Annotated in this window: 103 protein-coding genes (1 of these 103 only partly in view); 53 read left to right on the top strand and 50 right to left on the bottom strand. The window is 47.9% G+C overall.

Annotated features, from left to right (window positions below; all coding sequences use genetic code 11):
- The first annotated feature begins 263 nt into the window (after nucleotides 1-263).
- The 3 genes from P2W84_RS00235 to P2W84_RS00245 all read left to right on the top strand — a co-directional run bounded on the left by P2W84_RS00235 (nucleotide 264) and on the right by P2W84_RS00245 (nucleotide 3948).
- On the top strand, nucleotides 264-1616 hold the full coding sequence (locus P2W84_RS00235; RefSeq protein WP_276088080.1) for an ATP-binding protein: 1353 nt from the start codon (nucleotides 264-266) through the stop codon (nucleotides 1614-1616).
- 2 nt (nucleotides 1617-1618) lie between these two features.
- Nucleotides 1619-2608, top strand: a complete 990-nt coding sequence (locus P2W84_RS00240) for an O-methyltransferase (RefSeq protein WP_276088081.1) — start codon at nucleotides 1619-1621, stop codon at nucleotides 2606-2608.
- Nucleotides 2609-2679: 71 nt separating this feature from the next.
- On the top strand, nucleotides 2680-3948 hold the full coding sequence (locus tag P2W84_RS00245; RefSeq protein WP_276088082.1) for a DNA cytosine methyltransferase: 1269 nt from the start codon (nucleotides 2680-2682) through the stop codon (nucleotides 3946-3948).
- A gap of 78 nt (nucleotides 3949-4026) precedes the next feature.
- Here the strand turns inward: P2W84_RS00245 and vsr are convergent, their stop codons facing one another.
- The gene (gene vsr / locus P2W84_RS00250) at nucleotides 4027-4452 is read right to left on the bottom strand and encodes a DNA mismatch endonuclease Vsr (protein WP_346348944.1); all 426 of its coding nucleotides are present in this window, start codon (nucleotides 4450-4452) and stop codon (nucleotides 4027-4029) included.
- Between the two features lie 283 nt (nucleotides 4453-4735).
- Between vsr and P2W84_RS00255 the strand changes: the two genes are divergently transcribed.
- Nucleotides 4736-5251 carry a hypothetical protein gene (locus P2W84_RS00255; RefSeq protein ID WP_276088084.1) on the top strand — a complete coding sequence of 172 codons (516 nt, stop codon included), beginning with the start codon at nucleotides 4736-4738 and terminating at the stop codon, nucleotides 5249-5251.
- A 17-nt stretch (nucleotides 5252-5268) separates the two neighbouring features.
- Here the strand turns inward: P2W84_RS00255 and P2W84_RS00260 are convergent, their stop codons facing one another.
- Together P2W84_RS00260 and P2W84_RS00265 are read right to left on the bottom strand one after the other, a co-directional pair.
- A complete protein-coding gene (locus P2W84_RS00260) occupies nucleotides 5269-6111 on the bottom strand; it encodes a VanZ family protein (RefSeq protein ID WP_276088085.1) in 843 nt (280 codons plus the stop codon).
- Nucleotides 6112-6147: 36 nt separating this feature from the next.
- Nucleotides 6148-8937 (bottom strand): TonB-dependent receptor, encoded by a 2790-nt coding sequence (locus P2W84_RS00265; RefSeq protein ID WP_276088086.1) that lies wholly within the window; start codon nucleotides 8935-8937, stop codon nucleotides 6148-6150.
- A 202-nt stretch (nucleotides 8938-9139) separates the two neighbouring features.
- Between P2W84_RS00265 and P2W84_RS00270 the strand changes: the two genes are divergently transcribed.
- From P2W84_RS00270 to P2W84_RS00290, 5 genes are all read left to right on the top strand, one after another.
- A complete protein-coding gene (locus P2W84_RS00270; protein ID WP_276088087.1) occupies nucleotides 9140-10216 on the top strand; it encodes a histidine kinase in 1077 nt (358 codons plus the stop codon).
- Entirely contained in the window at nucleotides 10213-10959 is a 747-nt protein-coding gene (locus P2W84_RS00275) for a LytTR family DNA-binding domain-containing protein (RefSeq protein WP_276088088.1), read from the top strand. The genes P2W84_RS00270 and P2W84_RS00275 overlap by 4 nt, the downstream gene beginning before the upstream one ends.
- 55 nt (nucleotides 10960-11014) lie before the next feature.
- Nucleotides 11015-12070 carry a hypothetical protein gene (locus P2W84_RS00280; protein WP_276088089.1) on the top strand — a complete coding sequence of 352 codons (1056 nt, stop codon included), beginning with the start codon at nucleotides 11015-11017 and terminating at the stop codon, nucleotides 12068-12070.
- A 57-nt stretch (nucleotides 12071-12127) separates the two neighbouring features.
- Nucleotides 12128-12445: a hypothetical protein gene (locus P2W84_RS00285; protein WP_276088090.1), complete on the top strand. Its 318-nt coding sequence runs from the start codon at nucleotides 12128-12130 to the stop codon at nucleotides 12443-12445.
- A gap of 202 nt (nucleotides 12446-12647) precedes the next feature.
- Nucleotides 12648-13541, top strand: coding sequence for an Rpn family recombination-promoting nuclease/putative transposase (locus tag P2W84_RS00290; RefSeq protein ID WP_276088091.1), 894 nt, complete (start codon nucleotides 12648-12650; stop codon nucleotides 13539-13541).
- Nucleotides 13542-13626: 85 nt separating this feature from the next.
- Here P2W84_RS00290 and P2W84_RS00295 read toward each other — a convergent pair whose 3' ends face one another.
- From P2W84_RS00295 to P2W84_RS00310, 4 genes are all read right to left on the bottom strand, one after another.
- Complete coding sequence (locus P2W84_RS00295) at nucleotides 13627-14283, bottom strand: energy transducer TonB (RefSeq protein ID WP_276088092.1); 657 nt, start codon at nucleotides 14281-14283, stop codon at nucleotides 13627-13629.
- Between the two features lie 48 nt (nucleotides 14284-14331).
- Entirely contained in the window at nucleotides 14332-15246 is a 915-nt protein-coding gene (locus P2W84_RS00300) for an AraC family transcriptional regulator (protein WP_276088093.1), read from the bottom strand.
- Between the two features lie 34 nt (nucleotides 15247-15280).
- Nucleotides 15281-16138, bottom strand: coding sequence for an SDR family oxidoreductase (locus P2W84_RS00305; protein WP_276088094.1), 858 nt, complete (start codon nucleotides 16136-16138; stop codon nucleotides 15281-15283).
- A 100-nt stretch (nucleotides 16139-16238) separates the two neighbouring features.
- Nucleotides 16239-16619: a DoxX family protein gene (locus tag P2W84_RS00310; protein WP_276088095.1), complete on the bottom strand. Its 381-nt coding sequence runs from the start codon at nucleotides 16617-16619 to the stop codon at nucleotides 16239-16241.
- Nucleotides 16620-16843: 224 nt separating this feature from the next.
- Here P2W84_RS00310 and P2W84_RS00315 point away from each other — a divergent pair, with 224 nt between their 5' ends.
- A complete protein-coding gene (locus tag P2W84_RS00315) occupies nucleotides 16844-17443 on the top strand; it encodes a TlpA disulfide reductase family protein (protein ID WP_276088096.1) in 600 nt (199 codons plus the stop codon).
- A 196-nt stretch (nucleotides 17444-17639) separates the two neighbouring features.
- Here P2W84_RS00315 and P2W84_RS00320 read toward each other — a convergent pair whose 3' ends face one another.
- From P2W84_RS00320 to P2W84_RS00335, 4 genes are all read right to left on the bottom strand, one after another.
- Nucleotides 17640-18002 carry a nuclear transport factor 2 family protein gene (locus P2W84_RS00320; protein WP_276088097.1) on the bottom strand — a complete coding sequence of 121 codons (363 nt, stop codon included), beginning with the start codon at nucleotides 18000-18002 and terminating at the stop codon, nucleotides 17640-17642.
- 5 nt (nucleotides 18003-18007) lie between these two features.
- Complete coding sequence (locus P2W84_RS00325) at nucleotides 18008-18178, bottom strand: DUF3606 domain-containing protein (RefSeq protein WP_276088098.1); 171 nt, start codon at nucleotides 18176-18178, stop codon at nucleotides 18008-18010.
- Between the two features lie 70 nt (nucleotides 18179-18248).
- A complete protein-coding gene (locus tag P2W84_RS00330; protein WP_276088099.1) occupies nucleotides 18249-19331 on the bottom strand; it encodes an oxygenase MpaB family protein in 1083 nt (360 codons plus the stop codon).
- A gap of 6 nt (nucleotides 19332-19337) precedes the next feature.
- On the bottom strand, nucleotides 19338-19982 hold the full coding sequence (locus P2W84_RS00335; RefSeq protein ID WP_276088100.1) for a flavin reductase: 645 nt from the start codon (nucleotides 19980-19982) through the stop codon (nucleotides 19338-19340).
- Nucleotides 19983-20206: 224 nt separating this feature from the next.
- On the opposite strand from P2W84_RS00335, the gene P2W84_RS00340 reads away from it, so the two are divergent.
- Nucleotides 20207-20629: a hypothetical protein gene (locus P2W84_RS00340; protein WP_276088101.1), complete on the top strand. Its 423-nt coding sequence runs from the start codon at nucleotides 20207-20209 to the stop codon at nucleotides 20627-20629.
- A 21-nt stretch (nucleotides 20630-20650) separates the two neighbouring features.
- On the opposite strand, the gene P2W84_RS00345 is transcribed toward P2W84_RS00340, so the two are convergent.
- From P2W84_RS00345 to P2W84_RS00370, 6 genes are all read right to left on the bottom strand, one after another.
- A complete protein-coding gene (locus P2W84_RS00345) occupies nucleotides 20651-22324 on the bottom strand; it encodes a PAS domain-containing sensor histidine kinase (RefSeq protein WP_276088102.1) in 1674 nt (557 codons plus the stop codon).
- Between the two features lie 191 nt (nucleotides 22325-22515).
- Nucleotides 22516-26685: a hypothetical protein gene (locus P2W84_RS00350; RefSeq protein WP_276088103.1), complete on the bottom strand. Its 4170-nt coding sequence runs from the start codon at nucleotides 26683-26685 to the stop codon at nucleotides 22516-22518.
- Complete coding sequence (locus P2W84_RS00355) at nucleotides 26686-31428, bottom strand: hypothetical protein (RefSeq protein WP_276088104.1); 4743 nt, start codon at nucleotides 31426-31428, stop codon at nucleotides 26686-26688.
- Between the two features lie 11 nt (nucleotides 31429-31439).
- Nucleotides 31440-32270, bottom strand: a complete 831-nt coding sequence (locus P2W84_RS00360; protein ID WP_276088105.1) for a M12 family metallopeptidase — start codon at nucleotides 32268-32270, stop codon at nucleotides 31440-31442.
- Nucleotides 32271-32597: 327 nt separating this feature from the next.
- Entirely contained in the window at nucleotides 32598-33680 is a 1083-nt protein-coding gene (locus tag P2W84_RS00365) for a branched-chain amino acid aminotransferase (RefSeq protein WP_276088106.1), read from the bottom strand.
- Between the two features lie 39 nt (nucleotides 33681-33719).
- On the bottom strand, nucleotides 33720-34262 hold the full coding sequence (locus P2W84_RS00370; RefSeq protein ID WP_276088107.1) for a DinB family protein: 543 nt from the start codon (nucleotides 34260-34262) through the stop codon (nucleotides 33720-33722).
- 66 nt (nucleotides 34263-34328) lie between these two features.
- On the opposite strand from P2W84_RS00370, the gene P2W84_RS00375 reads away from it, so the two are divergent.
- From P2W84_RS00375 to P2W84_RS00390, 4 genes are read left to right on the top strand one after another with little or no spacing between them, the layout of a single operon-like run.
- On the top strand, nucleotides 34329-35747 hold the full coding sequence (locus P2W84_RS00375) for a PLP-dependent aminotransferase family protein (RefSeq protein ID WP_276088108.1): 1419 nt from the start codon (nucleotides 34329-34331) through the stop codon (nucleotides 35745-35747).
- 14 nt (nucleotides 35748-35761) lie between these two features.
- Nucleotides 35762-36616 (top strand): AraC family transcriptional regulator, encoded by an 855-nt coding sequence (locus tag P2W84_RS00380; RefSeq protein ID WP_276088109.1) that lies wholly within the window; start codon nucleotides 35762-35764, stop codon nucleotides 36614-36616.
- A gap of 55 nt (nucleotides 36617-36671) precedes the next feature.
- Nucleotides 36672-37214, top strand: a complete 543-nt coding sequence (locus tag P2W84_RS00385; RefSeq protein WP_276088110.1) for a YbhB/YbcL family Raf kinase inhibitor-like protein — start codon at nucleotides 36672-36674, stop codon at nucleotides 37212-37214.
- Between the two features lie 14 nt (nucleotides 37215-37228).
- Nucleotides 37229-38134 carry a 2-dehydropantoate 2-reductase gene (locus P2W84_RS00390; RefSeq protein ID WP_276088111.1) on the top strand — a complete coding sequence of 302 codons (906 nt, stop codon included), beginning with the start codon at nucleotides 37229-37231 and terminating at the stop codon, nucleotides 38132-38134.
- 62 nt (nucleotides 38135-38196) lie between these two features.
- On the opposite strand, the gene P2W84_RS00395 is transcribed toward P2W84_RS00390, so the two are convergent.
- The gene (locus P2W84_RS00395; RefSeq protein WP_276088112.1) at nucleotides 38197-38781 is read right to left on the bottom strand and encodes a DUF4142 domain-containing protein; all 585 of its coding nucleotides are present in this window, start codon (nucleotides 38779-38781) and stop codon (nucleotides 38197-38199) included.
- Between the two features lie 72 nt (nucleotides 38782-38853).
- Entirely contained in the window at nucleotides 38854-39657 is an 804-nt protein-coding gene (locus P2W84_RS00400) for an SDR family oxidoreductase (RefSeq protein ID WP_276088113.1), read from the bottom strand.
- A gap of 144 nt (nucleotides 39658-39801) precedes the next feature.
- Here P2W84_RS00400 and P2W84_RS00405 point away from each other — a divergent pair, with 144 nt between their 5' ends.
- Nucleotides 39802-40314 (top strand): CinA family protein, encoded by a 513-nt coding sequence (locus P2W84_RS00405; protein ID WP_276088114.1) that lies wholly within the window; start codon nucleotides 39802-39804, stop codon nucleotides 40312-40314.
- Nucleotides 40311-40970: a DUF6766 family protein gene (locus P2W84_RS00410; RefSeq protein WP_276088115.1), complete on the top strand. Its 660-nt coding sequence runs from the start codon at nucleotides 40311-40313 to the stop codon at nucleotides 40968-40970. Before P2W84_RS00405 ends, P2W84_RS00410 begins: the two co-directional genes overlap by 4 nt.
- A 10-nt stretch (nucleotides 40971-40980) precedes the next feature.
- On the opposite strand, the gene P2W84_RS00415 is transcribed toward P2W84_RS00410, so the two are convergent.
- From P2W84_RS00415 to P2W84_RS00435, 5 genes are all read right to left on the bottom strand, one after another.
- Nucleotides 40981-41931, bottom strand: a complete 951-nt coding sequence (locus P2W84_RS00415; RefSeq protein ID WP_276088116.1) for a manganese catalase family protein — start codon at nucleotides 41929-41931, stop codon at nucleotides 40981-40983.
- Between the two features lie 272 nt (nucleotides 41932-42203).
- Nucleotides 42204-42698, bottom strand: coding sequence for a hypothetical protein (locus P2W84_RS00420; protein WP_276088117.1), 495 nt, complete (start codon nucleotides 42696-42698; stop codon nucleotides 42204-42206).
- A 16-nt stretch (nucleotides 42699-42714) separates the two neighbouring features.
- Nucleotides 42715-43854, bottom strand: a complete 1140-nt coding sequence (locus P2W84_RS00425; protein WP_276088118.1) for a zinc-dependent alcohol dehydrogenase — start codon at nucleotides 43852-43854, stop codon at nucleotides 42715-42717.
- Nucleotides 43855-43865: 11 nt separating this feature from the next.
- On the bottom strand, nucleotides 43866-44315 hold the full coding sequence (locus P2W84_RS00430) for a hypothetical protein (RefSeq protein ID WP_276088119.1): 450 nt from the start codon (nucleotides 44313-44315) through the stop codon (nucleotides 43866-43868).
- A 14-nt stretch (nucleotides 44316-44329) separates the two neighbouring features.
- Nucleotides 44330-44587, bottom strand: coding sequence for a hypothetical protein (locus P2W84_RS00435; protein ID WP_276088120.1), 258 nt, complete (start codon nucleotides 44585-44587; stop codon nucleotides 44330-44332).
- Between the two features lie 214 nt (nucleotides 44588-44801).
- On the opposite strand from P2W84_RS00435, the gene P2W84_RS00440 reads away from it, so the two are divergent.
- Nucleotides 44802-46997 (top strand): hypothetical protein, encoded by a 2196-nt coding sequence (locus P2W84_RS00440; RefSeq protein ID WP_276088121.1) that lies wholly within the window; start codon nucleotides 44802-44804, stop codon nucleotides 46995-46997.
- Here P2W84_RS00440 and P2W84_RS00445 read toward each other — a convergent pair.
- Nucleotides 46994-48061 (bottom strand): alcohol dehydrogenase catalytic domain-containing protein, encoded by a 1068-nt coding sequence (locus tag P2W84_RS00445; RefSeq protein WP_276088122.1) that lies wholly within the window; start codon nucleotides 48059-48061, stop codon nucleotides 46994-46996. The genes P2W84_RS00440 and P2W84_RS00445 overlap by 4 nt on opposite strands.
- 179 nt (nucleotides 48062-48240) lie before the next feature.
- On the opposite strand from P2W84_RS00445, the gene P2W84_RS00450 reads away from it, so the two are divergent.
- The 3 genes from P2W84_RS00450 (at nucleotide 48241) to P2W84_RS00460 (ending at nucleotide 51503) form a co-directional block, all read left to right on the top strand.
- Complete coding sequence (locus P2W84_RS00450; protein WP_276088123.1) at nucleotides 48241-48963, top strand: SDR family oxidoreductase; 723 nt, start codon at nucleotides 48241-48243, stop codon at nucleotides 48961-48963.
- Between the two features lie 100 nt (nucleotides 48964-49063).
- Nucleotides 49064-51118 carry a GAF domain-containing protein gene (locus P2W84_RS00455; RefSeq protein WP_276088124.1) on the top strand — a complete coding sequence of 685 codons (2055 nt, stop codon included), beginning with the start codon at nucleotides 49064-49066 and terminating at the stop codon, nucleotides 51116-51118.
- A 1-nt stretch (nucleotide 51119) separates the two neighbouring features.
- Nucleotides 51120-51503 carry a response regulator transcription factor gene (locus P2W84_RS00460; RefSeq protein ID WP_276088125.1) on the top strand — a complete coding sequence of 128 codons (384 nt, stop codon included), beginning with the start codon at nucleotides 51120-51122 and terminating at the stop codon, nucleotides 51501-51503.
- Between the two features lie 47 nt (nucleotides 51504-51550).
- Here P2W84_RS00460 and P2W84_RS00465 read toward each other — a convergent pair whose 3' ends face one another.
- Nucleotides 51551-52267 (bottom strand): DUF72 domain-containing protein, encoded by a 717-nt coding sequence (locus tag P2W84_RS00465; protein ID WP_276088126.1) that lies wholly within the window; start codon nucleotides 52265-52267, stop codon nucleotides 51551-51553.
- Between the two features lie 170 nt (nucleotides 52268-52437).
- Here P2W84_RS00465 and P2W84_RS00470 point away from each other — a divergent pair, with 170 nt between their 5' ends.
- Together P2W84_RS00470 and P2W84_RS00475 are read left to right on the top strand one after the other, a co-directional pair.
- The gene (locus tag P2W84_RS00470) at nucleotides 52438-52623 is read left to right on the top strand and encodes a response regulator (protein WP_276088127.1); all 186 of its coding nucleotides are present in this window, start codon (nucleotides 52438-52440) and stop codon (nucleotides 52621-52623) included.
- Entirely contained in the window at nucleotides 52617-52970 is a 354-nt protein-coding gene (locus P2W84_RS00475; protein WP_276088128.1) for a response regulator transcription factor, read from the top strand. The genes P2W84_RS00470 and P2W84_RS00475 overlap by 7 nt, the downstream gene beginning before the upstream one ends.
- Here the strand turns inward: P2W84_RS00475 and P2W84_RS00480 are convergent.
- From P2W84_RS00480 to P2W84_RS00515, 8 genes are all read right to left on the bottom strand, one after another.
- Nucleotides 52962-53522: a thioredoxin family protein gene (locus tag P2W84_RS00480; protein WP_276088129.1), complete on the bottom strand. Its 561-nt coding sequence runs from the start codon at nucleotides 53520-53522 to the stop codon at nucleotides 52962-52964. The two genes, P2W84_RS00475 and P2W84_RS00480, sit on opposite strands and share 9 nt — an antisense overlap.
- Nucleotides 53523-53658: 136 nt before the next feature.
- Nucleotides 53659-54771 carry a TlpA disulfide reductase family protein gene (locus P2W84_RS00485; protein ID WP_276088130.1) on the bottom strand — a complete coding sequence of 371 codons (1113 nt, stop codon included), beginning with the start codon at nucleotides 54769-54771 and terminating at the stop codon, nucleotides 53659-53661.
- Nucleotides 54772-54793: 22 nt separating this feature from the next.
- A complete protein-coding gene (locus tag P2W84_RS00490; RefSeq protein WP_276088131.1) occupies nucleotides 54794-56338 on the bottom strand; it encodes a PKD-like family lipoprotein in 1545 nt (514 codons plus the stop codon).
- Nucleotides 56339-56375: 37 nt separating this feature from the next.
- Complete coding sequence (locus P2W84_RS00495; protein WP_276088132.1) at nucleotides 56376-57065, bottom strand: DUF4843 domain-containing protein; 690 nt, start codon at nucleotides 57063-57065, stop codon at nucleotides 56376-56378.
- Nucleotides 57066-57085: 20 nt separating this feature from the next.
- Entirely contained in the window at nucleotides 57086-58570 is a 1485-nt protein-coding gene (locus tag P2W84_RS00500; RefSeq protein ID WP_276088133.1) for a RagB/SusD family nutrient uptake outer membrane protein, read from the bottom strand.
- A gap of 11 nt (nucleotides 58571-58581) precedes the next feature.
- Nucleotides 58582-62070 (bottom strand): SusC/RagA family TonB-linked outer membrane protein, encoded by a 3489-nt coding sequence (locus P2W84_RS00505; protein ID WP_276088134.1) that lies wholly within the window; start codon nucleotides 62068-62070, stop codon nucleotides 58582-58584.
- Between the two features lie 172 nt (nucleotides 62071-62242).
- Complete coding sequence (locus tag P2W84_RS00510) at nucleotides 62243-63247, bottom strand: FecR family protein (protein ID WP_276088135.1); 1005 nt, start codon at nucleotides 63245-63247, stop codon at nucleotides 62243-62245.
- A gap of 78 nt (nucleotides 63248-63325) precedes the next feature.
- Complete coding sequence (locus tag P2W84_RS00515) at nucleotides 63326-63934, bottom strand: RNA polymerase sigma-70 factor (protein ID WP_276088136.1); 609 nt, start codon at nucleotides 63932-63934, stop codon at nucleotides 63326-63328.
- 363 nt (nucleotides 63935-64297) lie between these two features.
- On the opposite strand from P2W84_RS00515, the gene P2W84_RS00520 reads away from it, so the two are divergent.
- From P2W84_RS00520 to P2W84_RS00530, 3 genes are read left to right on the top strand one after another with little or no spacing between them, the layout of a single operon-like run.
- Nucleotides 64298-65587: a circularly permuted type 2 ATP-grasp protein gene (locus tag P2W84_RS00520; protein WP_276088137.1), complete on the top strand. Its 1290-nt coding sequence runs from the start codon at nucleotides 64298-64300 to the stop codon at nucleotides 65585-65587.
- Nucleotides 65588-65599: 12 nt separating this feature from the next.
- Nucleotides 65600-66535 carry an alpha-E domain-containing protein gene (locus tag P2W84_RS00525; protein ID WP_276088138.1) on the top strand — a complete coding sequence of 312 codons (936 nt, stop codon included), beginning with the start codon at nucleotides 65600-65602 and terminating at the stop codon, nucleotides 66533-66535.
- Between the two features lie 20 nt (nucleotides 66536-66555).
- Nucleotides 66556-67554, top strand: a complete 999-nt coding sequence (locus P2W84_RS00530; RefSeq protein WP_276088139.1) for a transglutaminase family protein — start codon at nucleotides 66556-66558, stop codon at nucleotides 67552-67554.
- Between the two features lie 3 nt (nucleotides 67555-67557).
- On the opposite strand, the gene P2W84_RS00535 is transcribed toward P2W84_RS00530, so the two are convergent.
- The gene (locus P2W84_RS00535) at nucleotides 67558-68787 is read right to left on the bottom strand and encodes a DUF4185 domain-containing protein (protein WP_276088140.1); all 1230 of its coding nucleotides are present in this window, start codon (nucleotides 68785-68787) and stop codon (nucleotides 67558-67560) included.
- 75 nt (nucleotides 68788-68862) lie between these two features.
- On the opposite strand from P2W84_RS00535, the gene P2W84_RS00540 reads away from it, so the two are divergent.
- Nucleotides 68863-68997, top strand: coding sequence for an alanyl-tRNA synthetase (locus tag P2W84_RS00540; RefSeq protein ID WP_276088141.1), 135 nt, complete (start codon nucleotides 68863-68865; stop codon nucleotides 68995-68997).
- An 18-nt stretch (nucleotides 68998-69015) separates the two neighbouring features.
- Here the strand turns inward: P2W84_RS00540 and P2W84_RS00545 are convergent, their stop codons facing one another.
- Nucleotides 69016-69816 (bottom strand): hypothetical protein, encoded by an 801-nt coding sequence (locus tag P2W84_RS00545; RefSeq protein ID WP_276088142.1) that lies wholly within the window; start codon nucleotides 69814-69816, stop codon nucleotides 69016-69018.
- A 185-nt stretch (nucleotides 69817-70001) separates the two neighbouring features.
- Between P2W84_RS00545 and P2W84_RS00550 the strand changes: the two genes are divergently transcribed.
- A complete protein-coding gene (locus tag P2W84_RS00550; RefSeq protein ID WP_276088143.1) occupies nucleotides 70002-70259 on the top strand; it encodes a 4a-hydroxytetrahydrobiopterin dehydratase in 258 nt (85 codons plus the stop codon).
- Between the two features lie 69 nt (nucleotides 70260-70328).
- Here the strand turns inward: P2W84_RS00550 and alaS are convergent, their stop codons facing one another.
- A complete protein-coding gene (alaS, locus tag P2W84_RS00555) occupies nucleotides 70329-73037 on the bottom strand; it encodes an alanine--tRNA ligase (protein ID WP_276088144.1) in 2709 nt (902 codons plus the stop codon).
- A 139-nt stretch (nucleotides 73038-73176) separates the two neighbouring features.
- Between alaS and P2W84_RS00560 the strand changes: the two genes are divergently transcribed.
- The 11 genes from P2W84_RS00560 to P2W84_RS00610 all read left to right on the top strand — a co-directional run bounded on the left by P2W84_RS00560 (nucleotide 73177) and on the right by P2W84_RS00610 (nucleotide 86335).
- Nucleotides 73177-73512: a MerR family transcriptional regulator gene (locus tag P2W84_RS00560; RefSeq protein WP_276088145.1), complete on the top strand. Its 336-nt coding sequence runs from the start codon at nucleotides 73177-73179 to the stop codon at nucleotides 73510-73512.
- A 110-nt stretch (nucleotides 73513-73622) separates the two neighbouring features.
- Entirely contained in the window at nucleotides 73623-75662 is a 2040-nt protein-coding gene (locus P2W84_RS00565) for a helix-hairpin-helix domain-containing protein (RefSeq protein WP_276088146.1), read from the top strand.
- A complete protein-coding gene (locus tag P2W84_RS00570; RefSeq protein WP_276088147.1) occupies nucleotides 75662-77233 on the top strand; it encodes a ComEC/Rec2 family competence protein in 1572 nt (523 codons plus the stop codon). Before P2W84_RS00565 ends, P2W84_RS00570 begins: the two co-directional genes overlap by 1 nt.
- A gap of 63 nt (nucleotides 77234-77296) precedes the next feature.
- Nucleotides 77297-78076, top strand: a complete 780-nt coding sequence (locus tag P2W84_RS00575; protein ID WP_276088148.1) for an enoyl-CoA hydratase-related protein — start codon at nucleotides 77297-77299, stop codon at nucleotides 78074-78076.
- A 16-nt stretch (nucleotides 78077-78092) separates the two neighbouring features.
- The gene (locus tag P2W84_RS00580) at nucleotides 78093-78773 is read left to right on the top strand and encodes a hypothetical protein (RefSeq protein WP_276088149.1); all 681 of its coding nucleotides are present in this window, start codon (nucleotides 78093-78095) and stop codon (nucleotides 78771-78773) included.
- A gap of 8 nt (nucleotides 78774-78781) precedes the next feature.
- Nucleotides 78782-80644, top strand: a complete 1863-nt coding sequence (locus tag P2W84_RS00585) for an LTA synthase family protein (RefSeq protein ID WP_276088150.1) — start codon at nucleotides 78782-78784, stop codon at nucleotides 80642-80644.
- A 2-nt stretch (nucleotides 80645-80646) separates the two neighbouring features.
- Nucleotides 80647-82812, top strand: coding sequence for a S9 family peptidase (locus P2W84_RS00590; RefSeq protein ID WP_276088151.1), 2166 nt, complete (start codon nucleotides 80647-80649; stop codon nucleotides 82810-82812).
- A 114-nt stretch (nucleotides 82813-82926) separates the two neighbouring features.
- Nucleotides 82927-83691: an ABC transporter permease gene (locus P2W84_RS00595; RefSeq protein ID WP_276088152.1), complete on the top strand. Its 765-nt coding sequence runs from the start codon at nucleotides 82927-82929 to the stop codon at nucleotides 83689-83691.
- A 1-nt stretch (nucleotide 83692) separates the two neighbouring features.
- Nucleotides 83693-84463: an ATP-binding cassette domain-containing protein gene (locus P2W84_RS00600; protein ID WP_276088153.1), complete on the top strand. Its 771-nt coding sequence runs from the start codon at nucleotides 83693-83695 to the stop codon at nucleotides 84461-84463.
- Nucleotides 84464-84468: 5 nt separating this feature from the next.
- Nucleotides 84469-85452, top strand: coding sequence for an MlaD family protein (locus P2W84_RS00605; protein WP_276088154.1), 984 nt, complete (start codon nucleotides 84469-84471; stop codon nucleotides 85450-85452).
- A 16-nt stretch (nucleotides 85453-85468) separates the two neighbouring features.
- Nucleotides 85469-86335, top strand: a complete 867-nt coding sequence (locus P2W84_RS00610) for an aldose 1-epimerase family protein (RefSeq protein WP_276088155.1) — start codon at nucleotides 85469-85471, stop codon at nucleotides 86333-86335.
- Nucleotides 86336-86356: 21 nt separating this feature from the next.
- On the opposite strand, the gene P2W84_RS00615 is transcribed toward P2W84_RS00610, so the two are convergent.
- Nucleotides 86357-87151 carry a DUF4249 domain-containing protein gene (locus P2W84_RS00615; protein ID WP_276088156.1) on the bottom strand — a complete coding sequence of 265 codons (795 nt, stop codon included), beginning with the start codon at nucleotides 87149-87151 and terminating at the stop codon, nucleotides 86357-86359.
- A 6-nt stretch (nucleotides 87152-87157) separates the two neighbouring features.
- Entirely contained in the window at nucleotides 87158-89488 is a 2331-nt protein-coding gene (locus tag P2W84_RS00620; RefSeq protein WP_276088157.1) for a TonB-dependent receptor, read from the bottom strand.
- A 72-nt stretch (nucleotides 89489-89560) separates the two neighbouring features.
- Here P2W84_RS00620 and P2W84_RS00625 point away from each other — a divergent pair, with 72 nt between their 5' ends.
- Genes P2W84_RS00625 through pdeM form a run of 4 tightly spaced genes read left to right on the top strand, consistent with a single transcriptional unit; the run spans nucleotide 89561 to nucleotide 95314 of the window.
- Nucleotides 89561-90565 carry a ligase-associated DNA damage response exonuclease gene (locus P2W84_RS00625; protein WP_276088158.1) on the top strand — a complete coding sequence of 335 codons (1005 nt, stop codon included), beginning with the start codon at nucleotides 89561-89563 and terminating at the stop codon, nucleotides 90563-90565.
- Nucleotides 90562-92154, top strand: coding sequence for an ATP-dependent DNA ligase (locus P2W84_RS00630; protein WP_276088159.1), 1593 nt, complete (start codon nucleotides 90562-90564; stop codon nucleotides 92152-92154). Before P2W84_RS00625 ends, P2W84_RS00630 begins: the two co-directional genes overlap by 4 nt.
- 6 nt (nucleotides 92155-92160) lie before the next feature.
- On the top strand, nucleotides 92161-94686 hold the full coding sequence (locus tag P2W84_RS00635; protein WP_276088160.1) for a ligase-associated DNA damage response DEXH box helicase: 2526 nt from the start codon (nucleotides 92161-92163) through the stop codon (nucleotides 94684-94686).
- Nucleotides 94661-95314 carry a ligase-associated DNA damage response endonuclease PdeM gene (gene pdeM / locus P2W84_RS00640; protein WP_276088161.1) on the top strand — a complete coding sequence of 218 codons (654 nt, stop codon included), beginning with the start codon at nucleotides 94661-94663 and terminating at the stop codon, nucleotides 95312-95314. Before P2W84_RS00635 ends, pdeM begins: the two co-directional genes overlap by 26 nt.
- A gap of 20 nt (nucleotides 95315-95334) precedes the next feature.
- Here the strand turns inward: pdeM and P2W84_RS00645 are convergent, their stop codons facing one another.
- Genes P2W84_RS00645 through P2W84_RS00660 form a run of 4 tightly spaced genes read right to left on the bottom strand, consistent with a single transcriptional unit; the run spans nucleotide 95335 to nucleotide 98619 of the window.
- Nucleotides 95335-95940, bottom strand: coding sequence for a hypothetical protein (locus P2W84_RS00645; protein WP_276088162.1), 606 nt, complete (start codon nucleotides 95938-95940; stop codon nucleotides 95335-95337).
- Between the two features lie 2 nt (nucleotides 95941-95942).
- Nucleotides 95943-97217, bottom strand: a complete 1275-nt coding sequence (gene bioA / locus P2W84_RS00650; protein WP_276088163.1) for an adenosylmethionine--8-amino-7-oxononanoate transaminase — start codon at nucleotides 97215-97217, stop codon at nucleotides 95943-95945.
- Nucleotides 97208-97645, bottom strand: a complete 438-nt coding sequence (locus P2W84_RS00655; protein WP_276088164.1) for an NUDIX domain-containing protein — start codon at nucleotides 97643-97645, stop codon at nucleotides 97208-97210. The genes bioA and P2W84_RS00655 overlap by 10 nt, the downstream gene beginning before the upstream one ends.
- Entirely contained in the window at nucleotides 97642-98619 is a 978-nt protein-coding gene (locus P2W84_RS00660) for a cation diffusion facilitator family transporter (RefSeq protein WP_276088165.1), read from the bottom strand. Before P2W84_RS00660 ends, P2W84_RS00655 begins: the two co-directional genes overlap by 4 nt.
- A 135-nt stretch (nucleotides 98620-98754) precedes the next feature.
- Between P2W84_RS00660 and P2W84_RS00665 the strand changes: the two genes are divergently transcribed.
- Nucleotides 98755-99948, top strand: coding sequence for a pyridoxal phosphate-dependent aminotransferase (locus P2W84_RS00665; RefSeq protein ID WP_276088166.1), 1194 nt, complete (start codon nucleotides 98755-98757; stop codon nucleotides 99946-99948).
- Nucleotides 99949-100077: 129 nt separating this feature from the next.
- Here the strand turns inward: P2W84_RS00665 and P2W84_RS00670 are convergent, their stop codons facing one another.
- A complete protein-coding gene (locus tag P2W84_RS00670; protein ID WP_276088167.1) occupies nucleotides 100078-101319 on the bottom strand; it encodes an ABC transporter permease in 1242 nt (413 codons plus the stop codon).
- 167 nt (nucleotides 101320-101486) lie between these two features.
- Between P2W84_RS00670 and queA the strand changes: the two genes are divergently transcribed.
- Nucleotides 101487-102536 carry a tRNA preQ1(34) S-adenosylmethionine ribosyltransferase-isomerase QueA gene (gene queA / locus P2W84_RS00675; RefSeq protein WP_276088168.1) on the top strand — a complete coding sequence of 350 codons (1050 nt, stop codon included), beginning with the start codon at nucleotides 101487-101489 and terminating at the stop codon, nucleotides 102534-102536.
- Nucleotides 102537-102622: 86 nt separating this feature from the next.
- A complete protein-coding gene (locus tag P2W84_RS00680) occupies nucleotides 102623-103303 on the top strand; it encodes a 2-C-methyl-D-erythritol 4-phosphate cytidylyltransferase (protein WP_276088169.1) in 681 nt (226 codons plus the stop codon).
- Nucleotides 103304-103337: 34 nt separating this feature from the next.
- On the opposite strand, the gene P2W84_RS00685 is transcribed toward P2W84_RS00680, so the two are convergent.
- From P2W84_RS00685 to P2W84_RS00710, 6 genes are all read right to left on the bottom strand, one after another.
- Nucleotides 103338-103490 (bottom strand): lmo0937 family membrane protein, encoded by a 153-nt coding sequence (locus P2W84_RS00685; RefSeq protein WP_276088170.1) that lies wholly within the window; start codon nucleotides 103488-103490, stop codon nucleotides 103338-103340.
- A 147-nt stretch (nucleotides 103491-103637) separates the two neighbouring features.
- On the bottom strand, nucleotides 103638-103859 hold the full coding sequence (locus P2W84_RS00690; RefSeq protein ID WP_008240955.1) for a DUF2795 domain-containing protein: 222 nt from the start codon (nucleotides 103857-103859) through the stop codon (nucleotides 103638-103640).
- Between the two features lie 103 nt (nucleotides 103860-103962).
- Nucleotides 103963-104511: a cob(I)yrinic acid a,c-diamide adenosyltransferase gene (locus P2W84_RS00695; protein WP_276088171.1), complete on the bottom strand. Its 549-nt coding sequence runs from the start codon at nucleotides 104509-104511 to the stop codon at nucleotides 103963-103965.
- A 9-nt stretch (nucleotides 104512-104520) separates the two neighbouring features.
- Nucleotides 104521-105279, bottom strand: a complete 759-nt coding sequence (locus tag P2W84_RS00700) for an ABC transporter ATP-binding protein (protein ID WP_276088172.1) — start codon at nucleotides 105277-105279, stop codon at nucleotides 104521-104523.
- A gap of 72 nt (nucleotides 105280-105351) precedes the next feature.
- The gene (gene gatC / locus P2W84_RS00705; protein ID WP_276088173.1) at nucleotides 105352-105642 is read right to left on the bottom strand and encodes an Asp-tRNA(Asn)/Glu-tRNA(Gln) amidotransferase subunit GatC; all 291 of its coding nucleotides are present in this window, start codon (nucleotides 105640-105642) and stop codon (nucleotides 105352-105354) included.
- Nucleotides 105639-106370: a 1-acyl-sn-glycerol-3-phosphate acyltransferase gene (locus P2W84_RS00710; RefSeq protein WP_276088174.1), complete on the bottom strand. Its 732-nt coding sequence runs from the start codon at nucleotides 106368-106370 to the stop codon at nucleotides 105639-105641. The genes gatC and P2W84_RS00710 overlap by 4 nt, the downstream gene beginning before the upstream one ends.
- Before the next feature lie 39 nt (nucleotides 106371-106409).
- Here P2W84_RS00710 and trpS point away from each other — a divergent pair, with 39 nt between their 5' ends.
- From trpS to yidC, 7 genes are all read left to right on the top strand, one after another.
- Complete coding sequence (gene trpS / locus P2W84_RS00715; protein WP_276088175.1) at nucleotides 106410-107408, top strand: tryptophan--tRNA ligase; 999 nt, start codon at nucleotides 106410-106412, stop codon at nucleotides 107406-107408.
- 60 nt (nucleotides 107409-107468) lie between these two features.
- Complete coding sequence (locus tag P2W84_RS00720; RefSeq protein WP_276088176.1) at nucleotides 107469-108083, top strand: deoxynucleoside kinase; 615 nt, start codon at nucleotides 107469-107471, stop codon at nucleotides 108081-108083.
- Nucleotides 108083-108817, top strand: a complete 735-nt coding sequence (gene kdsB / locus P2W84_RS00725) for a 3-deoxy-manno-octulosonate cytidylyltransferase (RefSeq protein WP_276088177.1) — start codon at nucleotides 108083-108085, stop codon at nucleotides 108815-108817. Before P2W84_RS00720 ends, kdsB begins: the two co-directional genes overlap by 1 nt.
- Nucleotides 108814-109353: a hypothetical protein gene (locus P2W84_RS00730; RefSeq protein ID WP_276088178.1), complete on the top strand. Its 540-nt coding sequence runs from the start codon at nucleotides 108814-108816 to the stop codon at nucleotides 109351-109353. Before kdsB ends, P2W84_RS00730 begins: the two co-directional genes overlap by 4 nt.
- 352 nt (nucleotides 109354-109705) lie before the next feature.
- Complete coding sequence (locus P2W84_RS00735) at nucleotides 109706-112474, top strand: outer membrane beta-barrel protein (protein WP_276088179.1); 2769 nt, start codon at nucleotides 109706-109708, stop codon at nucleotides 112472-112474.
- A 156-nt stretch (nucleotides 112475-112630) separates the two neighbouring features.
- A complete protein-coding gene (locus P2W84_RS00740; protein WP_276088180.1) occupies nucleotides 112631-114247 on the top strand; it encodes a CTP synthase in 1617 nt (538 codons plus the stop codon).
- Nucleotides 114248-114267: 20 nt separating this feature from the next.
- Nucleotides 114268-115343, top strand: partial view of a membrane protein insertase YidC gene (yidC, locus tag P2W84_RS00745; protein WP_276088181.1) — the 5' portion only. Its footprint extends 721 nt past the window's final position; 1076 of the gene's 1797 nt are visible here — the first part of the coding sequence; its start codon is at nucleotides 114268-114270; its stop codon lies beyond the right edge, outside the window.

The raw sequence follows: 115343 nt of genomic DNA on the forward strand, positions 1-115343 counted from the left end.
ACAATCGTTATATGAATGGTTTTAAATTTGGAAATTTACTTACTTGATTTTAATCCACGATCAAACAGAAATAACAAACTCAATATGGCATTAGTGATTGGCGATTAAAAAAGATTACATTTTGACACTAGGACGGGTTTTCGTCAGTTAAACATTTCGAGATTTCCAGAGCATAATAATACTATTGATGATTTTGTTAAGTAACTTTTGAAGTTTTCTATTTTTACTTAACTTAGTTACTGGAAATTATTTAAATTAATGTAATGGCTAAATCAAATTCAAACTTGTCGACAAGGGTTTCAGCTGATCCGGCTAAAAGCTTTTTCGTTTCAATGCTTATAAAAGATATAACATTAAGAGATGCCATCGGTGACTTGGTAGACAATTCTGTAGACGCAATTAAAGCGAGGACGTCCGGTCAAAACGACCTAAAAGGATTTGAGATAACGATAACCTTAGACGAAAATCACTTTGAAATTACAGATAATGGCTTTGGAATGGAGGCAAGTGTCGCGAGAAATACTGCATTCAATTTTGGTAAGTCTGAAAAGCACCACCTGATTGATAATTCAATTGGACAGTTTGGAATTGGCATGAAAAGAGCTTTTTTTAAAATCGGAAATTTAATTAAAGTTGATTCGAGAGCTCAAACTTCTCAATTTTCTCTTTCGATAAATGTTGAAGAATGGTTAAAAGAACCCAGAGATTGGTATTTCAATTTTGATAAGGATAATTTAAAGGAAAACTTAAAATCTCCCCCTAAAAATCCGGGAGTAGCCGTGTCGATCACAGAACTTAGTTTTGATTCAAAGGTCAGCTTTAATGATAAAAAGTTTGTTGACACTTTGCGAAAGGAGATCGCTGTCGAGCACATGCTGAATATAAACAAGGGCCTTAAAATATTAGTAAATGGTTATCGATTAGGGTCTACAAATATAGATTTAGTTTACGACGACTTAATTAAACCTACATTTTGGGATAAAGTTGAATCCAATAGATCTGTCAAAATTATTGCAGGTGTATCCAATAAAAGTGCTGATGAGGGTGGATGGTATATTTTCTGTAATGACAGACTGATTGTTGCAAAGGATACCACAGATCAGACTGTTTGGACTGGCTTGAGAGGTGACGGCGTACCATTATGGCATTCGCAGTATTACCGATTTAGAGGGTATGTATTTTTTGAAGCACAGAACTCTTCTGAGCTTCCTTGGAACACTACAAAAACTGGCATGGACATGGATTCTCCCTATTACAAAGAAGTTAGATCTCGAATGATAAACATGACACGTCAGGTAATGGATTTACTTGACCGATTAAAAGAGGAGAAAGAGAAAGATAACCCAGAAGAAAATCAAACGTTGAATGCTGCGGTTGAGGAAAGTCTAAAAAAAACTACTTCTGTCTTAGATGTCCTTCAAAAAGCAACAACACTTAGCCATAAGTTTGAATATCCGATTGAGTTGTTTAATCCGGCGAAAAAAAGCAATTCTGTAAAAATTTCTTATCCAGTTTCTACTGAAAGGTTTCAATCAGTAAAGCAACATCTTAAAGTGTCTACAATAAAGGATGTGGGTTTGGCTACATTTAATTATTATTACGATAACGAATTATAGGCATGTCAAGTTTCGAAAAAATTAACTATAATTTGCGCCCAAACAAATGTATCGAAAGAAAAATGATGTGCGAAGCTTTCCAACGACTCTGTTTTCTAGAGCATTTGGATAAATACAGGTATATTGGATTTGGTTCAGCCTATTTTACGGATTTCAGTTTGTTTCATAAATATTTGGGCATAAATGATCTCATCTCCATTGAAATAGAGGAAGCGAAAAAAGCTCGATTTGAGTTTAACATTCCTTATTCTGGGATTAAGATGCATTACGGACGGTCCACAACCATACTACCAAATCTAGAATTAGAAAAACATAGCAATATTGTTTGGCTGGACTATGACGATAAAATTTGTGAGTACATGTTCGCAGATTTGGATACAGTTGTTTTTAACTGCAAACCAGGAAGCATTTTCGTAGTTTCGGTAAATGTTGAGGAAATACACGCTGCAGCGAATGACCTGAATGGCAAATCTATTAAAGATTATCGTCTTCAAGACTTAATAAACCGTTGTGGTAATGATAATGTGCCATTGGAATTTAGAAATCTAAATTTCAATACCAGGAATTTGGGTAAAGTTAGCTACGAGATGATTAGTCGACAAATAAGTTCAACTCTGATTAGTAGAAATGGAGATAGTCCTGGTGAAGTCTCATACCAACAACTATTTCATTTTATATATAAAGACAATGCAACTATCCTGACAGTTGGAGGAATTCTTTTCACTGAAGATCAGAAGCCAGACATAGAGAAAATGGCATTGGAGGAATTAGATTATATAAATAAGTCACATGACGCTTTCAAAATTAGTAGCCCAAACCTTACGTATAAAGAAGTAAAAGCTCTGGACTCATTATTGCCCGATAAAATGGAATTTCTGAATGGTAAATTTAAAAATAAAAAAATTCGTCAGATCCCACTTATTCCAAATGATATTATTGAATATGCAAAGATATACCGATATTATCCGAATTATAGCGAGACAAACATATGAACGCTTCTAGCGAATGAAAAATGCCGATAGAGGGCCGTCATTTCATAGTATTTTAATAGCTTTGTGCCGCAATGAAAATTTCTAGTGTTCTCGATGAAAACAAATATTCTTTCGTAGACTTATTTGCTGGCGCAGGTGGATTTGGTTTGGGATTTAAGTTAGCGGGTTTCAGTCCTGTTTTGTCAATAGAAAAGGATTTATGGGCGGCTAACACTCTTAAGAAAAATAATACATCTGAAGTACACCAGATCATTAATGGGGATATTAGAAGGTATACGCATAGAAACGATATATTATCTCTTGTTAAAAGTTCGCCGGATGTGATTATTGGCGGGCCTCCTTGTCAAGGGTATAGTCTAGCGGGTCCAACCAAAGACCCTAAAGATCCTCGAAACTCGCTATTTTTATATTTCGCTCGATGGGTAAACATTCTTAAACCGAAAGTCTTCGTAATGGAGAATGTAACCGGTCTACTTCATCGACGCAATGCTAATGGCGAAAAAGTAATTGATATAATCATTGAGTCCTTTGCCGCTAAGGGCTACAATGTTGAACTATGGAAACTTAATTCTGCAAACTATGGTGTTCCTCAATTGAGAAACAGAATTTTTATAGTCGGTAATTTATATGGCAAAAAAATCAATGCGCCTCATCCAAGTCACAGAATACCCTTGACTGACAAAAACCTGGACAGCTTGCCCAATGCGATAACTGTAGCACAAGCTATAAATGACTTACCTCCTATTTTGGCAGGAGAAGGTGGTCCTTCAGTTGAATACAATTCACTGCCTAATAATACCTATCAAATTTGGGCCCGAACAGGTTCCCAGTTTGCTTATAACCATGAAGCAATGAAGCATACGAAAAGGCTAATCGGTCGGTTTGAAATGATTCAGATGGGCGCAAAGCTTACAGATATTTCTGAAGATCTTAAAGTAAGGAAGCGAAATGGGAATGGAGAAATATCTGATGTAAGTTATCAATCTAATTATAGACATCTGAAATCGGATTCTATATCTCACACTATTCCCGCATCATTCTATTCAAATTTTATTCATCCGACAATTCCTAGAAATATAACTTCAAGAGAGGCTGCTCGAATCCAGTCATTTCCAGATACTTATATTTTCGAAGGCCAGCGAACAATGATTTCAAGTAAACTTCTAAAAAAGCTCGGAAAAGAGGATTTGGATCATCTTTCACAATACAATCAAATTGGGAATGCTGTTCCACCACTATTATCAAAAGCGATTGCCGTTCATCTTAAAGCTTTCCTAGATAAGAACTCTTCATTGGCACAGAATACAGCGATGCAACAACTGATCCTTGATACTCACTGAAACGATTTATTAAATATCAAGATTTAAAGCCTAGCTCCAATTGTGCCTGTACAAGTTCACATTATCGTTCCACTAAATCTATTTACTATATTTCAATTTAGCAATTAACCAATCGAACGTTTTTTCTCTAATACTTTTTTTCAGAGTGCATTCCCAAACTGTAATGACGGTATAACCTAATTCTGAGAGTAGTGTATAATTTATTTTATCTTTTGCTACGTTTTTTGCCAATTTTGGTAGCCAGAAATCCTGATTTTCTTTTGGCGGTCTGTTCAAGTTGCATCCTTCGTGTCTGTGCCAAAAACATCCATTTATAAAAATTATTGTTTTATATTTTGGCAGGACCATGTCAGGTTTACCTGGTAAATTCTTGTCATGAATTCGATATCGAAATCCTTTAGAATGGAGGTACTTACGCACTAACATTTCAGGTCTAGTATCTTTACTTCGAATCCGGCTCATATTGAATGAGCGGATCTCTTTTGAATGAATATCTGACATCATACTTTATAAACTACTTCAAATGCAAAAATGTTCCTAAATATCTTGCGAAATGAGGCAGGATGGTTTGACCATTTCAGAGAAACCGGATTTATTTTCTGGGTTTATAATCTGGAATCAATTATTAACTCATTAGGATTTTCAGCTATGCCCTGATCTAGCTTTTAAGATGGGCACGATCTCTGACCTAGGATAAATTGTAACAACTCTCGCATTACTTTAAACCGTGATCGTAAGCACGAACAAGCATGATCATATTGATTATCTTTACACCAATCTAAAAACAATGAACAAACGCATCGAACCCCTCTACCGCAAGGAAAACAAAGTATCCCTGTCCAACAAATACAATGTTTCCAAAGGAAGTGAATATCGCTACGACCGGCACACTAAGGCGTTTTTGAATGACGACCGCAAACATAAACCTATGAATAGCGGCAAACACGGTTACGATTACACGCCATTGTACAAATTCCTGCTTTCCAAGGTAGGCAACGACTGGGATCAGATCTATTCAGAAGCAAAGGCAAGACTCGACGATCCGGAACCTATATTCTGGATGGTGGCACTGCATAAATCAGAGCAACGGAACTTCGTGCGAACAGGTGAATCCACTTACTATTCAGGATTGTTCGTTAATGACGATGGAAAGCTTGCCGTCGTCAACCCTAATGTTACATTCAGCGATCTGCCGGCTCCTTACGCCGGAGAAACGATAAGCTTCAACGGGATGACCATTGATCAAACTGAAAATCATACCCTAAAAACAGATATGGATAATGCAGCAGAAAACAATCATTAGACAACTGTACGCTTAATTTACCTTAGAACCCCTGTCTGCTCATTACACACCAACACCACAGCTGCAATCTTATTACCATCCTCATCAGATTCAAACGTAACAATCGTAGCCCTGTCCCCTATCCTTAAATCAGATGCAGATATCGTTCCTGCTGAATTCCTGATCGTAGTCTGCTTTGTAAGTTTAACCCGTTCAATCGTTCCGTCGCCTTTTTTTATTTTGATGATAGGATTTTCAATACTGGCAATCGCTCCCAGGCCTCCGGTACCTCCGCAGGGATCTCCGCCCTGCGCAACCGGTCTTAATTTTTGCATAGGCTGGCTGCCCTGATAAGCTGCAATCGCATAAAAAGCCACTACGGAAAGCACGACAAGAATCAGCATGCCGGTAACTGCCGCATACCGGGCACGCCATGAAGGCACATACTTTTCCAGGATTTGATATCCCCAATACCCGGCGACAATACCGAGTCCGTTCAGGATAACGTCATCGATATCAAATATGCCCACCTGCAGCAATACCTGTATCCCTTCTATGGAAAAACCAATGGCGGCTGCAAGAACGATTGTCTTTTTCCAGTTGAGCTTTGGAAAGACCAGGGGAAGGAGCAATCCCATGGGTATCAGCAGAATGATATTCCCGATCAGATTGATGCCGCCGATCATCAGGCCCTTCTCACCAAGCAGGTAGGCTAAAATGGTTCGGAATGGCAACAGGTTGGCCGGTCCGGTCTGGGTTCCCCCGAAATTGATCATGATATGCCCGATCAGGATCATGGGTACATCTTTGAATACCATGATTTTGATCAGGATCGCACTGTAGATGACCAGGATAATCAGGGATAGTAAACGCTTATTCATCTCTTAAATTTATGGTTTTTCGTTATTCAAATTGAGTTACCCGCCATTCTGCTCAAAACCCGGCGCACCTCTGGGGGCCTTCCCGGCAAACTGCTGCAGCCTGAGGCTGAAGGTCAGCAGGAAATAACGCCCTAAACGGTTGATATGACTTTGCGTAATGGCGTAAGCATTCTGGGTTGAGGTGAAGCCGGTATTCTGATGGAACACATCAAAGACGGAGAAGCGGACCCCTGCCCTGTTTTGCTTCAGGAAGCGGCACTCCACATAGGCATCCAGCAGGTTTGGGTTTGTAGCCCCCTGGTAACCCTTATTGATCGCTTTACTATAGCTATAGCTGATTGTCCAGTTTTTGAAAATATAGAACTTGCCGTTGGTACCCAGGGTAATGGTCTGAAAATTATTGTTCAGACCGGCGTCTGTGACAGCGTTGCCTGAATGGCTGATCAGGTAATTTGCACTGACCTCTGCATCGGCTTTATCCGCAATATCTACCCGGAAACGTGCACCCTGGCTGAACACAAGGTTCTTTGCAGTATTTCTTTGACTGATCTGGTGCGTACCCAATGAATCGATCACATCGGTCAGAAAAGAAATCTGGTGATCATAGGAAAGCCTTCCGTTCAGGAACCAGGTATATTTTCGCTGAGCCCAGGCGCCCACCAGCACATAGTAGGCCGAGGCATTATAAAACCCGGATGCGTTCCGGTAATTGGTCAGTACCGTACCGGCCAGTCTCGGGTCGGCGATGTAGTTACGGGGATAGTTTATGGTGTGGACCACGATTTTGTGATCCGTCTGCGTAAAGCTTATGGTGCTGAAAAAAGTCCGCCCGGTTCCGTCACCAAATTTATTGTACCTGACCTGGAAGGTATGATTATATTCGGGCAAAAGCTCCGGGTTACCCTGCACCGGGTAGCTGGCATTGGAAAAATCAGCTACCGGCTGCAATTGCTGATAAGTCGGTGCGCTGGACGCACCCTGGAATTGAAAGGCCAGTGCCTGCAGGTCGGTGAAGTTGTAAACGTAGCGGAGTACAGGCGAAAGGTAGAACGGGGTGTGCCGGATGCGTGCATTTCCGGACGATGTGCCTTCCAGCAGCGTGGGCTGTGCGGCCAGCCCCAGGACAAAATTATATTGCTTTTCTGCCAGCTTGTAGTTTGCACCAAAACGGTTGACCATAAACCGGAATGCATAGTCGTTACTCAGATCCGGATCAGGATGGACCATACCGGTTGCGGTAACCGTATCTGTTGATCTTTCCGCAGTGGTATGTGCATTATGGTAATAGTAATTGAATTCCAGGTACGATTTTTTCCCTAAAGGCTCCAGATAGGAAAGAGAGGCACCGGTACTGTCCGTACGGCTGTTGGAATGGATCATCTGGTTTGCGGGTACACCAGACCGGCCAGCCAGGTAAGTGTAGACCGGATGCGCAAACTGGTTATCCGATGTCCTGCCACTGCTCAGCAATACACTGAAATTGCGTCCGCGTTGATGGAAACGGTGATTGTACAATAGGTTCAGGCCAAAGACCGGAGATGAAGACCTGGCATACAGGCTGCCCTGATAATCAGAAAGCAGAGTCCCCGCAGAATTATCGGCCTGCAGTTTTGCAGCAAATGTCTCGTTGCTGCGCACACCACCGTAGGAAAAGGAAGGAACGAGCTTAAAATAGTTCATCGTGTCGGGCTTGTATTCAATATTGAAATTAAACCGGTGAACCAGATTATGGTCTGCTCTTGCGCTGTTGCTGCTCTGGGTGGAGGGCAACTGGCCCGAAAGGTTATTCCGGATCACCGCAGACTGCGTACGCAACACGTTGTCCACAATACTATAGCTTCCGTAAACCTTCAGCTTTTTGCTCCAGTCGTCCCGGTAATTGAGCCCTGCGGCACGTACCGTAGTGATGCCGTTTTGCTTGTCCCCAGACAGATCAGGCCCCTTCTTGATGCCGTTAAGGTCAAACAGGCTGGTATTGGTATTATTCAGGTCGCCGGACAAGCTGATCTGCCGCTTGCCGCGAAAATGGAACAAACTGGCAGATGCGGCATAACGGGCCGCAACATCCGTCCCTTTTCCCCCCGAGATCAGATCACTGCCGCCCCCGGTTGTCCCCTGGGCGAAGTAACCATGGTCTTTGTCCTTCTTGATATTGATATTCAGCACCTTTTGCGCTTCTCCCGTTTTGATGCCTGTCAGCCTGGCCTGATCTCCGTGATCGTCTATGACCTGTACGTTCTGTACCAGGTCTGCAGGCAGGTTGCGGGTAAGGCTTTTGACATCGCCTGCCATGTAATCCTTGCCATTCAGCTGCACCTTACCGATTGGTTTGCCTTGTGCAGAGATGCTACCATCCCGGCTCACATCCAGTCCGGGCATTTTTTTGAGGGCATCTTCAATGACGGCACCCTCGCGTACTTTATAGGCCGCTGCATTGTATTCTATGGTATCTTCTTTCATCCGGACAGCAGCGCTGGTCACGGTCACGCCTTTCAGCGCAATGGTGTCCATCTTTAAAACGATGGGCTCCAGTTCAGCGGTGGTACTGCCAGGGATAAGGCTATACCGGCGTTTAACCGCCTGGTAACCTAAAGACGAAACCACCAGGCTGAACTGGTTAACCCTTACCGACGGAAATATAAACCGGCCACTGGCATCCGCAGCGACCAGCAGGCTGTCTTTGTCCCCAATCAGTCTGACTGTTGCCATCGGCAGCCCCGCTCCTGTGGTGTCCTTTACGGTCCCGCTGACCTGATGGCTGGTCTGTGCGTAAACCGGTGCGGTGAACAGCAGCGTAATGACGGAAAATAGATAGTTAAGTTTCATAGGTCCAATACCATTGGAAGCAAAGCAAAAACTTTATCCAGGCACTATAAAATAGAATAGACCGGCAGGAGATCTTTACCGACCAGGCTCCCGGATATGGATTCAGAGACAGGACCTGGCTTTTCGTCGGTAAAAATCAGCCCACCGGCGGTTGTGTTTGCAAGTAACCCGCCAATACAGGATATTGCCTGCTTTTATAAAGATGTTGCAACTGTCCAAAAGCAAGCTGATCACGATCTTGGTCCATATTCTGGCATGGGGTGTATTCGGGCTGGCCATATTTTTTTACCTGCCTTTCTTTTCCGGGATCGATATCCATTATTTATTCTGGACAAGACAGCTGGTAACCTTTAGCCTGCTGGTGATTGCCTTTTACGTGAATGCTTTAGTCTTAGTGCCCAGATTCTTACTAAAGAATCACCCCGGCTATTATGCCGCAATAATCATTGGTGTTATAGTAATGATTGTGGTCTTAGACGGATGGAATGACCATTTACTTAACCTGCACCAGTTTTTTGACGAGGCTTTTCTCAAGCGCGTGATGATGCAGGTACTGGCACACCGCGGCGAAAATATCCTGCAGGTTTTCACGCTAGTCACTGCGGTATTGGTACTGGGGATCAGCACAAGCCTGGCGACGATCCAGAAATGGCGCAAGGACAGGCAGAAACGCGAGGAACTGGAAAAGGACAAGGTAAGGTCAGAACTGTCCCTGCTCAGGGCCCAGATCAATCCGCACTTCTTCTTTAATACGCTGAACAACATCTATGTGCTCACTGGAATTGATGCCGCCACCGCCGGTAAAGCCATCCACCAGCTTTCACGCATGATGCGGTATTTGCTGTATGAAACCAATCAGGGTCAGACCCTCCTCAGCCAGGAGATTGCTTTTATAAGGGATTATATCAGTCTGATGCAGTTGCGCCTGACCGATGCCGTAAAACTGGACATCGATATTCCTGCTGATTTACGGGATATGCCGATGGCGCCGATGCTGCTCCTCCCCTTCCTGGAAAACGCCTTTAAGCATGGCGTAAGCACAACTGCAGGTAGCCACATCAGCATCGCGGTCCTGCAGCGCGACAGCGAGCTTGACATCAGGATCGTAAACTCAGTCATCAGGGACAATCAGCAAAACCTGGAAACCGGTGAGGGAATAGGCCTGGCGAATACCAAAAGAAGACTTGACCTCCTTTACCCCGGCAAATACACCCTGGATATCTGCGAGCTCAATACAAATAATGAATATACTGTCCATTTGGTTCTTAATTTAGCATGATGTTGAATTGTATCGCAGTTGATGACGAGCCGCTGGCACTGGACCAGGTAAGTAAATTCATTGAGCAGACCCCTTTTTTGAATCTGACCGCAAAATATTCAAATGCGGTCCATGCCCTGAAGGCCCTCCATCTGCAGCAGATCGACCTGATATTTCTGGATATACAAATGCCGGACCTGAACGGTATAGAACTGGCCCGCGTGCTGGACAAAATGCCTGGCAAACCACGTATCATTTTTACCACCGCCTACAACCAGTTTGCCCTCGAGGGTTATAAGGTCGATGCCCTCGATTACCTGCTGAAGCCATTTAACTACGAAGAGTTCCTGCGCGCTGCCCAGAAGGCTTTACATTATGCGGAATTATTAAGCAAACCGGCAAAGGCAATTCCCGACGCAAAAGAAACGGAAAACACAGAGGAGGAGAAATACCTCTTCCTGAAAGTGGAATATCAGCTGCTGCGCATTGCCCTGGATGACATCTTATACATCGAGGGCCTCAAGGATTATGTCAAAATTGAACTTAAAAATTCCGAAAAAGCAGTCCTCTCACTGACAAGCCTGAAAGCCCTGGAAGAAAAACTTCCCCCAAAACGCTTCATGCGGATACACCGTTCATTTATCGTATCCCTGGACAAGATCACCGCAATGACCAAAAACTCAGTCTACATCGGAAAGACACTGATTACCGTCGGCGACCAGTACAAAGACACCTTCGCCCACTTTCTCGGAAAATGGATTTGATCATCCAGACGAATCCACCCTATTCACAGTATATCTGGGAAAAATTGTAGATTTAGTGATGCGCTTACTCTACCTGTTTCTTCTGGTCTTTGTCCCCAAGATATTGGATGCACAAGCAAATCGATCAACGCTTACTCAAGATGCGGATCGCTATGCCGACGCCACTTTGACAGGAGATTTCAAAACGATCATGCGCTATACCTATTCTGGCCTATTCAAAATCAATGGCGGGAAAGCCCGGTTAAAGCGAGACCATGAAAGTAGCAGAACCAGAATGATCGCCGTTGGAGAATCCAGATCCAAAGCAGTAGTAAATAGTGTATCTGAGATTTTTGAATCAGGAAACCGGCACTTCGCTGTGGTTCACATCAATTACCTGACCAGCAATCCCGGAGGGATATTTACACTTTCCGTACCGATTCTCGCGGTATATGAAGATAAGGCCAGATCATGGAAATTCCTGGAAGCAAAGAAGTTAAGCAATGCTAATGTGATTGCCCTGTTTCCGGGCCTGGATTCAAAAACAACACCTAAATTCAGCACCGTTGAATATTTGCCAAACCAGAAATTTAGCAAGGAGATGGTAGCTTACAACAGATCTCTGGCACATGAACTCGAGTTATACGACCTGGATTTTCAAGCGCCGAAAGGTTATCAAAGACTGGACACCCAAATTGTAATTATCGATCACCTCGGGCACCAACATGGGAGGTCGAAACTCAGTTTAAAATCCAAAACGGGTATTATGGTGTATTTTACCTTCAATCGCGTAGACACTGCTATGCAAACAAAATTACGTGGTTTCCCCGGCCCGGATGGACAACCGTTTGACATCAATAAAAATTGGATACCCAGCTCAGGGACAAAGTATACGCTCTTTTCGAAATCATATACCCAGAAAGAGTTTAATGCAGATATTTCAGGCACCTACGATTTTGAACCTTATAAGAATGTACATAGGTTGTCAAAAGATGAAAAAGTCAGGGTGTTGATGATCCATAAGGACAATTGGCTGGATATCCAGATCCTTTATTACTATACACCCGAAACTGAACCTTACCTTGAACAAGTAATGAACGAAACGAGGGGTATGCTGAAATTCAGGTATTGAATTCGTTGCTTAAAAATTCCGCCCATGTGCCGTCACCAATTTAAATTCGCTTAATCAATGCAACCCGTCCCATTGACAGCAGAAGTCCTTGCGCAAAAAGTACTGGGCAGGTCGAACGACAAAATCTGGATTGACTGGGCATATCAAATGCTTCTGGAAGGCTTCGAGACAGAACACCTGCTCATTCTGGCTGGTATGATGCCTCCACTCTATCACCAGGAGTTAACTAAGCTAACCGACAAGGTGCTTGCCGAACTCGGGCTAGATTATAGTGATCGCGAGGAAGTGGTTTGTAGATATGTTGCTTACCTTTCAAAGCTGGCAGTAACTGGCAATCGGTGCCGGAATATATTTTATGTTATGCTGGATAAATAAAGATGAACAGTTATACTTATTTGCTGGCATTTCCCTGATCACTTTTGGTTTTAAACTCATTGCTTACTTAGACGAAGTTCAAAGAGGCATTTAAAATGACAGGAAAAATCAGTTTAAAATACCTCGCAACGCTTTAAACTGTCCTGGGAAAAACAAACATTTTCCGAAGCACCAATACCGGTGCGTTGATAACTTATTATTCATGCAAACCAAGAAATACGTAGATCCTTTAATGGATACCTCGTTCAAGCGCCTGTTCGGCTCCGATCCTAACAAAAAGTTTCTTATTAACCTGCTTAATGCCATATTCGATGGCAGGAAAACCCTCATTGACCTCGAATACAACAAAAACGAACACTATGGTGTCAACAACGAAGACGGAGCAGCAATTTTTGACTTGCTCTGCACCAGCAACAATGGCGAAAAGATAATTGTAGAGATCCAGCACAGCGAACCCGTCAACTTCAAGAAAAGAAGTATATTTTATACTTCCCGGCTGATCAGCGAGCAGGCTCCTAAGGGAAAAATGGCCGACTGGAAGTACGAAATCTCGGAAGTTTATTTCATTGCCCTGATCGACCAAAAAGAACCTGTACACACAAAAGACAAGATCGGAGTTGAAGGCCGCTACCTACATTATGTATCCCTATGCTACCCGGAAACCGGAGAAATATTTTATCAGGATCTTGGCTATATCTATGTCGATTTAACTAATTTTGGTAAGAAAGATGAAGAATGCAGTACAAATCTCGATAGATGGCTGTACGAACTCAAGCACATGCCAGAACGCGAAAACTGCCCGCCTCATCTGAAAGGAACAATTTATGAAACCTTTTATCACCTCGGCGAATACGCCAGGCTAACCAGGGAGGAAAGAAAGATGTACGACCAGGAACTCAAAAGAAAATGGGATAACGCAGCAGTTCTGGCCAATGCCGAACAAAAAGCTCAAGCGCGCGGTGAAGAAATTGGTGAAATCAGAGGTAAACATGAAAGCAGAGTTGAAATCGCCAGAAAGCTCCGATCCAAAGGAATCACTACTGACGAAATCGCCGAATTGACCGGCCTCCCTGCAGAAGAACTCGAAAAAATTTAATAATTAATAGCCGGTGCCATACCGGCTATACTTACATGGATATGTACACCCTACTGTTGACAACAGCAAAAAACTACAGGCTAGGTTACTTCATCGAGATCGGCACATTGTACTTCACTCTTACAGCTTTCCCGAATTGAATACCCGGCTCCCACTTCGGAGAATTTTCAACCACCCTGACAGCTTCAGCATCCAGTAATGGATGTACCCCTTCGAAAGCATATACATCTGATATAGTGCCGTCTTTATCAACGATGAAGCTGATCTTAATCACCCCCTTCGGCCTTGAGCTGAGGTCCCTGGGATACCGAAAATTTTCTGCGATGTACTTATAAAAATTGGACATACCGCCTGGAAATGTTGGTTGCTTCTCAAGGGAAACGAATTCTCTCTTATCCTCCTCACCGTTCTCAAGCCAGGACTTGAAGCCTCTGCTCTTATTGTCCTCATAATTGGTTTCCGTTTTTTTGTTTCCGTTTTCATAATACCAGGTGAATACGCCCGTCTTTACCTCTGGCGCAAGCGAGGAATAGGTTCCTTTCATCTGGATCTTACCGGAACTGTAATAGTCTTCGACATCGTATTTATTCAGTGCAGCCGTTTTGATGACGCGGTAATAAGAACTGTTTTCCTTCGACGACGATTTCCAATCAGCATCAAAATAAGTAGTATCAGTTTTTTGCGCGCAAGCGGTGGCGCCAAGAAAAACAAAAAGTGCGGAGAAAGCGGATCTAAGATTCATGAAGGAAAGATACCGATTGTTTTGGAATACTTGCCAGGAATCATACATTCAATTGAACGCCTGCCGGAATTCCAATGGGGTCAGCGCGGTTTTTGCCTTAAAAAGCTTGCTAAAGGATTGCGAATGCTCAAACCCAAGGCTGTAGGCGATTTCGGATACGGAAAGGTCTGTAGCCGAAAGCTTTTCCTTTGCTTTTTCGATCAGTTTGTCATGAATAAATTGCTGGGTGCTTTGCCCGGTCAATACTTTAAGCAGCGTGCTTAAGTAATTGGCCGAAATATTCAGGTCATCTGCTACCTGTTGCACGGATGGGATACCTTTGTTGATCAGCGTATCTTCATCAAAATACGCCTGCAGTAAAACCTCCAGTTTATTCAGTATCTGGTGGTTGGTGATCTTGCGGGTCAGGAACTGGCGGTGATAAAACCGGTCAGCGTAGATCAGCAGGTATTCCAGTTGATTGATGATCAGTGATTGGCTGAAACGGTCCATATTGGACTGATATTCCTTTTCTATCTTTTGAAATATCTCAGCGATCACAGCCTCCTCCTTTTCTGAAAGAAACAGGGCTTCATTCACCTTGTATTGAAAGAATTCGTAATTTTTGATCTGTGCGGCCAGCGGCGTATTCCAAAGCAGGTCAGGATGGACCAGTAAAAGCCAACCGGTCTGACTGACCGCTACGTCAGGCTTGATCTGCACCTGCAGTAGTTGTTGCGGTGCAAAAAAGGACAGCACACCGGAGTCAAAATCGTAAGGCTGCTGGCCATAATTGAATTTAGCTTGCACATTCCGCTTCAAGGCGAACATATAAAAATCCTGTAGCCACCTCAGGCTGTCAGTATTGTCCGGATATTTGACCTTGCTGTAATCAATTAAACTGATCATCGGATGTTCGGGTCCCGGCAAGCCATAATAGGTATGCAGGTCTGATAGGGTATGAAAACGGAATGTGCCAGACATAAGCTAAAATTATTGATTTTCCTTGTATTTGCCGTTATTCTGTGATACCGGTTGATTCAGTCAGTTCCAGGTTGGCAGCTAATGCGTTTTCGATGATCTCGATCTTGCCTTTAACCAGAGCAGCCGTATCCACACCGACAAAGAAATGTACAGGAGGCTGTTTTTGTTTGCTCAATTCAATAAATGCACTTGCAGCCTTTTTAGGATCATTCGGCTGACGGCCACTGATCTCATTAAGGTGCTGTGCTTCCACCTCACGGGCGTTCGCATAAGCATCTATGGCGTTGGCAGGCAACATGGCAGAGTCTTTTTCCAAAAAGCTGGTCCGGAAGTATCCCGGGTAAACCAGTGTGGTATGCACGCCGAACGGTGCCATCTCAACAGCCAGTGCTTCAGTATAACCAGCCATCGCGAATTTGGTAGCACAGTAAATGCCGAATGCCGGATAGTTACCCACAAAGCCTCCGATAGAGGCAATATTGAAAATATGACCAGACCGCTGCGCTCTCAAATAGGGTGCCGCATGACGGATCACATGTAAGGGGCCAAATACATTAACGTCGAAGTTCCGCTGTACTTCTTCGGCTGACAACTCTTCCACTGCGCCGATCTGACTATACCCGGCATTGTTCACGATCACGTCTATACGGCCAAACTTGTCTATTACCTGACCGATCACCCCCTTTACGTCACTATCGTTGCTCACATCCATATTCAACGCCAGGAAGTTTTCCTGCACGCCGATCGCCTCCGTCAGTGCTTCTCTTTTTCTCGATGTAGCGGCTACCCTATAACCGTCAGCCAGCAATTGTTTGACCAGATCAGCACCCAAGCCCTTGGAAGCGCCCGTTACGAACCATACTTTTTCTGTTTGCTTTGTTTCTTTTGTCATTGTCTGATGATTTAATGAAACAAAGGTCCGTAATGGTGCCATCGGGGATGTAACCGATTCTTGGGTAGTTGTGTTCATTTCTCTCCAGGCCGACCGGTAATCATAACACCTTCCCGAGTTTACGGTCAGATGGCCGGAAATACCACGATATAATGGTCAGGATCAACAGCAGCACTGGCCCGAAGTACTCTATAACGCTGTCGCCATGTGCCAGGTGACTGAATATCGCCCCGGTCATCAGAAAGAAAAATCCCGCATAAGCCCATTCTTTGAGCAGCGGTGTTTTAGGCATGATGACCGCTATGATACCGAGGATCTTCCAGATGCCGATAATGGTTAGAAAGTAGGTCTGGTAGCCAAGCGCATTCATCTTTTTTACTTCATCCTCCATATGCATGAGTTGGACAATACCAGTTGATGCCATACCTAGTCCCAGCCATAATGTCGCTACCCAGTAAATGATTTTGTTTCCCTTTTTCATGTCGTTATTTTTATCATGGTTTCTTCTTAAATTAATTGCGTAGTCATTTGACTACAAATATATACGTAGCCATTTAACTACACAAATTTTCCGAAAGATTTTTTAGAAATGCAAAAATATCTGCATTTACGACGCTATCTGCTGCGAATCCCGTACATATTCGGCGTTGCACACTAATTAAGCACACAGGCTTTGCATCTTATGAAATGTTATTTTTGTAAGCAATGACAAAGAAAAATGACCGTACAACTGCCGGGCAGTGGCTGCGAAATCACTGGGGATCGGTAATCCTTATCATATTTATCGCTTTAATGGTCTTTAGCCCGGCATCAAAGGCCTGGGTAATGCAGCAATTGCTTCGAACAGGCCTGTTCAACGCCCATGTGGCAGATACGGAACGTAAAGCCGGTCCGGGCGTCGACTTCAGTCTGGGATTGAAAGATGGCCGGACGATCCGCATGTCTTCCCTGAAAGGAAAAGTTGTCTTCATTAATTTCTGGGCATCCTGGTGCCCGCCCTGTCGCGCCGAGTTTCCGGGAATGATCAAATTGTATAACCGCTTTAAGGACGACGACCGCATTATATTCCTGTTCGTCAATGAAGATGACAACCTGCAGACCGCCGAAGAATACCTGAACCGCGAAAATTACCAGTTGCCCCTGGCTCTTAACCAGGGTGGCATTCCCTCCGCAATATATAGCGGCAATTTACCCACCACGATCGTTTTAGACAAAACCGGCCAGCTGAGGTACCGCCACGAAGGTTTCGCTGCCTATGACAGTCCGGAGTTTATGGCACAGTTGGAGCATCTTGTTAAAGAATGATTAATTTAGGCCTTTATTTCATTATCATTACAAGTTAAGCACGCGGAAAAGCTGCCGTTGTTGAAAACCTGCTGATCAAACTAGGCTTTTCTGATGAAAAAGCCGCAGAAATTGCTGAAGTCTCTGTCGAATTTGTGAAAAAAGTCAGAGCTTCAATAAACAAGTAAAAGACAAACTATAACCAGCGGACTCAAATTCACGATGTAGATTTCAGCGGAACTACAAAAGCCTTCAGTTCATGCATCTTTCCATCCCTGAAAGTCCACACATCACAATACGAATAATCAACCATCTCCCCCTGCTGATCCTTCAGGCTAATTTTACCGATAGCAGTAACCACCTCACCTTCGGCAATCATGCGTTCCACTTCAAACTTTGGCGGCTCCAGATACGTTTCGGCCATATACCGCCGGACGGCTTCCTTGCCATCCAGTACCTGATCGCCGATGAAATCCCATTTGGTGTCCTCCGTGCAGAAGCTTAAAAAACCTTCATGGTCTCCCCTGGACACTGCGGCATTAGCCAATTCCAATGTCTTTTTATTTTGTGCTGTATCCATCATCCTTAAGCTTTGTTCAGATATACCTTTACCAATTCAATCTGATTACCGACCGCTTCCACAGCCTCCTTCAGCTGATCATTGGTCACTTTTAACTGACTGGTCCAATACTGCAATTCATAATCGTTTTCAAGATCAATGAATTCAGCATCTGCGTACTTATATGCATTTTCCATAAAAATTGATTGTAAAAGAATAACAATTAAGCCAGGCAACTGGTTTTATAAGCGTAAAGCATCAAATCTATCAGGGTTCCGGATGAACAGCAAGCAGATGATTGGATGTATGAAAACTGGCCGTCTGGCTTTTGAATTTGGCATATCCCAGCGTGTATTCCTTTCTGTAATCCCCGATGGATCTGAAACTTTTCACGTAATGTGTTGCCCGAAGTAAAAACAGTTTATAGCGCCGCAAACGTGGAACGCCAATGTTTAGCATGCCGGATAGCTCCTCTCCAAGTAAATAACGCATCAGACCAATAATGTCACCGGCAGATGCAGCACTGTTATTCACCTTTAAAATATGGTCAATCAGAGATTTAGTAAGCTCCTGCCCGTGTTCCGACATGCGAAACTGCCGCCTTTTGATCATGGTATCCAGTTGCTCCGCCTGAGTAGCATTTTCTGGAATCAGGTCTTGGTGTAACCCGCTCAAATAACCGATAACTGCCCAGATGTGCATAAATGCAGCCTGTTCCTCTGCGCTGACTTTAAAACCCAAAAGGCGCAATCCACGGATAACAATAAACGAAAATGAAAGATTGGTGCCAGCCATGTCTTCCTGATTAACCGGCAGACCCCAGGAATAATCCCATTTGCCACTCAGCTGTGTATAATACCTCACTGTTGCGTGAATTATTCGTATTTTGAGGATTTCCTCAAACCCGGTTCCCGTTGGAACGAACGCATCCGGAGACATAACTTGCCATACGAAAATTGCGGTATCAAATAAACGCTGGGTTGTATGATTACGTATTTTGTTGGATAGGTGCAACACCATTGCGCCGTTCGCCGCCGTATAACAGTAAGGAAGTGAAAGCAGGCCAAGTAAATTCATGATCATTTCGGAATGCCTGGCAAAAAATGCAGCCCCCTGCTCCATTAAGTAAGCATCTGACCAGGCGGGCAATGCTGCCGCCTCCTGAATCATAGCTACCCCGGGAAACATTTCCGCTAATGACCCTGGTCGGGCCGGAGAATGCATCCACTGCTGCAATTGGGCTTTGCTTGCAGAATTTGAAAATACGTGTTCCACAAACTGATCAGCCGGATCATCACCACTTAACCTTTTGGCGGCTAAAAATTCATTTGTATACATTTCCTCCTCCACTTTAACTTACTTTTTTCTGGGGCTGCCATCTGATACATGATCTGGCTTTGCATAAGGTAAACGTTCCAGAAATGCCGTTCGGTAGTAGGAGTCCAGTCCAGCTACCGTTAAGGTCCCTGCCACAACGTGATTGAGGGTTCCATCTGAAGTAATTACATCATCAGCAGTTAAAATCTGTGTGACCTCACCGATGACGATGCTGGTACCATTAACTGCAATATCTAAAACCTCAACGAGATCTAAGCCTATACGTACAGATGATTCGGCTACAAACGGTGCTTTAAATCCATCTATATATTGTTCCGTAAATCCACAGATAGCGAACTCAGATATTCCGGATGGATAGGCCGCACTGGTCTGGTGAGCTTGTTTGTACCAGTCTGGCAACACATTGTTCAAGGTATACTGTCCACTCGAGACGATATTTCGAAGCGTATCATTATGCGCTCGGGCTGGCCGCATCACCAATCCAAGCAATGCTGGATTTGATCCCATGTGAAAAACCGAACTGACTATGCACAGGTTAGTGATGCCATCTGTACACTGCGTTCCAAGCAGGTTTAGCGACCTGTAACCTACCAGACTGTTGATCAGGTTAATCCGGTATTGCTTATCAAGCTGACTGCAGCGTTCATGGTTAATAATTATCATTGGCCATATTCATAATCCATGTATTATTGTTATTAATCTCTATATTTTCCAGAAGATCTTGCACCATATTAATATCAGAAATTACATAAGTAATAGTAATTTAGCACAATAATAAACCAAATAACAAAATTAATGAAAAATATTAGTATAAAAATATACTATTAAACGAATATCCATGTACTGCCTTACTGGCCGCAAAGCCAGAATTTTCATATCTTTAATTTATGACAACGGTCGCAACTGAAATAGTGGTTCCCCCAAATGCATTAGAAACGTCTTCCGGGTTTACCTGGCTTGATGAAAATGGAATTATAATGGCTGTCGGTTCCAGTCACCAACTCCATACATTAGCGCATGCGATAGAGAACACGGAGATGATTGCCGCAATAGCGGGCAACGTAAGACGGCCATTTCTCATTGACCTGACCAAAGTCAAAACAATGTCTAAGGAGGCGCGCGAATACTACGCCGGTCCGGAACCCGAAAAAAGCATCACGGCAGTTGCAATAGTGACAAAGTCCTCCGTGGGAAAGGCAGTAGCTAATTTCTTTTTATTACTGACAAAACCATCCGTACCGACACGGTTATTTACAGAGCATAATGAAGCTATAGAATGGCTCTTGCGGCAAAAGGAAAGTTTACGATAAGCACACCACAGCAACAGGACGCTAGAGGGTGATAATAAATTTCGTGCCCTTCCCTTTTTCGCTTTCCACTTCGATCTTACCGTTCAACATTTCTATCTGTGTTTTGGTCATATACAGTCCAAGCCCTTTCCCATCCCGATTTACGTTCAGCCTGGAATAAAGCATAAAGAGACGCTCCCCGTGGGCAGCCAGATCGATCCCTTCACCATTGTCACTGACTGAAATGATGGTTCGGCTATTATTCTGAGATACAGTTACATTAATTATCGGCGCTCTGCTTGCAGCGCGATATTTAATGGCGTTGCTGACCAGGTTAAACACGGCGCTCTGTATATAGCTTTTTATACTTGTAAACCGATCTGCCAGCGGGTCAATGTGAACATTGACGGTAGTGCCACTTTCATCAATTTGCTTCCTCAGGCTGACGCAAACTGCGTCTAAAACCTCACGGAAAGAGAATGTGGTCATTTTCTCCTGAATGGACGATCGGACTGAAAGTACAGTATTCAGATCACGTAAAACGCCATCCATCGACTGGGCAGCCTGTAAAATGTAACCAGAAGTCTCACATTGTTCACCAGTCGTTGTAATGTCGTGCAGGTATTCTGCAAGTCCGAGTATATTGGCTACCGGAGACCGTAGATTGTGCGATACAATGTGGCTGAACTGCATCAGCTCTTCATGTTTTCTACCCAGTTCGTCAATCAGTCTTTCCCGTTCTATCTCTGCTTTTTTCCGGCCTGTAATATCGCGTGCAGAAGCGTAAAACTCCCTTACCCAACCCTTTTCATCCAGTATAGGTACCACATAATCTTCCAGCCAGACATATTCGCCGGTCCGCCTGTGCTTCATTCTGTATACTCTTGTGCCGGGACTTTTAGATTTAAACATCTCCCTGGTTGCGGATTTTACATTTTCAACATCATCCGGATGGATGGCCTTTATCCAGCTGAGTGGATCGTTCCGCACATCCTCAACACGATACCCGATAACCGATTCCACATGGGGGCTCAGATACGTAAAAGTATTTCGTAAGGGATCATCCTCATCGATCGCAACAATGTAAAAGACCTGATCAGACGACGTAATGAGGCGGGTTAACAGTTGACCTGTCCTGTTGAGCTCGAGTGTGGTTTCATACTGCTCCGTAACATCGCGTGCAGAACCATATATATGTGAAATTGTCCCCTCAGCATCAAGTTTCGGAGATATCCGTTCTTCTATCCATCTGTATTGTTTTTTGAACCCGTGATAAATGCGGTAGGTAACTATAGTCTCCTGCCCGGCAGAAAACCTGGATATCGTGTCATCAATCAGCTCCTGGTCTTCAGGGTGGACAATTTTAATCCATTGATCTGGCTTTAAACGCAATTGATCTGAACTGACCCCGATAATTTCAAGGGAACGGTCACTGATAAATGAGTAGGGACTCAAACTGAAGTTTTTTAAATTTATGGTCCGTACATAGATGACCTCATCTATACTGCTTAGAATATTATGCAGGAAAGTACGCTGGTTTTCGATCTCCAGCCTATAGCTGTCCAGCTCCTCCCCCAGCATATTTAAGCCAGAAATAACCGTATTTAATGGATCGTCATCTTCTGTTACCACATTGCGGATACGGAAATTACCCCTGCTGAACTCCGATAACATATAAATAATACTATCCAGGCGTGTCGTTGTCGTCTTATCCATATCAGTTTGAATATAGACAGAAAAACGCGAAGTTTATCCGCCATTCGGCAATTATCTGCGTCAATTCTAACAAATATGGTAAGCTATAGTTTAAATACTATATCTTTCCAATTCGTTACACTGCGCTTCACGAGGCGATTCCAATACCGGCAAAGCATCTGGCAGGGCACCAAGAAGCAGAATAACACTCCTTAAAAGTCGAGCTCTTCGATATAAATTAATCTCATCGTACTTTCATCGATCCAATCTGTAACCTGGTCAGCCGGAAGCGAATTTTCAAAAGACTCGTATTCATATACCGAAACCATAATATTGGTTTTCGCTTTGAATTCCACAAAACCCGATTGGTCGTTGACACGGATGAAGTGATGCTCCTGCTTCAGATTGCCATTCTGCAGCTCCCTGAGCGGAACAATAGTTCCCAAAATTCCCGAGACCGTTTTATTTCGTGCGCACACAATGAATGAAGTCATTGACCTTCCTGATTTATGCTTCTTACCTACCGCGAAATTATCGATATTGATCTTGATCAATTGCGTCATCATTTTCTGTCCATCTTCAGAAATCGCCCTGTTTTCCCTGGAGAAGGATATCTTTCTTCTGCTGTACAGGTTGATAAACCTGGCCGGAGACAATTTGCTTAAACCTGTATTGCCCATCGACCTGGAGCGGAAGCGCGCGGCAACAATTTTAACAAAGGGATTATAATGTCCTGCGATCTTTTCTGAGTCGCTTAAATCGAGCACGGCAATCCATTTGTTGCTGCCCGCATCAAAAAATGGTTGTACTTTCAGGATTTCAAATGTTTCCGGATCAAGTTCGCCCTTTACAAGTATATCCCCGGTAAGGGAATCATTGATATACTTGTTCAGATAAGACTTTTTGATGCTGCTTCGCGTGAGCATATCCTTTAGGGTGACTGCCCTGCCGTTCAGATCTACCTGGATATTGCTTTCCATGGTAGAAATATCCCTGCCGACAGCAGAAGTCTTTGGTCCCAGTGCAGACGTAAAATTTCCAGAGGCATCTCGGGTAATGACAGAAAGAATAATTGCAAGCTGGTCCCCGTGCTTCATCGGCCTGTCGATTTCCAGGTACAATTGAGAAGACCGTGTCCTGGAAGTATCTGTCTGGTCTTTCCCCAACACAGTATGGAGCGTAAATCTCGGGACCTCAGGAATGACATTGCCTGGGATATTCAGCGTAAGTATTCCGGAGGTGCTCATTTGTTTGTTCAGATCCAGATCGGTATAAATGTCCTGAAAGGACCCTACGGCCTCTACACGAATTTTCTTGGCAAACCCTACCTGTTCCTTCTCCTGATAAAATGCAAAAAACTCTGCCTTGTCATCCGGTTCGTAAGTACGGATATAACTTTTCCCGGATTGTCCGGAAATCAGCAGCTGCTCGATCTTGCCCATCACCTCCAGGTGAACCGGAGAAAGGTCCTGATGCGGCAGTTCCAGTTCAAACTGTGTATATGTTGCGGTACCTACCGTCAATTCCATCCTTAACACTTTATCCATGACGTAAGTTACACGGATCACATTATCGATATCCAGCGAAAGATCTGTTTTGAAGGCAGCGGCCTTTTGAAAGTAAAGATGTGCAGTCTTACCTGACTCATATACAACTTTCAATGAACTTTTAGGCGTAAACTTATATTCAAAAAGCACATCCCCCTGTGTGAGGCCGTGGAGCATGGATTCCTCCAGCTTGAAATCAAACCCGAAACGGTTTCTGTAGACCTGTGGATGAACCAGGTTCTTATGCTCGTTGTAAAACACCGACGGCGGATACTCCCCGTTTAGCAAAGCACCGTTCGGGTTTGCCGACTTCCAGGCTTTCGCTTCCCGGTCCAGGATAGTCTTGTCCGGGATATTTTCCCCGTCATCTTCCAGAATTGTATAGGAAGCAACCAACTGAAGCCTTTTGATCAACCTCAGGCGCACATGATGCAGAAAGAACGAAAAGAATACATGGTCCTTTAACTCGCCCGATACCGGGCGTATCGCATTATACTCAGACCGGTCGGTCACCAGTGGATCAGGAGCTGCCACCGGACTCAGTACTTCCAGTGGCACCTTGCCTGACCCCGGAAGCTTTTCTGTGAGCAACAGGCTGTTCACGCTGGTCAGCTTCAGCTTATCGGCCAGGGATGATTTATTGCTCACGTCTTCGCCGACTTGCAGGTTAAATTTAAATCGGTAACCTTGCCCGGTCCTGATTTTTAGCAGACCCAGTGCCTGCTCAATGGCTACAACAACTTTTTTGTCGCTGGTCAGGGTAATTTTACCAGGTTTTACGGACCTGTAAAAATCTCCTTCAGTTTGAAAATCAAAGAAGGAAGCAGTTCCTGAAGCTGTTTTAAAAAACTGCGCCGTGTACCAGTTGCCCGCAGTTACCAGCAGTTGCTTTGCCCTGATATCAGCCAGATAGCTGATCCTGGTTTCAGATTCAGAAGCAGGCATCGGTGACGCATTCCTGCGCATCAGTGGCATTACCTTACTGAAATAATTCTTGTCGGTGGCCTGCAGCACAGACTTGTTATACAAACTCAGAAACATTCCCTGCTGAAAGGAAATCGCCGGCGGAAAAACCTCTTTTGAAACCGCTTTGTCCTCGTACATCACCAAACGCTGTCCGTTTGCCGAAGTCCCCGCATCATTTTTCGGCTTCGGAAACTCAAGACTACCTACCGGTTCGGTTTCCATGCTGAACTCCCCGGAATTAAACTGGTAATTACGGGAAGAATATTTACCGATTTTAGCGAGGTCATAATAGGTGATCTCTGCAGGGTTTGAAGGCACCGCATTGGTAGACAAAGCCCAGCCATTGGACTGCACGTAGACCCCCATAAACTTATAATGATAACCTCTTTCCAGGAACAAGTCGCTGTCCTCCACACCCTGGTATTCAAAAGTAAAGCTCTTTTTGGCGAAATGCTCGAGCTCTCCGTTTTCATTGATTCCTACAAACCCGCCCTGCTTTACATCTTTACGCTGTTCGGCCTGCTGATCACGTTTAGGTTTTAATGGCGCCAGGCAAAGATTCAGCCCCTTCCACTGAAACACACTCTGAGGGCCTATGTGCTTATCACCAGCCTCTACAAACGGTTCCGGTTGTATCCAGCCCTGCTCAATAACCGGAGCTTCGGGCTTACCATCTGCCGGCGTGTATATTACCGCACGTTTGCATAAGGAAACCCAGGGCACTTCACCCGACCTTGACTTTTGGACAGAGATATTGATACCCAGTGAATTCAACTTTTGCAGCGAGTGCGTGGCCTTCAAATGGTGCAGGAAAATACCCTGTATGTGAGACGAGATCACTTCGCGCTCCTCCAGAAAGCGCTTCCCGTCCGTAAGATTTTTCCGGATCGCCGCGGAAGCGTTACTTTCATTGTGTAACTGTTTATCCCTGTCAATATAACTGAATTCATAATCATTCAGAGACAGCAGGCCAAAATCCGGAAGACCGTGGTAATACCTTGACTGGTCCTTCAGGTAAGCAGTCATCACCGTTGTAGGATCAGGCTCATATTTATCCGCTTCTAATCCGCTGAGCTGAAGTATACCTTCCCTTGTCGGAACAGCTTCGGTTGCCGCACCGCTGTGCGGAAAATACAGCGCCATCGCCTGGGCATCACTTTCCGAGATCTGTATCACAAAGTCAGTGATCAGCCCATATTCCCTGGCCTTTGAAGGATGCTGCAGCAGGTGATGGACCACGTCCCGCAAATCCATAGGCGGATTTGGTGCCGGATTGGATTGCTTATCCTTTATCTTCTTATTGGTTAACTTACCCGAATAATCGATCAGATCATAACGTTTTTCAGCGCGTAACACCCGTTCGCGGTATACAGTGTTATTACGGTCGAAATATTCAATGCGCTTTGTTTTGGTGTCCAGTTTGGATGAGCCCACAGAAAGGTCAATTGCCTTTAATGGGTGTAAAGCTAACCCGTCAGTCGCCGGTCTGTAAATATCTTCTTCATAGAAATCAGACATTTTCCGGTCAAATACCGGGTCCAGAGGATGATTCTTCCTGAGTATAAAATCATGACCTGACAGCAACTGCTCCCATTTCGCCATAAGACTGTCTGCCGCTTTCATTGCAGATAAATCAACCGCTCCTAATTTCACTTGATCAAATTCAAGCGCCAACGTCTTCTTCTGCTTAAGCTCGGAAAATAAACTCCTGAATGTACTGGTCAGCTCAGTAGTATTTAAGGACACGATATCCTTATCAGATTCCTGCGCAATACCCAGTACCATGGAGAATTTCAAACCAATCTGATCCGCTCCGGTTCGGAAAAGCCCGTTGGGAACTACAGAAACAATATGTTTTAGAGCTGCCATTTAAATGTGTTTAATTGTTTTAAAGAATTTTTGCCAGTCTTTCTCAGACATATCGAATTCAGTAGGATCCACCGTATTTTCCTCACCTTTCAGCAAGGGAGCTGCTCCGTCAAAGCCTATTTTATTGCGGTTCCCGCCATCTTTCTGGGAACCATAAATACGTTTATATAAATTCAGTCCGACCTTGATGGTGATCAAAAAGCTGATCCTGATCTTATAATAGACCGTGCAGAAACCCTCAGCGTAATTTCCATCGCCCCTGAGTCCCATGTTGAATACCACCGAAGCCGAAACCAGCCTTAAGATATTCAACTCACCGCCGCACACCAGGTATCCCCGTAGTTCAATTTTATCGTTATCCTTGCGGAAATACAGACCGGCAAAAAGGTAAACCATTCCTCTTGCCACACCGATATTCAACAACAATACTCCACCGAACTCCAGCACCAGTAAAATAAATACGATACCCCGTTTGGGGTCAATACCGATCTGAAAACATCCCCTTCCGCCAAAGATTCCAGCGGAAACCAGGAACATGTCTCCCGGACTGTTGAAGCCGAAAATAAAGGACATCGGAGTACCCGGTACAAAGGGCAGTTTAACACCCATCATCAGCCTGGCAAAAGCAAAATTGAAAGTTCCGCCGGTGATATCGGGGATACTGATACCATAGCTCAGCGAAACACCACTGGCGTCAAATTCAAGGCTCAGCCCCTTATCCAGCGTTTGAAGATATTCCTGAAAAACCTCTACGAAATCCAGCGCACCGTTAAAGCCAACATTACTGATTCGGACATCAAATTTCTCCTTACGTCCGGTCCCCGCCGTAAAGCTGACCTCATCAAACGAAACCGAAAGGATATTAAAAAAAGTAAGTGTAAAATCCGTTAGTTTACTGGAGGTGAGCAGTTCCGTTTTTGATAACCTTGGCGGATAAGCAAATTCGTATTCCATCCTGGCAGTCACATCCAGTTCCAGCCTTGGCGCCCTGGTTTCATTTTTGCTGAAGCTGACCAGTCCGAAGTTCCGTTCCTCCAGGGCTTCGGTCTTCCAGTTATACCTGATTTCCCGCTTGGTGGCTGCCCTGATTTTATCCAGCGCTTCTTTAGCGAGCTCGTAATTCGACTTGGCCGCATTGTATTCTGCCTCGCTTAAACCTACCGCAATCGCCAGGCGGTCCTTAGCCTGCTGAAACTTATCCTCTATCTCCCTTAGCTTGGTTTTGAAGAAATTCTGGACCATGAGTCGTTTCTCGCTCAGAAGTTTCTCCTGTTCATTCAATCTGTTGCGCAACTGCTGGGCTTTTGCATCCAGAAACTGGAATAAAACGGCCTTCTTCTTCAGAATCAGTTCCTGCAGTTCGGCAAAGGCAGCATCCACTCCCTCAGAAACCAGTGAGTCTAGCCCCCTGAGCTTAGTAATCAGCCTGTCAAGTGCAGATACCGCTGCATCTGCGCCCGTTTGTTTCAAATCAGACTTTATCGCTTCCAGGTCTGAAAGCAAATCCCTTTTAAGGTCGGCCTGCCCCTTTGACAGCGCTGTGCCCAGGGCTTGCAAGGCACCATCTGGTATGTTGATGTACTTTAATTCCTGGAAGCGGAGTGCCTTCCGGTACATCCTGAAATATTCCTGGTACAACTGTACATGATGCTGAAAGCTCTGCTCAAGCTTGATGTAAGGTTGCAAAGCATCCAGTTCTTTTTGTACATTATTGGCAATTAAAGATTGAATCCGCTCTACACCTTCATCTGCCGCGGTTTTAGCGCGCATGACATACTGTTTGCTGTAAGGGAGAACTTCTGCCATCGCCTTCTGGCACATTTCGAAGAATACCGGGTACTGTGCTGCCAACCTATCCTGATATTGATGTAGCAGTTCTTCCCAGCCTGCCATATCATCTTCCACGAGATACACCCAAAAACCGTCCTTTTTTACCAGAAACCTGATCCCGGAAGCCGTACTATCCAGATCACTTATACCTTTGAGCAGTTCATCCGGAAGCCGGAACTCTTTAAGGGTCCGTAACTGAGAAAGGGCCTGATTAAAATACTCACCCACAACCAGCTTTTCAGCCTCCTTTAAATCCCCCAGAGCAGGCAGCCTGGCAAGCACAAGTTTGAATTCCCGGTCAAGGTAAGACTCCAGGTTAATCTTAATCGTATACTGAAATTCAATAAGTTTATCTGTCGCGCCAACCGTTATCAATCTCGCGAATGCCGCAGGAATCTGACTGGCGGCCATCATATGGGCAACCCCGGTCTGAAAATCTCCTAAAAAATCGGTTAATGGCTTTGGAAACGGTGGATGTGAAAGCACCACTGCGTTTCCCACAGATATTTGGAACTTTCCAAGCCCGGCACCCGAATCCATGGTCACCTGCAACCGGACACCAGACTTTAACAGCTCCAGGTATTTGGTCACCATACCTTCGATTTCCCGGTATCCCGAAGCCAGGCTTTTCAACTGCTCTTGCATCAGTGCAATTCCGGAGACCAGCTGATTCACCTGATTGACCACCGCCATGTATTCCGCCCGGTACTGGTCAATGGTCTTAAGTGCCGCCTCCGCATCATTCACTAGCTTCATGGCAGGCATGTCATCCAGAGGCACGACCTCCTTGAACAACCGCAACAGATTGATCGCCCCGAAAATCTCCACGTTCAAGCCCCTCAATAAATCCTCCGGACGCGCCGATTGGATTTCCGCAACAGCACCGTTTTTTTGGTTTTCAGCTTCAGTCATCAGCAAAGCGTGCTCCACATCCGCCAGGTTGTCGATCCGGATATCGGGGTTGATCATCCCGCCGATATTCTTATAATTCTCCGTAAATACATTGCTTACCGCGGCGCTGCTTTTTAAAACAGATTCCCTGAAATCCTGTGCTGCGACCTTGGCCAGGTAGCCGTCAACTGGAGTGTTGACCACCTGATCCGACAAGGTTTGTAAAAATATCCGTGCAGGGTTCAGGTCACCAAAACCATGTTTGAAATAACTGGCCGCATATGCCACCTTCCTCGCTTTAGGAACGGATTCCACCCCTTCCAGTTGCGGGATATAAACCGAAGCGAATTTGAGTTGCGGAATAATCGGATTGGCCGAATTGTACTCTCCGCCGTACATGCTGTAAAACTGGCAATCCTGCGTTTCAAGTACGGTGTTCTCCGAAAAATTGCCGTTCTCCATCATACGGGGTGGAGCAAAGCAAATTTTTACACTTCCCAGCCTGATCAGGTGCTCCAGGTGTCTTACGGGCTTTGATAAATACTCCTGGTCATAAACCTTCAATGCGTTCAGCACCAGATCCTGCTTAAAATCCTCCTCCCGGATGATCATCAGATCGATGCCTTCTGTAAAAACGATCTCATTGCCCTGCTGATCCGTAGCCACATACGGCATCCTGATCATCCTGTCCAGGGTTTCGGTGTAAGGAATAAAACCCTTGGCTGAACCGTCGGGGGTCAAAGGCTGAGGTTTGTAATAAGCACCTGTATCCAGCGCACGAATAGACTTGCACCAGATGTTATTGAACAATACCGGGTCAGCGAATATCTTTTCGCGTTCAATATAACTGAAGTAATATCTTCGGAGCATAAAACTCATTCCCGCTTCCACCCTGCGCTCACTGATCCGGATGAGCTCCAGTTTCAACCCGGTACGTACATCTATCCCTCTTATGGTTATCGTAGAATAATTGTCCTGTCCATATACCGTGTCCTGTGTCCAGCCCGTCAGAAAGGTATTCCGGTGATTGTCATTTTTGTACTTCAGGTCCATGGTTGCCCCAAAGCCTGAGATCCTGAAGCGGCTGCTCAATACATCCCTGTCGGATTCTTTAAGGTTGGTCAGTCTGGCAATTTTTTTACGGTCGTCGGCATTTGGCTGCAACACGACCTCTTTACCGCTTTCGTCCTTGTCTGTACTTTCATCGTAGGCGATCACTTTAAAGTTCGGCGGATAATGATGTATCCCTTTGGAAATGCTGCTTTCCTGCAATTGAAGATCATTCTCCCAGATCCTGAATAAGCCGAAAGCATCTTTTCCCCCGCCTGAGCTGAAAATGGTCCTGGTCCTGTTATCTCCGGTCATTTTAAACTGGTAGGTCGCGTCAGGCAGCGGCCGGAGGCTGCCGGGAATGGGCGCCAGCTTCATTTTATAAGGTGCTTCAAAATAAGTAAGCGGCACAAACCGTTCCGGGCGGTTCACATTCAGCGCTGGGTCAAAACTGAGCTGCTGATCGTGGCTCCTGCGGGAAAAAGAAATCGGCATGGCATCAGGATTCAGCAGGTCGGTAAAACTGCAAAGCTGCAGCCTTGACCAGTCCAGCAGTCCTTCGGCACTATACTCGGGATCATAATCATCGGGCACCCTGAACGTCAGCGGTGAGAACTCTCCGACAAAAGACCTGGCAAACTCGTTCAACGGAGGAGCGGTTTGCGGAGAATCACTGTAATCGAATATCTGCTGGGCAACATGCATCTGTGGCAAACGCACTACCATAAATTTCTTCTCACCCGCCTGGATACGTACCAATTGACGTTTATAGGGCCGCATATTTACCAGGTAAAAACGCAGGAATACATGGTCTTGGGGTCGCTGTACATCAAAAGCGTGGTCAAAAACCAGCGCAGCCGGCAGATCAATCCCAAAATAATCCGCCAGTCCCCTGACAAAGGGATCGCTCCCCAAGCCATAAGTTATGCTGGCTGTGGTCAAGGTCTTGATAAAATCCCTTCTAGCTAACATCGCAAGTTAAATTAAAGGCCGTACCGTTGTTTAACCGCTTTAATGTCCAGAGCGGAAAGACCAACACGCTGGCCGATCACCTGTCCCGGAGAGACCGTTTTCAACGGTGACAATGCTTTCTTAGATTCGTCTTTCACCATTCCGCGGCAAAACTCCGGGTAATGCATAATTGACCCGTAATCATAAGTAGTTCCGTTACCGGTCCCCTCAACAGGTTTGAAATTTTTTTGCTCTTTCTCCAGAATATTATCGAAGTGAATGTCTACCCAGGTCTTCCAGTCTTCACGGGATTGTTCATGGAACAGGCCAAGCGCATGGCCGATTTCATGGATGATACTTCCTTTAGGTGTGTTATCAGCCAGGGTGAGTTTTTGTCCCTTCCCAACCATTCCGACCGCAGAGGACGGGCCCGTTCCCTTGACAAAATCAACAAAATTAACATCCTTAGGACCGGCCTTGACAAATTTAAGGCCCGGAACTTTATCCTTCCAGTGTTTGATCGCTTCTTCGATCAGTTCAGCATTGGGGGCAAAATCCGTCTTGTAATATACTGTGTTATCCGGCCACGTTTTACCATTGACTCCCCAGCTTTTGGTCTGGCCTGAGCCGTCATCAGGTTGTAAACGGATACGGATATCTCCCTGCAGGATCGCCAGCGTATCGTTGCGTTCCACCACTACGGGAATGGCCTTGTTTTCCAGTTGAAAAAGGACGGTATCGGGTTTAAGATGTTGTGAATTGCCTGGATCGAAAGTTTCCGGGCGGTCGATAGGTTCCGGTTTCGGAGTGCAGCCGCAAAGAACACCTAAAAATGCAGCGATGAGGGTAACATTAATTTTCATATCAATTTAGAATTTAAGCAATACAAACGTCTGCTTATCAAACCCACATCAATACCCTGGCGGACGTCAAAATAATCACCACCAGTAAAGCCGGCGGGAGCCGGTACGGTGCGGGTGAGGCAGCGAACCTGGCGGATCAAAAACAGAAATAAGCTTAATTCCTTTCAAACACACGGGGCGGTACCCTACTTCTAACACGAAATAAAGAGCATTATTCAGCTACAACTAAGTTAATTAACTTCGAGTCAAATAACCAAATCCGGAACAAAATATTTTAAAATATTTTTCTTTAAAAATGAAACCTGTTTTCGGGTGATTACAACATCCTTACACGATCTTTGTGGTTTTATTTACAGTAACAATATGATTCCAGTGATAAGGGTCGGCGTCCACTCCTGTGCGGATATCCTGAAGGGCCCTGCTTAATCTTGCAGAAACTCCATTTTCACTGACAGACGGAAAATAACTTGTGCCCAGAATATCGATTTCGCTGATCGGCGTAAATACGGCTGCTGTGCCGATACCAAAGGCTTCAACAGTGCTTCCGCGCTGAAATGCATCCTGAAGCTCTTCGTAGCCTATCTCCCTTTCTTCTGTAATCATGTTTCTGTCACGCGCGAGCGTCAGGATGGAATCGCGGTTCACGCCGTCAAGGATCGTATCTTTCAGTGGTGGGGTAACCAATTTCCCGTCAATCACAAACATGACGTTCATGGTTCCCGACTCCTCAATAAATTTGTGCGTTTTACCGTCTGTCCACAGTACCTGATCAAAACCCTGCGCTCTGGCCAACCGGGTAGGAAGCAGGGCGGGCCCATAGTTTCCACCATGTTTGGCATATCCGGCTCCACCCTCCGCTGCGCGGGTATATTGCGTTTCGACTTTTACCCTTACACTGCCATTGTAATAGTTGGCAATGGGCATGGCGATGATCATAAAGCGGTATTCAGCAGCTTCATGTACGCCCAGTCGTGCTTCACTCGCGAACACAAGCGGACGAAGATACAGGGAATTTCCGGCCAGGCCGGAGACCCATCCTTCATCAGTGGACACCAGGCTGTCGAGCGCGCTGATGAAGAGTGGTTCAGGTATTTCCGGCATACACATGCGCTCCAGCGAGCGGTTCAGTCGCTGCAGGTGCTTATCCGGACGAAATATGCTGACCTCCCCGTTGATCAGCCTGAAAGCCTTCATACCTTCAAATACCGTTTGTCCGTAATGCAGGCAAAGCGCCAGCGGACTGATCAGAAAATCCTGAAAAGGCCTTACTTCTGCCTCTTGCCATTTGCCATCGCGGTAAACGGCACTGAATAGATGATCGGTCGGATTTTGTCCGAACCGGATGTTGCTGAAATCGTACACAGCAAGCCTGCTGGAGCTGCTGCGCTGTAAATGAACTGGATAGGTCATGGTCTTAGATTTATAATTAGCTGATTTTTTGTATTCACATCAAAAGCTCCCGGATGAAAGCAATGGAAAATACCGCTCCCTTAGTATTTGCCGGTGATGCAGTGCGTGCCCCGCAATAATGTAACCCAGGGCGAAAGCAGAAATGCGGACTCCACTGCAAGTCCCGGTTCTCCGGAGCATGGTCATGTCAAAGCTTTCAAATAAGGCCGCCGTACCCTGGACAACCAGATCAAGTTCATCCAGAAGGCTGTTGATGCTTCTGTATGATGCATTAGTAAACTTGGAAAAAGTGTCTTCATCAAATCCCGGAAGCGGAGTCTGATCATTCCGTGCAATTCGCAATGCCCGGTAACTCAGGATACGCTCGGTATCTGAGAGGTGCTGGAGGATGTCGCGGACGGTCCATTTGCCCGGAGCGTAGGTAAGGTGATTCATTTTTTCGAGCAGCTGCCGGTCATTGGCTTCAAACAACTCCTGGTGACTGGCGAGTACCTCCAATACCGGCAGGTCGTCGGTAAGACGGATATAAGGCTGGTGCCATGGATGGATGGGATGTAGTAAATCGATATCTTTTCTGGTCATAGCGCAAAAATCCTTTAAAAAAACATACATGTACAGATGCAGAATTAGTATTTTTGACCATAGCAGATGGAAACAAAAACGCTACTTTACGAGAATATTGCTGCTGATATAGCCCAACAGATCAGCCAGAAGACACTGCGCATGGGAGACAAGCTGCCCTCTCTGCGGGAGATTTGTGAGCGGTACAGGGTGAGCCAGACGACTGCCCTTCAGGCTTACTATCAGCTGGAAGCAAAATCGCTGGTTGAGTCCAGGCCGAGGTCCGGTTATTTCGTCTGCGGACAGGCCAGTCGTACCCTGCCCCTACCAACAGTAAGTGCGCCCGGCCCTGCAGGTGGCAATGCCGCGCACGAACTGATCAGCCGGGTGTACGGGGATATGGGCCGGGGCGGAGCGGTTCCCTTATCGATGGGTGTACCTGCGCTGGAACTGCTTCCGGTGGCCAAACTCAACAAAGGTCTGGTCCAGGCTTCGCGGACATTGCCCGGCAGTGGCCTGGAATATGAACAGGTGCAGGGTAATGAAAACCTGAGAAGGCAGCTTGCAAGGTTTTATGGAACAAGCGGCCAGGCACTGACCAGCAACGATATCGTGGTCGCTTCGGGCTGTATGGAAGCTTTGTCGCTTTCTCTCATGGCGGTTACCCGGCGTGGTGACACCCTGGCCGTGGAAAGTCCCGTATATTTTGGCATTTTGCAACTGGCACAAAGCCTCGGGTTGAACGTGGTGGAGCTGCCGACACATCCCCAGACAGGTGTCGAGATTGATGCGCTGAAAAAGGTACTTACCTCCGGAAAAATACATGCCTGCCTGCTGGTCAGTAATTTCAACAATCCCCTGGGAAGCTGCATGCCGGACACACATAAGCAGGAAGTAGTCCGGTTGATCCAGCATTACGGAATTCCGCTGATTGAGGATGATATTTACGGTGAGGTATACTTTGGCAGCAGGCGTCCGCGCTCCTGCAGGTCCTTCGATGACAGCGGACTGGTCATGTGGTGCAGTTCGGTTTCTAAAACCCTGGCCCCGGGTTACCGGATCGGCTGGGTAGCTCCGGGCAGGTTCAAAGCGCAGGTGCTGCGTTTGAAATTATACCATACCATCACCGGTGCTACCATTACCCAGCAAGTGATTGCCCAGTTTCTGGAAACCGGGCGATATGCCCATCACCTGCGCGGCATGCGGCAGGTTCTTCATGCCAATTCGCTGCGTTATGCAGGGGCAATCGGTGATTATTTCCCCGAGGGCACACGCGTCAGCCGGCCCGGTGGCGGATTCATGCTTTGGGTAGAACTTGATCCCGGTGTAGACACCGCAGTATTGTATGATCTGGCGATGCGCCAGCAGATCAGCATTGCGCCCGGCAGCATGTTTTCACTGCAAAACCAATTTACCAATTGCCTGAGGTTAAGTTATGGGATGCCATGGAACACAACGATCGGGGATTCGCTGAAAAGACTGGGGCGCCTTATTGCTGCCTTATAAGTATTTAAAAGAACATGGACATTGTAAAAGTACCCGAAGCCACTCACCTGCAGCCCCAGCTGGCTTCCGGAGATATCCGCTTTGTAGACTACAAAGACCAGGGAGCGCACTTCAATAACCGCGTAATGTTCGATTGCTGCGCTTTCAGTTTCGTACAAAACGGGCAGAAGCACATTTACAGGGCCGGGGCCAATACCTTGTTGTACCCTGGTTACGGCATGCTGATACCTGAAGGAAACGCGCTGATCGCCGAACACAGCAACAATAATGAACCCTACCAGAGTGTACTTGTTTTTTTCCCGGGTAGTATAGGCCGTGAATTTATCGCAGCCAGAGGGATAACCGGCAAAACGGAAACCCTGCCGGCACCTTACATTCATTTCCGGACCAACGCTTATATGCAGGAGTATATCCGGAACATCCGGTCGCTGATCAACAGTGGGCAGAGACTTTCCCGGGAAATGGCAGAACTGAAGGTCCGCGAACTCCTGACAGCCATGTATGAACGTGCCCCTGAACTGATGCATGCCATTTTCAGGCCACAGGGAAACCTGACCCTCAAAACCCTGGTAGAGAAGAATCTGCTCCATCCGATGACCATTGAGGAACTCGCCTTTCTCGCCAACCGCAGCCTTTCGTCCTTCAAGCGTGATTTTCAAACTGAGTATGGGCTGTCGCCGCAGAGATACATTCGGGAAAAGCGCCTGGAAATGGCTTGCGCTGAGCTCATTGGCGGAAGATCTGCCAGCGAACTCTATCTGGATTACGGCTTTAGGCACCTGCCGAATTTCCTGGCTGCTTTCAAGCGCAGATATGGGCTCACGCCGGCTGAATACCTAAAACACCTCAAATCTGGACGTTCTGCATAATGTTTTGAGCCGATCTCATTACTGCCGGAAGGGAGAGCGGATTTACATTTGGATCATGAAAAAACTACATTTAATCATTCTTTCCCTGTTTATAGCCGGCGGCACTTTTGCCCAAACATTTACACTTGCCAGTAAAGACCTCGGAGGCCAGTTTTCCCAGGAATTTTTTGCGGGAAATTTTGGCTGCAACGGCCAGAATAAATCTCCTGAATTACACTGGATCAATGCCCCTGCTGAAACCAAAAGTTTCGCCGTTACGATGCATGACCTCGACGCTCCTACCGGGAGTGGCTTCTGGCATTGGGTGATCATCGATATTCCGGCCACCGCCACAGCGTTGCCACGCGGTGCAGGTAATATTGCTGCAAAACTTGCGCCTGCAGGCAGCCTGCACAGGATCAACGATACAGGTGAGCCGGGTTATCAGGGCCCGTGTCCGCCGGAAGGCGACCAGGAACACCGCTACATCATTACGGTTTATGCCTTAAAGTCAGACAAGACTGCCGCAGGGCCTTCAAGCCCCGCAGCATTGACCGCCTACCTGCTGAACACGGCAGCTTTGGCGAAAGCCTCAATCATCGTTTACGGTAAACGATAACTCGAACTACGGATATGATCTACATTGTTGGTACAGGGGCAATCGGTAAGGCCCTGGCCGTGTTTTTAAAATTATCGGGACAGCAGGTAACATTGGTTCGTGGCAGCGTGGACGATCTGCCGGAAACCCGGGAGACAGTTCGCGTCCGGATATCCGCAGATCAGGAAATGACAGCAGACCTGCCTGTGCAGACACTAAACAGCGTGACAAGCCTGGAAGGCCCGGTATTGGTGGCCGCAAAATCTTACGGAAACGAAAACATTGCAGAAAAACTTGCTAAGATGAGCAAAGATGTGCCGGTATGCTTACTTCAGAACGGGCTGAATATTGAGCTGCCGTTCACCGGGAAAGGTTTCCGGGAACTTTACCGTTGCGTGCTGATGGTGACCAGTCAGTTTGCCGGGGATGGAACAATAGCGTTCAAACCAGTAGCTGCTTGTCCGGTCGGAGTGATCAGCGGCCAGGAATCGGTGCTTTCCGCTTTGCTTGACCAGTTGCAAAACCGCTGGTTTACTTTTCGTATGGAAAATCCGATTCAGCCATTGATCTGGAAAAAAGTGATTGCCAATTGTGTTTTTAATTCCATATGCCCCTTGTTGGAGACCGATAACGGTATATTTCACCGCAACCCTGGGGCGATGAGGATTGCGGAAAGCATCATTATGGAATGTATAGGTATCGCAGGACGGTTTGGGATTGTACTGGATGACAGGGAAGTCAGAGATATGGTTCTTGCGATAAGTCACGCATCGGACGGGCAGTATATTTCTACCCTTCAGGATATCCGCAGCAAACGACCGACAGAAATCAGTACCTTGAACCATGCGATAGTCGGGCTGGCGCGCAGCCTTGGTGCAGAAAGCCTGGTACCGCAAACCCGCATACTGGGTGACCTTACGGAGATTAAATCACGGCTATAAAAAAATCCGGGAACCTGCCATTACAAAGCGGTTCCCGGATTCCTGCAAACGAAATAAAAACTTTACTTCATTTCAGACTGGATCTTCCTGATCATATCCAGGTGCGACTTCACAACCGGGGCAGTCTTGGCGGCAAAAGCCTTCAGCTCGCCGTCTTTGCAGTTCTTACTGCCGTCTTCCATTAGGGAAAGGGTCTTTTCATGGCCTTCCACCATGGCAGCAACATAAGCTTTATCAAAGTCCATTCCCGATTTAGCGCTCAGTTCCGTTTTCTTTTTAGCATGTTCATCATCCAGCATGGTGGGCAGGGTGATCCCCTTAGTCTTGGCAATAGACATCAGTTCCTCATTTGCCATACCGTGGTCTTTAACCATCATAGCAGCAAAATCCTTCACCTTCGCGTTTGTAGCTTTTTCCTGTGCCAGTTTGCCCAGTTCAACTTCTGCCATACCACCTACAGCCGCCTTATTGGCAAACTCAATATCCATTTGATCCGTGGCCATCGCAGTCGTATCGGCCATTCCCATGGAAGTGTCAGTAGCCATTGTTGTCGTATCAGCGGAGTCACTGGCCTTATTCGACCCTCCGCAGCTTTGCAATGTCAGCGATGCGGCTCCAAATGCCATCGCAATAAATAATTTTTTCATAAGATCAGTTTTGTTTATTCCATAACTATCCGGGAATCAATTTGTTTAATTTTTTTTACAAATCTCATCATATCAGGTCTCTGATCCATCAGCTGGCTTTTGCTGCTCATACATCATATGTGCAACAGTGCTGTCCGGCGCCAGATTGCTCACACCCACCTGCACTTTATTTTTAAAACCAGATATCACTTTATCATCACCACGCATCAGGGCCTCATAGCCGTCTTTCGCAACCACTGCCGGATCAGACAGGGAATCTTTATCCTGGACAATCCTGCTCTGCAGCATATCCGCTTTTGCAAAAAAATCGGTGTCTGTCGGACCGGGCATAAGGGCGGTAACCGTAATGTCCGTATCCCTTAACTCTTCACGGATGGCTTCGCTGAAAGACAGCACAAATGCCTTCGTACCATGGTACACCGCCTGCCAGGGGCCTGGTACCTTGCTGGCAATGGAAGCAAGGTTCAGTATCTTGCCCGAGTTCCTGGCGACCATGTCCTTCACAAACAGTTTAGTCAGGATCACCAGTGCCGAAATGTTCAGGTTAATGATATCCAGTTCCCGGTCAATATCGGTTTCCTTAAATTCTCCGAATTCACCCTGCCCCGCATCGTTTACCAGGACATCGATTTCAATGCCCATCGATTTCACATCTGCATAAACGGCAAATGCCTCTTCATTATCGAAAAGATCTTTGGAAAGCGTCACGACCTCTCCACCATAAAATTTCAGTTCGGCCGCTGTTGCTTCCAGCACATCCCGGTCACGTGCAACAAGCACGAGGTGATATCCGTTTTCTGCAAACAGCTTGGCTAGTTCCAGGCCGATCCCGCTGGTACCGCCGGTGATCAGCGCATAAGGTTTTGAATTTTCCATATTTCCTTTTCTCAGGTTAACAAGGCCTGCATGTATAAGTTTTGTGTTTTTTAGGATCAGATTTTTTAACGTAACCGGAAAACAAATGCCGCGTAAAAACACTTCATGAGGTTGTAAACTGGATGAAACCGAAACCAAAGGATGATGAAAACAGATACTTTAACTGCATGTGCTAAATTGCTCATTGAGAACAAACTCACTATTGCTTTTGCAGAAAGCGCAACTGCTGGGCGGATAGCTGCAGACTTTTCCCTGCAGCCAGATGCCGGAAAATTCCTCAAGGGAGGAATTGTCTGCTACGATGCCTGCCTGAAATCCGACTTGCTCAAAGTTCCTCAGGAATTGATCGACACCCATACCCCCGAATCTATGGAAGTGACGCAGGCGATTGCCAGCGGGCTTGCCGGACTCATACCTGCAGACATCCATTTGGGCGTTACAGGGCTTCCTGCGCCCGGCGGCAGTGAGACCGAAGAAAAACCGGTAGGCACCATGTTCATTTGCGGCATGCTGGGCGAAAGATCCATTTTTTCGGATCGGGCTGTCTTTGAGGGAAGCCCGGAGGAGATTGTTCAGCAAACTGTCGCTAAGGTCGCAGTACTGATCATCCGGTTTTTATCTGCCAAAGCATATACCAATAACCTTGATCAACTATGAAAAAGAATAGCTTCCTTTACCGGAACTCGCTGAGCCTGGTTTTTCTCGCCCTGTTTATCCTTACCCTGGCTGCACAGGCGATCAGCGGCTGGAAGACCCACAACCAGGAACTTGCGGAAGACCATGCCCCGCCGGTCGGCTTCGGCACCTATTTGCACAGCGGACACTTTGTCTCCGCTACTTTCGAGAATTTCGAGAGCGAGTTCCTGCAAATGTCACTGTATGTGCTGCTGACCGTATTCCTGCGGCAGGCAGGATCTGCAGAGTCTAAACAACTAGAGGGCGAGGAAGAAGTAGACCGCGAGCCAGTAGCCTCAAAGGATGCGCCCTGGCCGGTCAGGAAGGGTGGTTGGATATTGAAGCTCTACGCCAGTTCGCTTTCCATATGCTTCGCCATATTGTTCCTGATCAGCTGGGGTATGCACCTTTATGGCAGCTGGATGGACACCAATGCGCAACATGAGATCAGGCACGAGCCCAGGGAAAGCATTGCCAGCTATCTTACCGGGCCTGAGTTCTGGTTTGAGACCTTTCAGAACTGGCAGAGCGAATTCCTTTCGGTGTTTGCCATCGTGTTCCTCACCATTTACCTGCGCCAGAAAGGTTCTCCGGAATCTAAGCCCGTAGATGCACCCCACACACAAACTGGAAAATAAAAAAGCGCCATTAAGGCGCCCAATCGATCTTGTCATAACTGCTCCATTGCATATCGGAACTGGCAACTGCCGTTTTCACCTCCGCACTGCGTTGTTCGCCAAGTTGCTTATCAGTCTCGATCACCGTTTCCATGGTCCGGGTGGTACCTTCAGGTTTCAGCCCCGTCAGACCTTCAGTATTGCGCACTTCAGAGACAGGGTCCGCCACATACTGCCATTCCTCGCCAAGCTGGCTGGAAGCACCTTCGTTCCAGGGCCCCTTGACTTCCGGACCATCTGACATGTTATAATACCGGTTGCTGTAACGGGGATCACTTTGCAGGACACCCGGAGGGAAATTCGGCTGTATGGTCTGGAGTGCCGCCTCAAACATCTGGTAATGTGCAACTTCCCTCGTCATCAGGAAACGCAGCGTCTCTCTGACATAAGGATCATCAGTGAAATTCAGCAGATACTCATAAACGATCTTTGCACGGGACTCTGCTGCGATATTTGACCTCAGGTCAACCGTCAGGTCGCCATTCGCATTTACGTAACTTCCCTGCCACGGATTACCATTTGAATCAGTAACCAAAGGCCCTCCGCCGCTCAGCGCAAAAAATTGTGGATTGCCCATAGCCTGGTGGATGTATTCTTCCTTATTGGCCGTCCCGCCAAGCAATGTGGTGATGTCATCCTTCTCGGAAGCCTCCTTAAGGTCTCCGTTTACACCGCTGAGCAGCATCTGTATCGTGGCGCCGACAATCTCGAGGTGGCTGAATTCCTCCGTTGCGATGTCCATCAGCATATCATATTTGTCGGGATAAGGATGCCTGCAGCTGAATGCCTGCGTAAAGTACTGCATTGCGGCTTTAAGTTCGCCATTCGCGCCGCCAAACTGCTCCAGCAGGATCCTGGCAAATCTGGGGTCTGGTTTGGAGACCCTTGCATTGAACTGTAATTCTTTTACATGATAAAACATAATAATTGGATTTAGTTGATGAATGATAACTAAGCAACAGGACCATAAAAGCATAGTTTTAAGTAATCTGCAAACCGGTATTTATCCCAGGAAAAAAGGTTAAATACGCATTTGATTGCGGTACACGGTTTCAGCGACTCGACGCTGCCGCTGACCCAGTATGCAGATGGCGGGGCAATAAAAAGCTGAAACCCGTATTCCTCAGCCAGATGTCGCAGGCTTGAGGCTTACGGGTTTCAGTGGTTCGAAGCAAACTGACAGCTTATAGCTGTTCAGCTTTTGGAGTGCTTTTTCCGGCAGGACCAGTAAATGAGCAGTCCGGCCGCCGCGGCGATCGCCACTTTTTTGGCAACACCGGCTGGGTTATACTTCCATTCTGCTTTCCAGCCACGCTCAGTACAGATATCCGGGATATATCCCCTGGACAGGTCGTCGATGACACCTTCAACCATATTAACGCGGTCGGCCAGGATAAGGGGCAGCCAATGCCGGTAACTGTCTTCGCTGTGTCGGAAGGCATACCGGCGGATGGCGCCGCTGAGTCCCGAAGGTGGCACCGTATTTCCAAATACCCTGGATAAGGCAGGTCGTTCATTGGACATCAGGATTTCCACATCTGGCTCCTGCTGCTGCGACCGCTCGTAATTGATTCTTTTATGGTCGTCACCGGTATAGTTTTTCATCGGATAGGTAGGCTCGTTTTCCGGATCGGCATCCATGCCCCATCCCGGTATCTGCCTGTAGTCAAAGTTTTCGCTGTTTGCCATGATCGCTTAATAAAAATTAGGGGACTAATACAGTTTTGATACAATTGTCCAGTTTGGACGAGAAAATACGATAAGCATCCGGTGCCTCGCTGAGCGGTATCCTGTGGGTAATCAGCCCCTTCGGATCAAGCCTTCCCGATTGCACATGATCGATAAGTCTTGGCAGCAGACGCTTGACGGATGCCTGGTTCGCACGGAGGGTGATACCTTTGTTGAGCACATTGCCGATCGGGATCAGGTTAAACGGCGGCCCGTAAACGCCTACGACCGAAACAATACCGCCTTTCTTTACGGAATTGATCGCCCATTGCAATGCGGTTCCCGCACCGGCCTGCATCAGCATCACGCGTCCGCTAAGCGTTTGCAGCGGGTTACCCTCCGCCTCGCAGCCCACACAGTCGATGCAGACATCTGCACCATACCAGTCGGTAATCCGCTTGAGAAAGACAACCGGGTCCTTCATAGATTTGAAGTTATACGCCTCGCATTTCGCATAGTTGCGTGCAAATTCCAGCCGGTAGTCGATATGGTCGATAATGATCACCCGGGATGGTCCGAAGAACCAGGCGCATCTTGCAGCCATGATGCCGATAGGGCCCGCTCCGAAGATCACTACGGTATCCCCTTCCTTAATACCGCCCATTTCAGCGGCCTGGTATCCGGTAGGCACCACGTCCGTAAGCAAGACAGCGTCATCGGGGTCCATCCCTTCCGGGATCACCGTAGGTCCCACATCTGCATACGGCACCCGCACGTACTCCGCCTGTCCGCCATCAAAGCCGCCCGCAGTATGGGAGTACCCGAAGATGCCGCCCACCGCTGTAGCCATCGGGTTGGATTCATGACAGTTGCCGTAAAGGCCCTGCTTACAGAAATTACATTTGCCACAGGCAATGTTGAACGGTACCAGTACCTGGTCGCCGACCTTTAGATTCTTTACCAGTGGTCCTACTTCTTCTACAACACCGGTAAATTCATGTCCAAAGGTAGAACCTACCCTGGTGTCCGGCACCATACCATGATAAAGGTGCAGGTCTGACCCGCAGATGCAACTGCGGGTCACGCGGACGATGGCGTCTTCCGGATGCAGAAGCTCAGGCATTGGCTTTCGTTCCATACGGACCCTGTAGGGCCCTCTGTAATTCATTGCTAACATAGGAATGGTTTTTAATTAATGTTGTTCGTTGCGCGGTAAGTAAGTGTGGCAAATACAGTAAACACGATATGTGCGGGGATACGCTGTATATAGAAGTCCAGGTATTTAATACGTGGCGGCAACGGATGAAGTTTGAAGGTTGCCTTCCAGATCAGCATACCGGCAAGGCCGGCTATAGTCCCGAGCAGCAGGCTGTTCCTCAGATTAGGTTTGATCTTGCCGCGCTGCCACAATTCGACAAACACTGCCGCAAATACAAAGCCCATTGCGTAATGTGCACCCCATCCGGCAATCGTCCCGGCCCTTTTTGACAGCGTCGGGGCCATACGGCCGATCATCGTGCCCAGGTGTTCGGGTTCCCGGAAATTCTCGCTGCCCAGTCTTGTCATGAGCTCACTGCCGATCGTCATGAATGTAGTACCACCCACCCCTGCCGTCACTGTGTTGATCAGTGTTTTCATTTCCTGTAACTCCTTTAATGGTTACCTGCCTGCCTGGTCGCTTTCTGACGTTTCATATCCGTCGTGTCCGTGCCAGTGCTGTTGTCACCCGAGGTACTCCCGGTAGAAGTTACGGTATCCGTAGCTGTAGTATCGTTGGAAATGACCGTGGTATCGATCTGTGATGCTTTTTCTTCAGGTGAGGTGCAGCCTGCCGATGTGGTCATTACGGTCAGGGCATAAAAAGAAAAGGCGGCAAAAATTGTCATCGGTTGTATGCTCAGGTTTTTCATAATTGTAGTTTTTTATATTGCAACAGGGTATGCCCTGAAAAGTTCAGCAGCACCGCATAAACGCGTAGAAGCCGTAACGAAACTACCCGCTTAAGCTTTAAAGTCTGGGGATAGCATAAGAAGAACACGTGAAAATCCGGAGAATTCAGGTAGTTACACGCAAAACCAAAGTTGGTAACAGCTGTTAATTCAGCATATCAAATAATTAATATTTATGAAACCTGTTACCATCTGGGCCGCAAATTCAGAAGCGGAACTTTCCGGTTTAGCACCTTCCGCGGTTTTAAAATTTAACAAAATGCACCTGGAGGCCTTTCTGACCAGTGACTCGTTGTGGCTGATACATACCTGGCCGGACGGCTGCAGGACCGGATTTCGTACGGCCTTCTCCCCTTCCGGCAACTTGGAGCTCAAAGCACGTGAGGAAACGGATATGGGAACACAGTTCGAACTGGAATGCGCTACATTGAAGTTTACGGTAACAATCCAGTTCCCAGACAGCGGGAACAGCGTCTTCCGTTATCAGACCATACTGACGCCAAAAATCCCGGTGTATATCACTTACTGGCCGAAAGACATCTTACCTTTTGGAGCGGACAGTAAGATCAAACAGGACGGAGAGATCCATACGAACCAGGTCGGGACCAGGTCAGGACTTCTTTTCTTTAACGACGGACAGTCGGGCTCGGTATTCTATTTCCAGAACCTGACCGCGCTGAACGATTATTGCCAGGAAACAGAGACATCAGCCGGGGAACTGGTAGGCGGTTCGTGGCCAGAGATAGGATTTAACCTGCCCCAGGCCGGAAAACCATTGCAAAAAGGAACTCATTACCAGGTTTCGGACGCGTTTGTGCGCCTGCTGGACGAGACGCCGTCTGAAAAAACCGCAGTTTGCGGCCGTTTCCTTGACCACCTTGCCGACACTTACCTCCTGTTACCGAAGCCTGAACGGCATTACCATAATTGGCTGGACACGGTTGAAAAAGGCATTCAGGACCTGACCTATCATAAAGGTTGCTGGACTTACGGCGGCGGGCATACTTATCTGAATGCTTATGTCGCTGATTACAAGAGTCCTCCTGAAATCATGGTGCAGCTTGCGGTACTGTTGCCAATGGTGGAATATTTAGAATGGAAGGGTGAAAAAAATCATCAGCTCGTAGCTGAAATAAAGGCGGGGATTGAACAGTTTTACCAGCCTGATATGCGAACCGTGGTGCGCTGGCTTCCTGCGCTGGAAAAGAACCTCGACCATTCGGAAGAACAGAAAAAACCGCGGGTAATGGATGCCTGGTATCTGCACCATCCGATAATGAACCTGGCCAGGCTTGCAGAAAGGGGCGACAAAACGGCCTTAAAGCTCTTCAATGATGCGATCGGCTATGTCATGCGTGTAGCACGGCATTTCGATTACCAGTGGCCGGTATTTTACCAGATGGACACACTGAAGGTGATCAAGGCGGAGACATCTCCCGGCCAGGGCGGTGAAAAGGACGTACCGGGCACTTACGCTGATCTGATGCTGAGGGCCTGGAAACTTACCGGCGACGACAAATACTTCAGGGAAGCCGTAAAGGCGGCAAAAAAACTCGAAGGACTTGGATTTGAACTATTTTACCAGGCCAACAATACCGCTTATGCCGCGGGAGCCATGTTGCGGCTCTTCAAGGAAACAGGTAAGCAGAAATACCTGGATCTGAGCTATGTCTGCCTGGCCGGCGTGTTCAATAATATGCAGCTTTGGGAATGCGATTATGGTTATGCCAGAAACTTTCCTACCTTCTTTGGTGTGTTCCCGCTCAAAGACGCACCGTACACAGCGGCCTATGAAGAACAGGAAGTGTTTGCTGCACTTCACGATTACCTGAAAGAAGCCGAAGGGATAGACATCAAGCCTGCCGTCAGGCTGCTGATCGCCGAATTCATCCGGCACATGCTGGGTCGCGTCGTCTACTACTACCCCCCTATGCTGCCGCAGGAAATGTTGGTGACCGAGCCAAAGACCGGCGAAATAGACCCGAAGCTGTGGATAGCGCTGGAAGACCTGCATGACGGCTGGGAACAATGCGGAGAAGTGGGCCAGGAAGTATATGGCGCAGGCATCGCCTTCGGCGTCATACCAAGACAGTATTTCAAGTCGCCTGGCGAGGAATTTATTTTATTCTGCGACTATCCCCTTACCAAACTCAAAATGGGAAGGAAAAACATCAAACTAAAGACCGGAGGTGACGGCAGGCTCAACTGCAGGGTGATTCTTTTGCTGAACCAGCAAGGTAATTACAGCTTCTCTGTAACCACAGGAAAAAAGCCGGAACAGGAAATCGAACCGGTTAAGATCAGCAGGGAACTGGTAGAATACAATCTTTGCGGCAACCAGGAGGTTACGATCAGCTGGAAAAAAAATTAGTGGATCAGCGCTACGAATACTGCTCCGGTTTCTTCTTTATCCTGTGCGGTTTCAAAAGCTTTATTGATTTCATCCAGGGGGAAGCGGTGCGTGATCATTTGCCTGGCGTTCAGCTTACCCTTGGCCAGCAGGTCAAGGCACATCTTCATCTCAGGATAAATACCCCAGAATGAATAACTGGCACTTGGGATCAGTTTGATTTCCCGTTTCTGGATCCGCTGCCATTCCAGGCCTATGGATATCTCCCCTTCTTCGAAGCCACCTACAATCACCAGGTTTCCCCCGATCCTGGTGAACCTGGTGGCTTGGGGAAGCGTTTCGGGCATCGACGGGCCGCCCGCACATTCGAAGGTGATATCGGCACCGCGTAGACCGGTAAATTCCATGACCTGCTGATAAACATCTGCTTTTTTAGTGTTGACGACCTTGTCTGCGCCAAGCGCAACGGCCATTTCCAGTGAAGAGTCGACGATATCGGTAACGAGCACATCAGCACCCGAGGCTTTTGCAAGCTGAAGTTGTCCAAGGCCGATAGGCCCCGCCCCGATGACAACGACTCTATCATTGATCTTCAGTCCGCTGAGCTGCTGCGCATGCAGGCTCACCGAAAACGTATCGAGCAAAGTAGCTTCCTCATAACTGACGTGCTCAGGAAGCTTGTGGAATTTCGTCGAGGGTCCGATCACATATTCGGCGAAGGCCCTGGATATGGTTTCCATCCGCACCCGGTATAAATTGGGGCACAGGTTATATTCCTGGATCCGGCACCAGTCACAGGTGCCGTCGCCAAGCAGCGTTTCGATAACCACCCGGTCACCCGGCTTAACGTTTTTAACCGCCGGGCCTACCTCAACTACCTCTCCTGCCATCTCATGCCCCATAATCCTGTGTTCAAGATCTGGGTTTTCTTTCTTCCAGTGACGCAGGTCAGTGCCGCAGATCCCGGATACCTTCACCCTGGCGCGTACCCAGTCTGGTGCGGGGATTTCCACCCGGTCCACTTCCTTTACTTCAAACTTGCCGTCTGCAGTCTTTAATGCAGCTTTCATTTTTTGCTCAGACATAATGAATTGATTATATGTTCCCTGTTAAGCTTTAAAGCAACCGTGTCTGAAATAGTTTAAGGCTTTTCTAAATCGGGTATAAGCCACAACATGCAGGAATCACAGAACAGGTATTAATTTCTGAAAAACCGTATAACTGCCATGACTCCGGTTTGTTACTTATTTTAAAAGAGTATATTATGGAAATAGGAAAACGCATCCTGATCACCGGGGGCACTACAGGTATCGGCAGGGAAATAGCCATCCTGCTTGCATCAAAAGGCGCAAAAGTGCTGATCACAGGACGGCACCAGGAACAGATTGATGAAACGCTGAACGCAATGGATGGTGCACAAGGCAGCGGCTATGGCATCGCGGCAGACCTCGCCGAAGAGGCAGGTATCCGGAAAATCTTCGCGTACGCAGATCAGGAACTGGGTGGCCTCAACTGCTTGGTCAACAACGCGGCGCTGGCTTACCAGAGCATCATGGAAGGCAGTTATAAAGACTGGCAGTATATCGTGAACACCAACCTGCTCGGCTACATGGCCTGTGTCCATGAAGCCGTTAAGCGCATGGAAACTGCGGGTGAAGGCCATATCATCAATATCGGTTCCATGAGCGCAGATGTCAGGGAAAGTAACAGTTCCGTTTATGTAGCCACAAAGTCAGGCATCCAGGGCTTTTCAGAAGCCCTGAGAAAAGAGCTGAACCCTAAGGGGATCAAGGTTTCCCTGATCGAACCCGGTGCAGTCGATACCGACATGCAGGAAGGCTCGGAAGAAGAAAAACTGCAGAAGATAGCGAATCAGGAAATGATCCCGGCCAGGGAAATTGCGGCTGCCGTACTTTACTGCCTGGACCAGCCGAAACATACCGATATCGTAAATATCAAGATCAGGCCCCATTTGCAATTGATCTAACATAAACCATCGGGATGTATACAGGAATTGAACATGTGTATCTTTATATCTGAAACTTTATAAAAATTACGGTGTTGAAATAACAATGACCGTTAAACCCATGCGAAAAGAACCGGAAGATATGGTACGCAAAGCTGCAGACTGGTACAACTTCCTGTTCAATGCGATTGATCAGGGGTTTTGCATCATTGAGCTGGTTTACGACAGCAATGGTCTCGCTGTCGATTACCGCTTTCTGGAGGTAAACGTCATTTTTGAGCAGCAAACTGGTTTGAAGGACGTGATCGGTAAAACCGGAAGCGAACTTACTCCCGGCACAGAACAATACTGGATAAAAGACTTCGAGCGGGTAGTGCGTACAGGCGAACCTGTGCGTGTAGAAAACTACCATGGCAGTACCGGCCGCTGGTATGTGGCACACGCCGCGCGTATCGGCGATGAAAACAGTCGGCAGGTGGCCATCCTTTTTGATGATATTACTGAACAAAAAAGTGACGCGATAAGAATGGCCGGGACTGAAACGTCTATGCGCGAACGTGAAAACTGGTTAAAAGGCCAGCAACAAGCCTTTAAGACAGCAATCAGCGGCGGTCACCTTGCGGAGTCACTGGAGCCGCTGGTGGTGACGATCGCTGTCCAGACTAAGGGAGATGCAAGATCTGCTTTTTATCTGATCCCGCCTGACGGTAAAGGCCTGCACCTGGTTGCCGGAATGGATGAGGCCTATGCGGAGGCAATCAGTGGGTTTGAAGTAGGCTCCGAATCACTGGCATGCGGACTGGCCATGCACACAGGCGAACCGGTGATCACCCCTGACGTGGAAAGGGAGCCAAGGTGGAAACCATTTTTGGAAATAGCCCGAAAGCATCAGTACCGTGCCTGCTGGTCCTTCCCGGTGCGTACGAACGACGGTCCGGTACTCGGCACTCTGGCCATGTATTTTAAAACACCCCGAGAGCCGCTTGAAAGGGAAATGGAGATGGCGGAAGTGCTTGCCCATTCAGCAGCGATCATTATTTCCCATAATACGGAATTAAGGGAACGCAGACGTGCAGAGGCCGCATTGCGTGAGGCTGAACTGCAATACCGCGTGCAACTGGAAAGTGAGGTTGCCGAGCGCACTGCAGAATTAAAGAACAGCAAGGAGCTGTTGCAGGCCACGCTCGACAGCAACCCGGAAATGATACAGGTATTTAGGGCGGTACGCGACCGGCAGGGCAAGATTACTGATTTCGTATGGATACTCAACAATGCCTCCTCGGAACATGCATATGGAGACGTTATCGGAAAAAGCCTGCTCGAAAATAATCCGGGAGTATTGGCAGCGGGTATCTTTGACAACCTTGTACAGGTAACGGAGACAGGCATTCCCCGGCAATATGAAATGCGCTATGTCAACGAACAGTTCGATGGCTGGTTTTACCAGTCGGTAGTGAAGCTGGATGACGGCGTAGCTACAAATACCATTAATATCACAGAACGCAAAAAAGCGGAGGAAAGGTTGATGCAGGTTGAAGCCGGGAAAAAGCGGGAGATCTTCCTGGTATCGCTCAGCACGCTGGAAGAAGAACGTTACAGGATATCCGAAAGCCTGCACAATGGTATTGGCCAGATCCTCTATGGCATTAAGATTAATTTCAGCACCCTCCGACAGCAGATCCCTGTCCAGGAATTCAATGAAATTAAGGCTTACATCAATACGCTGCTGACAGACGCCATTATGGAAACAAGGCGGGTCTCACACGAACTCATGCCCGCAACACTGGAAGAATTTGGTTTGAAAAGTGCCATTGATGACATCTGCGATCAGCTTTCGGACAACACCAGGTTCACTTGCCATGTACGCGGGCTGGACACCAGGATGGAAAAATACCTGGAGCTTGCGGTCTACAGGACGGTACAGGAACTCATGACCAATGTGGTCAGGCATGCCAGCGCCACAATAGCGACGATAGACATCATACATAAGCAAGCGGAAATCAGGATTACGGTGACCGATAATGGGATGGGCATGGAGGCAGGAAAAAAACACAAACCTGGCATCGGCCTTGCCTCTATCCGCAGTAAGATCAAACTGCTGGATGGTGAGATCCGGATCGACTCAGAAAAAAGCAGAGGCACAACCGTCAGTATCACCATCCCAATCCATCAATGATATGATCAGACTGATAATTGCAGAAGATAATGAGGTGGTCAGACAAAGCCTGGGCAGGATGCTGGGTGCTGAACCGGGTATTGTAATGGTGGCCAGTGCAACCACCGGGACAGAGGTACTGAAAATACTCAGGTCCGGTATCACTGCCGATATCGTTCTTGCTGACATGAACATGCCAGAGATGGACGGCATTGAACTGACGGCATACCTGAAAACCGAATATCCGGCAGTAAAAGTCATTATACTCACGATGCACAGCAAGCAGGTTTTCCTGGAGCGTGCAAGGAATGCCGGGGCTCTTGGATATGTGCTGAAGCATGCAGAAATGAATGAACTGATTGGTGCAGTCCGACTGGTTGCCGACGGCGGAAGCTATTTTCTGTAAAGTTTCTCCATGATTTACGCCTTCTGCAGCCTGGGTGCAATCCACCATCAGGTAACGGTTTTCAGATAAGCCGCGTTCTTCGGGGCATAACCATTTATATCATTGTTAAAGTAAATATAAGCATCCTTAACGTTTTTTAACCCGTTCAGCTGGTCAGCAAAGGCATCAAGTTGTCCTTCCGGATAATCTGAGGCATACAACTGGGTTTGTCCATGCAGGCGATAATATACATGCCCGGCGGTACTGATGATCTCATCGGGGAAATCAGGGTGACTCATACCACAGAATCCGATCCCATGGGTATGCAATTGATCATATACCCGCTGGTCCCACCAGGAAATATGCCTGAATTCAACTACATTTTTGAATCCCGGATGAAGACTCCGGATAACCCGTTCCATATTTTCTGCCGTGAATACAAAATTTGGCGGGAATTGGAACAATACACAGCCCAGCTTTTCTCGGAGCCCCTGCTCCGCCAGCTGATAAAAGTCACTGATGACATCTTTGGCATCATGCAGTTTTTTATAATGCGTGATCAGCCTGGGCACCTTCACGGAAAAGGTAAAACTGCCTGGGCTTTTTTTGTACCAGTTTTCCAGCATCTGCTGAGTCGGGAAGCGGTAAAAGGTGACATTAAGTTCCAGCGTATCAAAGTGCTCGCCGTAAAAGTCAAACCATTTCCTGACGGGCATCTCCTGCGGATAGAATTCGCCCCTCCAATGCTTATAGTGGAAACCAGAACATCCAATGTATTTTTTCATAAGGCCATTTCTGGAATGAATCTGACAACTTAACATCGTCTCCGCATGGTAGGTTTCCCTGGAAAATACCTGTTTTGATTTTATCGTATTTACCGGGGAAAACAGGTATTTACCGAACAAGCCGTAACCAGTCTCATTTGTTGTATCAAATACTCCCTATAGAAATAGATATGATCGACATCATGATTATCGAAGACCATGGCATTGTACACGCCGGGATCAGCATTTTACTTGGATCTATCAGTGACATCCACGTAATAGCAGCTGCCGAAAATGCACAGGAAGCGCTAAGCTTGCTCAAAGCTGCTGATTTGCCCGATGTCATCCTCACCGATCTTCATTTGAATATTTGTTAGAAGACACCGATATTGAGGAGCTGGTATACGGGATACGCAAAGTTGCGGCCGGTAAACGGTTTATTTGTACAACCCTCATCGATCGCATCAGCCAGCGCCTGACCGACGGACAACCCTATACAAGGAGCCTGTCGCCAGACATAGAATTATCTAAAAGAGAAATAGAAATCCTGCACTTGCTGGCAGACGGCTTCACCAATGCCGAGATCGCAGACCGGCTCTTTACCAGCAGGAGGACTGTCGAAGGCCACCGTCAATCGCTGCTGAACAAAACAAGAGTTCGGAATTCACCGGAACTGATCAAGTTTGCGATGCTGAACGGTTTGCTGGAATCCGCCCTAAACTAATGATTTAAGTGCAGTGTGCAGTTCGCTTTGAAAACTTCTCCCCTTGTCCTGGTTATACCATTTTTGCAGCTCAGTCTTAATTGTTCCGAAATCTGCTTCTTCTGCCTTAAGCCTTTGGTATAAGGACTGGCATTCCGTTGGTCTGGGTCCCCAGTTCAGAAGATCATTGCCTGCCTCATCCCTGATGACCAGCTTCGGAATCGCCTTGCCACCGTTGGTCAGGTATTGTTCGATCAGGTGCGGAGCACTGTCCCTCAGCTGGTACTCTGCCCTGATCAACGGGTTCAGCGTACTGAGTTTATAAATGAACGGCACGGTATGCGACGCATCTCCGCACCAGGGTTCCGTAATGATGATCCAATGCTGGGGTTCGTTAATATCAGAAATGGCCAGGGCAAGATCAGGTTCCACTACACCGGTTTTGAGCCAGCGCTGCTGACGGGTCCAGTTCAGTTTGGTATAATCGAGGTACTCAATATTATTATACGGAGCCGGTGCATTCGGATCATTGAGTATTTCCTGAAAATAGTCCTGGTATTGTTGAAAGTCCATTTTTGTACGAATTGGTGTCCGGCAAAGCTGTGCATTTACCCGTTAACAAATCGTCTTTCAAATGCCATATTAAACTCTGCTGAACGTCATTTTGCTGCGCAGCATTCCCGTCTGCGCAGCAAAATGACGCGACAGGTTATGGATAGATCTTTTCCAGTTGCTTTTCCAGAGCGACACCGCGCAGGTCCTTGGCGATGATCTTACCATTAGCATCCACGAGGAAGTTCATCGGGATGGAACGGATACCATATTCTAAGGCGAGGTCACTCTTCCAGCCCTTCAGGTCCGAGGCATGCACCCAGCCCAGCTGATCGGCTTCAATGGCAGCCAGCCATTTGTCCTTTTTATCATCGAGTGAGATACCGATGATCTCAAAGCCTTTTCCATGATACTTTTCATAAGCTTTGACCAGGTTTGGGTTCTCCTTGCGGCAAGGGCCGCACCAGGAGGCCCAGAAATCAACCAGGACGACCTTGCCTTTATATGCAGCCAGTGAAACCGTCCCACCGTCCCTGCCGGGCACGGAAAAAGAGGGTGAGACACCTATGCCTGTTTTGGCGGCAATCCTCAGGGACTCTCCTAATTCCCTGCCATAAACAGATTCTTTGCCTGCCGGCGTCAGTGCAGCATAGGTACTGGCCGCCTTTTCAGGGTTAGGGTAATTGATAAAACGGTCTGTAATGATAAAAGGGACCACTCCCGAACCGGGATACCGCTTTACCAAAGCTTCTACCGAATCGATCAGGCGCTGGTTCAACTTATCAAATTCTGCATTTACAGCAGACCTGTCGGCTGGCTGCCCGGTAGCTTTGGAAAGTTTCTCCAGGCTGTCGAGCTGCTTATAAAGCCCTCCCGCACGTGCGGTGATGGTGTTCCAGGCGGTAGTCCATTCTTTCCAGACAATATAGTCTTTGGAACCGGTCACCTTAATCTTATTTAACTCCGCCAGCTTTCCGCTGATCTTTACATGTTCCTTTGCGCCTACAGGAACACTGAAGTAATTCTTTTTACCAAATTGCAGGAAGTACAGTACGGTACCTGGAGTCTCGCCCTTGAACGAGAACCTGCCTCCTGAGGCAACAACAGAGTCTTTGATCTGCCGGCCGCCATAGCTGGTGTTCAGATAGACCATCTGGTTGTCCAGGCCATCCAGTTTCCCCGATATTTTATAAGTTGCAGGTGATTGTGCTTGCACACTGCCTGCGAGCAAAAGACTGGCAGCAAGCGCAAATAATGATGTTGGTTTCATATCTATGATTCAGTTGGGTTGATTAATACTTGTATACAATATCTACGATCTTCGAGAAGCCGGTGACCAATTTATTGTAGGCGCCAATGGCACCCACCGTATTGATCGGAAAGTAATAGACTTTACCCTCCGTACCGTTCCAGGTAGCTACAGCCAGCTTTGCCCCGCTCCTGTCGATGAAGTTTTTGGCATACCTGATGGATGTGATCTGCTCACCAGCCGGGAAGTTGTAGGTCTCCACTACGGTATTGGAACTGGTCTCATAACGGGACAGCACATTACCGTTACCATAGTAAATGTGCGGGGTACTGGTAGAACCGGCGGCCGCACTGTAATTGAGTATGCCCGGAGCGTTCATCGCCGTCTTGCCCAGCGTAATGACCGGTGCAGCAGTCGAGTTCTTCGTTTTGTAACGCAGCAGGTAAGGCTGTCCGTCAGCATCCTTCATAATCGCATTGTAATCGTTAACAACGTCAGCGGAGTCCTGGAACAGCATGGTCATCCCCACATTGTTCATATCAAAGACACTGCTTACACCTGTACTCGCTCCTGAAGGAAAGGCCTCGAGCGTACCTGCGACCGGCGTGGGGTTGTAAGCCTGAACACGGTAGAACCGCTTATCGGTGTTGTCGTAGACAATTGCCGGGAAGGTTTCCCCGCCCACTACGAATGGCGCCAGGGAATAATTGCGGTTGCCCTGCGGGTTAAGTGCGATATCCCCCCATTTCTTGACGCCGGGGAAGCCGCCCACCAGGTTAGAGTGCAGTTTACCATTATTAATGGCGATCCCAAGGGATGCCGAACGGACGCCGCTATAGGTATACTGGCTGGTCCAGGTCATCACCGTCGGATTGATCACCGACGGTGCGCTGAAGAACAGAAAGCTGTAATCGAACTTTTTTACCATCGTCAGGTAATTATATTCCTGGCTGCCCTGCTCGGCTAGAATGTAAAGCCGCTTGCCGGTTGCCGATATATCGTCAGTGATCGGAAAGGTACTGATCTCCAGCTTTCTTGGTCCGGTGATCGGTGCCGTGTTCCTGTCATTATAAATGCCATGCTCCGCCGTATAATCCTGGAAGATGAAAGAAAGGTCGCCCTTCCCTGCCTTGTCTTCCAGAACCAGCCAGCCTGTTGCATATTTATTACCGACCAGGATGCTGTAATTGATATACGAGCTTACCCCGGTCTGCTTGTCTTTGGCTTCCAGCCGGAGAATGAAGGGCTCGCCGAGGGTAAACAGATCAGGCCTGAGCAGGATCTTCAGTTCATAGGTCTTGGCAATCTCTTCCCGCGGTGCAGCCAGGCTGACCGCGCCATTGCTATTATAGACCAGCCAGGTAAATTCCAGGTCATCCAGATTCTTCTGCAGGCTTTGGCTCAATACGGGCTTCAGCTTAAGGCTGTCACCTTGGTAAACAACCATTTGAGCAGCAGTAAGCGGATCGCTGAGGCCGATCTTATTTACAGGTAGCAGGTCTTCATTGCTATCGTCTTTATAGCAGCTGCTCAGCAGGAGTGTGCCTGCGCAGAGCAGTGCTGCAGTACTTTTATATATCGAGTTCATTGTTATTTAAATAATCGTAAAACCATGTTGTCACTCCCTATGGGAAAAATACCTCTTGTCCGAATTCGTCGATCAGCGCACCATATTGCTGGTTATATTCGAGCAGGGCGTTCCTTGCTTTTTGCGACAGGTAACGCGAGTCCTGCGGCAGGGGACCGGAATTCCAGGTGGTCTTTCCGGTAACCGCGATCAGGAACCTGAATTTAACCGCTGAATAGCTTCCGAAATAAGGCGCCCAGGTACTTTCCCAGTTGGTCGGCTTTGCGAGTATATCCGTAAGGGTGAATTTATAGCGCAGACGCGTGGCATAACCCGGCTTAAAATCCTGATTTTCGGTGACCCGGAGTGTAACCGTAAGCGTACTGTCTTTCAGGCCCGGCCTGCGGTATACGTAAACAGGTACTTTTGCAGTAAATGAGTTGGCCTTTACTACGGCTTTCCCGATTTTGTAATGGTAACCTTCTTTTCCCGTGCTGTTCGGGGCAGGCACAAGGCTAATGGAACGGTCCTTATCTGAAACCTTGCCGATAATGCGGAAATTAACCACAATAGAGTCGCTCACGACACTTTCCGGACTGGTAGCGAAAGTATAATCGGTGCTGTCGGGCAGTGACTCCACATAGATCATATCTGCCTGGTTGTACAATAATTCATCGGTTTTACCGCAAGCAGCCATGACAAGTGCCGGCAACAGCACCATCAGGCAGTTCTTCAATATCTTTTTCATATTCATTTCCTTGGTTTAGGTTAATTGCCGGCTATGCCAAATTCCAGTTCATCATTAGGGATCGGGAACACATATTTCGCGCTGGTCATCGGATTGGCAATGCCATCAGGTATCGTAGCCACATTCATACGCTTATAGTAGAACCAAAGCTGACCTTCCGCATAGAAATCCTTACGGTATTCAAACTGGATCTCATTATCAAAGGCAGCCCGGTCCGCCACCGTTGGAAGTTCAGGGATAAGCCTGTTGGTCCGAACGGTATTCAGGTATTTCAGCCCCTCTTCGATTGTCGGCGAAGCTTCTGCCGCGATATAATACATTTCCGACAGTTTGATGAGCGGAATGAGCCGCTGCTTTACATTGGTGGGGGCATCGCTCCAGTATTTCTTGGTATACACAGTAGTGGAGGCGATCTCATTCCACAGGCTCTTGGAAGCGCCCGGCCTGCGCACGTCCGTACCGTACCCAACGAGTGACGCCTGGTAAGTAGCATCCAGTTTGGCCCTGGTAGACCAGAGGTCAGTTGTCTCACCGGTAGTAGTACTGTTTTTGAACAGGTCGTCAGCAATAGCCTTCATACCGGATACGTAAATGGAGAAAATATGTTCTGTAGTAAAGGTCATGTCAGAGGAGGTGCTGCCGGCATCTGCATTGATCTCCGCAGAAGTAATGAACCTGAACTTATTGCTTTCAATCACTTCTTTTGCATACTTCAATGCATTGGGCTTATTGCCTTTGAAAAGATAAAGCCGCGCAAGCAGCGCCTTGACTGCCCAGTAATTCATGTGATTCTGACGGAACTGCAGGAAAAGGTCGGCATTGGTACTGCCCTGGTTGTCCCTGATCTGATCGATGTTTTGGTTCACGGAAAGCAGGCTTTCAGCTTCCTTAAGGTCAGCTTCACAGTGGTCGATTACTCCGCCGAGAGTAAGCCTCGCACTGGGAACAACAGTGAAAGCATCCATATAAGCGATGGAAGGCTTTCCGGCATTAGCGCCGTTGTCATAACGCTCCGAGAACAGTCTTGCCAGGTCAAAATGCAGGTAAGCCCGCATTGCCAGCGCCTCGCCCTTAATGATACTACGTGAGGTTCCGTCAAGGACACCTTCGCTCTGGTCAACATTCTTCAGGATATAATTGGCCTGGGCAATGGTCGCATACTGCGTCTTGAAGACAGTTGCAATTATATTCTGTATTTCAGAATCGGTATAGGTGAAACGGGCCAGCTTCCCTATCGTAGTAAAAGTAGATGATTTGTTCTCATAGCGCTGGGCAAGAATGTCCAGCATATTGTAGCTCAGCTGCCCGCCGTAACTGTTGGTGCCGGCAGCGCCCTGATAGATACCGAACAGGGCATCGATATAACCCTGACGGGTACTGAACTGCTTGGTTTCCTTGACCTGAGTCTTAGGGTCTACGTCGAGCCACTTCTTGCAGGAGGACAACGAGATCAGCAGACCGAACAGGTAAACCGGGAACAATGATGTTATATTTTTGAATCTCATGGTATATCTATTTAGAATGTGGTCTGTAATTGCAGGGTATAATTGTGTGCGAAAGGATAGTCCAGGCCGCGTTCGCGCTTAATGCTGGAAGCTCTGAAGATATCGCTGCCGAACAGGGTGATCTTCGTATTCTGAAGACCAAGGCGCTTGTTCAGTTTATCGGAAAAGCGGTAATAGACGGATGCGCTTTCACCGGCGATAAAGTTGTTCTTCTGGACAAATCTCGACGTGGCGTAGGTGATCGGGGCGTTGACATTATTGGTATAGTTGACAATCCCCCGGTAAAAGGAAACATCTCCTGGTTTTTGCCACCTGGAATCATATACCCTGCGGTCGACATTATAGAGGGCAACATTGGCGTTCTCAACGCGGTCCACAAGGGTCTGGTTATAACTATCTCCGCCAAAATCAAACCTCATGTAAATGTTGAAACCTATCCCCTTGATTTCAAGATTTGTACCCAGGGTACCATTAATCGTTGAAGTTTTATCCCCTGCGATGACCTGATCCGCAGGATTATAGGTAGTTGTTACTGTACCGTTACGGCTCAGGAAAAGTTCATTGCCCGAAGCAGGGTCGATACCCAGTGAGGGTACTGCCCAGATCACATTGACCGACTGACCTTCTGCATATTTGGGCAGCGGTGAGGTGGAATTGGTCGAATTTGCTTTTTCATTGAGCGCCTTGATGGTGGAAGAAATCTTTTCGATCTTGTTCGTTACATGAAAGGCATTGACAAATACCGACCAGTTGTTGCGGTTGCTGGGCTTGGCCAGGATATTGAAGCGGCCGTAGAGTTCATAACCCTTGTTCACCACATCCCCCATATTGTCATAATATCCCCCGAAACCGGTAGACGGTGCGCTGGTGATGAAGGCGATACTTCCCTTGGTACGCTCAATAAAGTAATTGGCATTCAGGGTAAAGCGGTTATATAAGGTCAGGTCGAGACCGACGTTCTGCTTGAGCGTCTTCTGCCAGGCCAGCATGTCATTGCCAAAACCAAGCAGGTAAGAGGCAATGACGCCCCTGTATTCGCGGTCAGTATAGTACTGGCTGGTGGTAATGCCCTTATAGCTTTCGAAACTTTCCGAACCAGTGGTACCTACCGTATAACGCAACCTGGCATCGTTAATGGCCGGGTTACCTTTGAGGAAAGATTCATTGCTCAGGTTCCATCCAGCGCCTGCCGACCAGAAGGGCGCATAACGCTTGTCGGTGCCATATAATGAAGAACCGTCGAGGCGGAACGTCGCGTCAAAGAGGTAACGGTTATCATATGCATACGCTACCCTGCCCAGTGTACCAAAAGAACGGGTAATGCTCTCACTGCCGGTCGGTTTCTGGTTCGTAGGATACTGGTTACCCAGGATGAACTGGTCGAGGTTGGGATTCGGAAACCCGATAACCCTGACCGATTGGGTATTGTAATCGATCTCCTTGATATTGAGCGTAGCCGAACCGGACACAAAGTGCTTACCGAAGTTCTTGTTGGCCTCCCCTGTCAGAAAGCCTTCTACGCGCTGCAGGTCGCCGGTGCCCTTGGTATAAGAACCCTTTTCAAAAGTAGTCACATTGGCGAATGAACTGTGCTGTGCCGGCAGAAAGATATCAGATTCATCGTTCTGCTTGGTATAAGACAGGCGTCCGGTAAGGCGCAGCCATTCCCTCGCCTGCCAGCGCGTCTCAAAGTTATTGGTAATGCCACGATAGGCAGTGCGGTCAGTAATATTGAGAGAAGCATTATAAAGCGGGTTTACCGGACGCCCTGTGTAACCATTGAGGTTGTCGTAATAGTCCTGGTTGGTCACACGGAGTCCGGTAGCCGGGTCGATCACCTCTTCCAGGTAAACCTTCAGGTTACCATCCGCATCATAGGGACTCCAGTAGGGGTTCAGCCGGGTATACTGGGTAAAAGAACCGTAAGGCGAATTATTGGCATTGTTAAAATAAAGGTTCAGATCATTCCTGAACTGGAAATTCTTGAGCCGGTAGGAAAGGAAAGAATTACCGGAAGTAGTCTTGCGGTCAGATCCCTTCATTACCCCTGTTTTCTGGTCGTAGGTAAGGTTAAGCCCATAGGTAACGGCATCTGCACCACCTTCTACATAGAGGTTGTGCTTCTGACCTACCCCCGTACGCAATGGCTTGGCGATCCAGTCGGTATTTACTCCCGATTTTACGGCAGCCAGACGATTGGCACGTACCAGGTCCAGTGCATTTTGTGTGGTGTTGAAGTTATTTTTGAAAAAACCGGAACGGTCTTCCAGTTCAAATTTCTCCGCAGCGTTCAGCAGGTCATAACCGGAAAGGTCCGGTGCTTCAATAGCTGTACTTGCATTATACGTGAAACGCAGTTTACCTTCCACCGGGCGGATCTGTTCAATGACAACGACACCATTTGCACCCCGTGAACCATAAATGGCCGTAGCGCCCGCATCTTTAAGTATGGTCACGCTGGCGATACGGTTCATATCCAGGTCATTGATCCGCTGCAGCGTGGTCTCGAAGCCGTCCAAAATAAACAGTGGTGCGTTAGGCGCTGCCTGATAATTGAAGGGATCAGCCCCTCCTACCTGCCGGGTATCTACCAGCGTGTTTCCTCCGCGGAGTACCACGTCTGGCAATACGTTGGGGTTTGAGCCGATATTCAGATTTTCGGGGATCTGGAATGAGGGGTCCAGTGACTTTAGTGCAGTAAGTACATTATTGTTGGATACCTTGGCCAGCTCTTCATTATTAAAGGTACGCGCGGCGCCGGTAAAGGTTGATTTCGACTGCGAGAAGATACCGGTAACTACCACTCCCTTCAGGGATTGCGGCGATTCACTGAGTCGGACCTCCAGCACACGGCTGGTAACGGTGATTTCCTGTGTCTCATAACCGATATAGCTGACCAGCAGTACAGCATTCCCGGAAGCGAGAATGCGGAAGTTACCTCTGCTGTCCGTTACCGTCCTGTTCTTACCGTTCTTGATGGATATATTTGCGCCGGGAATACGTTCCTTGGTCTTGGCGTCAAAGACGGTACCAGTGACAATACTGTCCGCAACACCAGCAGACGGCACCCGTAGCACACCGGCCCCAGTTCCGGCAGGGTTCCGTACAGCACCCTTCGTAATCAGGATCCGGTCGTCGATCTGCCGGTAGGAAAGTTCCGAGCCCGCCAGCAGTTGCTTCATGAGCTGCCCCACACTGATGGAACGGCTGTTGATATTAAGCTGGTCAATATCTTTCAGGTCCGAAGTCCTGTAAAGGAACCGGAAAGGTGTCACCTTTTCGATTTTTTTTATGGCACTGATCAGGTCTTCGTTTTCCAGTTTGAGGCTGATGCTCACATTCTCCATCGCCTGCCCGCGGACGGAAGCCGAGACCATTTGTAATGAGAGCGAAATAACAACGCCGGTAAGTACAGTTATTCGCATACAATAAATTAAGACAAGTTGATATTTCCGGAACATACCCGTTCCGTTTCTTGCTGCTTCTGCAGAAAAATTCATATTTTAGTTTTTTATGTGATGACTAAACTCTTGCTTGGAATTACATGAAGTTCCCATTGCGGAATGGGAAACCCCGGGTAAGACCGGCTGTTGGATACTCGTAATATCCTGTAGCGGTCTTACCCTTTGTTATGTCGGGTTAGTCTTGTCTTGGTAGCATTGTTTCATGTGGTTATTGGTTTAAAGGTTGAATGGATATTGTTTTATGTTCATGGTCAATGGTATACTTACCATCGATAAAGGAAGATAATCCTGCAATGAAGGATTCCATAGGCTCCTTGCTGCGCATGGAATACGTAAACGTAGCGGCATTGAGGGCCGGGTCGGTGACGATGATCTTGTAACCGAAACGGCTTTCGAGCCTGCCTTTGGCATCTGCCACCGATATATCGTTAAATTCCATATCCTCCTGGTTCCAGGCCAGTTCCGCACTGGCATCAACCACTTTGCGTAGCGGCATGTGCTGCTCATCAAAGATCACCTGTGAATTTTTAGGCAATACGGCAGACCAATGGGTTTTCACACTCCTGACCTCGACCAGGCCTCTGATCACATTGACCTTGACAACACCGCTTCCTGGTTTGGCGGTGATGTCAAACGCAGTGCCCAGGACTGTGGTGCGGACAGCCCCTGAGTAGATAATAAATGGTTTAAGCGGATTGTGTGCGATATCAAAGAATGCCTTTCCTTCGAGCGCTACCTCCCTGTTGTATTTCTTATTGAATGCAGGAAGCAGCGTGAGTTTACTGCCCTTTTCCAGGATCACAAAACTGCCGTCAGGCAACTTCATCATGCTGTTCTCCACTTTTGAAGCCAGGAGGACGGTACCCTGTTCGGCCTTTCTGCCAGCTTCAGTAACGGCCTTTTCAGCCACCTGATGCTGGCCCTCCTCTTCCCGCTGTTTTACAGACTGAAACAGGTAAACGAAAAGTACAGCTGCGACCACTGCAGCAGCCACGGCCGACCAGCGGAAGAGCGGCATCGCATTGCGGTACCGGTGTTGTCCGAGCCCGGCCCATATGCGGCGTTTTGTTTCCTTAAGTTGTTTTGCAGATAACTCAGGCCTTTCCTGCCGGAGTTGCTCAAGGTACCATGCTTCCACCAGGGCCTGCTCCTCTTCGGTACATTTACCCTGCGCATAGCGTTCAAAAATAGCTTCCGGAAGTTGGTCTTTCATGATTTCGCTTAAAAAAACATTGTGCTTTTATACCATGTCGGCTGAAATGCCCACAGGTAGTAGAAGAAAATAAAAAAATTAAAACAATTTTGATATGGCCTGGAAAACGGCAGCAAAAAGCAGCAGAAGCAACGAATAATAATTAGTAAATTTTGGTTTCAGTAATTTGATGGCATTGCTGATCTGCTTTTTTACAGTCTTATCAGAAATATTCAGGGTAGTGGCGATCTCCTGGTAAGATAGCTCTTCCTTCCTGCTCATTTCAAATACTATTTTCATCTTTTGAGGCAGGTTTTGTATCTCCTTTTCTATTTCAGCCCTCGTTTCATTTTCCAGCAGGGTACGGTCTGTATTATTCACATACTGCTCAGAAAAGCGGGCAAAGGAATCTGCGTAATCCGTACGGACCTTCTGCTTACTGATATGATCGAAGATCTTATACCTGATCGCCGTATACAAATAACCGGATAAATTACCATGTACCTCCAGTTCGGCGCCTTTCTTAAGCAGCGATAAAAATACATCCTGAACCACATCCTTTGCCTCATCTTCATCCCTGATGACTTTACACGCTGAAATATAGAGCAATTGCCAGTACCGGTCATAAATCTGACTGAAAGCATCCCGATCACCGCTTTTCAGTAAAGCAAGCAGCTCAGCATCGTCAATTTCAGTTCTTTTACCCATGATTAGTTATTTACTTTCCCCTGTTTTCCGGACAAATATAATAAAGTCTACAAAATAAGTAGATTTAAATAATCCTTTCCCTCCGGAACAAAAAAAGCAATTATTCACATAAAACACCACAAATATTTTATTTTATCCATTATAAATGACAAAAAATAAGTTTTTATACCTATAATTATCCATATATTTCAAAATATGAGTGAAATAAATCTAAACAACTACAAAAAAATACATGAAACATGGGATGAAATGTATGTTTCAGACAAAAAACTCAGAAACCAATACCAAAATATACTAAAATACCTGAAAAATGAATCAGCAAACGACTTAAACAAGAAAGAAGAGTTAGCAAAAAGGCTTTTCATGAGTCAGGGCATTACCTTTACAGTTTATGACAGCGGGGAAGGTATTGAAAAAATTTTTCCTTTTGACATTATTCCGAGAATTATTACGGCTTCAGAGTGGGATTTCATAGAAAAAGGCATCAGGCAACGGCTGAAGGCATTAAACCTGTTTCTGAAAGATGTATATACCAACCAGTTTATCCTGAAGGACAAGGTCATTCCGGCTCAACTGGTCTACTCCTGCCCCCACTTCCTAAGGGAAATGCATCATCTGCAGGTACCACATGACATTTATACGCACATTGCAGGAATTGACCTCATACGGGACTATGATGGTACCTTCTACGTACTGGAAGATAACCTGAGAACCCCGTCAGGGGTGAGTTACATGCTGGAAAACCGCGAGATCACCAAAAGACTTTTCCCAGACCTGATCCCGCAGTGTAAGGTACGCAGTGTAACAGAATATCCGGCTATTTTATACCGGAACCTGCTGGCTTTGTCCCCGCGGGCCGTCGCCAACCCGACAATCGTTTTACTGAGTCCGGGAATGTACAACTCAGCCTATTATGAACACACGACACTGGCCCGGCTGATGGGCGTTGAACTGGTAGAGGGACGTGACCTGGTGATCGATGAACAAAAGGTATTCATGAAGACCACCACAGGTCTGCAGCAGGTAGATGTGATCTACCGGAGGGTAGATGACGATTATATTGATCCGCTGGTCTTTAATCCCGGAAGTGTGCTTGGTGTCGCCGGGCTCATGAGTGCCTACCGTAAGGGAAATGTAGCGATTGTAAATGCAGTAGGAAACGGTGTTGCCGATGATAAGGCCATATACGGCTATGTGCCTGAAATGATCCGGTATTACCTGAATGAGGAACCTTTACTGAAAAATGTACCCACCTACAGCATGGGCAACCGAGACGAGCGCGAATACGTATTCGGTAACATTCAGAAAATGGTCATCAAGAAAACCAATGGCAGCGGCGGGTATGGTATGCTGATGGGGCACGCGGCCGGTCAGGAAGAAATTGAGGCCTACAAGAGGGAAGTGATGAAAGATCCCCGGAATTTCATTGCCCAGCCAACCATCAGCCTGTCCTCTGCACCTTGTTACATCGATGGGATGCTTCAGCCGAGGCGGGTAGATCTGCGTCCCTTTGCCTTATATGGCCCCGATGGCATCTCCATTGTGCCCGGCGGCCTGACCAGGGTCGCGCTGAAAGCAGGTTCGCTCGTTGTAAACAGTTCTCAGGGCGGGGGCAGCAAGGATACCTGGGTCTTATCAAATGATACAAACTAAAAAAGATACGATATGTTAAGCAGGGTAGCTTCGAGTTTATACTGGATGAGCAGGTATGTAGAAAGAAGCGACGGCATCCTTAGGATGCTGAAGATCAACTACGCTTCTGCTCAGGACACCATACATGAATTCACCTGGGATCCGGTGATCCGCATTTCCTCGGGAGGAAATGAGCAGGAGATCCGGCTAATGAAAAACGACAGCAGAAAGGTAGTGGAATACCTGCTGTTCAACCGCAATAATCCGAATTCCATCATCAATATCATTACGCTGGCGAGGGAAAACGCAAGAAGTGTACAGGAACACATTGCAAAAGACCTATGGCAGTGCCTGAATGAATACTACCATACGGTGAAAGATCCCAAGCTGTTAGGATACGTTCAGAAAGATGATCCTATGACGGCGCTCGATATCCTGATCAGGCAGGTAATGCTTTATTACGGGACTGCCGACAGCACCATGGAACGCGGAGAGATCAGGAGTTTTATGAGCATTGGAAAATATCTTGAACGCAGTATTCAATCAATCGACATCCTGGATATCAAATTCATTTCCATAAACAATAACCCCGACTTACTGACCGACACATCTTACTGGAAGCACCTCCTGCTTTCACTGGGCGGATATGAGCTGTACCTAAAATCCTACCGGGAAGGCTTCAGCGATGAGAACGTGCTCGAACTGGTCATGCTGAACAGTGATTTTCCGCGATCAGCGAGATATTCTGTAAACAATATCCAGCGATATTTCCAGCGGCTGAAAAGCGAAAAGAACATTGACCACTATAACGGCCTTTCGTTTAACATCGGAAAGCTGAACAGCAACATTACCTACAGCTCAGTGCATACGATTAAGCAGGAAGGGCTTCATAATTACCTGGTAAATATCCGCAGCAGCCTGTATGGTATCGGAAATCTGCTGAACGAGTACTATTTCGCCAATCTATAGCCAACTAAAAAAAACACCAGATGCCGGTATTTAAGATCAAACACATTACCAATTACAAATACGATTCACCCGTACGCGACAGTGCGAACCAGATCATCCTGTTCCCGGTCAAAGATGAATTTCAGCGGGTGATCAAACACGATCTCAACATTTCAGGAAGCCCTGCCGTAGATATCTTTATCGACTATTATGGGAATGAGGTCGGTACCTTTACGCAAAAGGAACCACACAGCCAGTTGAAGATTTACTCGAAGATCTATGTCGAAACGGTGCCCAGGCCACTTCCCCAGGACGACATCTTCCGGAATGAGCAATGGCATATACTGGAGGATATCCGGTTTGAAGTGCCATATATAGATTACCTGAAGCAGGAGCATCTTGAAGAAGCCGGTGTGCTGAACGGCATTGTCCGGCAATTGCATGATACGAATGACACCCCTTATCAGACCGCATTAAAATTCTGCAGCTATGTCTTTCGGGAGTTTACCTACATTAAGGGAGTGACCACTGTGGATTCTACCGTAGACGAGATCCTGAAGCTGAAGGCGGGAGTATGCCAGGACTTTGCGCACATACTGACCACAATGCTTCGCCTGGTAGGCATCCCGTCCAGATATGTGAGCGGATATATCTGTCCCAACCGCGACGGCATGCGCGGCGAAGGCGCCACCCATGCCTGGGCAGAAGCGTATCTGCCTGAGTATGGCTGGCTCGGGCTCGATCCGACAAATAACTGCATCGCCAACGAAAATCATGTGCGTTTAGCAGTAGGCAGGAATTTTAGTGACTGTTCTCCTGTAAAGGGTGTTTTTAAGGGCAGTTCCGGACACCTGATGGAGGTAACGGTTTCCGTAGGACATGACGATGAGGACATGGCCGACAATGAGGCGGTAATGCAGCCGAAGGAAGTGAACTACAGCAAAGGCATTCATGCAGCGGGACAGGCAGGCACCGGAAGGAACAGCTATCAGAGATATATGGAGGCAATCATGCAGCAGCAACAACAGCAACAGCAATAGCGTTTATCCGAACTTAACCCGTATAAACCTGGGGCGGTAAAGCTGAGGATCAGTCTCCAGGTCTTTAAAAAAATCAAAAGAATTGATATTGTAACTGATTAGGAGCTCGTTCTTTCCGGAAAGACTGGGATGTGCCTTGGCATTGTAGGGAAAATAAGATTTCCTGGTCAGTGCAGGTGAACAATCCCAGAGTTTGATTTCCGGGCCAAAAGGCCCGTATGGAGAACCGCCAACGCGCATACAGACATGCCGGCCAAGGCCACGTTCCTGGTAAATGAGCGCGAATTTACCATTGGGTAACGCAGACAGGCTGAGTTCGTTAGAAACACCCTCGGCCACAGACCGGGCCTGCTGCATATCATTGGTCCAGTTGGTCCGGCTCAGGAACATCCATTTGGAATAGTCCTCGAAATCCCTGGGCAATACCCTTGCGACCAGTAGTTTTTTTGCCTTTCCCCTTATCCCATAAATATAAACATAACCATCAGGCTTCAGGGCACCCGCCTTTTTTGTATTTACATAGATACCTGCGCCAAATGACCCCTGTCCGCTATTGCCCGTATCCGTACTGTCAGCGCTGCTGCGTTCTTCCGGAAAATAAAAAGGCGTATCTTTCTGCTGGTAGCCGAGCCGGCTAAAACCTTCCTTCCCGGCAGTCCTGAGATCCTTTTGATCGATTCCGATCAGACAGTTGCCTGTCTCACTGAAACCAAAGGCGCCTGCTCCCGTGGTCCGTATGCGATAACCAAAAATAAACACTTTGTTGTTCAATGCCTCGTTCACAAAACCATCACCCAGCCAGTAATAATCTCCTGGTTTTGTCTGTGCGGTCGCAGGTACGAAAAGCCCCCCTGCCCCGGCACTGCCGGTATCAGGATAGTGAAACTTTATCGCCGCGCTGTCCGCTTGCTGCCCTGAAAGTATGGCAACGGAATTGTGCAGCATTTTGGACCCGGGCTGCAACTTTCCATCCGCATGCGATCCGATCATGCTGTCACTAAAAATGAAAAGCGTCTCGGAAGACTGGCTGCCATTGCTTTCATTACCGTTCAAAGGGATAGAGAAAATGCCGTCACCCCCAAACCATCCGTTGTTTCTCCGGAAAAGTTGTGTCCACTCAGGCGCTTCCGCTACAGTGAACCTGAGAGGGCTTGTTTTGGGCCTGCGCTGAGCCTGTAATCCGTGAACGCCCAGGGCAAGGCAACAGTACGAAATGAGCAGGACTTTATTCATGGGCATCACAGATTTTTGCTGCTAAATTAATTGTAAATCACTTACTTTTGCAGTGATCGATCAAATACTTTTTGCATGGATAAAGTTCCCTCATCAGATAAAAAAAATGCCGTGATGAAGTGGCTGAAGCGGGTAGGCTTCTGGGGCTTTATGTTTTTCCTGGTCAAAGGCCTGGTTTGGCTGGCCCTGGGTTATTGGGTATTTAAATAAAACGCAAGGTCACGTTATTCAATAACTGAGCGGAAGGATGTGTTCAAAAAAATCCCCGGTATCAGGAATGCCATAATGAGCTGCCAGATAGCTATAGGCTGCATCATGCAATATTTCCGATTCTACAATCTCGTTCTGTTGCATCGTCGTCCTCAGAAAATTAAGTTCAGGGGCAATCTTTGACGACGGGTAAAAAGCAACACTTAAAGATGCGATACGCTGCTTTCTTCCAGTCGCGTCTTTTTCAAAAACGGATACCGGAACCGGCTTTCCGGCAGTTGCTTTTCCCAGAACCCTGCCATCGATCTGTAAAAAACAGGTACCTCCTTTTTTCAGCCATTTGAGTTGACCGGTTACTGTTCTGTCCTCCTTGATGTACTCAATGACATAGTGGATATCGGTTCTTCTGTTATACAATGCCGCAGAAACTTCCAGCTGCAGGCTGTCTACAATTAGCAGTGGTTTCCCCGTAGCTACAATTCCGCTCAGGTATCCCATAAGCATTGAGGTGCTGTTTATACCGGCCCCTCTGCCGGCACGTATCGGTATCTGCCCGGTTTCAGTAAGCACATGATCAAGCATCACCGCCTTTCCCTTGCGGGCACTGACATAATAACTCCCTTTGTGTCCTGCCAGTTTCAGTGTCCCGGTTGCCAAAGTAAAAGAAATGGAATCGGAAGGCATTATTCTGTCCCCTGCCTGAAGTGGCCGGCCAAGCTGCCTGGAATAAGCACTACTGTCATTATTCATGACCGTATATGGGCTGTTATCCTGAAACAGGAAGGCGATAATCAAAAGTACGGCACACCGGATGCTCATGGCAGTTGTGGATTTGGCATTGATACAAAAATACATTTTTAATCCCTTTTACAGGGCGGCCCAGGTCTGTACAGCGTAAAATCAATCGGAAACCCCGAAACTTCAATGTATTTTTTTTGTTGTGGATATTGTAGCTGAAGGACAGCTATTTGTTTGAAAATTCAGATCAACACAATTCGGAAATTATGGAAAATGTAGTTCAGAAGGGCTGGGAAGAAATAGACAGAAAGTTATATAAAGTATTGATATTTAAAGATTTTCAGGAAGCATTTGCCTTTATGGTACGCGTAGCGTTCCTGGCAGAGAAGAGCAACCACCACCCCAGGTGGACAAACGAATGGAACAAAGTAGAGATATGGCTGAGCACTCACGATGCAGGAGATATCGTTACAGAAAAAGACCGCGCATTGTCCAGGGAAATTGACGGATTGCTTGGTATTTAAATTTCCGTTATTTTCAGTCTGACGGAAGCCATAGATCCCGGGAAGAAAAGTGATCAAAGGAGAGGCGATCTAAACGATCGCCTCCGCTATACCCTCTGCCTTGGCAAGGACATTTTTAAGTCCGTCCTTGTTTTTACCGCCAGCTGTCGCATAAAATGGCTGTCCTCCGCCCCCGCCCTGGATGTCCTTTGCCAGTTCACGAACAATATTGGACGCATTCATTCCTTTGTCCTTCACCAGGTTTTCACTCACCATAACCGTGATGCCCGGCTTATCGTCGATAAGCGTCGTGAAGACCAGAAAAAGCTCATCGACAAGTTCCTTAACTGCATAGGCCAGGTTCTTGACGGCATCTGCACTGGGAAGGTCAACATGGGTAGCAATGACATTAATGCCGTTGACCGTTTTCAGGTGGTGTACGATTTCATGCTTCAGGTTGGCTGCGTGTTCGGTCAGTGCTTTTTCAGCTTCCTTTTTCAGCCGGTTGTTTTCTTCGATCAGCGCCGATACCGAGCCTGACAGATCCCTGCTGTTTTTAAGCAGGTTCCTCAGTTCGTTCAGCTCCCTGGTCTGCCCCAGGATAAAGGCTTCCGCCTGGTCTGCGGTAATGGCTTCTATACGGCGCACGCCCGCAGCTACTGCACTTTCTGAAATGATCTTGAAATAGCCGATCTGCCCGGTTGCCTGAGCATGCGTGCCTCCGCAAAGTTCCTTGGAATAGTGGTCATCGAAAGTAATGATTCGCACAAGGTCTCCGTATTTTTCACCAAAAAGCGCAGTCACGCCACTGGAAATAGCCTGATCGTAAGGCACATAACGTTGCTCTTTCAGCGGGATATTCTCCCTCACCTTCTGGTTCACCAGGTGCTCGATCCTGGCAAGCTCATCATCGGTAACCTTGGCAAAATGCGAAAAGTCAAAACGAAGGTACTCCGGGTTAACCAGCGAACCCTTCTGGTTGACATGTTCGCCCAATACCTTCTTGAGTGCAGCATGCAGCAAATGGGTAGCGGTATGATTGTCTTCAGTAAGTTTACGCTTATCTTCATCTATCACCGCCCAGAATTTACCTTCCACATCACCGGGTAAGGTATCTGTAAAATGTACGATGACCCCATTCTCTTTCTTGGTATCGGTGATCTCCACAAAAAATAAACGGCTGTGGTCTTCGAGCCTGCCGGTATCTCCGACCTGTCCCCCGCTTTCCGCATAGAACGGAGTCTTACTGAGCACGATCTGGTATTGCTCCTTACCTTTAGCACTGACCTTGCGGTATTTAATGATCTCGGTTTCCGCCTCTGTATCATCATAGCCGGTAAATTCCACTTCCAGATCCGGATTGACCAGCACCCAGTCGCCGGTATCAATGGCTGTTGCAGCTCTTGAACGCTCCTTCTGTTTCAGCAAAGCCTTATTGTACTCATCCATATCGACAAACCAGCGTTGTTCACGGGCCATAAGCTCGGTAAGGTCTATCGGGAAGCCATAGGTATCCTGCAGTTCAAACGCGAATTCACCCGAGATAACCATCTGGTCCTTCAGTATACTGTAAACCCAGGGGTCCTCAAAGGATTTCTCGGGGTCGATGGCATTTTCAGACATCAGGTGTTCAGCCTGTTTTTTGGTATAATTGTCAAAGCGCTGGATACCGGTGGAAAGCGTTCGCAGAAACGAAACCTCTTCCTCCAATACTACCTTCTGTACAAAATCCTGCTGGGCAGCCAGTTCCCCGAACACCCCTTCGAACTGCCCGGCAAGGACAGGTACCAACTGGTTGAGGAACGGTTCTTTAAGGTTAAGGAAGGTATAGGCATAGCGCACAGCCCTGCGCAGGATACGGCGTATCACATATCCTGCCTTGTTATTCGAAGGTAGCTGGCCGTCGGCGATCACAAAGGAGATGGCCCGGATGTGGTCAGCCATAACGCGCATGGCAATGTCGGTTTTTTCGGCTGCCCCATAGGCAATACCCGCATGCCGGGCAATGAAACTGATCAGCGGCTGAAATACGTCTGTATCGTAATTGGAGGTTTTACGCTGCAATACCCTCACCAGGCGCTCAAATCCCATACCTGTATCGACATGCTGAGCCGGCAAAAGTTGCAGTGTACCGTCCTTAAGGCGGTTAAACTGCATAAATACGTTATTCCAGATCTCGATAACCTGGGGATGATCGGCATTGACCAGCGATTTACCTGAAACAGCCAGCCGTTCTTCCGGCGGACGACAGTCTACATGTATCTCTGAACACGGACCACAGGGGCCGGTATCCCCCATTTCCCAGAAGTTGTCTTTCTTATTACCCAGAATGATGCGGTCTTCGTCAACGAACTGCTTCCAGAATTCATAGGCTTCCGTATCCCGTGGCAAGCCTTCCGCCTCATCTCCTTCAAAAATGGTTACATAAAGCTGGTCTTTAGGTATCTGATATACTTCGGTAAGCAATTCCCAGCTCCACGCGATGGCTTCCTTCTTGAAATAATCCCCGAAGCTCCAGTTACCCAGCATTTCGAACATAGTATGATGATAGGTATCGATACCCACCTCTTCCAGGTCGTTGTGCTTACCGGATACCCGCAGACAGCGCTGGGTATCTGCTACCCTTGGATACCTGATAGGTGCTTCTCCGAGAAAGAGGTCCTTGAACTGGTTCATTCCCGCGTTGGTGAACATCAGCGTAGGATCGTTTTTGACAACGATAGGCGCTGAGGGCACGATATGATGTTGCTTAGATTCAAAAAATGCTAAAAATGCCGCTCTGATTTCCTTGGCTGTCATTACTCTTGATTTTGATATTGGGCAAACTTATAGAAAATTTCAGAATATTTTCGGGATAATGATTGGATACTTGCCGAACTTTCCCTAAGTTTGAACACTTTACATAAAAGCCATAAAACCCTAAGAGTCAACCGAAATTATGCCTTATAAAGAACGGGATATCAACAAAATGTACTACACCATGGGTGAAGTAACAGAGATGTTCGGGGTCAACGCTTCACAGATCAGGTTCTATGAAAAGGAATTTGACGTATTACAGCCAAAGAAAAACAAAAAGGGCAACCGTCTTTTTACGCCGTCCGATATTGAAAACCTCAGAATTATCTTTCACCTTGTAGACGAAAAGGGCTTCACCTTAAAGGGGGCAAAAGAACACCTGAAAAATAGCGGTTCGGAAGTAAAGGAAAATCAGAAGATCATAGATTCCCTGGAGCGGCTCAAAAGTTTCCTGCTGAAGCTCAACGAGGAAATCTGATCCGTTACCCCTAGAACAGGCTAAAATTATCTACCTGGTTCTCTTCGGCTTATGAACTTATCCGGATAATTACCTGGAGTTCTTATTTTTTCCGCAACTCTTATCCTGCTATGTCAGGAAAGAAGAAGCTATTTATTTATCCATTATGCCTGCTGTTCGGATTTTTCGGACGGCTTAAGGCACAGGAAACAGGACCGGTCAGGGATATACTGGAACAACTGGCCGAAAATGGCCCGGAAGACAGTGACTGGTCCTCAGTTACCGAACAGCTGTCCTTTTATCTGGACCACCCGATGGACCTCAACCGGGCAGGTCCGGAACAGCTTAAAGAATTAATGATCCTTTCTTTACTGCAGATCAGCAGTCTCACAGATTACATACGGCTCCACGGACCACTAAAGGACATACTGGAACTTCAGGCAGTAAGCGGGTTTGACCCCGGTGTGATCACTAGGCTGAAACCTTTTGTCACGGTCGGCTTGCCTGCAATAGCACTGTTGCCGCCGGCAAAACTATATCAGGACGGAAGACACGAATTGATGCTCCGTTACGGCAGAACCCTGCAAACGCAGAAGGGCTTTACAGACCTGCCGGGCAGCAGATATCTTGGAAGCCCGGAACGCTTTATGCTCAGGTACCGCTACGAATACCAGAAAACACTTTCAGCCGGCCTGACCGCAGAAAAGGATGCAGGAGAATACTGGCTGAAAAGAAAAAGTGGTATGGACCATCTTTCTTTCCATATCGCATGGAAAGGCAAAGGTGCGCTGCACCGTTTAAATGCAGGCGATTATAGCCTGCAATTTGGCCAGGGGCTTGCGCTGTGGTCGGGCTTTGCCCTTGGAAAAGGTACTGATGTTACTGCCGTAGCTGCAAAAAGTACCGGATTGCATCCCTACCGGTCAACAGGGGAAGTATCCTATTTCAGAGGGATTGCCGGGACATTCAACCTGGGCACCGGGTTTTCATTTACCCCTTTTTTTTCGCTTAGGAACCTGGATGCAAGCATAAAAACGGATAGCACTGGACAGGCCACCGTCCAGAACATCGGTGCAAGCGGTCTTCACCGGACTCCGTCCGAGTTAAAAAACGAACGCAATCTGCAGCAAATGATATACGGCAGTATTTGGCAGTATGCCGGCAGGCACCTTGAATTTGGCATCACCGGTTACAGTTCACGTTACGGACATCGCTTTGTAACCGGCACGCAGGCCTATAACCGTTTTGCCTTTACCGGTCACCAGCTGGTCAACACCAGTGCCTGCTATAGCTATGCTTTGAACAGTACTTATCTCTTCGGTGAAACTGCATATAGCCAGGATGGCGGATGGGCTTTCCTAAACGGCGTAATGTCAACCATCTCCGGGAAGGTTTCTGCGGTACTGTTACTACGCAGTTATGACCGTGATTATCATTCCTTCTTCAGTAATGCAGTCGGAGAAGGTACGGAAGCAGCAAATGAAAGAGGTATTTATCTGGGCGTAAATTACCGGCCGGCCCCCAACTTGATGTTTTCCATGTATGGGGATTACTTTCAGTTTCCGGGATTGAAATACAGGATCAGCAAGGCATCCGAAGGACATGAACTGTTAAGTCAGGCGATTTTCAGTCCGGGCAAAAAGTTCAGGCTGACCTTGCGGTATAAACAGGAAACCAAACAACAGGATCCCGATGCAGGAAACACGGTTACCGGTCTCCAGAACGTAGACACACAAAACTTCAGGACAGACTGGAACTGGCAGCCTGCCCGGCAGACTGCATTCCACCAGCGGGCAGAGCTGAGCAGATACCGCAAAGGCAATACTTCTGGAGAAACAGGTTATATGGTATTGCAGGACTTTGATTATACACCAAAGACAGGACCTGTTTCCGGAAACATCAGGCTGGCCTGGTTCAGCACACCATCTTACAACAGCCGGGTCTACGTTTATGAAGACGATGTGCTATATGCAGGGACCTCAGCTGCTTACTATGGCCGCGGCCTGAGGTATTTTCTGAACCTGAGGTACCGCTTCCGCAATGGTGCTGACCTATGGGTAAGATATGCCTGCTATCAGTACATGGACCGCAAAACCATTGGCTCAGGGCTGGACGAGATCCGGGGTAGCAGGAAATCTGACGTTAAATTCCAGGTCCGGTACAGGCTCTGATGACTCAGGACAACCACACCGACAGGGCCGGGGAAAAGCCGGTATTTGCTGTGATACTTTTTCCCTACTGCATAGGGGTATTGACTGCTTATGAGTATGCATCTGCATTCCTGCTGCATTATCAACTGGTACTGTACCTCGCAGTATTCGGTGTACTCATAGGTATACAGCACCGTCACCATAACATCCGGGTATTTCATCGCAGGTACTCAAATGCGCTGATATTTTATCTCTTCTGGTACCTGACCGGAAGTATAGCTTGTCTGTTACATACAGAAAGGATCAGGCCGGACCATTTTTCCAGATTAAATGCGGCATTGATCAGGGCAGAAGTTACAGAAGCTCCCGTTGTAAAAAAGGGTTACGTAAGGTTTATCGCATCCGTCAGTCGGGTATATTACAAAAAAACAGTTTCGGGCCGGCTGAGATTATATACCCTGCCGTCTTGCGGGCATTTGCTGGTCAGCATGCAGATAAGCAGTCAGCAGCAGCGTATGCCTGCTTACGGTGAGGAATTTATCGCCGTGGCGAGATTCAGGAACATAATATCTGCTGCCCCGGCTTCATTCGATTATCGCGCCTATATGGCCGGGCGGAATGTTCATCACCGGCTCTTCCTTCAGAAAGACAGAACGATCTGGCTTTCGCGGAACAAAGGCAACTGGCTTACAAGCTTTAGTCTGAGGCTCCGGGGTAGCCAGGAAACCTATTACAGAAAGGTTTTCAGTCACAGCGCCCATGCGGCCTTCGCCTCGGCACTCATTCTCGGCCAGCGGGCCAACCTGGACCAGGCCACCTTAACTAGTTATACACAAACGGGAACCATACATGCACTTTCTGTATCAGGCATGCACGTTGGTGTTATTTATCTGGTCCTGAACACCTTATTATGGTTTATGGACCGGAACCTGTGGATGAAGGTCCTTCGTGCCCTCTTCATGATCATCCTGATCTGGTTTTATGCATTACTGACGGGCCTGTCCCCTTCTGTGCTGAGGGCCGCAGTCATGATCTCCGTAATGATTGCAGCAAGGCTGGGTGCAAAACAGGTAAACAGCACCAACATACTGGCCTTCGCAGCCTTCACCCTGCTGGTATATGAACCGCTGCTCATCATGGATATCGGATTCCAGCTTTCCTTTATCGCTGTAGGTGGCCTGATCTGGTTACAGCCGGTATTTGAAAGATACTGGTCTCCCCGGAACCGGGTACTCCGGAAAATATGGTCAGCAGTGGCCATGTCCCTGGCCGCACAGCTGGCCACCACACCACTCAGCATTTATTATTTTCACCAGTTTCCGGTATTTTTCCTTGTCAGCAATCTTTTCATTGCCATCCCGGTCGCCTTACTCATGTATATCGGCATCGCTATCCTGTTATTCCGGGTAACCTGGCTCTGCCCCCTGTTTGAATGGCTGACTGATTTTATGAATACAGGACTGAACAGCATCGCTTCACTACCCTGCTCCGTAGTTCACGATTTACGGATCGGCAAGGCACTAGTTCTGCTGATATACATTGTTCTTGCCGCCTTTTGTTCGTTACTGCATGCACACCGGCAACCGCGGTGAAAATTATCGAAGATTTTATTTATGTTTGGATAACTTAATATTGATATCGAAACTTTAAGCGGCATGGCACAATCCCTTGTTTTGTACAGCGTAAAAGAGCGCGTTGCCACAATTACACTCAACAGACCGGAAAAAAAGAATGCCCTGAACCCTGATGTCGTCGAACAGCTGACTTCAGCCTTTAACCGTGCCGCTGAGGATGAAGAAGTAAAAGTAATCATACTCAATGCCAGCGGAAGTGCTTTCAGTGCAGGCGCAGACCTGTCCTATCTTCAGCAGATCCGGGAAAACAGCTACGAGGAAAACCTGGCAGATTCAGAACGGCTGAAGCAATTGTTCACCACGATTTATTACCTTCCAAAGGTAGTGATCGCACAGGTAGAAGGACATGCCATAGCCGGGGGTTGCGGGCTCGCAACGGTATGCGACATCACATTTGCGGTGCCGGAGGCACAATTTGGCTATACCGAAGTGAAACTTGGCTTTGTTCCGGCGATAGTTTCCTGCTTCCTGCTGGCTAAGACCAATGAGACCATTGCCAAACGATTGTTGCTGAGCGGGTCACTTTTCCCGGCAGAAGAAGCGCTTCAGCTGGGACTGATTACCTATGTAACAAACAAAGAAAATATTGGTCTGAAAGTGAGAGAATTTGCATTAAGTTTGTGCAGTGAAACTTCGGCGAACTCCCTGATGGTGACCAAACAGCTGATCGGACAGACCAATAACCCCTCACTGGAAAAACGCCTGGCAATGGCAGTCAGCATCAATGCCAGGGCCAGGGATAGCGAAGATTTTAAAAAAGGCATCACAGCCTTCCTTAACAAAGAAAAAATAGAATGGTAAAGCTTAACTTCAATATATGTTTAAATCGATAAAAACCGGAGTATTGGCATTAATACTCATCAGTACCGCTATTATTGTAAAAGCCCAGCAAAAAATCAGCGAAGGAGTGATCACCTATGGCATGGAGTATAACCTGACTGCTGACCAGCAGCAAATGGCGAATTTTCTTCCCAAAGAAACCGTGATCAAGTTCAAGGACAATCTTTCCAGAATCGAAATGGAACAGGGACCTGCAATTATCAAGATTATTTCAGATAAAACCTCAAAGACCGGTTTGTTGCTGGTAGATATTCCGATCGTTCAAAAACAATATGCAGTAAAAATGAGCAAAGAGGAAATGGAAAAGGGAAAGGAAGGCTCGCCTAAATTCTCTGACTTCAAGGCAACCGGAGAAAAGCAGAAGATAGGCAACTACAATGCTGAAAAATACACGCACAAGGACGATAAGGGTGGAGATTATGAACTTTGGGCCTCAACCGACATCGAACTTCCGGAAGGATATAAGGAAGCTGAATACAAAGACGTCAAGGGAACCCTTGTCAAATTCACCATGTTCCAGAACGGCATCAGGTCTGTACTTACACTCAAAAGCATCAAAGCAGAGCAGGTGCCTCCGCTTTCCCTTGATATCCCACGGGGTTATGAGCTGAAGACGATGGCTGAAATGAAGGCCATGCAAAGCGGAGGAGGACGTTAAGCCTGAACATGCTCCGGAACATATTTTTTTTTTGCAGGTTCTTCCTGTTCTGGTTACTGTTCTTCTTATTTGATCGCCTGACCTTCCTGCTGATCAATGCAAAAAAAATTGCCGCAATACCTTTTTCAGAGATTGCGGCAACTTTTTATCACGCACTTTCACTCGACCTGTCGATGATTGCCTATATCCTGGCGATCCCGCTGTTCAGTTATATTTTCTGGATGCTGACTGGTCGTAAGACCGTCACCCTCAAGTGGCTGAGCACCTACAACAACATACTGGTAGTCCTCTTCAGTATCATTTCGGTGGTCAATTTCAACATTTACCGGGAATGGGGAAGTAAAGTGAACGCCAAAGCCCTTGGTTTTGCAATCTCCACGCCCAACGAAGCGCTGGCATCCAGTGTTTCTTCTCCCATTGCCCTTTCGCTATCTCTGCTTGTCTTATTGTCCTTTACGGGCTTTGTATTGCAACGCTATGTCGCCGGGCGTGAGCTCAGTTTTCCGAAAACGCCGTTGTGGCTCCGGATCGCCATTGTTCCTATGCTGCTGCTGGGATGTTTCGCGCTCATCAGAGGTGGCTTAAGAGGTTCTCCGATCAATCAAAGTATGGGCTACTTCAGCAAGGACCAGTTACTGAACCATGCCGCCGTGAATACAGAATGGAACTTACTCTCCAGCATACTTGCAGCAAGAAAAACCAATCACAATCCGTATCTGTATTTTAGCAGGGACGAAGCACAGCGAAGGGTCCGTGACTTGTATGCCGTAAAAAAGGACAGTACCCTGCATATATTGAAAACAGACCGTCCGAACGTAATCCTGGTCGTGATCGAAAGCTTCACGGCCGACCTGACCAGGACGCTTGGAGGTGAGCAGGACATCACCCCTCATTTTGACGACATGATCAGTAAAGGGGTACTGTTCAGCAACATCTATGCTTCGGGTAGCCGTACCGACAAGGGACTGGTGGCCTCGCTGGCAGGCTTCCCTACCCTGGCGGCAGGAAGCATTGTAAAATGGCCGGAAAAGATGCAGAAGCTGCCCGCCATCGCCCAGCCATTATTCAGGAATGGTTATCGCACTTCTTTTTACTATGGTGGCGAATCTGAATTTGACAACTACAAGGCCTTTATACTCAGCCACGATTACCAGAGGCTGGTGGACAGGAATTCCTTCTCTACACCTGCCAGGTCTCCCTGGGGTCAGTTTGATGAGGCGGTGTTCAGCAGACAGCTGGCCGACCTGAACCACGAAAAGCAACCCTTCTTTTCAAGTCTGCTGACTTTAACCAATCATGAACCCTATGTTTTGCCCGGCAAGCCCAGGTTTGGCAGCGCAGACAACAGACAGAAGTTCAAAAGCACCGCTTATTATACAGACTCCTGCATACATGCCTACCTGGAATCCGCGAAGAAGCAGTCCTGGTATGCAAACACCCTGTTCATTTTCGTAGCTGACCATGGCCATCCGGAACCAAAGGGACGCTATGACATCTTTAAGCCCGAACGTTATCATATCCCGCTGCTTTTCTATGGCGATGTGATCAGGGATGAGTATAAGGGCCGCAATTTTACGCAGACCGGCAGCCAGGCCGATATCGCAGCGACGCTGCTTGGACAGCTGGATATACCTGCAACAGGTTTCATCTGGAGTAAGAACCTGCTCAACCCTTACACCAGGCAGTTTGCTTTTTTTAGCTGGGACAACGGAATGGGCTTTACGGATAACCGGCAATGTATTACATTTGACAATGTAGGCAAGCTTGTTCTGTACAACAGTGACCCCCGTGATCAGGTAAACGGGAATGCGTTACTCGAGGATGCAAAAGCTTACCTGCAAGTGATCTACCAGGAATTTATTGATCTATAGATATGAACATCAGAAATCTTTTTTTTGGACTTTTCCTGCTGCTGGCAACGGTTTTATCTTTTTCAGCCGGTGCCCAGGACATCAGATGGACCAGGGACGGCAATGCCTATTATGAAATTTACAACGGTGAGCTGGTCACGGTCTCACTGCCGGGCAATGAAAGAAAGATAATTATTGACAGGAATACGCTGTATAGCCAGGGGGGTAACCCACTTAGTAATTTTAAAGATTTCCAGGTTTCAGAAGACGGGACAAAAATATTGCTTTATACCAACAGTAAAAAGGTATGGCGCTATGAGACCCGCGGCGATTATTATGTAGCCGACCTGAAAACCGGACAAATTGTCCAGGTAGGTAAGGACAGGCCGGCTTCTTCCCTGATGTTTGCAAAATTCTCACCTGACGGAACGAAAGTAGCTTATGTAAGTAAACATAACCTTTACGTAGAGGACCTGGCTGCGAAAACCAGCAAGGCGCTGACGACAGATGGCACAGAACGGCTAATCAACGGAACCTTTGACTGGGCTTATGAGGAAGAATTTGACTGCCGGGACGGGTTCAGATGGAGTCCGGACGGTAAATCCATCGCTTACTGGCAGATAGACGCTTCCAGGATCAGGAATTTCCTGATGATCAATAATACGGATTCCATATACTCCTATACCATACCCGTGGAATACCCCAAAGTCGGCCAGGACCCCTCATCCTGCAAGCTGGGGATCGTTGATATTGCAACGGCGAAGACAAACTGGCTGGCAGTACCAGGCGATCAGGTACAGCACTACATTCCCAGGATGGAATGGATACCCGGCAGCAATGAGGTGATCCTGCAGCAACTGAACCGCGAACAGAATGTCAGCAAACTTTACGTGGCCAATGCAGGGACAGGTACGGTAAAACTGATCTATACCGAAACGGACAAAGCCTGGGTCGATGCAGGTAAAGGATGGGACTGGATCAATGGCGGAAAGGAATTTATTTGGTCAAGCGAAAAAGACGGCTGGAACCACCTTTACCGGATCAGCAGGGACGGAAAGAAACAGGTACTGATCACTGCCGGAAATTACGACGTGATTGAGAAATCACTGGTCGATGAGAAGAACGGAGTGGTCTATTTCCTGGCCTCCCCTTCCAATGCTACCCAGAAATACCTGTACAAGACCAAATTAAGCGGTGGGGCAAAACCGGAGATGGTTACACCTTCCATTCTGCCCGGAACACACGATTACGACATTTCTCCCAACGGCGTGTTTGCCAGACATACCTATCAGAGCGCAGCTGTTCCCCGCCTGACGGAATGGATGAAACTGACTACCCTGAACCCGCTGACAATGGAAGGCAGCATTACCAACCAGCTGGGCAGGATCAAACCCGGCAGAAATCAGGTAGAGTTCTTCAGGATTAAGACTGAAGATGGAATCGAACTGGACGGATGGATGAAAAAGCCGGATAATTTCGACCAGACAAAGAAGTACCCTGTTGTATTCTACGTATATGGTGAACCCGCCTCACAAACCGTAAAAGATACCTGGGGTACCGGGCACAATGGCCTCTATGCAGGCAATATGCCCGGTGACGGTTATGTATACATATCCCTGGAGAACCGTGGCGCACCAGCTCCGAAAGGCCGGGAATGGCGTAAAAGCATTTTCCAGAATATCGGTCGTCTGAACATCCGCGACCAGGCAATGGGCGCAAAAAAAATACTGGAATGGCCGTTTATCGACAAAAACCGCGTTGCGGTATGGGGATGGAGCGGTGGCGGGTCCTCAACCCTCAACCTCATGTTCCAGTACCCTGAAATTTACAAAACGGGCATTGCGATAGCCGCAGTGGGCAATCAGCTGACCTACGACAACATCTATCAGGAACGTTATATGGGGTCGCCGTTAAAGTCGACTGAAGCTTATGTTAAAGGTTCTCCGGTAACCTATGCCGGTAACCTGAAAGGTAACCTGCTGTATATTCACGGCACCGGCGATGACAACGTACATTATCAGAATGCGGAAATGCTGATCAATGCGCTGATCAGACATGGTAAATGGTTTCAGATGATGTCTTACCCCAACCGCACACACAGCATCAGTGAAGGCGAAGGTACGTTCCAGCACCTGGCGCTGACCTATACTAAGTTCCTGCAAACCTACTGCCCTCCGGGAGGCCGCTAAAAACGTAAAACCTGGGCATCCTGACTTTTTGTGTAAGAAAGTAAATACCTTTGCAGATTATGGCGCATAGTTTGATAGCTTTGCGCCGTATATCTATTACGACGAATTGCTTGCATGAAGAATAAGGGATTATCTCAGATGTTTATTACGCTCAGTGATGTTTTTCAGTTCATGGGCAGATTCTTCAAGGAGGCTTTCATGCCGCCTTATGAAGGCCGGGAGCTCCTGAAGCAATGCTATGACATCGGCTACAAGTCCCTTGCCCTGATCTCACTGACCGGTTTTATTACCGGGATTGTATTTACCAAGCAGTCCAGGCCTTCACTTGCAGAATTCGGGGCGACATCATGGCTGCCATCTCTTGTCGGCATCGCCCTGCTGAGAACACTTGCCCCGCTCCTGACCTCGCTGATCGCGGCGGGAAAGGTGGGTTCCAGTATCGGTGCTGAGCTGGGTTCCATGCGGGTGACAGAGCAGATCGATGCGATGGAAGTCTCTGCTACGAATCCATTTAAGTTTCTGGTCAGCACACGGGTCATGGCATGTACCATTACCATCCCTATCCTTACTTTTTATACCGCACTGGTAGGTATGCTGGGTGCACTTCTGAATGTAGCCATGAGCGAAGGTACCAGTGCAAGGCTTTTTTTCCAGGCTTCACTGGAATCCATCACCTTTCTTGACATTACCGCCTCTACGATAAAAGCTGTACTCTTTGGGTTCACGATAGGAGTTGTTGGCTGCTATCAGGGCTATTATTCTTCCAAAGGTACTGAAGGCGTCGGAAAGGCAGCGAATTCTTCAGTAGTCATCGGCATGTTCCTGATCTTCATTGAAGAGGTCGTATCCGTACAGTTTTTTGGTTTGTTCAGGACATAATATGGTGAGTAAAACTACAGATATAGACAGGGAAAAGGTCATAGAGATTAAAGGACTGCACAAGTCCTTCGGTGACTACCAGGTACTCCGTGGTGTTGACCTTGACTTATACAAGCGGGAAAACCTGGTCGTCCTCGGCAAATCCGGTACCGGCAAGTCGGTATTGATCAAAATCATTGTCGGCCTGCTGACCCCTGATGCGGGCGAGGTTAAGGTGCTCGGCCGCATTGTGGACCAGATTTCCTACAGGGAATTGCTGGAGCTCAGGCTGAAAGTTGGCTTCTCTTTTCAGAACAGCGCATTGTACGACAGCATGACCGTAAGGGAAAACCTGGAATTTCCGCTTGTCCGTAACCAGCGCCGGCTCACCCGCGGCGAAGTAAACAGCGCAGTAGAGGAGATGCTGGACGCGGTCGGCTTGCTCCAGACCATCAATCAGATGCCTTCGGAACTTTCGGGCGGGCAAAGAAAAAGGATCGGTATCGCAAGGACACTGATCCTGCGGCCCGAGATTATGCTGTATGACGAACCTACGGCCGGGCTTGACCCAATCACCTGCCTCGAGATCAACAGCCTCATCAACGAGGTGCAGGAACGCTTTCATACCAGCTCGATCATCATTACCCATGACCTGACCTGTGCCAAGGCAGTAGGCGACCGTGTCGCAATGCTGCTGGACGGACGCTTCGAACGGCAGGGAACGTTTGAAGAGGTTTTTGCGACCGATGATCAGCGGGTTAAACCATTTTACGATTACAATTTTATTCAATAAGGATTATGCAGGCATCAGATAACCGCCGTAAGATTACCGTTGGAATATTTATCTTTCTTGGACTGGCCATATTTGTGGTCGGGGTCTTTACACTGGGCAGCCAGAAGAAGGCTTTTGTAAACAGCTTTACCGTGGACGTGATCTTTGATGATATACAGGGACTGAAGTCAGGGAACAACGTATGGTTTTCCGGGGTCAAGATCGGAACCATAAAAAAGATCCAGTTCTACGGCACTTCCCAGGTACAGGTCTTTTTAAACATCGAGGAACAGGCCCACAAATACATCCACAAGGACGCAGCCGCCAGTATCAGTTCAGATGGTCTGATCGGCAATAAGATCATCGTCATTACCGGCGGCACACCAAAGTTCCCCTTCGTGGAAGACGGTGACCGCCTGCGGGTCAATTCTACGCTGTCGACCGACGACATCATGAAAACATTCCAGGTAAACAATAAGAACCTGGTAGAAGTGACCTCTGATTTTAAGATACTGGCGAAAAGCCTGGTTGAAGGAAAGGGCACTGCGGGCACGCTCCTCACCGACCAGCAGGTTGCCGAGGACTTTAAGAAAATCGTGGCCAATCTGAAAAATACCACCGCTTCTGCCAACAAAATGGCGGCGGAGCTGAATACCTTCAGCAAAACGTTGAATACCAAGGGCGGTTTTGCGGACAAGGTGCTTACGGATACTGTCGTATTTGCCAGGCTTCAGTCTTCGGTAGACGAACTGCAAAAGACCGCGGGCTCTGCAGCTGCGCTGACCGAAAACCTGAACAAGGCTTCAGCCAAACTGAACCAGAGCGATAATGCCATCGGCGTATTGCTCAACGACCAGAAGACGGCAGAACAGGTAAAGGCCATTATGCTGAATATGGAGACCAGCAGCAAAAAGCTGGATGAAAACCTGGAAGCACTGCAACACAACTTCCTGTTGAGGGGCTTCTTTCGTAAAAAGGCCAAGGCAGAAGCAGAGGGAAATAAACAGTAACCTGATCCGGAAAAAGATGATCGTATTGCAAAATGAGTATGCCAGCGTAACACTGAGTGAAAAAGGCGCTGAACTTCAGCATTTTTTACTGAAGGAAAACAACAGGGAATATATGTGGGGCGGTGATCCGGCTTATTGGGGAAAACACAGTCCGGTGCTTTTTCCCGTAATAGGGGCACTTAAAGAAAATACTTATGCATATAACGGACATCAGTACCATCTTTCCAGACATGGCTTTGCAAGGGACAGAACGTTTGCTGTTGCGCAAAAAAGCAGCACTGAGGTCTCTTTTTCCCTATCCGACGATGAGGACACACTCCGCGTCTACCCTTTTAAATTCCGGTTTTACATTCATTACCGGTTAGAAGGTACCCGATTATCCTGTACTTATGAAGTAGTCAACCCATCTGAGTTCCCGCTTTTATTTTCGGTGGGCGGCCATCCCGCTTTCGCCGTACCTGTAAATGCGGATATCACCTACGACGACTATTTCCTGGAGTTCAGTGATGACCATGAGCTGGTCTGCCATAAAATAGACCATGACCTGATCTCTGAACATACCGAGACGCTGATGCTGACTGACCGTAAACTTCCCTTGAGCCATAAACTTTTTTACGAGGATGCACTGGTCGTCAAAACCCTGAAAAGCAACCGTATCTCGCTAAGGTGCAATAAGGCCCCTGAAGGCATTCATTTTGATTTTGAGGGTTTTCCCTTTTTTGGTATCTGGTCAGCCAAAGATGCAGACTTTGTATGTCTGGAACCCTGGTGCGGTATTGCCGACAGCACCGGCCATGATCAGCAGCTGAAGGATAAGGAAGGCATACAGGAATTGGCACCAGGTGAGCGCTGGCAACGCAGCTGGGCAGTCACCGCATTCTGAGGTTACCTGTTCAATGCCGGATCAGGGCTTTTTGATAATTGCCATCCGCTTGCTGGACGTGTAGGCATTAAATACACCCAGGGCCCCGTTATCGAAGTTTGACGGCGGATTTTCAGGTGCGACAGGAGGCCCGCCATCCCCGGATATCTGCTCCAGCGTATAAAAGTACCTGTACACCTGCCGGTTGATACCTTGCATCTCCACATGGATCGTATCGCCGTTATTCAGGTCATTCAGTGCATAATACAACACGTTCGCGACCTGTTTACCATTATTAAACCGGTCTTCTCCCACAACATCCTTCTCTGTTTTGCCCTTTATCCTGAGCAGGTACCTGTAATAGTTCTGAATATAGCCCGGATCTTCATAATTGGCGGCAACATAAGTCTTTACCTCACCAAAGAAGGTGTACTGACGGAAGGTGAGTGAATCCAGCGAAACACTGAGGGGCATTTCAGAAACAGAAGTATAAGTTTTTCCTTCCACAGTTACTTTAAGGGTGTAGGTCATCCCTTGTTTGCCACGCAGCCTGGCACTCCGGTACACTCCGGGATTGGTCTGGCTTTCGGTAAAGTTAAACACATCCCCGTCTGCGCTGGTCATCACTACACTTGCCCCGCTAAGCCCGTTGAACCGGTTAGGCTCTGTAAATTTATAGGTCTTGCTGACCCTCACGGTCTGGCGTTCATACTGATCATTAATAGCGCCGTCAATAACAATACGCGGCGCTGCGTTATCGAGATCTAACTCGATTACCTCTTCGCAGCCGTATAGCAAGATAAGAGAACAGACGATCAGGTACAGGTTCTTTTTCATAGCATCTTAAAATTTAAAATTCCAGGTCACCGAAGGAATAATGCCGAATAATGTGGTACGCACAGCCTCAGTTCTGGTCTGGTCATCTTCATTGTCCTTAAAATCAATTGAAAATGCATTTTTCCGGTTATAGACATTGTAAAGGCCAAACGACCAGCTGGACTGAACTTTCCTTCCCGGCTTGCCCTCCAGTGTAGCGGACAAGTCAAGGCGGTGATAATCCGGCATCCTGTAACCATTCTTTTCCGTATAATAATAAACCGTCCTTCCATTGATCTGGTACTTACCACTTGGGAAGGTAACTGCATTTCCGGTGTTATAAACAAATACAGAAGAAAAAGTCCAGCGGGATGAAACCTTATAAATTCCTACCAGGGACAAGTCATGTGTCCTGTCCTGTTTGGCATTGAACCACCGGGTATTGTTGATCGCGTCAAACTGCCGTTCGGTCTTCGATAAGGTATAGCCGACCCATCCGTTGAATTTCCCGAACCTTTTCTTCAGGAAGAGCTCTACGCCGTAGGCCCGTCCCCTTCCATACAGCAGGTCGGCCTCCACATTGGCGTTACCGCGAAGATCAGTACCTGTACGGTATTCGATCTGGTTTTGCATCAATTTATAATATATCTCTGCCGAAAACTCATACCTGTTGTCATTGAAATTCCTGAAATACCCGGCTGCCAGCTGGTCTGCAATCTCAGGTTTTACATTGTTGCTGTTCATAATATACAGGTCTGTAGGCGAAGTTGTCGTTGAGTTGGACATCAGGTGTATATTCTGGGTATTCCGGGTATAGGCTGCCTTCAGCGAACTGCTCGTATTCAGCTGAAAATTAGCGGAGAGCCTGGGCTCCAGGTTAAAATAAGTCCTGACAATTTCATTATTCCCATAAGAAAGGATATCGACAGTATTGCCATCTTCGTCATAGGTTTTGAAGTCTCCGGGTCCTGTCGGCAGAAAACTGCTCATCCTGAGCCCGTAAACGACACTAATCCTGTCACTAACCGCCCATTCGTCAGACACATAGGCTGCAAGTTCATATCCCTTTCTGTCTTCATAATCCTGTTCATTGACACTTGAACTTGCTCCGGAGGTGAGCTTACCGGGTTCAATGGAATGACGTATCGCATTCAGGCCGAACTTAACACGGTGACTATTGCCTGCACTGTACTCAAAATCCTGTTTGAAATTAAAGTTCTTAATGGACGAATTGACCTCAAAACTGTTTTCAGCGATCAGGTTGCTGATCACATAATCGTAATTGCTGTAAATAAGCGACGTATTGGAGAACAAACGGTCACTGAACAGGTGATTCCAGCGAAAGGTCAGGGTAGAATTGCCCCAGTTAAAGGCAAACGTCTCGTTAAGGCCCAGCTTGTCCCTTCCAAAATAACCTGAAAGATATAAAGTATTCCTGTCGTCCAGCTGATAATTGGCCTTCGCATTGACATCATAAAAATAAAGCGTGTTGCCATTTATAGAACTATCCGGCGAAAGCGCAAGAAAGGCATCCAGGTAAGTTCTCCGCGCACTGATCATAAAGGACCCTTTATCTTTTACGATCGGTGCCTCGATCTTGGCCCGCGACGAGATCAGTCCGATCCCGCCCTCTGCCGTAAATTCCTTACGGTTACCTTCGTTCATTTTGATATCCAGTACCGAAGCCAGCCTGCCTCCGTATTGCGCAGGCATTCCCCCTTTATAAACACTCACATCCTTAATCGCATCCGAGTTGAACGTGGAAAAGAAGCCGAGCAGATGCGATGCGTTGTAAACCGGAGCCTCGTCAAGCAGGATCAGGTTATGATCAGTAGCGCCTCCCCTGACATAAAACCCGCTGTTGCCTTCTCCCGCCGCCTTGATGCCGGGCAACAGCTGAAGCGTCTTCAATACGTCGCGTTCGCCCAGGAGTACAGGTACATTATTGATCTCTCTTACGGTGAGCTTTTGTAACCCCATTTGTGGGTTAACAACGTTGTCATTCCTTTTTTCAGATGTAATGACCACTTCATCAAGCTGACTGTCCGCTGTCAGCGAAAAATTAAGTTTCTGGGCGCCGTTTATTTTTAAGGGTTGCTGAACAGTCTTATAACCCACAAAGCTCACCGTAATTTCATAATCTCCGGAGGGCATCTGTAAGCTGTAAAAACCATAGGCATTGGTCACCGCACCGCCATTGGATGGTCCGCTAACCTTAACACTGGCACCGATCAGCGTCTCGCCGCTTGATGCATCACTCACGGTGCCGCTGATGGCAAACCGGTTCTGGGCTAAAGTAGACTGACAAAAGGAAAGTAAGATAAAAAAAGCAGGTATAAGCCTCAGTATATTTGACATAGCAATCCGTTGGACCGTAAAAGTAACAAAGAAAACTTGCAAACTTTACCTTTATACTATTGTTTTTAACAAATGGCTTTGATCTCGTTTACCAACAAAGGCATTTACTGCAGGCAAGGCGGTTTCTACATCGATCCCTGGCAACCTGTAGATCTTGCCGTCACCACACACGGACATTCCGACCACGTCAGATGGGGCAACAAAGCTTATCTCTGCCATGAACTCACCAGATCGGTGATTGAGCAGCGGCTCGGAGAAGACCTCCATATCGAGACACTTCCCTATAACAAAGCTGTAGGTATCAACGGCGTGAAAGTGAGTTTTTTCCCGGCGGGCCATGTTATAGGTTCTGCCCAGGTAAGGCTGGAATATAAGGGTGAGGTCTGCGTGGTTTCGGGAGATTATAAGACTGAAGACGATGGGGTCAGCACGGCCTTTGAACCTGTAAAATGCCATACTTTCGTATCAGAAAGCACATTTGGCCTCCCGATCTACAAATGGCAGCCTCAGCACGTCATCATGGACAACATCAGGGACTGGATCTCCCGGAACCGTGACCAGCAAAAGACAAGTGTACTGATCGCGTACAGCCTGGGCAAAGCGCAAAGGCTCATCAGCGGCCTCTCAGGTTACGGGGAGTTCTACACACATGCTTCCATTGAAAACCTCAACAGGCGCTTCCGCAATGCAGGAGTCATGTTGCCAGAAACCACCATGATCAACCCTGAAATCAAAAAGGAAGCCCTTCAGCAGGGCATCGTGATCGTGCCCCCTGCGCTTGCCGACAGTCGTTGGATCAAAAACCTCATCCAACCGGCTACAGGTATCTGTTCCGGCTGGATGCAGGTGCGCGCTGGCCGCCGGTGGCGGAGTGCCGATGCAGGCTTTGCCTTGAGCGACCATGCCGACTGGCCGGGTCTGCTGGGTGCGATCAGGGCTACGGAAGCCGAGCAGGTTTACGTAACGCATGGATACACCTCCGTATTTTCAAGGTATCTGAATGAAAGTGGCATAAAGGCACAGGAAGTAAAAACCCGGTATGGCCAGGAAGAAGAAGAACAGGAGGTATTGCCTTGAAAAGGTTTACCCAACTGATCCGGGAGCTGGAAACCAGCAATAAAACAAACGATAAGATCGCCGCACTCATCAGCTATTTTACAGAAGCGGCCGACCCGGACAAGCCCTATGTGATCGCTATGTTTACCGGTAAACGTCCAAGGCGTCCCGTAAATACCGCACTGATCAGACTCTGGGCCACTGAACTGGCCCGGATCCCCGACTGGTTGTTTGCAGAGTCCTATCATAGCGTAGGTGACCTCAGTGAGACGATCGCGCTCGTTTTACCGCCGCCCACGAGGCTCAGCAACCGTCCGCTGCACGAATGGATACAGGACCTGCAGGCACTTCATCTGCAAACGGAGGCAGAGAAAAAGCAGTTTATCCTTTCGGCATGGGACAGCCTGGATACTCAGGAACGTTTCATATTCAACAAACTCATCTCGGGTAACTTCCGGATCGGGGTCTCCGCTAAGATGCTGGTCAATGCACTTGCCAGGCAAAGCGGTACCGAAAGCAGCAAGATCATGCACAGCATTATGGGCAAGTGGGAGCCGTCAGCCATCAATTTTGCTGAGCTGACCTCAGGTGCGCACGTCAATACAGACAATTCCTGGCCTTATCCCTTTTGCCTGGCCTACGCATTGGAAAATGCACCGGAGGCCCTGGGCAGTCCCGGGGAATGGCAGGCCGAATGGAAATGGGACGGCATCAGGGGACAGATCATCAAACGCAATGGTGAACTGTTTATCTGGTCCAGAGGAGAAGAACTGGTCACCGCCCAGTTCCCGGAGCTTCACTTCCTGGCAGCAGAACTACCGGATGGCACTGTCCTGGACGGAGAGATCCTTTCCATAAAGGACGGAAATGTGCAGGCTTTCAGTATACTGCAGCAAAGGCTCAACCGGAAAACCATCAGCAAGGCACAACTCCTGAGCGCCCCTGTAGGGTTCTACAGTTACGACCTGCTTGAATATGCTGGTGCCGACCTGAGATCCGAGACATTGACATACCGCAGATCAGTCCTGGAACAGGTAACCGGGCAGTTGAAGACGAAGGGCATTGTCATTCCTTCTCCCGTCGTCGCTTTCGGCAACTGGGAAGAACTTGCCATGCTGCGCGAAAGCGCCCGCCAGCTCAACAGCGAAGGCATCATGCTCAAGAAACTGGACTCATTATACCATGCAGGCCGCAACCGGGGTGACTGGTGGAAATGGAAGATCAATCCGTATACCGTGGATACCGTCATGATCTATGCGCAGAAAGGCAGTGGCCGGCGCGCCGGTTATTATACGGACTACACATTTGCGGTGAGGGACGGCGATCAGCTGATCACGGTAGCAAAAGCTTATTCTGGGTTGACCGACAAAGAAATAAAAGAAGTAAATTCGTTCGTGCTGAAAAACGCTGTAGAAAAATTCGGACCCGTACGTACAGTAAAACCAGAACTGGTCTTCGAGATCGCCTTTGAAGGCATCGCAGAAAGTAAAAGACACAAGGCAGGCCTCGCCTTACGCTTTCCCCGTATCGCCCGCTGGCGGAAGGACAAAAAGGCAGACGAGATCAATACACTGGACGACCTGAGGCAATTGCTGCATTCTACCCTTTAACATATCATGACGGCAAAGCAAAACGGACAGGTACTGGAAAAAAGTCCCGGTTATAAAAGGGTAATGAAATGGCTGAAATCATCCGGAAAGAAACCTTTCGGATTTCAGTCTGAGGCCTGGCAGTATTATGCAGAGGGCTATTCCGGGCTGGTCAATGCCCCTACGGGCTTTGGTAAGACTTTTTCCATATTCCTGGCAGTTGTGATTGATGAGCTCAGCAAAACAGAACCCAAAAAAACAAAACCTGGCATTCGGCTGATCTGGATCACCCCGCTCCGCTCACTGGCCAAAGACCTGGCCAGAGCCATGCAGGAGGCCCTTACCGGGCTGGGAATGAACTGGACAGTGGGTGTCCGCAACGGCGATACCACAGCAAACGAAAAGCTGAAACAGAAAAGACAGATGCCCGAGGTGCTCATCATCACGCCGGAAAGCATGCATGTGCTGCTGGCCCAGAAGAATACATCCGGCTATTTCGGGCAGCTCCAGTGCATTGTCGCCGATGAATGGCATGAACTGATCGGCAGCAAAAGGGGCGTCATGGCCGAACTCGCCATTTCCAGGATCAGGGGCCTGGTTCTGGCAGCGCATCCGGAACGGCTGCTCCGGATATGGGGCATCTCAGCGACCATCGGCAATATGGAGCAGGCACTCGAGGTATTGGTACCGTATGATGATGTGTTGAAAACCATTGTCCGGGCAGACGTCGAAAAAAAGATACAGATCAAGTCCATCCTCCCCGATCACATCGAAATGCTGCCCTGGGCCGGTCACCTGGGCCTCAAACTTGCGGAAAAACTACTGCCCATCATTTACGGCAGCAAGACCACACTCATTTTTACCAACACCCGCGGACAGGCTGAACTCTGGTATCAGACCTTGCTGGCCAGGGACGAAAACCTTGCCGGCCAGCTGGCCATACACCATGGCTCCATAGATCACGAACTCAGGAACTGGATAGAAGATGCCATTCATACCGGTATACTGAAGGCCGTCGTCTGTACCTCCTCCCTCGATCTGGGCGTTGACTTCAAACCCGTCGATACCGTTGTACAGATCGGATCGCCCAAAGGTGTCGCCCGTTTTCTGCAGCGGGCAGGCCGCAGCGGCCACTCACCTTACGAAACCTCAAAGATCTATTTCCTGCCTACTCATGCGCTGGAACTGGTTGAAGCCGCCGCGATCAAGGAAGCCGCCAGGACGCAGAATATCGAAAGCAGGGAACCTGTCGTCATGTCCTTTGATGTATTGATCCAGTACCTGGTCACGCTGGCCGTCGGTGACGGGTTCAACGCAGACCAAATCTTCAGCGAAGTGAAACAGACCTTTGCCTACCGGGAACTGCTCCCTGAGGAATGGTCCTGGATCATGCAGTTCATCACCACAGGTGGAGACAGCCTTACCGCTTACAATGAATTCAATAAGGTAGTCCTTTCGGACAATCTGTGGAAGGTGGAAAGCAGGCAGACGGCACTGCGGCACCGTTTACATATCGGGACCATTGTCTCCGACGCCATGGTCAAGGTCAAATACATTTCCGGCGGTTTCGTAGGCATGGTCGAGGAATCCTTCATTTCACGGATGAAGCAAGGCACCAGTTTTACACTCGCCGGTCGCGTACTGGAATTTGTCATGATCAAGGACATGGTGGTACTGGTCCGGAAAAGCAAACAGAAGCAGGCACTAAGCCCCAGCTGGATGGGCGGCCGCATTTCCCTGACCTCCAACCTTGGTGCAGTGCTGCGCCAGAAATACAATGAGACACTGTACAAGCAACATGAAGACGAAGAACTCGATATGATCCTGCCGCTCTTTCAGCGACAGGCGCAGGTATCTCATGTACCCAAAGATGATGAGTTTTTGGTCGAGCTGATCCGCACGCGCGATGGTTATCACCTCTTTGCCTACCCCTTTGAAGGCCGGCAGGTCCATGAGATCATGGCCTCACTCCTGGCCTACCGGATCGGCAGGATCAAACCCATTACTTTTTCGATCGCCATGAACGATTACGGTTTCGAACTGCTCAGCGAACAGCCCATTCCTCTGGACGAAAAAGAAATGAAAACGCACATCAAACAGCTGCTGAGTCCCGAAAACCTTGCCGAAGATATCGTGGCCAGCATCAACGCGACAGAAATGGCACGACGGAAATTCAGGGACATTGCCTGCATCGCCGGACTGGTCTTCCAGGGCTACCCCGGCAAATACATCGCCAATAAGCATCTGCAGTCCTCAGCAGCATTATTTTTCAACGTATTCAGCGATTACGACAAACATAACCTATTATTGCGGCAGGCTTATGACGAGGCCTTTTACCAGCAGATAGAAGAACCCAGGCTGGCCGCCGCATTGCATAGGATACAGGCCAGCAGCGTGGTTATCGTGGAAACAGACCGCTATACACCACTCTGCTTCCCGATCAAGGTAGACAGCCTCAGGGACAATATGAGTTCAGAAGAACTGAGCCAGCGCATTGCCAGAATGACGTCTGAAACCGAAAAGAAAAATGCCAGAAGGAAGAATGAACATTGAATGCAGGGGAGAACAGCTCATATTGAGTAAAGAGAAGGCCATCTATTGGGAACGAGAAAAAATGCTGATCGTCAGCGACCTGCACATCGGAAAATCTGCCTACTTCCGCAAATCCGGCTTACAGGTCCCGCATACCGTTGGGCTGAGCGATCTCCAGCGGCTGAGCCTGCTGCTAAAAACATATCCCACTGAAAAACTATTGGTTACGGGAGATATGTTCCACAATAACATGAACAGTGACGCCGCAGCTTTTGCCGAATGGAGGAAACAATATCCGGATCTGCAGGTCATCCTGGTAAAAGGCAACCATGATGACCTGAAAAATGAAGACTACCGGGCATTGGATATAGAAGTGCATACCAGGGAAGTGATCAGCGCACCTTTTCGCTTTGTCCACGAAAAGCCCACCATACAGGACGGATACTTCAACATTTCAGGGCATATACATCCCGGGGTCATGCTTTATGGCAAGGCCAGGCAGAGACTCAGGTTTCCATGCTTTTATTTTGGCAGTCATTGTGCCATACTGCCTGCATTCAGCGTGTTTACAGGACTTTACCTGCTCAGACCTGAAGCAGAAGACGACCGTTTTTATGCCATTACCCCAGACCGGATCATCCAGGTCTAACTCCGGTAAAAATGCGGTTTTCAGGCCACGGCAGCACCCAGGTTAAGTATCCAGTCATCAAACATCTTCTGTTCTATGGCCACCACGACCGCAGCGTGCCGCTCCCATTCCGGAGAGAAACGTTTCAACTGGTTGATCATTTCTTCCAGATGCCCCTCCTCCTCCAGAATGATCGACTTTACGTTCACCTTGCTGCCGGCGCCCGTCAGCACATCCTGGTAAACCGGATAGAGTTCATCCGCACGCACTTCGATCGCATAAGTGACAAAAAGGTAGGCACCAAATTTCAGTGCACTCCCCGTCAGGCCAAACTCCTGTTTAAGGTAACGGCAGACCGCAATATCCAGCGCATTCAGGTAAAACCGGGTGTGTCCGGGAGTCAGCAGCTCTTCAGCGGTGTAGGTCCTGCAAAGGTTCCCTTCCAGTTTGTCCAGTTGTTTTTTCAGATAATAGGCATGTCTGTGTTCTTCGGCCGCATGTTTCAGCACGATCAGATCCACCTCTTCCTTATGCTCAGAAGCAGAAATCTTCCGGGCTCCTGCATTTTCCATATAAGAAAGCGTATTCAACCATTTGGCATGCAGTAAGTTATTATTTACAATGTTTTCAAGTATCGGCTTAAGCATCGCTATATTTCTTTAAGTGCAGACAAAATTGTTTGGTAAATATAATCCAGATCTTCATCACTCAGGACATAGGGCGGTAAAATATACAATACGTTGCCCAGCGGGCGCATCAGTATACCGTTGGCGAGAAAATAATTATACAACCGGTCACGGATATCGCTCAGATACGAAGTAGCGCCTGAGGTCTGCCATTCCATGGCCAGGATCGTACCGGTCTGGCGCACATCTTTCAGTTTCGGATGCCCTTTGATCTCCTGCATAAAGACACGGTGCCGATCAGTGATCCTTCTGATGTTCTCCAGTGTCCTGCCATTCAGTAAAATATCCAGGCTGGCCAGGGAAGCCGCACAGGCTACCGGATTTGCCGTGAAAGAATGGCCGTGGTACAGCGTCTTCAGTTTATCGTCGCTCAGGAAAGCCTCAAACACCCTGGTATTGCAAGTGGTGATGCCCATCGGCATCGTACCCCCGGTAAGCCCTTTCGACAGGCAGAAAATATCCGGCTCGACGCTGAGCGCCTCACAGGCGAAAAACCTCCCGGTACGGCCGAAACCCGTCATTACCTCATCCGCAATGGTCAGCACATCCTGTTGCCGGCAAGTCCGGATCAGCTCATCCAGGTAAGCTGCCTCATACATCAGCATACCCCCCGATCCAAGTACCAGCGGCTCAAAGATAAAGCAGGCCAGGTCAGTAGACAGGTATTTGATGGTCGACTTCAGCTGCTCAATATTTCCTGCATCAGGCAGATCAATAAACTCGACGTCAAACAGCATTTCAGCAAAAGGCTGGGTAAAAATACTCCGGCCGCTTACCGACATTGCCCCGAAGGTATCTCCATGATAGGCATGGTTAAAGGCCAGTATCTTTTTGCGTTGTCCCTTACCCTTGTTCGCCCAGTACTGCAGGCACATCTTGATGGCCACCTCCACTGCCGTAGAACCATTATCGCTGTAAAACACCCGTTCCTGCTTGCCCGGCAGCAAAGGCAGCAGCCGTTCCGCAAGCCTGACCGCGGGTTCGTGGGTAAAACCCGCAAAGATCACATGCTCCAGCGTACGCAGCTGTTCTGCCACCTTTTCCGCGATATGCGGATGGGCGTGCCCGTGGATATTTACCCACCAGCTGGATACCGCATCAATATATCTCGTACCCGCTTCACTGTATAAATAGGCACCTTCGCCCCTCACCACAGGGATATGCGGCAAGGGATCCTTCATCTGGGTAAAAGGGTGCCAGATGACCCGGCTGTCCCGTTCCTGTAAACTCATGTCCATAATTCCTTAAACCGTTCCACTGCAACCTTGTCCGTCCTGAAGGTCACATCATCCGTGCTCAGCAGGTCCAGGGATATCCAACGGAAAGACTGCAGGGTATCTGTATCAAAATCAAATGCAAGTGTCTTTATGCTTACAGACAATGGCGTCAATGTCCTCACCTGGTAATAAACGCTCAGTATCTGACTTTCGTTGAAAGAGGAACGCTCGTAAAAATCAGTGGTGTAAATGTGCCGGACCACCTCGATCTCCACATTGCATTCCTCCATAAACTCACGCTTCAGCGCCGCTGTCAACCCCTCCCCAAACTCTACCCCGCCACCCGGAAACTTGCTGAACTGACGTCCACCCTGCTGCTCATCACTGATCAGCACCTCGTTCCGTTCATTGACCAGTATTCCGTATACCCTTACATTAAAATAACTCATTGGTCAAAGTGCTTTTTATTCTTGGTCACATTATCTATCGTCCAGGTGATCTCGTTCCGGAATACCTCAGCCCGTACCGGGCATTCCTTCATATGACAATAGTTACAGCAATCTGGCAGACACGGGTCCGCATGGATGAACAATTCTGTTTTCCCGGAGGCATTTCCGTTGATCATTTCATCAATTGCTGAAATTTCATGGTGAACCTGGTTCAGGTCAAAGTAATAAGGCAGGGTAACATGACAATCGATGTGAAGATCCGCCCCGTATTGCTGTGCACGCAGGTTATGCACGTCAATCCAGGGATCCTGCCTGTTCTTCTGCATCAGCGCAACAATTTCCTTAACCAGGTCCAGGTCGCTTTCATCCATCAGTCCGCCTACCGATCTGCGGGTCAGCTTATAACCGTTGTGTACGATATAGATACCCAGCAGGATCGAGATCACGCCGTCCAGCCAGTAAAGCCCGGTCAGCTTGATCAGCACTACGCCTCCTACAAGCCCGGCACTGGTTACCGCATCTGTCAGCAGATGCCGGCCGTCGGCTTCCAGTGTGATCGACCGCTGGCTTTTTCCTTCCCTGATCAGGTAATAGCCGGTAAACATATTGACCAGACCGGTCGCCCCGATGATCGCGGCACCTTCAAAAAGCCTCAGGATAGGTTGGGGATAGATGAGGTCATAACCTGACTTAAAGATGATGATCACACCGGCGACCGTGATCAGCGCCCCTTCCAGGAAAGCCGAGAAGAACTCCACCTTACCATGGCCATACGGGTGGTTGGTATCCTTGGGAACTGTTGCCAGATAAATGCTGTAAAATGCAAAGCTGCTTGCCAGTACATTCACTATGCTTTCCGCCGCATCCGTAAGGATGGCATTGGAATGCGTGATGAGGTAGGCCAAAAACTTGGCCAGCATCAGGACCATGCTGACGGAAAGGGCTATCAGTATCGCTTTTTTCCTTGGTTCCACCTTGCTGGGTTTAGCGTCCAAAAGTAATGTTTAGCGTTCAGAAAACCATTAAAAGTATTTTTTTTGGCCTTTAATGGCATCAGGTTCATATATTTGCATCCGCACAAAATTTAATTTGTCTTTGTACCCATCATTATGACATTTTTATCTAAAAGAATCAACAACCTGTCTGAGTCACAGACCATTAAAATGGCAAAACTAGGCAGAGAGCTGTCCGCGAAAGGGATAGACGTAATCAACCTGAGCTTCGGGGAACCAGACTTCTTCACACCTGAATTTGTAAAGGAAGCTGCCAAGAAGGCCATTGATGATAACTACTCTTACTACACTCCTGTATCCGGTTACCCCGAACTGCGCAAGGCTGCCGCTGAAAAGCTGTTAAGGGAAAACGGGCTGAACTACAGCTTTGACCAGATCGTTGTTTCTACAGGTGCCAAGCAATCACTGGCAAATGCAGTACTTTGCCTTGTGGATCCGGGTGATGAAGTGATCGTCCCTACGCCGTACTGGGTGTCTTATTCAGAGATGATCAAACTGGCGGAAGGTGAAACCGTGTTCATCAACGCAACGGTAGAAAACAATTTCAAGATCACTGCCGCAGAACTGGAAGCCGCCATTACCCCAAAAACCAAACTCTTCATGTTCTCTTCTCCATGTAACCCGACCGGGTCGGTTTACAGCAAGGAGGAACTGGCCGCACTGGTTGCTGTATTCGAAAAACACCCGCAGATCTATATCATTTCAGATGAGATCTATGAACATATCAATTTCGTAGGACAGCACGCTTCCATTGCCGAATTCGAATCCGTAAAAGACCGTGTGGTACTGATCAACGGCTTCTCCAAGTCTTACGCGATGACGGGATGGCGGGTAGGCTATATGGCCGCCAACAAAGAACTGGCAGCTGCCTGCGACAAATTACAGGGCCAGATTACTTCCGGCACATCATCGATCGCACAGCGTGCCGCACTGGCTGCATACCAGGGCGGGCTCGACTCGGTAAGGGAAATGGTCGGAGAATTCAAAAAACGCAGGGATATCGTTTATGAATTGCTTAACGAGATTCCGGGTGTTAATGTAAACCTGCCCGATGGCGCCTTCTACTTCTTCCCTGAGGTCAAATCTTACTTCGGCAAGAAAAACGGCGAACAGGTGATCAGCAATGCAGAAGACCTTTGCCTTTATATCCTCAATGAAGCACATGTCTCTACCGTAACCGGGGAAGCCTTCGGTAACGAAGACTGCATCAGGATTTCCTATGCGGCTTCAGAGGAGCAACTGAGAAAAGCAGTGAAGCAGATCAAAGAGGCGCTGACCAGGTTGAGTTAGTGTTCCGGACGTCTGCCGGGTAAAAGACCGGCAGTAACAGATATGAATAAAAAAAGCCCTGTTTGAAAACAGGGCTTTTTTTATCTCAGCTGAGTACGACCCATAAGCATTGCCGGAAACCGGCGCTGATTAAGAACGGATCGCCTCCACCGGGTCTAGTCTTGAAGCAGCGTATGCAGGCCAGAAACCGGAGATGACACCAATAATAACAGATACGCCGATCCCAAGCGCTATATTCTTTAAATACAAGATCATCTCAAAACCCAAAGCTCCGGAGACCAGCGTTCCCAGATATACCAGCAACAACCCGAAGCCACCGCCAAGCAGACACAACGCCACAGCTTCAAAAAGAAATTGCAGCAGGATAAAATAATTTTTGGCCCCCAGGGATTTTTGTATGCCAATAATATTGGTACGCTCCTTAACAGACACGAACATAATGTTCGCGATCCCAAATCCGCCCACCAGGATAGAGAAGCCGCCAATAATCCATCCGGCAATATCCACTACGCCGAACATCTTATCAAGGTCATCTGAAGCAATTGTACTCTTATTGAGCGCAAAGTCATCTTCCACCCCTGGCCTGATCTTCCTGATCGATCTCATTGCCCCCCTGAGCTCACTTTCCACTTCCTCCAGCGGAATATTGTCATAACCCCTCACCGTAATCTGAGGATCGTACCTTCCGCTTTCCACATCAATGACACCCTTTGCAAAATTGATCGGCATCACGATATTCTTGTCCTGCGACATGCCCAGCATATCCTCACCTTCTTTCTTAAACACGCCGACCACATTCAGTTTCCTGCCCATCACGGAAATACTTTTGCCGACAGCAGGCGTGCCGTTGAAAAGCCCCTCAGCCACCGAAGCACCGATCAGTACTACCGGTGAACCACTCCTGCCCTCGTTATCTGTAAAGTACCTTCCCTCCTGAAATTCCAGGTTCCAGGTTTTATTAAAGTCCTGCGAAGCCGCCCTCACACCTACCCCTTCAATGGAATTGACGCGGTATTTTACTGTTCGCTCGTTGGCAAAGATCTCATAGGAAACACCCCTTGCATATTCAAGCCGGTCTCTGAGCATCTCGTAGTCCCTGAGCGAAGTTTCGGGCCTGTTCACATATTTCCACCAGGGATAATCACCAAAGCCACCCCAGGGCCATTTCTGCACAAATATGGTCTTCGATCCAAGCTTGTCAATACTGGCCTGCAGCTTGGCGCGGAAACTGTCCGCAGCAGAAAAAACGAAAATGATCGCAAATATGCCTATCGTGATACCCAGAAGGGAAAGCATGGTGCGGAGCTTGTTCTGTCGCAGCGCATCGGCAGCAAACCTGAAACTTTCACCTATAAGTTTGAATAAGATCATAATTGTGGTTTAGACCAAAAGTAGCCAAAAAGGTTACATATCTTACGCCAAAGCTTCACATTTATCAGGTAACAAAATCCTTGCGCTCCGTTGTAAAATTTCGGGCGTTGGCTTTTGAAAATTATATTCGTATTTTTGCGCCCTAAAATATATTACATCAATCAAATATGAAACTATCTCAGTTTAAGTTTAATCTTCCGGATTCATTAATTGCCAGTACACCTGCGGACCAGAGGGATGAGGCCCGCTTAATGGTTTTGCATAAGGATACCGGCAAGATAGAGCACAAAATATTCAAGGATATCCTGGGATATTTTGACGACAAAGATGTAATGATCCTGAACAACACCAAGGTATTCCCGGCGCGTCTTTATGGAAATAAAGAAAAAACCGGTGCGACCATAGAGGTATTTCTCCTGCGTGAGCTCAATAAGGAGCTGCGCCTGTGGGACGTACTGGTAGACCCTGCACGTAAGATCAGGGTAGGCAACAAGCTCTATTTCGGCGATGATGACCTGCTCGTGGCAGAAGTTGTCGACAACACCACCTCACGCGGAAGGACCATACGTTTTCTTTTCGACGGCACTGACGAAGAATTCAGAAAGAACATAGAGATCCTCGGTGAAACGCCGCTTCCGAAATACATCAAACGCAAGGCTACCGCCATGGACAAGGAGCGCTACCAGACCATCTTCGCCAAACATGAAGGTGCGGTTGCTGCGCCTACGGCCGGTCTGCACTTCAGCAGGGAACTGATGAAACGTCTTGAACTGAAAGGTGTAGACTTCGCCGAAGTCACCCTTCACGTCGGACTGGGCACTTTCAGGACCGTTGAGGTGGAAGACCTGACCAAACATAAGATGGACTCGGAACAGTTCATCATTACCCAAAAGGATGCCGACATCGTGAACAACGCCATTGAAAACAAAAGACGTGTTTGTGCTGTCGGTACGACCTCTATGCGTGCCATTGAATCTGCCGTGTCTTCACACAAAACGCTGAAGGCCGCAAATGACTGGACAAGTAAGTTTATATTCCCGCCCTATGAGTTCAGCATTGCCAACTCTATGGTTACCAACTTCCACACGCCTGAATCTACCTTGCTGATGATGATCTGTGCATTCGGCGGCTTCGACCATGTTATGAACGCATACGAAATTGCAGTTAAGGAAAAATACCGTTTCTACAGCTATGGCGATGCCATGTTGATCATCTAAAAACAGAATACATAAAAATCTCATAGGAGATTTGAGGCAAAAGCGCCTTAAATCTCCTATTTTTGTGGGTACCCAACCCATCTGACATGACGAAGTATTATGCAATATTGGTCGCCGGCGGTTCAGGAAACCGGATGCAAAGTGCTGTAGCCAAACAATTCCTGCTCCTCAACGACAGACCCGTCATCATGCATACCATAGAAGCTTTTTACAGATGCGGAATGAGCCCCCAGATCTTTGTGGTGCTCAATAAACACCAGCATTTCTATTGGGCAGAACTTTGCAGCATCCATCATTTTAAAATCCCCCACCAGGTAATCGAAGGTGGCGCACAAAGGTTTCATTCCGTAAAGAACGGACTTGATGCCATAACGGATGAAGGTATTGTGGCGGTACACGATGCAGTGCGGCCGCTGGTCTCTCCTGAACTGATCAGCAGATGTTACCACGAAGCGGAAAAAAGCGGAAACTGCGTCGCTTATGTAAAACCCACAGATTCGATCCGGAAGATCAACCCCGAAGGTGGCAGTACAGCAGTAAACCGCAACGACTTTGTCATGATCCAGACCCCGCAGACCTTCCGTGTCAGCCAGCTGAAACAATGTTACCAGACACCTTATGTTCCTGAATTTACAGACGACGCATCCGTTGCGGAATACAACGGCGTCAGCATACAGCTGATCGAAGGCGAACGGGAAAACCTGAAGATCACCTACCCGGAAGATCTCGTGGTAGCAGCCATCCTGTTAAAAAAAAGGGGCTACTGAAACAGCAGCCCCGGACTTATCTTGTCAGACCTGATTAAGCCGCTCCCCGGATAACCCTGAGCAGGATAGCAATAATGGCGATCACCAGTAAGACATGGATGATACCGCCGGTATAATAACCACCAAAGAAGCTGATTGCCCAGATAATAACCAGAATTACCGCGATCAAATAAAGTAGATTTCCCATAGTTTTTTGTTTTTAAAAGTTATTGTTTAAGATAGATGTCACCATGATTTTAAATTCATGACATGATATAAACAATAAAATCACAAAAAGGTTCGGAACAAAAAAGCCCCGGATCGTTTCCGGGGCTTTTCATATGGCTACACTGCCTTAGTATTCATCTTCATTAAAGAAGAAATCATCTTTTGTTGGATAGTCAGGCCAGATTTCTTCGATTGTCTCATAAGGTTCGCCATCGTCCTCAAGCGCCTGCAGGTTCTCGATAACTTCCACAGGAGCCCCCGATCTGATACCGTAATCAATCAATTCATCTTTTGTTGCGGGCCATGGAGCGTCTTCCAGGTGCGATGCTAGTTCTAATGTCCAGTACATATTAAGTTACAATTAAGTTATCCTATAGTTGTTCCGCAAAAGTATATTAAAAAACATGAGCCAAACAAACTTTTTTTTCCACCATACCAAGTTACCAACAATGTCAGCGACGAGGTTTCCAGACGATCTCGTCGGTATCTCCATCTGAACTCAGTTTGCGTGCCAAAACAAACAAATAATCACTTAACCGGTTTAAATATACCGTCATTTTTTCGTCAACATCACTGTTTTCAGCCAGTTGGACAATCAATCGTTCCGCCCGCCGGCAGATACACCTGGCGATATGACAAAATGACGAAGCGGTATTACCCCCTGGCAGTATAAAATGCTTCAGCGAAGGCAATCCGGCCTCCATCCGGTCAATTTCATTTTCCAGCAGTTCCACATCCCCGGGAATAAGACCGGGCAATACCATTGTCGATTTGCCGGGATCGGCGGCCAGTAACGACCCGATCGTAAATAACCTGTCCTGTATTTCCGCCAGCACTGCTTTCAGCCGGGTATCCATTTCCTGGCAGCGCAGCAGGCCGATATAGGAATTGAGTTCATCTATAGTACCATAACACTCGATCCGGTGATGGTATTTCGGTACCCGGGTACCACCGATCAGCGAAGTCTGTCCCTTATCCCCCGTCCTGGTATAGATTTTCATCCCTGGAGTTTATACGATTTTCTCAAAGTCACTTCCCTTTATTTCCAGGTTGTTCAGCCTGGGAGAAACGGTTTTGATATCCGTATTCTTGTAATCCTTTTCAATCAGTCCGTCACGCATCCTCACGATACGGTGGGCGTGCTGGGCAATGTCCTCCTCATGAGTGACCAGTATAATGGTGTTACCTTTACTGTGTATATCCTCCAGAAGCCCCATAATTTCTATGGAAGTCTTCGTATCCAGGTTTCCCGTAGGTTCGTCGGCCAGAATGATCGAGGGGTCATTGATCAGTGCCCTGGCCACTGCCACACGCTGACGCTGTCCACCGGAAAGTTCATTAGGCTTGTGGGTCACCCGGTGCCCCAGCCCTACGTTTTCCAGCGCCTTTTGTGCCCTTTCCTCCCGTTCCCGTTTACCGGCACCCGCATAGATCAGGGGAAGCGCCACATTGTCAAGGGAAGTGGAACGGGGCAGCAAATTAAAGGTCTGGAATACAAAACCGATCTCCTTGTTTCTCACCTCCGCCAATTCATTGTCCGTCATATGGCTTACATCCGTCCCGTTCAGGATATATTGTCCCTTACTCGGCGTGTCCAGACAGCCCAGTATATTCATCAGTGTAGACTTTCCTGAACCTGAAGGCCCCATCAGCGCAACAAACTCACCCTTGTAGATGTCCAGGGAAACCGATTTGAGTGCATGGATCACTTCAGATCCGATTACATATTTCCTCCCGATGTCCCTGATGTTGATTAAGGCTTTTTCCATTGCTTTTCTATTTTTACTGACCCTCAGTTTTTCGTTTTTAGACCATTCGCCCTCCGCGATGTTACAACAGGACTATTTTTCAATGATCTTAGGCACCATAAAAAACCGTTCGTTATGAACTGCAGCATTCTTCAGCCCTTCCTCCGTACTGATCTCCTGCCTGACGACGTCTTCCCGCCAGATGTTTTCCTCATGGTTCATGTATACCAGCGGCTCCACGCCGGTCGTATCCAGTTCATTGAGCTTTTCCATAAAGGTAAGTATCTTGCTCATGTCACCGATCAGAGTGTCAATATCCTTATCTTCAACCTCAATCCTGGCCAGATCGGCCACCTTTTCAATTGTTTGCTTATCTATGATCATTTATAGACCAGTTTACTGTTTATCAGATCAAAAATACGGTCTTTCAGGCTATCTGCATCATTAATATTTAAATCTGAGGTAGAAACCGGCTTATGCACATAAATATTACATATTCCCGGTCTTGTGCCGTACCTTACCCCGTCGTCCCAGATCACCTTCCATATATTGGTCAGGCTCACGGGTACGATAGCGACATTCTTTTCAATGGCCAGGCGAAACGGACCATTTTTAAACTCCCCGAGCTTCGGCGGATAGGTATCGTCGATCTTCCCCTCCGGAAAAATGATCAGGCTCATGCCCTTATCCAGGTTATCGGCTGCCCTTTTAAAAGCCCTGAAGGACGACATCCTGCTCTCCCGGTTCACGGGAATATCAATTGTCCTGAAAAAGATCTTCAGCACCGGGTTGTCAAGAAGCTCCTCCTTTCCCATAAAGTGAAAGCGCCCCCTGCCCAGGATACACATGGCCATAATGTCATAATTCGAAGAATGGTTGGCGCAATAAATATAAGTCCTGTCCTTTTCCAGCGCCTGCTCAAAATCAAATACATAAAACACTCCCGTCAGCGCACTGATGATGAAGCTGTCTGCCTTTCTCAGCCAGTTCAGTATCCTGTACCCCCCCGGCCTTCTTGACGCCAGGTAAAAAAAAGGAGAAAAGAGCGCGGAAAATACCAGGATGATCACAAGTGAATAGATGCGGTGGGCCTGCCTTAAAAATGAGATCATGATAGCTAAACTACAAATATAATTTATAATTTCGGGGCCATGAAAGAAACGGTAGTTAGCGGGATACGGCCTACAGGGCAGTTACACCTCGGCAATTATTTTGGCGCAGTAACCAATTTTGTAAAGATGCAGTACGACTATAACTGCTATTTCTTTATAGCCGACCTCCACTCCCTGACCACTCATCCAACCCCGCAGGACCTGCATGGCTACGTCAGGCACGTCCTGGTAGAATACCTGGCCTGCGGAATTGACCCCGAGCAATCTACCATATATATACAGTCAGATGTTCCCGAGGTAGCAGAACTTTACCTTTACCTCAACATGAACGCCTACATGGGAGAGCTGGAAAGGAGTACTTCTTTCAAGGACAAGGTCCGTTCGCAGCCCGACAATGTCAATGCCGGCCTGCTCACCTATCCTACTTTAATGGCCGCTGACATCCTCATTCACAAAGCGGTAAAGGTACCCGTGGGCAAAGACCAGGAACAGCACCTGGAAATGACACGCACCTTTGGAAACCGCTTCAACAGGCTTTATCACGCCGACTATTTCCCCGAAGCATTTGCCTTCAGCTACGCACAGCAACTGGTCAAGGTACCCGGTCTTGACGGAAAGGGAAAAATGAGCAAGTCCGGCGGTGACAGCAACTGCATCTACCTTGCCGACAGCCCCGAAGCCATCCGCAAAAAAATGTCCAGGGCCGTTACCGACGGTGGTCCGACGGTGGAAAACCAGGCCAAGCCGGAAGCCATACAGAACCTTTTCGACCTCATGAAGATCGTTTCATCTGCAGATACCCTGGCCCATTTCGACGGATTGTATAACCAGATGGCCATCCGTTACGGCGATTTCAAGAAACAGCTGGCAGAAGACATGATCCTGTTCAATTCGCCTATCCGCGAACGTATCGAAGAACTCTCCAAAGACACGGACTATCTGCGCAAAGTGGCCCGGCATGGCGCAGAAAAGGCCCGTGAAAGCGCCAGGAAAACCATCAGCGACGTCCGGTCCCTGATCGGTTTTAAGGCATTTTAAATTTCAGTTATTGCTTTTTAGGTATTAGATTTGGGCCAGCAATCCAAAATCTGAATACATATGCATATCGCGATAGTCGGGAACATCGGCGCAGGAAAAACCACGCTTACCAGCTTACTGGCAAGACACTATGGCTGGGAGGCCCTCTATGAAGCAGTAGAGAACAACCCCTACCTCGAAGACTTCTACAGTGACATGAAAAGATGGAGCTTTAACCTGCAGATCTATTTCCTGAACAGCCGTTTCCAGCAGATCGTAGAAATACAGAGTCTTGGAAAAAACGTCATCCAGGACAGGACGATCTATGAAGACGCACATATCTTCGCCGACAACCTGCATGAAATGGGGCTGATGACCACCCGCGATCATGCCAATTATAAAGCCATCTTCGCCAACATTACCTCATTTATCAAAGCTCCCGACCTGCTGGTCTACCTGCGCGCATCTGTACCGACGCTGGTCAACAACATCCAGCGCCGCGGCCGCGAGTACGAAGCTGGTATCCGCATCGATTACCTGTCCAAGCTCAACGAAAAGTACGAAGCCTGGATCAGAGACTATAAGCTGGGCAAGCTGCTTATCCTCGACAAGGACAAACTCGATTTCACGAGCAATCCGGAAGACCTGGGCACCATTATCCAATCCATAGAAGCAGAGATCAACGGCCTGTTCTGATGGATATCCTGGGCATTATCCCTGCACGCTACGCCTCAACCCGTTTTCCGGGCAAACCCCTCGTCGAAATTAAAGGCAAGACCATGATCCGCCGGGTCTATGAACAGGCCAGCCAGGCAGGCAGTCTCAGCCAGATCGTGGTGGCCACCGATGACGAGCGTATCGCAGAAGAAGTAAGGAACTTCGGGGGGCAGTATATACTGACCGCATCAGACCACCAGAGCGGCACAGACCGCTGTGCAGAGGTCGCCGGGCTCCTGCCCGAGTTCGGGGCGATCATCAATATTCAGGGTGACGAGCCCTATATCGACCCCCGGCAGATCGAACTCCTGGCCTCCTGCTTCCTTCAACCTGCCACTCAACTGGCTACACTGGTCAAAAAGATCAGTGGCGAACATGAACTCTTCAATCCCAATATCCCGAAAGTAGTAACCAGCGTTACCGGTGAAGCCATCTATTTCAGCAGACATCCCGTTCCCTATCTGCGCAATACCGCAACAGAAAACTGGCTGGAAAAGCATCAGTACTACAAACATATCGGCATTTATGGCTACCGCCGGGATACTTTGCTGGAAATCACCAGGCTGCCGCCATCTTCACTGGAACTGGCCGAGAGCCTGGAGCAGCTCCGCTGGCTGGAAAATAATTACCGTATTGTCACGAAAGTTACCGATATTGAAACCATTGCAATAGATACTCCCGAAGACCTGGAAAGATTAAACAGTAATCTATGAGACGCTTAGTTACCGGCATCCTGCTTTCAGCCGCTTTCCTTTCCGCATGCAGCCCTGGCAAAAAGGAAACCATAACCGCTGCCGATATGCAGAAGACCTTCGTTAAACCCTTCAGTGATAGCCTGAGTGCCGATACCTTTCGTCTGCAGATCGAAGGAGAAAGGCCCGAAGATATGCGGCTGCATTTTACCATCACCTCCTTTCGAAGCCAACAGATCTACGATACCCTCATCCCTGCCTCTTCATTGTTCAAAAACTACGATGCCACCATTAACCTGAACAAGAAGAACAACCAGATCAAATTCCTCAAGGAAGAGATGAGCCGTTTCTTTGATGAGGAAAATTTCATGGAACCTGCCGTTACCGAAAGTGAGAGGCCCGATAAAAATGTTCCCGACAAGGCTTTTTTTGAAGAACTCAAACAAAAGCCGCTGAACGGTTTCGCTTACCGGCTGGGCAAGGACCAGAAAATCTACATTGCCTGGTCAACCCTGCAAGGAAAGGTAAAAACCTATTATTCCTGCTGCAAACCATAAAACCGATGCTTGCCGCCAAAATTTCTGACCTGGGAAACTAACATTATATACCTTGCTAAATCGTATTAATCTTACTTTTCTAAAAAATGTTAACAAAAATATTATGATGTTAACAAACTTTATACTATGTTTATATAACCAAACCAAATGAAAGCCAGTATTTCGGCTTCAAAAACAACCTTTAATATTCTAACCAAATATACTTTCGAACAAATCGCCCGGTCATTCTCCGGGCTTTTTTTTTACCTGACAGCTTCAAACATCCTGGTGATTCCCCGTTATAACTCTTTTGCAGTCTTTTCAACAAATATGGAAAAAACGTTATTTTAGACCAGTGCAGCCACCCCGCATTATGTTGAAAAGATTGGGCATTTTACTATTATTTCTCTTCCTGCTGCAGGCTGCACATGCGCAAAGGGCGGGAATATCCGGTACAGTAACCGATACACTGGAAAAAAGAAAGCTGTATAACAGCACGGTGTCTTTGCTGCGTACAACCGACAGCCTGCCCGTCAGAAGCACCAGGACCAACCGCAACGGTTATTTCCTGCTGGACAGTTTGCCCAGGGGCGATTATAAACTGCGCATCAGCTATCCGAAGATGTCAGATTACATCACCAATATCCGGCTTTCAGATACCACACATTACCATCTGGGCAACATTATCCTGGAACTGAGGTCAGAGCTGCTGAAAGAGGTGGTCATCCAGGCCAGGAAAAAAGCCATCACTGTTCAGGGAGACACGGTCACTTTCCAGGCCGACAGTTTTTCTGTCAGCAAAAGTGCAAATGTCCAGGAACTCTTTAAAAAACTTCCCGGAATCAGTATAGACAACAAGGGCAACATCAGGACACAGGGCAAGGAAGTGCGTACCGTATTGGTAGACGGTGACAATTTTTTCGGAGACGACCCGCTGATCGCCACCAGATACCTGAAATCCAGTGCGGTAGAAGAGGTACAGGTCTATGACCGGAAAAGCAAGGCCGCAGAACTCAGCGGGATCGATGACGGCATCCGGCACAAAACCATCAATATCAAGCTTAAGGAAAACGCCAGGAGCGGCTATATCGGTGCGCTTGACGGCAATTACGGCACCGGAAAGTTCAAAGACTTCGGCGGTATGGCCGGCATCTTCCAGAATACCCTTAAAGCCGCCGCCTTCGCCACATGGTCCAATCTCGCCAACGAATCCAGGATCAACAGGTCTATGCGGAAGCTGAAGGGCGAAGACTACGACATCATTGAAGTAGGTGACGATGGCAGTTCCGTAATGTATGCTTCAGGTATCGACGACGACGATGACTATGGCTCGCCGACAGGCGGCCGTCCCGAAAACCTGAACCTGGGCGGGCACTTTTCAGAGAAGATCACCAATAAGCTGGGCCTGAAGATCAATGCCAGATATTTTGATTACCGCAGCACCAACACCACCACGGCAACTACCGAAGAGCTATTGCCCGGTGGTGCATTGTTCCTGGGTTCCAGCCGTACCGACGACCACTCGAAGAGTGTCGGCGAAAACATCCGCGGCGGCTTCAGCTATGCCTTAGACCCAGGTACCGTCCTGAAGATCTCCTTTGGAGCCAGGCAGGCCAGGAACCTGCTGAATTCAAAAACCGAGGACAATACCCGCAATGGTGACGGCAAGTTCATCAGCCAGAATATTCAGTCCAACAGTGGTTCAGGCGATGCAGACACCTTTAACGGTAACATCAACTGGTCTAAACGGTTCAGCAAACGTGGCCGTACCCTATCCATAGACCTGCAACCTGAAAGCCAGTCTGCCCAGGAAGCACAGACCAGTTTCAACCGCACGGTCTACTTCGATGACAGCAGCAGGCCCGAACGTTCAGAGGTTACGGACCTCAGGAAAGAAAATTCAATCCGGCAGAACTCACTGGGTGCCCGGATCAGTTATACCGAACCGATCGCTCCGAACTGGGCCATGGAAGCAGGCTACAGCTTCAAGACCATTTCTTCGGCAAGTAACCGGCTGGTCAGCAATGATGAGGACCTGCGCATCGATTCACTCAGCAACAGCTTCCGCTTCATTAATTTTTCCAACGTAGGTAAGTTCATCCTGCAATATAAGGTCAACAGGTTTTCCATTTCTACCGGCATGGAAGCCACACAAACACGGTTTGAGCTTAAAGACCTGGACCGGGAAACAGATTTCGACCGTAATTACCTCAACCTAGCCCCTTCCGCGAACCTGTTTTACAAGGTCAGTGACAACAACACCCTTTCTGCCAACTATAACGGCTATATGCAGCAACCCAGCATCAGCCAGCTACAGCCTGTTCTCCAGCTCAATAACCCCCTCTACCAGGTCGTCGGAAATTCCGAACTGCGTCCCTCCTTTACCAATAACTTCGGCTTGTCGTTCAACAGTTCCAGCTTTCAGACCGACGAATACATCTCCGCTTATGTCAGCTATGGCTTTACCAATAACGCCATCGCGGAGACGGAGATCGTAGACGAGTTCAACAAACGCATTTCCAGTTTTATCAACCTCAACGGGATCAACTCCACCGCTGCGAATGTCTATTATTCAAAAGGAATCCCCGGCATCCATTTCCGCTTTGGGCTCGATCTGGGCTTTAACAGCACCAACAACATATCCGTCATTAATTTCACCAGGAACAAAACACGCAATAACCAGTATAACATCCGCGGCAGCCTCAGTTATTATACCCAGAAAATAGACCTTAGCTATGCGCCGTCTGCAAGTTTCTTCTCCGGCCGTTCCTCCATCGGCGACATCAATGACGGACGTACACTGAGCCATGACCACGAATTCTCAGGCACCCTGCAATTGCCCGGAAAGGTCGAGTTCAACACCACACTTTCCCTTTCTTTCCGTCCGCCCAACGCCTCATTTGAACGGAGGCTCAATACGGCCATCCTGAACAGTTACCTGGCCACCAAACTGCTGAAAGACGAATCCCTCGAGCTGAAGCTTACCGTAACCGACCTGCTCAACCAGAAGATCGGCTACGGACGTTATGTAGGCGGGAACATCAAAAGCGAAAATACCTTCAGCTACATCCCCCGGTATGCCCTGATCGGACTCAACTGGAACCTGGGTGGTAACTTCATCCGCAAAACCCCGGCGCAGTAAACATTTCAGCCCTAAGCCCTTACCTGCAGGTTCCGGCCCTGGTCCGTTCATTTTTAAAATTCCGCCATCGCTTTTGTTTTATTTCCTATCTTTGTATCCCGTACAAAAACAATAAGACACTCAGAAAACTGTCTTATTATTCAGAAACTCATTAACATGACTAAGTATATTTTTGTTACGGGCGGTGTTACTTCCTCATTGGGAAAAGGCATCATTTCCGCTTCACTGGCCAAGCTGCTCCAGGCACGCGGCTACCGGGTAACCATCCAGAAATTCGACCCTTACATCAACATTGACCCGGGAACCTTAAACCCATACGAGCACGGCGAATGCTATGTGACTGAAGACGGCGCAGAGACCGACCTGGACCTTGGTCATTACGAAAGATTTCTGAATGTACCTACCTCACAGGCCAATAACATTACCACCGGACGCATTTACCAGAATGTCATCAATAAGGAAAGACAGGGCGAGTTCCTGGGCAAGACCGTACAGGTGGTGCCGCACATCACCGACGAGATCAAGCGCAACATGCGGATCCTGGGTGAAAGCGGCGAATTCGACATCGTGATCACCGAACTGGGCGGTACTGTAGGCGACATCGAATCTCTGCCCTTTATCGAAGCCGTGCGCCAGTTCAAATGGGAAGCAGGCGCCAACAATGCCATCGTTATCCACCTGACCCTCATCCCCTTCCTCGCTGCGGCAGGCGAGCTGAAGACCAAGCCGACCCAGCACTCGGTAAAGGCCCTGCTGGAATACGGTATCCAGCCCGATATCCTGGTCTGCCGTACCGAGCACCACATTACACCCGAAATCCGCAAAAAGATCGCGCTTTTCTGCAACGTCAACGTCAATGCCGTGATCGAATCTATAGATGCCGATTCGATCTATTCCGTGCCGCTGCTCATGATGAAGGAGCAGCTCGACAAGACCGTACTCACCAAACTCAAGCTCGCTCATAAGCACGAGCCGGATATGGAAAGCTGGAAAGACTTCCTGGGAAGGCTCAAGAATCCGATCTCCGAAGTCACCATCGGCCTGGTAGGTAAATACGTCGAACTGCCCGACGCCTATAAATCCATTACCGAATCCTTTGTGCATGCCGGTGCGCGCAATGAATGCAAGGTACGCGTGCAATACATCCACTCCGAAGAGATCTATCCGGATAATGCGAAGGAAAAGCTCGGTCACCTCGATGGCCTGCTCGTAGCCCCCGGCTTCGGAAGCCGCGGTATCGAAGGCAAGATAGAAGCCATACGTTACGCCCGTGAAAACAACCTGCCCTTCTTCGGCATCTGCCTGGGTATGCAATGTTCCGTGATCGAATTTGGCCGCAACGTGCTTGGCCTGAACGATGCCAATACCACGGAGATCGACGAAGATACCCCGCATCCGGTCATCAACATGATGGAGGACCAGAAAAACATCAGTACCAAGGGCGGCACGATGCGCCTGGGCTCCTATCCATGCGACCTTAAAAAAGGTACCAAAGCCTATGCAGCCTATGGTAAGGCGCACATTACGGAACGCCACCGTCACCGCTACGAGTTCAACAACGCCTACCTGCAGCAATATGAAGAAGCAGGCATGACCGCTTCGGGCATCAACCCGGAGAGCAAACTCGTAGAGATTGTCGAACTCAAAAACCATCCTTTCTTTGTTGGCGGCCAGTTCCACCCCGAATTAAAATCGACAGTTGCCAATCCTCATCCGCTTTTTGTTAAATTTGTCGCCGCCGCGATAGACTTTTCAAAAAAGAAAACTAAATAATACGCGTTTAAACCAACATAATGGATAAGAATACATTCACAGGGTTATTCCTGATCTTAATCGTCCTGGCAGGTTCATTCTACTTCTTCAAGCCGAGCGAGGCCGAAATCAAGAAGGAAAAGGAAAGGATCGCCCTCGATTCCGCAAAAAAAGCCGGGCAGACCAGCCCCGCAACGACAGCAGCAGTCGCTGCACCAGCACTGGACTCCGCTGCGCTCAAAGGCCCGTTCGGCGCCCACATGAGCGGGACAGCCCAGGTCAGCGTACTGGAAAACGAAAAGCTGAAGCTTACCTTCAGCAGCAAAGGCGGGCGCATCCTGTCCGCAGAAGTTAAGGGCCAGAAAAGCTATGAAGGCAAACCCGTTGTGCTGTTCAGCGGAGACGAAAACCGTTTCGGCCTCAACCTGATTGCAGCCGGCCGCAACTTCAATACCAACGATCTTTACTTTACCGCTGCAAAGAACGGCAATAAGCTCACCATGCGCGCAGACTATGCGGCAGGCAGGTTCATCGAATACGTCTATGAACTGAAACCACAGACCAACAACCTGGTCTTCCACATCAAACTGAACGGTATGAACCAGGTGCTGCAGGGCAATACCATCAACCTCAACTGGGAAACTACCTTACAGCAGCAGGAAAAATCACTGGCCAACGAACAGCGTTATTCTGCACCGTATTACAAATACGTCAATGAAAACCCGTCCCACCTGAATGTGGCCAAAGACGAAAAAGAGGAACTGAAAGACGGTAAGATCGAATGGATCTCCTTCAAGCAACACTTCTTTTCCGCGGTACTCCTTCCTTCGGTGCCTTTTGAAAAAGGTGAGCTGGAAGTTAAGGTCACCACGCAGCCGGGCATTGTCAAATGGTATGCTGCCCAAATGCAGCTGCCGTTCAACCAGCAGAACGTGCAGAACTATGGCTTTACCTTTTATTTCGGAACCAATAAATTCTCTACCCTGAAAGACCAGGGCCACGAGATCGAGAAGCAGGTAGACTTAGGTTACTGGCCTTTGAAATACATCAACCGCTTTGTCGTACTGCCCGTATTCAACTGGCTGGAGAGCTTTGGCTGGAATTACGGCCTAATCAT

The sequence above is a fragment of the Pedobacter sp. JY14-1 genome (assembly GCF_029269825.1).
In the GTDB taxonomy this organism is placed as follows: Bacteria; Bacteroidota; Bacteroidia; order Sphingobacteriales; family Sphingobacteriaceae; genus Pedobacter.

What these genes read in the sequence shown, in the direction of transcription:
- P2W84_RS00235 (WP_276088080.1), top strand. Translation starts at nt 264, where the DNA reads ATGGCTAAATCAAATTCAAACTTGTCGACAAGGGTTTCAGCTGATCCG.
- P2W84_RS00240 (WP_276088081.1), top strand. Translation starts at nt 1,619, where the DNA reads ATGTCAAGTTTCGAAAAAATTAACTATAATTTGCGCCCAAACAAATGT.
- P2W84_RS00245 (WP_276088082.1), top strand. Translation starts at nt 2,680, where the DNA reads ATGAAAATTTCTAGTGTTCTCGATGAAAACAAATATTCTTTCGTAGAC.
- vsr (WP_346348944.1), bottom strand. Translation starts at nt 4,452, where the DNA reads ATGATGTCAGATATTCATTCAAAAGAGATCCGCTCATTCAATATGAGC.
- P2W84_RS00255 (WP_276088084.1), top strand. Translation starts at nt 4,736, where the DNA reads ATGAACAAACGCATCGAACCCCTCTACCGCAAGGAAAACAAAGTATCC.
- P2W84_RS00260 (WP_276088085.1), bottom strand. Translation starts at nt 6,111, where the DNA reads ATGAATAAGCGTTTACTATCCCTGATTATCCTGGTCATCTACAGTGCG.
- P2W84_RS00265 (WP_276088086.1), bottom strand. Translation starts at nt 8,937, where the DNA reads ATGAAACTTAACTATCTATTTTCCGTCATTACGCTGCTGTTCACCGCA.
- P2W84_RS00270 (WP_276088087.1), top strand. Translation starts at nt 9,140, where the DNA reads ATGTTGCAACTGTCCAAAAGCAAGCTGATCACGATCTTGGTCCATATT.
- P2W84_RS00275 (WP_276088088.1), top strand. Translation starts at nt 10,213, where the DNA reads ATGATGTTGAATTGTATCGCAGTTGATGACGAGCCGCTGGCACTGGAC.
- P2W84_RS00285 (WP_276088090.1), top strand. Translation starts at nt 12,128, where the DNA reads ATGCAACCCGTCCCATTGACAGCAGAAGTCCTTGCGCAAAAAGTACTG.
- P2W84_RS00290 (WP_276088091.1), top strand. Translation starts at nt 12,648, where the DNA reads ATGCAAACCAAGAAATACGTAGATCCTTTAATGGATACCTCGTTCAAG.
- P2W84_RS00295 (WP_276088092.1), bottom strand. Translation starts at nt 14,283, where the DNA reads ATGAATCTTAGATCCGCTTTCTCCGCACTTTTTGTTTTTCTTGGCGCC.
- P2W84_RS00300 (WP_276088093.1), bottom strand. Translation starts at nt 15,246, where the DNA reads ATGTCTGGCACATTCCGTTTTCATACCCTATCAGACCTGCATACCTAT.
- P2W84_RS00305 (WP_276088094.1), bottom strand. Translation starts at nt 16,138, where the DNA reads ATGACAAAAGAAACAAAGCAAACAGAAAAAGTATGGTTCGTAACGGGC.
- P2W84_RS00310 (WP_276088095.1), bottom strand. Translation starts at nt 16,619, where the DNA reads ATGAAAAAGGGAAACAAAATCATTTACTGGGTAGCGACATTATGGCTG.
- P2W84_RS00315 (WP_276088096.1), top strand. Translation starts at nt 16,844, where the DNA reads ATGACAAAGAAAAATGACCGTACAACTGCCGGGCAGTGGCTGCGAAAT.
- P2W84_RS00320 (WP_276088097.1), bottom strand. Translation starts at nt 18,002, where the DNA reads ATGGATACAGCACAAAATAAAAAGACATTGGAATTGGCTAATGCCGCA.
- P2W84_RS00325 (WP_276088098.1), bottom strand. Translation starts at nt 18,178, where the DNA reads ATGGAAAATGCATATAAGTACGCAGATGCTGAATTCATTGATCTTGAA.
- P2W84_RS00335 (WP_276088100.1), bottom strand. Translation starts at nt 19,982, where the DNA reads ATGATAATTATTAACCATGAACGCTGCAGTCAGCTTGATAAGCAATAC.
- P2W84_RS00340 (WP_276088101.1), top strand. Translation starts at nt 20,207, where the DNA reads ATGACAACGGTCGCAACTGAAATAGTGGTTCCCCCAAATGCATTAGAA.
- P2W84_RS00345 (WP_276088102.1), bottom strand. Translation starts at nt 22,324, where the DNA reads ATGGATAAGACGACAACGACACGCCTGGATAGTATTATTTATATGTTA.
- P2W84_RS00350 (WP_276088103.1), bottom strand. Translation starts at nt 26,685, where the DNA reads ATGGCAGCTCTAAAACATATTGTTTCTGTAGTTCCCAACGGGCTTTTC.
- P2W84_RS00355 (WP_276088104.1), bottom strand. Translation starts at nt 31,428, where the DNA reads ATGTTAGCTAGAAGGGATTTTATCAAGACCTTGACCACAGCCAGCATA.
- P2W84_RS00360 (WP_276088105.1), bottom strand. Translation starts at nt 32,270, where the DNA reads ATGAAAATTAATGTTACCCTCATCGCTGCATTTTTAGGTGTTCTTTGC.
- P2W84_RS00365 (WP_276088106.1), bottom strand. Translation starts at nt 33,680, where the DNA reads ATGACCTATCCAGTTCATTTACAGCGCAGCAGCTCCAGCAGGCTTGCT.
- P2W84_RS00370 (WP_276088107.1), bottom strand. Translation starts at nt 34,262, where the DNA reads ATGACCAGAAAAGATATCGATTTACTACATCCCATCCATCCATGGCAC.
- P2W84_RS00375 (WP_276088108.1), top strand. Translation starts at nt 34,329, where the DNA reads ATGGAAACAAAAACGCTACTTTACGAGAATATTGCTGCTGATATAGCC.
- P2W84_RS00380 (WP_276088109.1), top strand. Translation starts at nt 35,762, where the DNA reads ATGGACATTGTAAAAGTACCCGAAGCCACTCACCTGCAGCCCCAGCTG.
- P2W84_RS00385 (WP_276088110.1), top strand. Translation starts at nt 36,672, where the DNA reads ATGAAAAAACTACATTTAATCATTCTTTCCCTGTTTATAGCCGGCGGC.
- P2W84_RS00390 (WP_276088111.1), top strand. Translation starts at nt 37,229, where the DNA reads ATGATCTACATTGTTGGTACAGGGGCAATCGGTAAGGCCCTGGCCGTG.
- P2W84_RS00395 (WP_276088112.1), bottom strand. Translation starts at nt 38,781, where the DNA reads ATGAAAAAATTATTTATTGCGATGGCATTTGGAGCCGCATCGCTGACA.
- P2W84_RS00400 (WP_276088113.1), bottom strand. Translation starts at nt 39,657, where the DNA reads ATGGAAAATTCAAAACCTTATGCGCTGATCACCGGCGGTACCAGCGGG.
- P2W84_RS00405 (WP_276088114.1), top strand. Translation starts at nt 39,802, where the DNA reads ATGAAAACAGATACTTTAACTGCATGTGCTAAATTGCTCATTGAGAAC.
- P2W84_RS00410 (WP_276088115.1), top strand. Translation starts at nt 40,311, where the DNA reads ATGAAAAAGAATAGCTTCCTTTACCGGAACTCGCTGAGCCTGGTTTTT.
- P2W84_RS00415 (WP_276088116.1), bottom strand. Translation starts at nt 41,931, where the DNA reads ATGTTTTATCATGTAAAAGAATTACAGTTCAATGCAAGGGTCTCCAAA.
- P2W84_RS00420 (WP_276088117.1), bottom strand. Translation starts at nt 42,698, where the DNA reads ATGGCAAACAGCGAAAACTTTGACTACAGGCAGATACCGGGATGGGGC.
- P2W84_RS00425 (WP_276088118.1), bottom strand. Translation starts at nt 43,854, where the DNA reads ATGTTAGCAATGAATTACAGAGGGCCCTACAGGGTCCGTATGGAACGA.
- P2W84_RS00430 (WP_276088119.1), bottom strand. Translation starts at nt 44,315, where the DNA reads ATGAAAACACTGATCAACACAGTGACGGCAGGGGTGGGTGGTACTACA.
- P2W84_RS00435 (WP_276088120.1), bottom strand. Translation starts at nt 44,587, where the DNA reads ATGAAAAACCTGAGCATACAACCGATGACAATTTTTGCCGCCTTTTCT.
- P2W84_RS00440 (WP_276088121.1), top strand. Translation starts at nt 44,802, where the DNA reads ATGAAACCTGTTACCATCTGGGCCGCAAATTCAGAAGCGGAACTTTCC.
- P2W84_RS00445 (WP_276088122.1), bottom strand. Translation starts at nt 48,061, where the DNA reads ATGTCTGAGCAAAAAATGAAAGCTGCATTAAAGACTGCAGACGGCAAG.
- P2W84_RS00450 (WP_276088123.1), top strand. Translation starts at nt 48,241, where the DNA reads ATGGAAATAGGAAAACGCATCCTGATCACCGGGGGCACTACAGGTATC.
- P2W84_RS00455 (WP_276088124.1), top strand. Translation starts at nt 49,064, where the DNA reads ATGCGAAAAGAACCGGAAGATATGGTACGCAAAGCTGCAGACTGGTAC.
- P2W84_RS00460 (WP_276088125.1), top strand. Translation starts at nt 51,120, where the DNA reads ATGATCAGACTGATAATTGCAGAAGATAATGAGGTGGTCAGACAAAGC.
- P2W84_RS00465 (WP_276088126.1), bottom strand. Translation starts at nt 52,267, where the DNA reads ATGAAAAAATACATTGGATGTTCTGGTTTCCACTATAAGCATTGGAGG.
- P2W84_RS00470 (WP_276088127.1), top strand. Translation starts at nt 52,438, where the DNA reads ATGATCGACATCATGATTATCGAAGACCATGGCATTGTACACGCCGGG.
- P2W84_RS00480 (WP_276088129.1), bottom strand. Translation starts at nt 53,522, where the DNA reads ATGGACTTTCAACAATACCAGGACTATTTTCAGGAAATACTCAATGAT.
- P2W84_RS00485 (WP_276088130.1), bottom strand. Translation starts at nt 54,771, where the DNA reads ATGAAACCAACATCATTATTTGCGCTTGCTGCCAGTCTTTTGCTCGCA.
- P2W84_RS00490 (WP_276088131.1), bottom strand. Translation starts at nt 56,338, where the DNA reads ATGAACTCGATATATAAAAGTACTGCAGCACTGCTCTGCGCAGGCACA.
- P2W84_RS00495 (WP_276088132.1), bottom strand. Translation starts at nt 57,065, where the DNA reads ATGAAAAAGATATTGAAGAACTGCCTGATGGTGCTGTTGCCGGCACTT.
- P2W84_RS00500 (WP_276088133.1), bottom strand. Translation starts at nt 58,570, where the DNA reads ATGAGATTCAAAAATATAACATCATTGTTCCCGGTTTACCTGTTCGGT.
- P2W84_RS00505 (WP_276088134.1), bottom strand. Translation starts at nt 62,070, where the DNA reads ATGAATTTTTCTGCAGAAGCAGCAAGAAACGGAACGGGTATGTTCCGG.
- P2W84_RS00510 (WP_276088135.1), bottom strand. Translation starts at nt 63,247, where the DNA reads ATGAAAGACCAACTTCCGGAAGCTATTTTTGAACGCTATGCGCAGGGT.
- P2W84_RS00515 (WP_276088136.1), bottom strand. Translation starts at nt 63,934, where the DNA reads ATGGGTAAAAGAACTGAAATTGACGATGCTGAGCTGCTTGCTTTACTG.
- P2W84_RS00520 (WP_276088137.1), top strand. Translation starts at nt 64,298, where the DNA reads ATGAGTCAGGGCATTACCTTTACAGTTTATGACAGCGGGGAAGGTATT.
- P2W84_RS00525 (WP_276088138.1), top strand. Translation starts at nt 65,600, where the DNA reads ATGTTAAGCAGGGTAGCTTCGAGTTTATACTGGATGAGCAGGTATGTA.
- P2W84_RS00530 (WP_276088139.1), top strand. Translation starts at nt 66,556, where the DNA reads ATGCCGGTATTTAAGATCAAACACATTACCAATTACAAATACGATTCA.
- P2W84_RS00535 (WP_276088140.1), bottom strand. Translation starts at nt 68,787, where the DNA reads ATGAATAAAGTCCTGCTCATTTCGTACTGTTGCCTTGCCCTGGGCGTT.
- P2W84_RS00540 (WP_276088141.1), top strand. Translation starts at nt 68,863, where the DNA reads ATGGATAAAGTTCCCTCATCAGATAAAAAAAATGCCGTGATGAAGTGG.
- P2W84_RS00545 (WP_276088142.1), bottom strand. Translation starts at nt 69,816, where the DNA reads ATGAGCATCCGGTGTGCCGTACTTTTGATTATCGCCTTCCTGTTTCAG.
- P2W84_RS00550 (WP_276088143.1), top strand. Translation starts at nt 70,002, where the DNA reads ATGGAAAATGTAGTTCAGAAGGGCTGGGAAGAAATAGACAGAAAGTTA.
- alaS (WP_276088144.1), bottom strand. Translation starts at nt 73,037, where the DNA reads ATGACAGCCAAGGAAATCAGAGCGGCATTTTTAGCATTTTTTGAATCT.
- P2W84_RS00560 (WP_276088145.1), top strand. Translation starts at nt 73,177, where the DNA reads ATGCCTTATAAAGAACGGGATATCAACAAAATGTACTACACCATGGGT.
- P2W84_RS00565 (WP_276088146.1), top strand. Translation starts at nt 73,623, where the DNA reads ATGTCAGGAAAGAAGAAGCTATTTATTTATCCATTATGCCTGCTGTTC.
- P2W84_RS00570 (WP_276088147.1), top strand. Translation starts at nt 75,662, where the DNA reads ATGACTCAGGACAACCACACCGACAGGGCCGGGGAAAAGCCGGTATTT.
- P2W84_RS00575 (WP_276088148.1), top strand. Translation starts at nt 77,297, where the DNA reads ATGGCACAATCCCTTGTTTTGTACAGCGTAAAAGAGCGCGTTGCCACA.
- P2W84_RS00580 (WP_276088149.1), top strand. Translation starts at nt 78,093, where the DNA reads ATGTTTAAATCGATAAAAACCGGAGTATTGGCATTAATACTCATCAGT.
- P2W84_RS00585 (WP_276088150.1), top strand. Translation starts at nt 78,782, where the DNA reads ATGCTCCGGAACATATTTTTTTTTTGCAGGTTCTTCCTGTTCTGGTTA.
- P2W84_RS00590 (WP_276088151.1), top strand. Translation starts at nt 80,647, where the DNA reads ATGAACATCAGAAATCTTTTTTTTGGACTTTTCCTGCTGCTGGCAACG.
- P2W84_RS00595 (WP_276088152.1), top strand. Translation starts at nt 82,927, where the DNA reads ATGAAGAATAAGGGATTATCTCAGATGTTTATTACGCTCAGTGATGTT.
- P2W84_RS00600 (WP_276088153.1), top strand. Translation starts at nt 83,693, where the DNA reads ATGGTGAGTAAAACTACAGATATAGACAGGGAAAAGGTCATAGAGATT.
- P2W84_RS00605 (WP_276088154.1), top strand. Translation starts at nt 84,469, where the DNA reads ATGCAGGCATCAGATAACCGCCGTAAGATTACCGTTGGAATATTTATC.
- P2W84_RS00610 (WP_276088155.1), top strand. Translation starts at nt 85,469, where the DNA reads ATGATCGTATTGCAAAATGAGTATGCCAGCGTAACACTGAGTGAAAAA.
- P2W84_RS00615 (WP_276088156.1), bottom strand. Translation starts at nt 87,151, where the DNA reads ATGAAAAAGAACCTGTACCTGATCGTCTGTTCTCTTATCTTGCTATAC.
- P2W84_RS00620 (WP_276088157.1), bottom strand. Translation starts at nt 89,488, where the DNA reads ATGTCAAATATACTGAGGCTTATACCTGCTTTTTTTATCTTACTTTCC.
- P2W84_RS00625 (WP_276088158.1), top strand. Translation starts at nt 89,561, where the DNA reads ATGGCTTTGATCTCGTTTACCAACAAAGGCATTTACTGCAGGCAAGGC.
- P2W84_RS00635 (WP_276088160.1), top strand. Translation starts at nt 92,161, where the DNA reads ATGACGGCAAAGCAAAACGGACAGGTACTGGAAAAAAGTCCCGGTTAT.
- pdeM (WP_276088161.1), top strand. Translation starts at nt 94,661, where the DNA reads ATGCCAGAAGGAAGAATGAACATTGAATGCAGGGGAGAACAGCTCATA.
- P2W84_RS00645 (WP_276088162.1), bottom strand. Translation starts at nt 95,940, where the DNA reads ATGCTTAAGCCGATACTTGAAAACATTGTAAATAATAACTTACTGCAT.
- bioA (WP_276088163.1), bottom strand. Translation starts at nt 97,217, where the DNA reads ATGGACATGAGTTTACAGGAACGGGACAGCCGGGTCATCTGGCACCCT.
- P2W84_RS00655 (WP_276088164.1), bottom strand. Translation starts at nt 97,645, where the DNA reads ATGAGTTATTTTAATGTAAGGGTATACGGAATACTGGTCAATGAACGG.
- P2W84_RS00665 (WP_276088166.1), top strand. Translation starts at nt 98,755, where the DNA reads ATGACATTTTTATCTAAAAGAATCAACAACCTGTCTGAGTCACAGACC.
- P2W84_RS00670 (WP_276088167.1), bottom strand. Translation starts at nt 101,319, where the DNA reads ATGATCTTATTCAAACTTATAGGTGAAAGTTTCAGGTTTGCTGCCGAT.
- queA (WP_276088168.1), top strand. Translation starts at nt 101,487, where the DNA reads ATGAAACTATCTCAGTTTAAGTTTAATCTTCCGGATTCATTAATTGCC.
- P2W84_RS00680 (WP_276088169.1), top strand. Translation starts at nt 102,623, where the DNA reads ATGACGAAGTATTATGCAATATTGGTCGCCGGCGGTTCAGGAAACCGG.
- P2W84_RS00685 (WP_276088170.1), bottom strand. Translation starts at nt 103,490, where the DNA reads ATGGGAAATCTACTTTATTTGATCGCGGTAATTCTGGTTATTATCTGG.
- P2W84_RS00690 (WP_008240955.1), bottom strand. Translation starts at nt 103,859, where the DNA reads ATGTACTGGACATTAGAACTAGCATCGCACCTGGAAGACGCTCCATGG.
- P2W84_RS00695 (WP_276088171.1), bottom strand. Translation starts at nt 104,511, where the DNA reads ATGAAAATCTATACCAGGACGGGGGATAAGGGACAGACTTCGCTGATC.
- P2W84_RS00700 (WP_276088172.1), bottom strand. Translation starts at nt 105,279, where the DNA reads ATGGAAAAAGCCTTAATCAACATCAGGGACATCGGGAGGAAATATGTA.
- gatC (WP_276088173.1), bottom strand. Translation starts at nt 105,642, where the DNA reads ATGATCATAGATAAGCAAACAATTGAAAAGGTGGCCGATCTGGCCAGG.
- P2W84_RS00710 (WP_276088174.1), bottom strand. Translation starts at nt 106,370, where the DNA reads ATGATCTCATTTTTAAGGCAGGCCCACCGCATCTATTCACTTGTGATC.
- trpS (WP_276088175.1), top strand. Translation starts at nt 106,410, where the DNA reads ATGAAAGAAACGGTAGTTAGCGGGATACGGCCTACAGGGCAGTTACAC.
- P2W84_RS00720 (WP_276088176.1), top strand. Translation starts at nt 107,469, where the DNA reads ATGCATATCGCGATAGTCGGGAACATCGGCGCAGGAAAAACCACGCTT.
- kdsB (WP_276088177.1), top strand. Translation starts at nt 108,083, where the DNA reads ATGGATATCCTGGGCATTATCCCTGCACGCTACGCCTCAACCCGTTTT.
- P2W84_RS00730 (WP_276088178.1), top strand. Translation starts at nt 108,814, where the DNA reads ATGAGACGCTTAGTTACCGGCATCCTGCTTTCAGCCGCTTTCCTTTCC.
- P2W84_RS00735 (WP_276088179.1), top strand. Translation starts at nt 109,706, where the DNA reads ATGTTGAAAAGATTGGGCATTTTACTATTATTTCTCTTCCTGCTGCAG.
- P2W84_RS00740 (WP_276088180.1), top strand. Translation starts at nt 112,631, where the DNA reads ATGACTAAGTATATTTTTGTTACGGGCGGTGTTACTTCCTCATTGGGA.